General features: G+C 64.7%; 97 protein-coding genes, 1 tRNA gene and 1 pseudogene (1 of these 99 cut by a window edge). 40 read left to right on the top strand and 59 right to left on the bottom strand.

Features of this window, described 5'->3' with window-relative positions; genetic code table 11:
• Genes kdpC through FPZ54_RS09125 form a run of 4 tightly spaced genes read right to left on the bottom strand, consistent with a single transcriptional unit; the run spans position 1 to position 4,481 of the window.
• A complete protein-coding gene (kdpC, locus tag FPZ54_RS09140; protein ID WP_145846576.1) occupies positions 1-585 on the bottom strand; it encodes a potassium-transporting ATPase subunit KdpC in 585 nt (194 codons plus the stop codon).
• A gap of 51 nt (positions 586-636) precedes the next feature.
• Positions 637-2,664, bottom strand: a complete 2,028-nt coding sequence (kdpB, locus tag FPZ54_RS09135; protein WP_145846575.1) for a potassium-transporting ATPase subunit KdpB — start codon at positions 2,662-2,664, stop codon at positions 637-639.
• A gap of 10 nt (positions 2,665-2,674) precedes the next feature.
• Entirely contained in the window at positions 2,675-4,378 is a 1,704-nt protein-coding gene (kdpA, locus tag FPZ54_RS09130) for a potassium-transporting ATPase subunit KdpA (RefSeq protein WP_145846573.1), read from the bottom strand.
• Between the two features lie 13 nt (positions 4,379-4,391).
• Positions 4,392-4,481, bottom strand: coding sequence for a potassium-transporting ATPase subunit F (locus tag FPZ54_RS09125; protein ID WP_145846572.1), 90 nt, complete (start codon positions 4,479-4,481; stop codon positions 4,392-4,394).
• A gap of 245 nt (positions 4,482-4,726) precedes the next feature.
• On the opposite strand from FPZ54_RS09125, the gene FPZ54_RS09120 reads away from it, so the two are divergent.
• The 5 genes from FPZ54_RS09120 (at position 4,727) to FPZ54_RS09100 (ending at position 12,628) form a co-directional block, all read left to right on the top strand.
• Entirely contained in the window at positions 4,727-7,396 is a 2,670-nt protein-coding gene (locus tag FPZ54_RS09120) for a sensor histidine kinase (protein ID WP_145846570.1), read from the top strand.
• A 521-nt stretch (positions 7,397-7,917) separates the two neighbouring features.
• Complete coding sequence (locus FPZ54_RS09115; protein WP_145846569.1) at positions 7,918-8,211, top strand: hypothetical protein; 294 nt, start codon at positions 7,918-7,920, stop codon at positions 8,209-8,211.
• Positions 8,212-8,279: 68 nt separating this feature from the next.
• The gene (locus tag FPZ54_RS09110) at positions 8,280-9,287 is read left to right on the top strand and encodes a hypothetical protein (protein WP_145846567.1); all 1,008 of its coding nucleotides are present in this window, start codon (positions 8,280-8,282) and stop codon (positions 9,285-9,287) included.
• Positions 9,260-12,313, top strand: a complete 3,054-nt coding sequence (locus FPZ54_RS09105; RefSeq protein WP_145846566.1) for an RHS repeat-associated core domain-containing protein — start codon at positions 9,260-9,262, stop codon at positions 12,311-12,313. Before FPZ54_RS09110 ends, FPZ54_RS09105 begins: the two co-directional genes overlap by 28 nt.
• A gap of 66 nt (positions 12,314-12,379) precedes the next feature.
• On the top strand, positions 12,380-12,628 hold the full coding sequence (locus tag FPZ54_RS09100) for a hypothetical protein (RefSeq protein ID WP_145846565.1): 249 nt from the start codon (positions 12,380-12,382) through the stop codon (positions 12,626-12,628).
• A 428-nt stretch (positions 12,629-13,056) separates the two neighbouring features.
• Here FPZ54_RS09100 and FPZ54_RS20175 read toward each other — a convergent pair whose 3' ends face one another.
• From FPZ54_RS20175 to FPZ54_RS20500, 3 genes are all read right to left on the bottom strand, one after another.
• Positions 13,057-13,158 (bottom strand): DUF3768 domain-containing protein, encoded by a 102-nt coding sequence (locus tag FPZ54_RS20175; protein ID WP_239019809.1) that lies wholly within the window; start codon positions 13,156-13,158, stop codon positions 13,057-13,059.
• 188 nt (positions 13,159-13,346) lie between these two features.
• Entirely contained in the window at positions 13,347-13,553 is a 207-nt protein-coding gene (locus FPZ54_RS09090; protein WP_145846563.1) for a helix-turn-helix transcriptional regulator, read from the bottom strand.
• Between the two features lie 175 nt (positions 13,554-13,728).
• The gene (locus FPZ54_RS20500; protein ID WP_145846562.1) at positions 13,729-14,271 is read right to left on the bottom strand and encodes a conjugal transfer protein TraD; all 543 of its coding nucleotides are present in this window, start codon (positions 14,269-14,271) and stop codon (positions 13,729-13,731) included.
• A 12-nt stretch (positions 14,272-14,283) separates the two neighbouring features.
• Between FPZ54_RS20500 and FPZ54_RS09080 the strand changes: the two genes are divergently transcribed.
• From FPZ54_RS09080 to adhP, 4 genes are all read left to right on the top strand, one after another.
• On the top strand, positions 14,284-14,793 hold the full coding sequence (locus FPZ54_RS09080; protein ID WP_239019773.1) for a DinB/UmuC family translesion DNA polymerase: 510 nt from the start codon (positions 14,284-14,286) through the stop codon (positions 14,791-14,793).
• Positions 14,794-15,027: 234 nt separating this feature from the next.
• Positions 15,028-15,939: a GAF domain-containing protein gene (locus FPZ54_RS09075; RefSeq protein ID WP_338419563.1), complete on the top strand. Its 912-nt coding sequence runs from the start codon at positions 15,028-15,030 to the stop codon at positions 15,937-15,939.
• A 138-nt stretch (positions 15,940-16,077) separates the two neighbouring features.
• Entirely contained in the window at positions 16,078-17,598 is a 1,521-nt protein-coding gene (gene adh, locus FPZ54_RS09070; RefSeq protein WP_145846559.1) for an aldehyde dehydrogenase, read from the top strand.
• A 75-nt stretch (positions 17,599-17,673) separates the two neighbouring features.
• Complete coding sequence (gene adhP / locus FPZ54_RS09065) at positions 17,674-18,708, top strand: alcohol dehydrogenase AdhP (RefSeq protein ID WP_145846557.1); 1,035 nt, start codon at positions 17,674-17,676, stop codon at positions 18,706-18,708.
• 466 nt (positions 18,709-19,174) lie between these two features.
• Here adhP and FPZ54_RS09060 read toward each other — a convergent pair whose 3' ends face one another.
• From FPZ54_RS09060 to FPZ54_RS20465, 5 genes are all read right to left on the bottom strand, one after another.
• Positions 19,175-19,447, bottom strand: a complete 273-nt coding sequence (locus tag FPZ54_RS09060) for a DUF3175 domain-containing protein (RefSeq protein ID WP_145846555.1) — start codon at positions 19,445-19,447, stop codon at positions 19,175-19,177.
• 126 nt (positions 19,448-19,573) lie between these two features.
• The gene (locus FPZ54_RS09055) at positions 19,574-19,858 is read right to left on the bottom strand and encodes a hypothetical protein (protein ID WP_145846553.1); all 285 of its coding nucleotides are present in this window, start codon (positions 19,856-19,858) and stop codon (positions 19,574-19,576) included.
• Between the two features lie 2 nt (positions 19,859-19,860).
• Complete coding sequence (locus FPZ54_RS09050; protein ID WP_145846552.1) at positions 19,861-22,392, bottom strand: cbb3-type cytochrome c oxidase subunit I; 2,532 nt, start codon at positions 22,390-22,392, stop codon at positions 19,861-19,863.
• Positions 22,389-23,318 (bottom strand): cytochrome c oxidase subunit II, encoded by a 930-nt coding sequence (coxB, locus tag FPZ54_RS09045; RefSeq protein ID WP_145846550.1) that lies wholly within the window; start codon positions 23,316-23,318, stop codon positions 22,389-22,391. The genes FPZ54_RS09050 and coxB overlap by 4 nt, the downstream gene beginning before the upstream one ends.
• 1 nt (position 23,319) lies before the next feature.
• The gene (locus tag FPZ54_RS20465; RefSeq protein ID WP_422396570.1) at positions 23,320-23,613 is read right to left on the bottom strand and encodes a c-type cytochrome; all 294 of its coding nucleotides are present in this window, start codon (positions 23,611-23,613) and stop codon (positions 23,320-23,322) included.
• A 165-nt stretch (positions 23,614-23,778) separates the two neighbouring features.
• Here FPZ54_RS20465 and FPZ54_RS20460 point away from each other — a divergent pair.
• Positions 23,779-24,354: pseudogene (locus tag FPZ54_RS20460) on the top strand (c-type cytochrome); the annotation flags it as partial.
• Position 24,355: 1 nt separating this feature from the next.
• Here FPZ54_RS20460 and FPZ54_RS20160 read toward each other — a convergent pair.
• Together FPZ54_RS20160 and FPZ54_RS09025 are read right to left on the bottom strand one after the other, a co-directional pair.
• On the bottom strand, positions 24,356-25,033 hold the full coding sequence (locus FPZ54_RS20160; protein ID WP_145846546.1) for a cytochrome b: 678 nt from the start codon (positions 25,031-25,033) through the stop codon (positions 24,356-24,358).
• Positions 25,030-25,764 (bottom strand): cytochrome c oxidase assembly protein, encoded by a 735-nt coding sequence (locus tag FPZ54_RS09025; protein WP_186456977.1) that lies wholly within the window; start codon positions 25,762-25,764, stop codon positions 25,030-25,032. Before FPZ54_RS09025 ends, FPZ54_RS20160 begins: the two co-directional genes overlap by 4 nt.
• A gap of 91 nt (positions 25,765-25,855) precedes the next feature.
• Here FPZ54_RS09025 and FPZ54_RS09020 point away from each other — a divergent pair, with 91 nt between their 5' ends.
• Entirely contained in the window at positions 25,856-28,273 is a 2,418-nt protein-coding gene (locus tag FPZ54_RS09020; protein ID WP_145846544.1) for a membrane-bound PQQ-dependent dehydrogenase, glucose/quinate/shikimate family, read from the top strand.
• Positions 28,274-28,405: 132 nt separating this feature from the next.
• Here FPZ54_RS09020 and FPZ54_RS09015 read toward each other — a convergent pair whose 3' ends face one another.
• Positions 28,406-28,879 carry an AtaL-like protein gene (locus tag FPZ54_RS09015; protein ID WP_145846542.1) on the bottom strand — a complete coding sequence of 158 codons (474 nt, stop codon included), beginning with the start codon at positions 28,877-28,879 and terminating at the stop codon, positions 28,406-28,408.
• A 26-nt stretch (positions 28,880-28,905) separates the two neighbouring features.
• Positions 28,906-29,769 carry an NmrA/HSCARG family protein gene (locus tag FPZ54_RS09010; protein ID WP_145846541.1) on the bottom strand — a complete coding sequence of 288 codons (864 nt, stop codon included), beginning with the start codon at positions 29,767-29,769 and terminating at the stop codon, positions 28,906-28,908.
• 105 nt (positions 29,770-29,874) lie between these two features.
• On the opposite strand from FPZ54_RS09010, the gene FPZ54_RS09005 reads away from it, so the two are divergent.
• The 9 genes from FPZ54_RS09005 (at position 29,875) to FPZ54_RS08960 (ending at position 60,050) form a co-directional block, all read left to right on the top strand.
• Positions 29,875-30,768 carry a LysR family transcriptional regulator gene (locus FPZ54_RS09005; protein WP_145846539.1) on the top strand — a complete coding sequence of 298 codons (894 nt, stop codon included), beginning with the start codon at positions 29,875-29,877 and terminating at the stop codon, positions 30,766-30,768.
• Between the two features lie 916 nt (positions 30,769-31,684).
• A complete protein-coding gene (locus FPZ54_RS09000; protein WP_145846537.1) occupies positions 31,685-33,277 on the top strand; it encodes a Hint domain-containing protein in 1,593 nt (530 codons plus the stop codon).
• A 63-nt stretch (positions 33,278-33,340) separates the two neighbouring features.
• Complete coding sequence (locus FPZ54_RS19825) at positions 33,341-38,446, top strand: hypothetical protein (protein ID WP_186456976.1); 5,106 nt, start codon at positions 33,341-33,343, stop codon at positions 38,444-38,446.
• Complete coding sequence (locus FPZ54_RS08990) at positions 38,443-42,144, top strand: hemagglutinin protein (protein ID WP_145846534.1); 3,702 nt, start codon at positions 38,443-38,445, stop codon at positions 42,142-42,144. The genes FPZ54_RS19825 and FPZ54_RS08990 overlap by 4 nt, the downstream gene beginning before the upstream one ends.
• Positions 42,141-43,397 (top strand): ComEC/Rec2 family competence protein, encoded by a 1,257-nt coding sequence (locus tag FPZ54_RS08985; protein ID WP_145846533.1) that lies wholly within the window; start codon positions 42,141-42,143, stop codon positions 43,395-43,397. The genes FPZ54_RS08990 and FPZ54_RS08985 overlap by 4 nt, the downstream gene beginning before the upstream one ends.
• Positions 43,394-55,309 (top strand): LysM peptidoglycan-binding domain-containing protein, encoded by an 11,916-nt coding sequence (locus FPZ54_RS08980; protein ID WP_145846531.1) that lies wholly within the window; start codon positions 43,394-43,396, stop codon positions 55,307-55,309. Before FPZ54_RS08985 ends, FPZ54_RS08980 begins: the two co-directional genes overlap by 4 nt.
• A 1,126-nt stretch (positions 55,310-56,435) precedes the next feature.
• Positions 56,436-57,923, top strand: a complete 1,488-nt coding sequence (locus tag FPZ54_RS08975; protein ID WP_145846530.1) for an EF-hand domain-containing protein — start codon at positions 56,436-56,438, stop codon at positions 57,921-57,923.
• Between the two features lie 420 nt (positions 57,924-58,343).
• A complete protein-coding gene (locus FPZ54_RS08970; protein ID WP_145846528.1) occupies positions 58,344-59,021 on the top strand; it encodes a hypothetical protein in 678 nt (225 codons plus the stop codon).
• 657 nt (positions 59,022-59,678) lie between these two features.
• Positions 59,679-60,050: a hypothetical protein gene (locus tag FPZ54_RS08960; RefSeq protein WP_145846526.1), complete on the top strand. Its 372-nt coding sequence runs from the start codon at positions 59,679-59,681 to the stop codon at positions 60,048-60,050.
• 214 nt (positions 60,051-60,264) lie between these two features.
• Here the strand turns inward: FPZ54_RS08960 and FPZ54_RS20335 are convergent, their stop codons facing one another.
• From FPZ54_RS20335 to FPZ54_RS08945, 4 genes are all read right to left on the bottom strand, one after another.
• Positions 60,265-60,396 carry a hypothetical protein gene (locus FPZ54_RS20335; protein WP_277872329.1) on the bottom strand — a complete coding sequence of 44 codons (132 nt, stop codon included), beginning with the start codon at positions 60,394-60,396 and terminating at the stop codon, positions 60,265-60,267.
• A 65-nt stretch (positions 60,397-60,461) separates the two neighbouring features.
• A complete protein-coding gene (locus tag FPZ54_RS08955; RefSeq protein WP_145846524.1) occupies positions 60,462-61,529 on the bottom strand; it encodes a helix-turn-helix domain-containing protein in 1,068 nt (355 codons plus the stop codon).
• A 6-nt stretch (positions 61,530-61,535) separates the two neighbouring features.
• Positions 61,536-62,156: a hypothetical protein gene (locus FPZ54_RS08950; protein ID WP_145846522.1), complete on the bottom strand. Its 621-nt coding sequence runs from the start codon at positions 62,154-62,156 to the stop codon at positions 61,536-61,538.
• A 375-nt stretch (positions 62,157-62,531) separates the two neighbouring features.
• Positions 62,532-62,708, bottom strand: a complete 177-nt coding sequence (locus FPZ54_RS08945) for a DUF1328 domain-containing protein (protein WP_145846521.1) — start codon at positions 62,706-62,708, stop codon at positions 62,532-62,534.
• 185 nt (positions 62,709-62,893) lie between these two features.
• Between FPZ54_RS08945 and FPZ54_RS08940 the strand changes: the two genes are divergently transcribed.
• From FPZ54_RS08940 to FPZ54_RS08925, 4 genes are all read left to right on the top strand, one after another.
• Positions 62,894-64,207 carry a mechanosensitive ion channel family protein gene (locus FPZ54_RS08940; RefSeq protein ID WP_186456975.1) on the top strand — a complete coding sequence of 438 codons (1,314 nt, stop codon included), beginning with the start codon at positions 62,894-62,896 and terminating at the stop codon, positions 64,205-64,207.
• 104 nt (positions 64,208-64,311) lie between these two features.
• Positions 64,312-64,827 (top strand): OmpA family protein, encoded by a 516-nt coding sequence (locus tag FPZ54_RS08935; protein WP_145846518.1) that lies wholly within the window; start codon positions 64,312-64,314, stop codon positions 64,825-64,827.
• A 126-nt stretch (positions 64,828-64,953) separates the two neighbouring features.
• Positions 64,954-65,331 (top strand): PRC-barrel domain-containing protein, encoded by a 378-nt coding sequence (locus tag FPZ54_RS08930; protein ID WP_239019770.1) that lies wholly within the window; start codon positions 64,954-64,956, stop codon positions 65,329-65,331.
• Positions 65,332-65,476: 145 nt separating this feature from the next.
• Positions 65,477-66,532: an endonuclease/exonuclease/phosphatase family protein gene (locus FPZ54_RS08925; RefSeq protein WP_186456974.1), complete on the top strand. Its 1,056-nt coding sequence runs from the start codon at positions 65,477-65,479 to the stop codon at positions 66,530-66,532.
• Positions 66,533-66,584: 52 nt separating this feature from the next.
• On the opposite strand, the gene FPZ54_RS08920 is transcribed toward FPZ54_RS08925, so the two are convergent.
• From FPZ54_RS08920 to FPZ54_RS08910, 3 genes are all read right to left on the bottom strand, one after another.
• Positions 66,585-67,145, bottom strand: coding sequence for a hypothetical protein (locus FPZ54_RS08920; RefSeq protein WP_145846516.1), 561 nt, complete (start codon positions 67,143-67,145; stop codon positions 66,585-66,587).
• A 277-nt stretch (positions 67,146-67,422) separates the two neighbouring features.
• Positions 67,423-69,126: an ATP-dependent nuclease gene (locus tag FPZ54_RS08915; protein WP_186456973.1), complete on the bottom strand. Its 1,704-nt coding sequence runs from the start codon at positions 69,124-69,126 to the stop codon at positions 67,423-67,425.
• Between the two features lie 112 nt (positions 69,127-69,238).
• A complete protein-coding gene (locus FPZ54_RS08910) occupies positions 69,239-69,460 on the bottom strand; it encodes a helix-turn-helix transcriptional regulator (protein ID WP_145846513.1) in 222 nt (73 codons plus the stop codon).
• A gap of 740 nt (positions 69,461-70,200) precedes the next feature.
• On the opposite strand from FPZ54_RS08910, the gene FPZ54_RS08905 reads away from it, so the two are divergent.
• From FPZ54_RS08905 to FPZ54_RS08895, 3 genes are all read left to right on the top strand, one after another.
• The gene (locus FPZ54_RS08905; protein WP_145846511.1) at positions 70,201-71,907 is read left to right on the top strand and encodes a ParB/RepB/Spo0J family partition protein; all 1,707 of its coding nucleotides are present in this window, start codon (positions 70,201-70,203) and stop codon (positions 71,905-71,907) included.
• 81 nt (positions 71,908-71,988) lie between these two features.
• The gene (locus FPZ54_RS08900) at positions 71,989-72,225 is read left to right on the top strand and encodes a sigma factor-like helix-turn-helix DNA-binding protein (protein ID WP_145846510.1); all 237 of its coding nucleotides are present in this window, start codon (positions 71,989-71,991) and stop codon (positions 72,223-72,225) included.
• 54 nt (positions 72,226-72,279) lie between these two features.
• A complete protein-coding gene (locus FPZ54_RS08895; protein WP_145846509.1) occupies positions 72,280-73,194 on the top strand; it encodes a HEPN domain-containing protein in 915 nt (304 codons plus the stop codon).
• Positions 73,195-73,214: 20 nt separating this feature from the next.
• On the opposite strand, the gene FPZ54_RS08890 is transcribed toward FPZ54_RS08895, so the two are convergent.
• From FPZ54_RS08890 to FPZ54_RS08880, 4 genes are all read right to left on the bottom strand, one after another.
• On the bottom strand, positions 73,215-73,709 hold the full coding sequence (locus tag FPZ54_RS08890) for a Ros/MucR family transcriptional regulator (RefSeq protein WP_145846507.1): 495 nt from the start codon (positions 73,707-73,709) through the stop codon (positions 73,215-73,217).
• Positions 73,710-73,786: 77 nt separating this feature from the next.
• Complete coding sequence (locus tag FPZ54_RS19820) at positions 73,787-73,945, bottom strand: DUF6771 family protein (protein ID WP_186456972.1); 159 nt, start codon at positions 73,943-73,945, stop codon at positions 73,787-73,789.
• Between the two features lie 7 nt (positions 73,946-73,952).
• Positions 73,953-74,180 (bottom strand): conjugal transfer protein TraD, encoded by a 228-nt coding sequence (locus FPZ54_RS08885; protein ID WP_239019769.1) that lies wholly within the window; start codon positions 74,178-74,180, stop codon positions 73,953-73,955.
• 19 nt (positions 74,181-74,199) lie between these two features.
• Positions 74,200-74,520 (bottom strand): conjugal transfer protein TraD, encoded by a 321-nt coding sequence (locus FPZ54_RS08880; protein WP_145846504.1) that lies wholly within the window; start codon positions 74,518-74,520, stop codon positions 74,200-74,202.
• Between the two features lie 171 nt (positions 74,521-74,691).
• On the opposite strand from FPZ54_RS08880, the gene traA reads away from it, so the two are divergent.
• Positions 74,692-77,595: a Ti-type conjugative transfer relaxase TraA gene (traA, locus tag FPZ54_RS08875; protein ID WP_145846503.1), complete on the top strand. Its 2,904-nt coding sequence runs from the start codon at positions 74,692-74,694 to the stop codon at positions 77,593-77,595.
• Positions 77,596-77,733: 138 nt separating this feature from the next.
• Here the strand turns inward: traA and FPZ54_RS08870 are convergent, their stop codons facing one another.
• The 5 genes from FPZ54_RS08870 to FPZ54_RS08850 all read right to left on the bottom strand — a co-directional run bounded on the left by FPZ54_RS08870 (position 77,734) and on the right by FPZ54_RS08850 (position 82,859).
• Positions 77,734-78,513: an E2 domain-containing protein gene (locus tag FPZ54_RS08870; protein ID WP_338419562.1), complete on the bottom strand. Its 780-nt coding sequence runs from the start codon at positions 78,511-78,513 to the stop codon at positions 77,734-77,736.
• Positions 78,510-80,102: an adenylate/guanylate cyclase domain-containing protein gene (locus tag FPZ54_RS08865; RefSeq protein WP_145846500.1), complete on the bottom strand. Its 1,593-nt coding sequence runs from the start codon at positions 80,100-80,102 to the stop codon at positions 78,510-78,512. The genes FPZ54_RS08870 and FPZ54_RS08865 overlap by 4 nt, the downstream gene beginning before the upstream one ends.
• 147 nt (positions 80,103-80,249) lie before the next feature.
• Positions 80,250-81,173 carry a TIR domain-containing protein gene (locus tag FPZ54_RS08860; protein WP_145846499.1) on the bottom strand — a complete coding sequence of 308 codons (924 nt, stop codon included), beginning with the start codon at positions 81,171-81,173 and terminating at the stop codon, positions 80,250-80,252.
• A gap of 354 nt (positions 81,174-81,527) precedes the next feature.
• A complete protein-coding gene (locus FPZ54_RS20035; RefSeq protein ID WP_222428361.1) occupies positions 81,528-81,947 on the bottom strand; it encodes a hypothetical protein in 420 nt (139 codons plus the stop codon).
• Positions 81,948-82,316: 369 nt separating this feature from the next.
• Positions 82,317-82,859, bottom strand: coding sequence for an AAA family ATPase (locus FPZ54_RS08850; protein ID WP_145846498.1), 543 nt, complete (start codon positions 82,857-82,859; stop codon positions 82,317-82,319).
• 155 nt (positions 82,860-83,014) lie between these two features.
• Here FPZ54_RS08850 and FPZ54_RS08845 point away from each other — a divergent pair, with 155 nt between their 5' ends.
• Positions 83,015-83,563 (top strand): shikimate kinase, encoded by a 549-nt coding sequence (locus tag FPZ54_RS08845; RefSeq protein ID WP_145846496.1) that lies wholly within the window; start codon positions 83,015-83,017, stop codon positions 83,561-83,563.
• A 4-nt stretch (positions 83,564-83,567) separates the two neighbouring features.
• Here the strand turns inward: FPZ54_RS08845 and FPZ54_RS08840 are convergent, their stop codons facing one another.
• The 3 genes from FPZ54_RS08840 to FPZ54_RS08830 form a co-directional block, all read right to left on the bottom strand.
• A complete protein-coding gene (locus tag FPZ54_RS08840) occupies positions 83,568-83,966 on the bottom strand; it encodes a VOC family protein (protein ID WP_145846495.1) in 399 nt (132 codons plus the stop codon).
• Between the two features lie 226 nt (positions 83,967-84,192).
• Entirely contained in the window at positions 84,193-84,672 is a 480-nt protein-coding gene (locus FPZ54_RS08835) for a carboxymuconolactone decarboxylase family protein (protein ID WP_145846493.1), read from the bottom strand.
• A 27-nt stretch (positions 84,673-84,699) separates the two neighbouring features.
• Complete coding sequence (locus FPZ54_RS08830; RefSeq protein ID WP_186456971.1) at positions 84,700-85,155, bottom strand: carboxymuconolactone decarboxylase family protein; 456 nt, start codon at positions 85,153-85,155, stop codon at positions 84,700-84,702.
• 187 nt (positions 85,156-85,342) lie between these two features.
• On the opposite strand from FPZ54_RS08830, the gene FPZ54_RS08825 reads away from it, so the two are divergent.
• Positions 85,343-86,227: a sigma-70 family RNA polymerase sigma factor gene (locus tag FPZ54_RS08825; RefSeq protein WP_145849655.1), complete on the top strand. Its 885-nt coding sequence runs from the start codon at positions 85,343-85,345 to the stop codon at positions 86,225-86,227.
• Between the two features lie 159 nt (positions 86,228-86,386).
• On the opposite strand, the gene FPZ54_RS19815 is transcribed toward FPZ54_RS08825, so the two are convergent.
• The gene (locus tag FPZ54_RS19815; RefSeq protein ID WP_186456970.1) at positions 86,387-86,536 is read right to left on the bottom strand and encodes a hypothetical protein; all 150 of its coding nucleotides are present in this window, start codon (positions 86,534-86,536) and stop codon (positions 86,387-86,389) included.
• A 247-nt stretch (positions 86,537-86,783) separates the two neighbouring features.
• Here FPZ54_RS19815 and FPZ54_RS08815 point away from each other — a divergent pair, with 247 nt between their 5' ends.
• On the top strand, positions 86,784-87,188 hold the full coding sequence (locus FPZ54_RS08815; protein WP_145849653.1) for a response regulator: 405 nt from the start codon (positions 86,784-86,786) through the stop codon (positions 87,186-87,188).
• On the top strand, positions 87,188-87,568 hold the full coding sequence (locus FPZ54_RS08810; protein ID WP_145846492.1) for a DNA-binding transcriptional response regulator: 381 nt from the start codon (positions 87,188-87,190) through the stop codon (positions 87,566-87,568). Before FPZ54_RS08815 ends, FPZ54_RS08810 begins: the two co-directional genes overlap by 1 nt.
• A 54-nt stretch (positions 87,569-87,622) precedes the next feature.
• On the opposite strand, the gene FPZ54_RS08805 is transcribed toward FPZ54_RS08810, so the two are convergent.
• From FPZ54_RS08805 to FPZ54_RS08780, 6 genes are all read right to left on the bottom strand, one after another.
• Entirely contained in the window at positions 87,623-88,684 is a 1,062-nt protein-coding gene (locus FPZ54_RS08805; RefSeq protein ID WP_145846490.1) for a sensor histidine kinase, read from the bottom strand.
• Positions 88,685-89,018: 334 nt separating this feature from the next.
• Entirely contained in the window at positions 89,019-90,248 is a 1,230-nt protein-coding gene (locus tag FPZ54_RS08800; RefSeq protein ID WP_145846489.1) for a tyrosine-type recombinase/integrase, read from the bottom strand.
• A gap of 163 nt (positions 90,249-90,411) precedes the next feature.
• Positions 90,412-90,486: transfer RNA gene (locus tag FPZ54_RS08795), tRNA-Glu, on the bottom strand.
• Positions 90,487-90,622: 136 nt separating this feature from the next.
• Positions 90,623-91,474: a formyltetrahydrofolate deformylase gene (gene purU / locus FPZ54_RS08790; protein ID WP_145846488.1), complete on the bottom strand. Its 852-nt coding sequence runs from the start codon at positions 91,472-91,474 to the stop codon at positions 90,623-90,625.
• A 304-nt stretch (positions 91,475-91,778) separates the two neighbouring features.
• Positions 91,779-92,543: a TlyA family RNA methyltransferase gene (locus FPZ54_RS08785; protein WP_145846486.1), complete on the bottom strand. Its 765-nt coding sequence runs from the start codon at positions 92,541-92,543 to the stop codon at positions 91,779-91,781.
• Positions 92,544-92,697: 154 nt separating this feature from the next.
• Positions 92,698-92,985: a hypothetical protein gene (locus FPZ54_RS08780; protein WP_145846484.1), complete on the bottom strand. Its 288-nt coding sequence runs from the start codon at positions 92,983-92,985 to the stop codon at positions 92,698-92,700.
• A 271-nt stretch (positions 92,986-93,256) separates the two neighbouring features.
• Between FPZ54_RS08780 and FPZ54_RS08775 the strand changes: the two genes are divergently transcribed.
• The 4 genes from FPZ54_RS08775 (at position 93,257) to hslU (ending at position 96,330) form a co-directional block, all read left to right on the top strand.
• Complete coding sequence (locus FPZ54_RS08775) at positions 93,257-93,799, top strand: glycoside hydrolase family 108 protein (protein ID WP_145846483.1); 543 nt, start codon at positions 93,257-93,259, stop codon at positions 93,797-93,799.
• 56 nt (positions 93,800-93,855) lie between these two features.
• Complete coding sequence (locus FPZ54_RS08770; RefSeq protein ID WP_145846481.1) at positions 93,856-94,269, top strand: holin family protein; 414 nt, start codon at positions 93,856-93,858, stop codon at positions 94,267-94,269.
• Positions 94,270-94,392: 123 nt separating this feature from the next.
• A complete protein-coding gene (gene hslV, locus FPZ54_RS08765) occupies positions 94,393-94,944 on the top strand; it encodes an ATP-dependent protease subunit HslV (protein ID WP_145846480.1) in 552 nt (183 codons plus the stop codon).
• A gap of 93 nt (positions 94,945-95,037) precedes the next feature.
• Positions 95,038-96,330, top strand: a complete 1,293-nt coding sequence (gene hslU / locus FPZ54_RS08760) for an ATP-dependent protease ATPase subunit HslU (protein ID WP_145846479.1) — start codon at positions 95,038-95,040, stop codon at positions 96,328-96,330.
• A 22-nt stretch (positions 96,331-96,352) separates the two neighbouring features.
• Here hslU and FPZ54_RS08755 read toward each other — a convergent pair whose 3' ends face one another.
• The 5 genes from FPZ54_RS08755 to FPZ54_RS08735 all read right to left on the bottom strand — a co-directional run bounded on the left by FPZ54_RS08755 (position 96,353) and on the right by FPZ54_RS08735 (position 101,885).
• Positions 96,353-96,706: a hypothetical protein gene (locus FPZ54_RS08755; protein ID WP_145846478.1), complete on the bottom strand. Its 354-nt coding sequence runs from the start codon at positions 96,704-96,706 to the stop codon at positions 96,353-96,355.
• Complete coding sequence (locus FPZ54_RS08750) at positions 96,703-97,080, bottom strand: putative quinol monooxygenase (protein WP_222428360.1); 378 nt, start codon at positions 97,078-97,080, stop codon at positions 96,703-96,705. Before FPZ54_RS08750 ends, FPZ54_RS08755 begins: the two co-directional genes overlap by 4 nt.
• On the bottom strand, positions 97,080-99,752 hold the full coding sequence (gene acnA, locus FPZ54_RS08745) for an aconitate hydratase AcnA (protein ID WP_145846477.1): 2,673 nt from the start codon (positions 99,750-99,752) through the stop codon (positions 97,080-97,082). Before acnA ends, FPZ54_RS08750 begins: the two co-directional genes overlap by 1 nt.
• 244 nt (positions 99,753-99,996) lie before the next feature.
• Positions 99,997-100,242 carry a hypothetical protein gene (locus FPZ54_RS08740; RefSeq protein WP_145846475.1) on the bottom strand — a complete coding sequence of 82 codons (246 nt, stop codon included), beginning with the start codon at positions 100,240-100,242 and terminating at the stop codon, positions 99,997-99,999.
• A gap of 254 nt (positions 100,243-100,496) precedes the next feature.
• The gene (locus FPZ54_RS08735; RefSeq protein ID WP_338419561.1) at positions 100,497-101,885 is read right to left on the bottom strand and encodes a methyl-accepting chemotaxis protein; all 1,389 of its coding nucleotides are present in this window, start codon (positions 101,883-101,885) and stop codon (positions 100,497-100,499) included.
• Between the two features lie 305 nt (positions 101,886-102,190).
• Here FPZ54_RS08735 and purT point away from each other — a divergent pair, with 305 nt between their 5' ends.
• Positions 102,191-103,357 carry a formate-dependent phosphoribosylglycinamide formyltransferase gene (gene purT, locus FPZ54_RS08730; RefSeq protein WP_145846474.1) on the top strand — a complete coding sequence of 389 codons (1,167 nt, stop codon included), beginning with the start codon at positions 102,191-102,193 and terminating at the stop codon, positions 103,355-103,357.
• A gap of 12 nt (positions 103,358-103,369) precedes the next feature.
• On the opposite strand, the gene FPZ54_RS08725 is transcribed toward purT, so the two are convergent.
• Positions 103,370-104,608, bottom strand: coding sequence for an ABC transporter permease (locus tag FPZ54_RS08725; RefSeq protein ID WP_145846473.1), 1,239 nt, complete (start codon positions 104,606-104,608; stop codon positions 103,370-103,372).
• Entirely contained in the window at positions 104,605-105,534 is a 930-nt protein-coding gene (locus FPZ54_RS08720) for an ABC transporter ATP-binding protein (RefSeq protein WP_145846471.1), read from the bottom strand. Before FPZ54_RS08720 ends, FPZ54_RS08725 begins: the two co-directional genes overlap by 4 nt.
• A gap of 175 nt (positions 105,535-105,709) precedes the next feature.
• Here FPZ54_RS08720 and queG point away from each other — a divergent pair, with 175 nt between their 5' ends.
• Both queG and FPZ54_RS08710 read left to right on the top strand, forming a co-directional pair.
• Positions 105,710-106,750 carry a tRNA epoxyqueuosine(34) reductase QueG gene (gene queG / locus FPZ54_RS08715; RefSeq protein WP_145846469.1) on the top strand — a complete coding sequence of 347 codons (1,041 nt, stop codon included), beginning with the start codon at positions 105,710-105,712 and terminating at the stop codon, positions 106,748-106,750.
• Between the two features lie 10 nt (positions 106,751-106,760).
• Positions 106,761-107,102 carry a hypothetical protein gene (locus tag FPZ54_RS08710; protein WP_145846468.1) on the top strand — a complete coding sequence of 114 codons (342 nt, stop codon included), beginning with the start codon at positions 106,761-106,763 and terminating at the stop codon, positions 107,100-107,102.
• On the opposite strand, the gene FPZ54_RS08705 is transcribed toward FPZ54_RS08710, so the two are convergent.
• Together FPZ54_RS08705 and FPZ54_RS08700 are read right to left on the bottom strand one after the other, a co-directional pair.
• Positions 107,099-107,476, bottom strand: coding sequence for a hypothetical protein (locus FPZ54_RS08705; RefSeq protein ID WP_145846466.1), 378 nt, complete (start codon positions 107,474-107,476; stop codon positions 107,099-107,101). The two genes, FPZ54_RS08710 and FPZ54_RS08705, sit on opposite strands and share 4 nt — an antisense overlap.
• Positions 107,473-108,156, bottom strand: a complete 684-nt coding sequence (locus FPZ54_RS08700; RefSeq protein WP_145846465.1) for an EI24 domain-containing protein — start codon at positions 108,154-108,156, stop codon at positions 107,473-107,475. The genes FPZ54_RS08705 and FPZ54_RS08700 overlap by 4 nt, the downstream gene beginning before the upstream one ends.
• A 101-nt stretch (positions 108,157-108,257) precedes the next feature.
• On the opposite strand from FPZ54_RS08700, the gene FPZ54_RS08695 reads away from it, so the two are divergent.
• Complete coding sequence (locus FPZ54_RS08695) at positions 108,258-109,256, top strand: adenosine kinase (RefSeq protein ID WP_145846463.1); 999 nt, start codon at positions 108,258-108,260, stop codon at positions 109,254-109,256.
• 200 nt (positions 109,257-109,456) lie between these two features.
• Here FPZ54_RS08695 and FPZ54_RS08690 read toward each other — a convergent pair whose 3' ends face one another.
• The 8 genes from FPZ54_RS08690 to hisA form a co-directional block, all read right to left on the bottom strand.
• Positions 109,457-110,989, bottom strand: coding sequence for an alanine/glycine:cation symporter family protein (locus FPZ54_RS08690; protein WP_145846461.1), 1,533 nt, complete (start codon positions 110,987-110,989; stop codon positions 109,457-109,459).
• A 127-nt stretch (positions 110,990-111,116) separates the two neighbouring features.
• Positions 111,117-112,697, bottom strand: coding sequence for an amino acid permease (locus FPZ54_RS08685; protein WP_145846459.1), 1,581 nt, complete (start codon positions 112,695-112,697; stop codon positions 111,117-111,119).
• A gap of 137 nt (positions 112,698-112,834) precedes the next feature.
• Complete coding sequence (locus FPZ54_RS08680; RefSeq protein WP_145846458.1) at positions 112,835-113,257, bottom strand: HIT domain-containing protein; 423 nt, start codon at positions 113,255-113,257, stop codon at positions 112,835-112,837.
• Positions 113,258-113,405: 148 nt separating this feature from the next.
• Complete coding sequence (locus FPZ54_RS08675; protein ID WP_145846456.1) at positions 113,406-113,726, bottom strand: phosphoribosyl-ATP diphosphatase; 321 nt, start codon at positions 113,724-113,726, stop codon at positions 113,406-113,408.
• 31 nt (positions 113,727-113,757) lie between these two features.
• On the bottom strand, positions 113,758-113,943 hold the full coding sequence (locus FPZ54_RS08670) for a hypothetical protein (RefSeq protein ID WP_145846454.1): 186 nt from the start codon (positions 113,941-113,943) through the stop codon (positions 113,758-113,760).
• 41 nt (positions 113,944-113,984) lie between these two features.
• Positions 113,985-114,221: a PEP-CTERM sorting domain-containing protein gene (locus FPZ54_RS08665; RefSeq protein ID WP_145846452.1), complete on the bottom strand. Its 237-nt coding sequence runs from the start codon at positions 114,219-114,221 to the stop codon at positions 113,985-113,987.
• A gap of 123 nt (positions 114,222-114,344) precedes the next feature.
• Complete coding sequence (gene hisF / locus FPZ54_RS08660; RefSeq protein WP_145849650.1) at positions 114,345-115,112, bottom strand: imidazole glycerol phosphate synthase subunit HisF; 768 nt, start codon at positions 115,110-115,112, stop codon at positions 114,345-114,347.
• A gap of 172 nt (positions 115,113-115,284) precedes the next feature.
• A protein-coding gene (gene hisA / locus FPZ54_RS08655) for a 1-(5-phosphoribosyl)-5-[(5-phosphoribosylamino)methylideneamino]imidazole-4-carboxamide isomerase (protein ID WP_145846449.1) crosses the window boundary here: on the bottom strand, positions 115,285-115,343 show its end. The gene runs 667 nt beyond the window's last position; the window shows 59 of its 726 coding nt (coding positions 668-726); the start codon falls outside the window, past its right edge; the stop codon is at positions 115,285-115,287.

The following is a 115,343-nucleotide window of genomic DNA, read 5'->3' as shown; positions in this document are numbered from 1 at the left end:
TTACGGCTGCGGCGCCGCCCGGTCGAGCGCTCGGTTCAAGGCGAGGACATTCACCCGATCCTCACCGAGAAAGCCCAGCATCGGCGTTTCGATATGGCGACGGACGAGCGTCTCGACGGTGCCGCGCTTCAGGCCCCGCGCGGCCGCCACGCGATCGAGCTGCAACAAGGCCGCTTCGGGGCTGATATGGGGGTCGAGCCCTGAAGCGGAGGTCGTCACCAGATCGGCGGGGACCGATTGTCCTGGTGAAGTCCTGTGGGCGGCGACATCGGTCGTCACGCGATCGATCAGCGCCTGCGAAGTCGGGCCGAGGTTCGAGCCGGCCGAAGCGGCGGCGTCATAGCCATCGGCACCGGCGGCCGAGGGGCGGCCATGGAAATAGGTCTCGCCGACAAATTTCTGGCCGAGCAGTTCGGAGCCGATCACGCGGTCCCCCTCGCGGATCAGGCTGCCATTGGCCTGATGCGGAAAGACGAGTTGCGCGACGCCCGTGATCAGCGCGGGATAGGCGAGGCCGAGCAACAGCGCGAACAAGGCGGTCAGCACGAGTGCCGGGCGCAGGGCGGTTTTGAGGTCGGTGAGCATGGAATGACTTCCTTCATAAGCCCCTCCCCTCGAGGGGAGGGGCTAGTTCCACTAGGCGAGGTTGAGGCCGGTGACGGCCAGGTCGATGAACTTGATGCCGATAAACGGCGCGACGAGGCCGCCCAGGCCATAGACGGTGAGGTTGCGCGCGAGCAGCGGACCCGCCGCCATCGGCTTGTACGCGACACCCTTGAGCGCCAGCGGGACGAGGCACGGGATGATCAGCGCGTTGAAGATAATCGCCGACAGGATCGCGCTTTCGGGCGAGCCCAGACCCATCACGTTGAGCACGCCAAGTCCCGGATAGAGCGCGACGAACATCGCCGGGATGATCGCGAAATATTTCGCGACGTCGTTCGCGACCGAGAAGGTGGTCAGCGCGCCGCGCGTCATCAGCAGCTGCTTGCCGAGGCCGACGATCTCGATCAGCTTGGTCGGGTCGCTGTCGAGATCGACCATGTTGCCCGCCTCGCGCGCGGCCTGGGTGCCGGTGTTCATCGCCACGCCGACATCGCTCTGGGCCAATGCAGGCGCATCGTTGGTGCCGTCGCCGCACATCGCGACCAGCTTGCCGCCCGCCTGTTCCTTGCGGATCAGCGCCAGCTTGTCCTCCGGCGTCGCCTCGGCGAGGAAGTCGTCGACCCCGGCCTCGGCGGCGATCGCGGCGGCAGTGAGCGGGTTGTCGCCGGTGATCATCACCGTGCGGATGCCCATCCGGCGCAGTTCGGCGAAGCGTTCGCGCACCCCGGCCTTGATCACGTCCTTGAGCGCGACCGCGCCGAGCAGCTTGCCGTCCTTGGCCACCGCCAGCGGGGTCATGCCGGCGCGGGCGATCTCGTCGGTCAGCTTGCGCAGTTCCGTGGCAGCTTGTGTGTCTCCAAGCCCAGGATTGGCGCGCAGGACCGAATCCACCGCGCCCTTCTGGATCAGCCCTTCGGCGATCTTGACGCCGGAAATGCGCGTCTGGGCCGTGAAAGGAATGACTTCCGCTTCCGCCGGGAGGCTGGGCACCGATACGCCGAATTTGTCGCGCGCCAGCACCACGATCGACCGGCCCTCCGGCGTCTCGTCGGCCAGGCTGGCGAGCAGGGCGGCGCGCGCGAGGTCCTCGACTGCCGTGCCGGACAGCGCGCGAAACTCGCTCGCCTGACGGTCGCCGATCGTGATCGTGCCGGTCTTGTCGAGCAGCAGCACGTCGATATCGCCCGCCGCCTCGACCGCGCGGCCCGACTTGGCGAGGACGTTGAAGCGCACCAGCCGGTCCATGCCGGCAATGCCGATCGCCGACAGCAAGGCCGCGATGGTGGTGGGGATCAGCGTGATCAGGAGGGCGGCGAGGATCGCGACCGGAATGCTTCCGCCCGCATAGCTGGCAAAGCCCGGAATGGTTGCGACCGCGATCAGGAAGATGATCGTCAGACCGACCAGCAGGATGGTCAGCGCGATCTCGTTGGGGGTCTTTTGGCGCTCGGCGCCCTCGACCAATGCGATCATGCGATCGAGAAAGCCCTGACCCGGCTCCTGCGTGACGCGCACCTTGATCGAGTCGGAAATGACGCGGGTGCCCGCCGTCACTGCCGAACGGTCGCCGCCGGCCTCGCGGATCACCGGCGCGCTTTCGCCCGTGATCGCGCTCTCGTTGACCGATGCGACGCCCTCGACCACCTCTCCATCGGCGGGGATCAGGTCGCCGGTCTCGACCAGCACCAGATCACCTTTTTCAAGCAGCGATGCACCGACCAGCCCCCAGGCGTCGCCGACGCCGATCAGGCGCTTGGCCTGAAGCTCCGCCTTGGTCGCGCGGAGCGATGCGGCCTGTGCGCGGCCCCGGCCCTCGGCCAGCGCCTCGGCAAAGGTGCCGAACAATACGGTCAGCCACAGCCACACGATCAGCTGGATCTGGAACGGGATGGCGAGGCGCTCGCCCCCGATCCCGAGCAGCACGGTCAGCAGCAGCGCAACCACGGCGGTGACGAACAGCACCGGGTTGCGGATAAGCTGGCGCGGATCGAGCTTCTTGAACGCGTCGCCGATCGCAGGGAGGATCAGGTCGGCGGTGAACATGGATTTGGTGGTCATCAGTCGGCACTCAGAAGAGCTGGCCACGGACCATCGCGATGTGATCGGCGATGGGTCCAAGCGCGAGCGAGGGAAGGAAGGTGAGGCCGCCCAGGATCAGGATGATCCCGACGAGCAGGCCGACCCACAGGCCGCCGGTGGTCGGGAACGAGCCCGCGGTTTCCGGCGTGTATTTCTTGGCGGCGAGGCTGCCCGCGATGGCGAGCACCGGCACGATCACGAAGAACCGGCCCAGCCACATCGCGACGCCGAGCAACGCATTGTAGAAGGGCGTGCCCGAAGTGATCCCGGCAAAGGCCGAGCCATTGTTGCCGGTCGCCGAGCTGAACGCATAGACGATCTCCGAAAAGCCGTGCGGCCCCTTGTTCAGCGGTCCCGCAAGCCCGTCGGGCAACACCGCGGCGAGCGCGCTGAAGCCGAGGATGCAGAGCGGGAGGATCGCGATGGCGAGCACCGCCAGCTTGACCTCCCGGCTTTCGATCTTCTTGCCGACATATTCCGGCGTGCGCCCGACCATGAGCCCCGCGACGAACACCGCGAGGATGGCGAAGAGCAGGAAGCCGTAGATACCCGCGCCGACGCCGCCGATCACGACTTCGCCCAACTGGATATTGAGCAGCGGGATCATGCCGCCCAGTGCGGTGAAGCTGTCATGCATTGCATTGACTGCACCGCACGATGCGGCGGTTGTGACCGTCGCGAACAGCGTCGAAGCGGCGATGCCGAAGCGGACCTCCTTGCCTTCCATATTGCCGCCGGGAACGCCCAGCGCATGGAGATTGGGATTGCCTGCGGCTTCGGCCCAATAGGCGGCGCTCGCGCCCGCAGTGAATAGGATCAACATCGCGGCGAGGATCGCCCAGCCCTGGCGGGTGTTGCCGACCGCCTTGCCGAACGTCCAGGTCAGTCCCGCGCCGATCGCGAAGATCGACAGCATCTGGACGAGGTTGGTCAGCGCGTTCGGATTTTCGAACGGATGCGCGCTGTTGGCGTTGAAGAAGCCGCCGCCATTGGTGCCGAGCATCTTGATCGCTTCCTGCGACGCGACCGGGCCCAGCGCGATCGATTGCCTCACGCCCTCAAGCCCCGTCGCATCGACCAGGCTGGCAAAGGTCTGCGGCACGCCATTGGCGACAAGAAACAGCGCATAGACCAGACAGATCGGCAGCAGCAGATAGAGGGTGACGCGCGTCACATCGGCCCAGAAATTGCCGAGTCCGCTGATCTGACGCCGCGCAAAGCCGCGAAAGAGCGCAAAGGCGATCGCGATGCCGGTTGCCGCCGACAGGAAGTTCTGGATCGTCAGCCCCAGCATCTGGCTGAGGTTCGACAGCGCGACCTCGCCCGCATACCATTGCCAGTTGGTATTGGTGGTGAAGCTGGTCGCGGTGTTGAACGCGCCATCGGCGGTAAGGCCGGCAAGCCCGCGCGGGTTGATCGGCAACACGCCCTGCAACCGCAGCACTGCATAGGTGAACAGCAGCAGCGCTAGGTTGAAGACCAGCATGTGCAGCGCATAGCGGCGCCAGCTCTGCTCGACGGTCGGGTCGATCCCGGCGAGCTTGTAGAAGCCGCGTTCGACCGGACCCAGCACCGCGTGGAGCGGCGTGCGACGCCCTTCATACAATGCGAACAGCCAAAGCCCCATTGGCTTGGCGAGCGCCGCGACCAGCGCGACGAACAGGAGGATCAACCCCCATCCCTGGACGGTCATAGCATCAGGACTTTCAGAATTTCTCGGGCCGGACGAGCACGGCGGCGAGGTAGAGGAGCAGGGCGAGTGCGGTAGTGCCCGCGAGCGTCAGGTGAAGGCTCATCTCAGGCCTCGTCGCACAGGCGCAGATAAGCGAGCGTCGCGAGGAACAGGCCGCCGAGTATGGCGAGCCAGATCACGTCAGACATGAGGGAAGACATGGGGCGGACTCCGAATGGTTTCGGAGGGTCAATTAGGCGCGGAACCCGTTAAGGTTCGCCGGTGAATGCGGGCATTCCGCATTAAGAAAGCATAAGGATTGGGTCGCCGCGGTTGGCTTTCGCCCGCGCGCGCGTCAGTGTCGCGTCGATGCCAGACCCCGACTCCCGCCCTTCCCCCGAAGCCCTGCTCCGCACCGCACAGCGCGAAGCGCGCGGCAAGCTCAAGATATTCCTCGGCGCGGCGCCCGGCGTCGGCAAGACGTTCGAGATGCTGCGCGAGGGCGCCGAAAGGCTGAACGGCGGAACCGATGTCGTGGTCGCGGTGGTCGAGACGCATGGCCGCGCCGAAACCCAGGCGCTGGTTGCGCCGTTCGAAGTGATCGCGCGCCGCACCCTGTCCTATCGCGGGCATGAGCTGGAGGAGATGGACCTCGACGCGGTGCTTGCACGCCGTCCGCAGCTCGCGCTGGTCGACGAGTTCGCGCACACCAATGTCGAGGGCAGCCGCCATCCCAAGCGCTGGCAGGACGTGACGGAGCTGCTCGACGCGGGCATCGACGTCTATACGACGCTCAACGTCCAGCATGTCGAAAGCCTCAACGACGTCGTCGCGAGCTTCACCAAGGTGCGGGTGCGCGAGACCGTTCCCGACAGCGTGTTCGACGGTGCCGAGATCGAGGTGGTCGACCTGCCGCCCGACGAGCTGATCGAACGGCTCAAGGAGGGCAAGGTCTATGTCCCCGCCGAAGCGTCGCGCGCGCTCGGCCATTTCTTCTCCAAGCCCAATTTGTCGGCGCTGCGCGAGATGGCGCTGCGCCGCGCCGCGCTCAGCGTCGATCAGGCGTTGCTCGAGCATCTCGACGCGAGCGCGCTGCCCGGCACCTTTGCCGGGGGCGAGCGGGTGCTGGTCGCGATCAGCGAACTGCCGGGGTCCGATGCGCTGGTGCGCGCTGCCAAGCGCCTCGCCGATGCCCTGCGCGCACCGTGGCAGGCGGTCTATATCGAAACCCCGCGCGCCGAACGCTTCGGCGAAGCGGAACGCCGCCGCATCGCCAACACGCTCAGCCTCGCCGCCAGCCTGGGGGCGACCATCGCGACCGTGCCGGCCGCCAATGTCATCGAAGGGCTCACCACCCATGTGACCGGAATGCGCGCGACCCAGCTGGTGATCGGCAAGTCGGTGCGCAGCTGGTGGTTCGAACTGCGTCACGGATCGGTTGTGAATGCGATGCTGCGCGCCGGGAACGGCCTGGCGGTGCATGTCATCCCAGCGGCAGGGGAAACCGGATCAACGCGCGCTGCCAGAGCGGCTGGGTCGGATTTATGGGGAGACCCGAGCGTTTACGGGATCATCGCAACGATGGTCGGTGCGACGATCGGCGTCGGAAAACTGGCCGAGCCCTGGATCGGGCTGGGCGGCGTCGACCTGATCTTTCTGCTGCCGGTGATCCTGGCTTCCGGTCGCTTCGGACTGCGACCGGGGCTGATCACCGGACTCCTTGCCGGGCTGGCCTATAATTTCTTCTTCCTGCCCCCGTTGCACACCTTTACCATCGCCGACCCGCAGAGCCTGCTCACAATGTTCGTGCTGATCGGCATCGCCGCATTCACCGCGAACCTGGCAGGCAAGCTCAAGGCGCGCGCAACCTTGGGCGCACGCGGCGCACAGGAGAATGCCGCGATCGCCGCATTCGGCCAGGCGCTCGCGCGCGCATCGGATTGGGAAACGACCAGCGCAATCATCTGTGACGAAGTATCGCGCCTGCTCGACCTCAACGTCGTCCTGCTCAACCGGCGTACCGACGACCTTGGGATCGTGGCAAGCTGCCCGGTGGCGCGCGGCGAACTGGGGCCGGTGAACCGTGCGGCGGCGGACTGGGCCTGGGACCGCGCCGAAGCGTCCGGCGTGGGGACCGCGACGCTCAACGCAGCCGATTGGCAGTTCCACCCGCTCAAGACAGCGCTCGGCGTGCTCGCGGTCATCGGCATTGCGCGCCCCGACGGACGCGATCCCGTTCGCGCTGACCGCGCTGTGCTGCTCCAGACTCTGCTCGGACAGGCGGCACTGGCGCACGAACGGCTGAAGCTGGAGGACGAGGTGCGCGAGGTCAGCCTGCTCAAGGAGCGCGACCGGCTCCGCGCGGCGCTGCTGTCGTCGATCGGGCATGACCTGCGCACGCCGCTCACGTCGGTCGCGACCGCGATCGAGGCGATCGCCGTCGACCATCCCGGCGCGCCGACGCTTCCGATCGCGCGGATGGAGGTGGCCCGGCTGCGCCGCTTCCTCGACAATCTGATCGACATGGTCCGGATCGATTCCGGCACGCTCGAACTGCATCCCGAGCCGATCGACCTGACCGACGCGATCGGCGGTGCGGTCCATGACCTCAAGGATCTGTTCCGCGGTCGGCATATCGACCTCAAAGTTCCCGCAAATCTGCCCTTCGTCAGTGCCGATCCCACATTGCTGCATCACATCCTGATCAACCTGCTGGCCAATGCGGCGCAGCATGGCGGCGAGCGCGGGACCATCACGATCCTGGGCCGCCGGACGCCCGATGCAGTCGAGCTATCGGTGCAGGACGAGGGTCCGGGCCTCCCGGCAGGTCAGGAAGCGCGGATTTTCGAGACCTTTGCGCAAGGACGCGGCAGCGACCGCCACGGCGGCAGCGGCCTTGGACTTGCCATCGTCAAAGGATTTGCCGACGCGATGGGCATCCGGGCATCGGCGGCGAACCATGACCAGGGGGGCGCTGCGTTCACGCTGCACTTCCCCAATCGGCTTCTGGAAATCGCTTCGCCTGTCAGCAATGCCTGAGCTGATCCACGACACCAACTGTCCGCTCCAACGATTTCGTCGCCAAAGCCTGCCCGCTCTGCCGGCCCAATTCCGGAAATCCAGAATTCTCACGCTTCTGGCTTGACGATGGTGACCCCTACGGAAGCCTCTTAATTATTATATCGCATTGAGAAACGCCAATAAATGCAGACTATGTGCGATCAGTACCATCAAATATACCATCACAACAATGAGATATCCTGATGCTGTTAGGTGAGGGCAATGCTCTCTGACTCTCGGTCGAGCCTCGCATGGGCGTTCGGGCGCCCGAGTGGCGCTATGCGGGTTCAATCCGATAGCGCGGTGCCTGATTTAGACGCGTCTGCCCACGCGTATTCGACAAGCGAAACACGGAGAACGTATGTTTGTCGTCAGTACGAAATAGACCATTCTGGACACGATCGATTCTGGCTCGGCCCTCGGAAGTTGTTAGGCTGATCGCGGGTGAATTGGAGCGGCTGAAATTACCCTTGCAATGTTGGAATTCAAATGTTCCTACAATGTTCTTCAACGGCGGGAGTGGGAATATGAAGGAAGCAAGGACGGGCGCGGTTATTCTGGTCGCGGCGCTCACAGGACTGGCTGCAGCGGCCGCAGAAACAGTGACCTATGGCTATGACACGCAGGGACGGGTGAAATCGGTCGCGGTGTCGGGCGGTCCGGCGAATGGAACAAACACCGCGATTTGCTATGACGCCGCGAACAACCGCGAACGATTTACGATGAATGGCAGTGGGTCAGCGGCCTGTTCGCAGGCGCCCTATCCGACACCAACGCCGACAGCGGCGCCTTGATCGGATGAGAAAGCCGCGACCGACGTAGCGTCGCGGCGCATCGATTTCAGAGAGATTCGGAGATAAACATGAACATGCGAGCAATTTTGCTCGCCAGCGCGGCGTCGCTGGCGGGAACGGGGATGGCGTGCGCGCAGACCGGGCCGATGGCTCCAGTGCGTCAGACGCTGGACGACAATGGCGTCGACCTTTTGCGGGGCGAGCTGGTGGTCGAAAAGACGCTGCTTACGATCGGCGGCGATCAGGGCATGCAATATCGGGTTCGTACTCAGGGAACCGGTACGCGCAGCAATATCTGGGCGTCGCTGTACAAGTCCGGCTCTACCATCATGGCGAGTGTCGATAATGTGACCGACCGGTTCACGGTCTCGGGCTCCACCTTCACACCGACCGAAGCGCGGGGCGCGACGCTGACGGTGTCAGGTAGCACCTATACCTATACGTCGCGCGAAGGCACGGTGGTGACCTTCACCAAGCCAGCGGCGAACGAGGTGGCATATGACACGTATGCGACCGAAGGATTCGCAACCTCGATCGCGCGGCCCAGCGGCGAGCGGATCGACCTCACGTACGAGCGCCGTCTGTTCTGCGTGGCCTATGAGGGCGATTTCTGCACGGGCGGGTGGAACTGGGCGCGGCGAATCGCGTCGGCGAAGAACTCGAACGGCTATGCCTTCAGTATCGGCTATGCGAGCGACGATCTCGAAGATGGCAGCCAGCTGCTGCCGTGGCTGGCGATCGGCAACGTCAAGGCCGTCAACCTCACGCAGGAATATTGCAACACGGCAGCGGCCTGGTGCGCGACAACCGGCAACTGGCCGACGCTCGACACGCCCAACAGCCAGTATGTCGGCACGACGATGGGCCCGAGCGGCATCACCGCGATCACGCTGCCGGGCAACAGTACGCCGGACGTGACCATCGCGTACACGAGCGGCAAGGTCAGCGCGATCACCGACCATGCTGGCACGACCAGCTATGCCTATGCGGATGCGAGCGGCGAGCGCACCGTACCGTCACCAATGCGCTATCGCAGACGACCACCTATGTGTTCGACATCACCAGCGAGCGGCTAAAATCGGTCACCAATGGTGTCGGCAAGACCGTCTCCTATCAGCACGATGCCAGCGGGCGGCTCACGCGCGTGACGCAGCCCGAGGGCAATTACACGAAGCTTACCTATGATGGCCGTGGCAACATCACTGAAACGCGAGCCGTCGCCAAGTCCGGATCGGGGCTGTCCGATATCGTCGAGACCGCGAGCTTCCCATCGACTTGCTCCAACCCGGTAACCTGCAACCAACCGACATCGACCACCGACGCGCGCGGCAAGACGACCGACTATACCTACAGCTCAACCCATGGCGGAGTGCTGACGGTCACGCTTCCCGCGCCGTCGGGATCGGGCACCCGACCTCAGACGCGCTATACCTACGCAACGCAGCAGGCGCAGATCAAGAACGGCTATGGCTCGATCGTCGGTTCGGGGCAGAATGTGACGCTGCTGACCGGCGTGTCGCAGTGCCTGACGGGCTCGGTTTGCACCGGCACTGATGATGAGCAGAAGCAGACGATTGCCTATGGCAGCACCGGAGTCGCCAACAACCTGTTGCCGACCAGCGTTACCGTGGCAGCGGGCGATGGCACCGTCAGCTCAACCACAACTGCGAGCTATGACGCGATCGGCAATCTGACCACGGTCGACGGACCGCTGTCGGGAACGGCTGATACGACGACCTATCGCTACGACTCCTATCGCCGTCCGGTCGGAATGATTGCGCCCGATCCCGATGGAGCGGGCGCCCGCAAGCGCCGGGCGACGAAGCTCACCTACAATGCCAATGGGTTCAACACCGTCACCGAGCTGGGGATTGTCAACGGGACGTCGGACACCGATTGGGCGGCGTTCGTCACGACGCATAAGGTGGAAACGAGCTTTGACGGCGACGGGCGCGCAACGCGTCAGGTGTTACGCTCGGGCAGCACCATCTATGGCGTGACCGATATGAGCTATGACGCGGCTGGGCGCGCAAATTGCGTAGCTCAACGGATGAACCCCGCCGCGTGGGCGACAGTGACGACCGCTTGCACGGCGCAGACAGCAGGCAGCGATGGCCCGGACCGAATCGCGCAGACCCTTTACGACGCTGCAGGCCGGGTGATCCGTACGATCGGGTCGAAGGGGATCAGCGGCGGTGAGGTGCATGAGACCGCCACCTGGACCGACAATGGTCAGTTGCGCACGCTCATGGACGGCATGGGGAATCCCACTACGTTCGAATATGACGGGTTCGACCGGCTGAAGAAGACGCGCTATCCTTCCACCGTGGTCGGATCGCTTGCGAGCTCGGCCACCGATTACGAAGAGCTGACCTACGACGCCGGATCGAACGTAACCAACCGCCGACTTCGTGACGGCAACAGCATCGGCTACACCTATGACGATCTGAACCGCGTCACGACCAAGAACCTGCCCGGGACCGAACCCGACGTCAGCTACACCTACAATCTGCTCGGCCATCTGACGGGGGCTTCGCAGACCGGCAATGCGCTCACGTACACTTTCGATGCGCTCGGTCGCAATGTCGGAGAAACCGGGCCCCAAGGCACGATAAGCTATCTGTATGACGCCGCCGGGCGGCGCACGCGCACGACGTATCCGGGCACCGGTCTGTACGTTGCCTATGATTATGATGTGACCGGCAACGTCACCGCAATCCGGGAGAACGGCGCGGCGTCGGGCGCTGGCGTGCTCGCGACCTATGGCTATGACGATCAGGGCCGCCGCACGAGCCTCACGCGGGGCAACGGGGTGGTGACAAGCTATGGCTATGACTCGGTATCGCGACTGACGTCGCTGGCGCACAATCTGGCGGGTACCATCCAGGATACGACGAGCACGTTCACCTACAACAGTGCCGGACAGATCAAGACGCGGGCGATCAGCAACGATGTTTATGCCTGGACCGGCGGCGCGACGGTCGATCGCGGTTACACGCGCAATGGGCTGAACCAGTATACCGCCGCAGGCGGCACGAGCTTCAGCTATGACGGCAAGGGCAACCTCACCGCGTCGGGATCGGAGAGCTACACCTATAGCAGCGAGAATCTGCTCAAGACCGGACCGTCGAGCGTGACGCTCACCTATGATCCGCTGCTACGCCTCTATCAGAGCAGCACGGCGGCGCGGCGGTTCGCGTACGACGGTGGCAACGTTATCGCCGAATACAACACCAGCAATACGCTCCAGGCGCGGCATGTGTTCGGTCCCGGCGCAGACGAGGCGATCGTCTCCTATGATGCGAGCGGAAACCGTAGCTGGCTGATCGCCGACGAGCGCGGTAGCATCGTTGCGAAGACCAACGGCAGCGGCGCTCCCACTGCGATCATGGCATATGACGAGTATGGTATCCCTGATGGTGATGATGTGGGCCGGTTCCGCTACACGGGGCAGGCCTGGTTGCCGGAGCTGGGGCATCAGTATTACAAGGCGCGGATGTACTCGCCCACGCTAGGCCGATTCATGCAGACCGATCCCATCGGATATGGCGACGGGATGAACCTCTATGCTTACGTGGGGAACGACCCGGTTAATTTGATCGATCCCGACGGAATGGAGGGTGTGTGTGCGCACCTCGTTGATGAGAACGGCAACCCTATTTCGGGAGGTTGCAATCGGTGGGGAAATGGGGGCGGCGTCGCCCAGCCAAGCAGACACGCGCCTCATCATGAGCCGCGTGAGGTGGTGTTAGAAATTGTTGTGACAGCTAAGCGTCTACCGCGAGAGGGTCTGATGGGTAAGAAGATACTCGATGACATCCTCGATTGTGGTATCGAACAACTCGGATTGTCGACCGTACTATCGGCAGACCTCGTAAGAAGAGGGTTGCCAGAGCCCGGTAGCAAACGTTTTGTAACAAGAGGGTCGTCCCCAGGAACATCGAAACTATCAAGCAGCCTCTCAAAGGCGTTTCCTCAGAAAATTCCTCGAACGTGGACGCCTGATCTTTCGTTTTTTACACTGGAGATACGAGCTCAATACGGCGCATTGGTCGAGTTTCGTCTACCCTTGGCCGCACAGCAGGTAGACTGCTTCCGGTAATCGGTGCTGGATTCTTGATTTGGGACATAGGATCGACGGCGTACTGTGTGTACAGGAAGAATTAATATGGATGAAACAGAAAAAGGATTAGTTGATATCTTGCTCAGGGACTTTTCTGTTCGCCGTGAAGTCTTTTCGCATAGTCTAATATGCTATGATATTGGTATTTGCGATGGAGAGTTTCAGGAATTTATGGCTCTTGCTGAGGAGCGCTTTGATCTGAAGCTTCCTTCGCCTTGTCCCCTGCCTTTTAAAGAGGAAGAGGCATCTATTGAGATCGTCGCAGATTGGATCAAGCTTCAGCAACGCGAGTAATTTGGGAAAGAGGGTTGCTCGGTCGATTGGGGATGGCTGACTCAGTTTCAAGAACCTAACGCGCTGTGTCCGGAATCTCCTAAAATTCCAGCGGCGGTTTTCTATCGCTCTGGTATCCACCACATCTCCGACGGGCCGTGGCCGCTGACGCGATGGTCGACTAGCGCGATAGGAGCGTGAAGCGAGACGCGAAATCAAAGGAACTCGCACTGGCGACCCGCTTGGAGAATTGTCCGACAGCTTCCAGGCGGGCGATATGAGCGGGACTGTAGAGAGCCCGATCGCGTACGTCCTTCTTCGATAGCAGTCTCACTATCGCTAACTCCCGTGTGAGAGCGTCGCGACGCTCAGGTTTCACCTGAGCAAGCGGGACGTATCACAAAGTTGCTGGAGCGGGCGAGAGGCCGCTGCCGATAGAAAATCCGGCCTCAGTATTCTGAGGCCAGCAAGATTGTCATCACCCGTCGGGTGATATGTTCGTTCGCGGGATCGGGCGAGCCAAACTTCAAGCGGAGATCATAATAGTCGATCTTCCAGTAGAGCTTTTGTCCGGCCAGCGTGAACGGTCCGAAGTCGTGCTCGCTGGGGGATCTTTGTCGGATGCGAAGGCGTCAGACTGCGTAGTCAGTTGGATCGTCAGCACGACTACAGCCTTCTGAGGCTTTGAACGCCTGACGTAATCATCGAATCTTCGCTTATCCATCCTTCCGAATGTGGTTCACCCCTTGCCATCCTGATAGAATATCGGATTGCGCAGCCAGGCATCGATCGCTGACGCCCTCCAGCCGACGCAGCGTGTGCTGATCTGAACGTTCTGTGGGAATGTGCCGTCGTGCATCTTGCGGTACATCGTGGAGCGACTGAGCCCGGTACGGTCGAGGACGGTATTGATCCGGAGGATGCGGTCTGGGGTTTCGGTCTGCATTGAGATCACCTTGCATCGTCTGCGTCTGACTGGTGCCCCCGGGGGCAATTTGGGCGAAAATCCTGGCTTCTGAATAGAGCCTCTCTGGTGTCAGGAGGGTACTGTGCGGTGCCAGCGCGCACATACGTAGTTGCGGCGTAGTTTGGTTGTTCGAGGGGCGAAGTGTCAGGGCGTCTCACGCCTTGCGTGATTGCGCTCTACCCCGCTTGCGCGGCACCGAGTCGCCTTCGCGTCTCGGCCCTTTCGGGTGACGATCGCGTGACGCGGGCCGGGCGCTGCCCGGAAGTTGAACGCGATTGATAGTGAGCGGACCCTGGCGGACTTCTGCGAAGCCGCCAGGGTCCGCAGCGCCCTTTGCTTTCCGCGTGGCACGCTCGATCCGGCCGGAGGGCGCGGCGGCGGCTGCCGCATCGACCAGTATGCCGAAGATCACCGCGCGATCGTCATCGGTCAGTTCGATGAGTCCGGCCTTCGCAACGAGACCGCCAAGCTCGATCAGCTGCCGCGTTCGCTCGCGGCGCTTCACGACCCAGCCCCGCTCGTCGTCACGCGCGATCCTGGCGGTCCGCCGGTGGCGTGCCGCTATCGCCCGCCGAAGGGCCGCGTGGGTTCGCGCCAGTGCTGCCGCCAGCGCGCCGCGTAACCCAACGGCCAGTTTGCCGTGACGCCGGAAATGGGTCCTGCTTGGGTCGCGCAATTGCCGGTCGCGAGATTTCATGGCGTCGGTCCGGTGACCGCTGCCAAAATGAAGAGACTTGGAACCGAAACGGGTGCGGACCTCAAGGCGCAGTCGATCGAATTTCTGACGCGCCATTTCGGCAGCTCCGCCGATTGGTACCATGGCATCGCGCGCGGCAACGACGACCGGCCGGTGAACCCGAGCCGCGAACGCAAATCGTCAGGATCGGAGACGACGTTCGACCGCGACCTCACTGACCCTGCCGGCATCGAAGCGGGCGTCCTGAAAATGGCCGACGATGTTGCCGCCTGGTGCGCCGAAAGGCGGCAATACGGTCGTACGGTCACGGTCAAAGCGAAGTTCGCGGATTTTAGGCAGGTGACACGAAGTCGAACACAGCCCCACACGGTGCGCGATCAGGATGCAATACGAGCCACGTCGATCGATCTGATCCGCACCCTCTATCCGCTCGAGCAAGGGGTACGCCTGGTCGGAGTGACGGTGTCGAACTTCGAACCCTCAAAAGCCCGAATGCCGCTATTCGGTGACGCCGGACCCTAGAGGCAAGCCCGGTCGGCTTTGCGCCCTATTATCGGATATTCCGAAGCCGATCGCGTGATCCCGAGAGCGGTCGTCGGTACAGCTGGGGAGGTATGGGGGTTTGGCGCCTTGCACTCACTCCTTCAAGCGGACGCGTCGTCAGGTCGCACTCTTGCCGTCGGGGTCGCCAGACTGAGCAAGTTGTCGTATGCAAACGCTATGTCAGATCGACATGCAGACTCCGTCGAAGAGGTCTTGCAGTCCTCCTCAAGCGCCGCGCAGTCCTTTGTCGCGGCCAGCTGGTGTCGTTCGGGCCTTAAGCACGGACTCGATGCCGGGGCCGCGCGGGTGCCGGAGCTGGTGTCCGGCAGCGAGCTTACCCAGCGGCGACAGCGCCATGGCCTGATGCTCGAGGTGGCACGCCCGCTGCTCGACCAGCTGTATCAGACCGTCGCCGCCACCGGCTGCGCGGTCATGCTGTCCGACAATGACGGCGTTATCCTCGAATCCCGCAGCCAGACCGGCGACCGCGCAATGTTCGACCGGGTCGGGCTGACCCCGGGCGGGGTGTGGAGCGAAAGCCGCGAAGGCACCAACGGCATCGGTACATGCCTCGTCGAAGGGCGACCGGTCACGATCCACCGCGACGAGCACTTCGCCTCGCGCAATATCGGGATCAGCTGCATGGATGCGCCCGTGCGCGATGCGGCAGGACGGCTCGTCGGGGCGCTCGACATTTCCAGTTGCCGCGAAGATCACAGCGCGGCGATGGGGGCGCTGATTCAGAAGATCGTCCAGGACGCGGCGCGCAGGATCGAAAGCGGCATGTTCCGCAAGTTCTTCGCCGGGCATCGCATCATCGATGCGAACCTGCCGGGCGGCGAGGCGGCGCTGCTGGCGGTGGACCGCGACGATCTGGTGATCGGGGCGACCTATGCCGCGCGCCATCGCCTCAACCTGTCTGATGCGAACCTCACCGGATCGCGCAGCGCGGCAGACATTCTGGGCGGCGAAGAGACGGCGTCCTTCCACGACTCGGAAAGGGCGGTCCTGCGGCGCGCGCTTGCGCAGGCCGATGGTAACGCCACCCGCGCTGCCAAGGCGCTCGGAATCGGGCGGGCAACGCTCTATCGCCGGATGGAGAAGGTCGGCCTGACGCGCGGCTGACGCTTCGTTTTTCAAACTGTCTCGATAGCGAGACAGGTGCACAGATCATCTGCCGGGCGGTACTTTTCAGCACGGTATTTTCGCGAAACCATCATCCTCACGACCAGGAGTGCCCGGCGATTTCGAGAGGATGACATCATGGACATGCAGACCAGCCCCGCCGCTTCGATGACCGCTCCGTTTGCGGAGCGATACGACAACTTCATCGGTGGCAAATGGGTCGCGCCCAAGGACGGGCGCTATTTCGACAATATCTCCCCGATCACCGGCAAGCCGGTCGGCCAGGTCGCGCGCAGTCAGGCGGCGGATGTGGAGGCCGCGCTCGACGCCGCACATGCAGCGAAGGACGCCTGGGGCCGCACCAGCGTGGGCGAGCGCGCGCTGATCCTGAACCGGATCGCCGACCGGATGGAGAACAATCTCGAGAAGCTCGCCATCGCGGAAACCTGGGACAATGGCAAACCGCTGCGCGAGACGATGGCCGCCGACCTGCCCCTGGCGATCGATCACTTCCGCTATTTCGCGGGCTGCATCCGCGCGCAGGAAGGCGGCATTTCGGAAATCGACCACGATACGGTCGCCTATCATTTTCACGAGCCGCTGGGCGTGGTCGGGCAGATCATCCCGTGGAACTTCCCGATCCTGATGGCGGTGTGGAAGCTCGCCCCGGCACTGGCCGCTGGCAATTGCGTGGTGCTCAAACCCGCCGAACAAACTCCGGCATCGATCATGGTGCTGATGGAACTGATCGGCGACCTGCTGCCCGCAGGCGTGGTCAATGTGGTCAACGGTTTCGGCGTCGAGGCGGGCAAGCCGCTCGCCAGCAGCAGCCGGATCGCCAAGATCGCCTTCACCGGCGAGACGAGCACCGGCCGCCTGATCATGCAATATGCCACCGAAAACCTGATCCCGGTGACGCTGGAGCTGGGCGGCAAGAGCCCGAATATCTTCTTCGAAGACGTGTGCCGCGAGGATGACGATTATCTCGACAAGGCGATCGAAGGCTTTGCGATGTTCGCGCTCAACCAGGGCGAGGTGTGCACCTGCCCCAGCCGCGCGCTGGTCCATGAGAGCATCTACGACCGCTTCATGGAGCGCGCGGTCGCCCGCGTCGAAGCGATCAAGGCGGGCAATCCGCTCGACATGGAAACCATGATCGGCGCGCAGGCCTCCTCCGAACAGCAGCAGAAGATCCTCTCCTACATCGACATCGGCAAGCAGGAGGGCGCGCAGCTGCTGACCGGCGGCGAAGCGGCCCGGTTCGCAGGCGAGATCGCCGACGGCTATTACGTCAAGCCGACCGTGTTCCGCGGCAACAACCGGATGCGCATCTTCCAGGAGGAGATCTTCGGCCCCGTCCTTTCGGTCACGACCTTCAAGGATCATGACGAGGCGCTGCAGATCGCCAACGACACGCTCTATGGTCTGGGCGCCGGTGTGTGGAGCCGCGATGCCAATACCTGCTACCGCTTCGGCCGTGCGATCAAGGCAGGGCGCGTGTGGACCAATTGCTATCACGCCTATCCCGCCCACGCCGCGTTCGGCGGCTATAAACAGTCCGGCATCGGGCGCGAAAACCATCGCATGATGCTCGACCATTACCAGCAAACCAAGAATATGCTGGTCAGCTACAGCCCGAAGAAGCTGGGCTTCTTCTGAGGCGGCGCCTGTCCTCCCCCCGGCGCGGTGCGGCGGTCCGCCGCCGCCCCGCGCGCAACCCCCAGGAGAAACATCATGAGCAAGACTATGAAAGCCGCCGTCGTGCGCGCCTTCGGCGAACCGCTGCGGATCGAGGACGTCCCGGTCCCCGAAGTCCAGCCCGGCATGATTCAAGTCGCGATCCAGGCCTCGGGCGTGTGCCATACCGATCTGCACGCGGCGGAGGGCGATTGGCCGGTCAAGCCCGAACCGCCCTTCATCCCCGGCCATGAAGGCGTCGGCTTCGTCTCCGCGGTGGGGCAGGGCGTCACCCATGTAAAGGAGGGCGACCGGGTCGGCGTGCCCTGGCTCTACACCGCCTGCGGCCATTGCGTGCACTGCCTCGGCGGATGGGAAACGCTGTGCGAAAGCCAGCTCAATACCGGCTATTCGGTCAATGGCGGGTTCGCCGACTATGTGCTCGCCGACCCCGATTATGTCGGCCACCTGCCCGACAATATCGGCTTCAACGAGATCGCCCCGGTGCTGTGCGCAGGCGTTACGGTCTATAAGGGGCTGAAGATGACCGACACCAAGCCCGGCGACGCGGTGGTCATCTCCGGCATTGGCGGGCTCGGGCACATGGCGGTGCAATATGCGGTCGCGATGGGGCTGAACGTGGTCGCGGTGGACGTCGACGATGCCAAGCTCGAACTGGCGCGCAGGCTGGGTGCGAAGGAAACGGTCAACGCCCGGACTGACGGTGACCCCGCCGCTACGGTCAAGCGACTGACCGGCGGCGGTGCGCGCGGCGCGCTTGTGACGGCGGTGAGCGAAAGGGCGTTCGAACAGGCGGTCGGCATGGTCGGGCGCGGCGGCACTCTCGCGCTCAACGGGTTGCCGCCGGGAGATTTTCCGCTCAACATCTTCGGCATGGTGCTGAAAGGCATCACCGTGCGCGGCTCCATCGTCGGCACCCGGCTTGACCTTCAGGAATCGCTCGATTTCGCCGCCGATGGCAAGGTGGCGGCGACGATCTCCACCGCCAGGCTGGAAGATATCAATTCGGTGTTCGACCGGATGCACAAGGGCCAGATCGAAGGGCGCGTGGTCCTCGACATGACGCAGTAAGAGCAGGAGGCATGTCGAGCCACGGAGTGATTGGGCCGCACTGCTGGCCGGAAACGGAGCTCGGCATGCCTCGATAATGGAACGGGCACGCGCTTCCTCATCCGACGCTGCGTGTGTGAGGAGAGGATATAGCGATTCTGAAGACGACAGACCGGATCCGCGCGATGGAGGCATCGCTGGATTGTAGCCGCGCCGCCTCGACTGGAGCCTGCTCCCGACCCAGGCGGACGAGAGCGACGTGGTTCGCCGATGGCGAGTTGAACCTGTCGGTCAACTCCCTCGACCCGCACCGCGAAACGGGCCGCGACCATGTCGCTATTCTCTTCGAGGGCGCTATTCTCTTCGAGGGCGATGAGCCGGGAGAAGGCTGCGCGCACACCTTTGCCCCGCTGCACGAGGAAGTGTGCCGTTTCGCCAACGCGCGCCTCTGTACCCGCGGATCGACCGTCGGGCGTCGTCTCGTTCCTCAGTCCTTGTCGAACAGGGCGCGCAGTTCGTCCTTTGCCTGCTCGAGGGTCTTGCGCCGGTCTTCGGCCAGATTGTCGCCAGCGCGGTTGATATAGAAGGTGAGCATACCCATCGCGGACTGGAGTGGCGTACCCTTGCGGCGATCGCTTTGCTCGGCAGACCGCTTAAGCGACCGGGCGATCTCCTTGGGGTCGTCCTTTTTGAACAGACCATCCTCCAGATCGAGCGCGTCGGAGTCTTCCGTCACCTCCTGCGACCATTTCTCCGTCATGCGTCGTTCCTCTCCCCCGGCGGGTCGGCAAGGCCGGTTTCCGTTAAAAGGATGCTGCATCAACGACGATCGCGCGGCAGGTGTTCCCGCCCGGCGCGACGCTGGCGAGCGGATCGGGCGATGGGATCAGATTAGCAGCGCGACCAGACCCTGCCACAGGATCGCGATGGCGCCGATCACCACCCCCCATAGTGCGACGATCCGTATCCATTGGCTCTCGGTGTCGCGGGGGCGGCCGTGCCATGCGCGCCGCGCGATCAGTACGACGACGGCCAGGCAGGCGAGCGTCAGGGCGATCGTCAGTCCGCGCGCCAGATCGGTGGTGAGAAAGATGCTTCCCACCGCGTAGAGCGCGAAGAAGTGAAATGCCCAGACCAGCAAGCCGCCAAGAAGCAGGAGCCAGTTCCGCATCGTCAGGCCCCGAACGCGCGGGTGAGGATCGTGGTCAACGCCCCCTGGCCCGCGGCATAGGTGACGAACAGGACGCACAGGTCGAGGCTGTTGTTGCGTGGTCGCACGATCATCCCGCGGCTGTTTCGCGCGGAGATATAGGCGGCCATCAACAGGCCGATGAATGCGAGCAGTGCCGTGAGCGTCAACAACATATAGACGATCGCGCCCTGGCCGCTCGCATCGGGGCGCAGGCCCGACGCTTGCCAGAAGGCGATATCCGCGCCCACCGCCGCCGTCAGCGCGAGCGACGCGCACAGGAACAGCACTCCCGGCGTCCAGAGCCGTGTCGTTTCCCGCGCCAGCATCACCCGCGACCAGAGCGCCAGCCCCGCCGCCAGCGCATAGAGCGGAAGCGCGACCGCCGCGCCCGACCATCCCGCCGGGGCGGTCCAGAATGCGGGCTGCACGCCGTACAGGTAGAGGAAGCTGAACACCGCCATCGCGAAGATCATGCCGATCACGATCAGCAGGATGACCATCGCCCACCAGCCATGGGTGCGCGGTCCGGTGACATAGGTGGGCAGCGTGATGCCCGCGCCGACATCCACCTCCTCTTGCCCGACCACCCGGTCGGTGTCCCACAGCCAGCGCAACGTGCACAGCACCGCGAGAATACCCGATGCGAAGCCGGGCGTGTACGCCTGCACGGTCAGCAGCAGAAAAAAGCCCGCGGTGAAGATCGCGGCGAGCAGCGGCCAGGGCGAGGGGCCGGGCATGATCTGAATATATTCCGGCTCGGCGCGCAGCGGGCTGGTGATGATCGTCTCGCGCAGCCCGGTCGGCGCATTGGGCAACAGGTAACGCCCCTGCTCGACATCGTCGCAGATCTTGGGATCGTCCCACAGCGGTTCGCGGCTGCGCACCACCGGGATGCTGCGCGTCGAATAGAGTCCGGTCGGCAGCCATTCGAGCGTGCCGCCACCATAGACGTTCCCGGCATCGTCATCGACGGTGAAGCGGAAGTTGCGGGCAAGATCGATCAGGAACACGAGCACCCCCGCCGCGAGCATGAACGCGCCGACGGTCGAAATCATGTTGGTGACCTCCCACTCGCGCCCGGGCAGATAGGTATAGACCCGGCGCGGCATTCCCATCAGGCCGGTGAGGTGCATCGGCAGGAACGTCACCTGCATCCCGGTGAACATCAGCCAGAAGGCCCATCTGCCCAGCCGCTCGCTGAGCGCGCGGCTGCTGGTCATTCCGGTCCAGTAGTAGAAGGCGGCAAACAGCGGGAAGACCATCCCGCCGATCAGGACATAGTGGAGGTGCGCGACGATGAAATAGCTGTCATGCGCTTGCCAGTCGAACGGCACCATCGCGACCATCACGCCGGTCAGGCCGCCGATGACGAAGGTGACGAGCCCGCCGATCACGAACAGCGTCGGCACATTATAGCGTGGCTTGCCCACCGCGAAGGTTGCGATCCACGCGAAGATCTGGATGCCTGCGGGCACGCTCACCGCCATGCTCGCCGCAGAGAAATAGCCTATGGAGATGTTGGGCATCCCGGTGGTGAACATGTGATGCGCCCACACGCCGAAGCTGATGAAGCCGGTGGCGAGAAAGGCGAGCACGACCAGCGAATGGCCGACCAGCGGCATGCGCGCGAGCGCCGCGACCATCATCGAGACAAGGCCAGAGGCGGGCAGGAAGATGATGTACACCTCCGGATGGCCGAAAAACCAGAACAGGTGCTGCCACAGCAGCGCATCGCCCCCGCGCGTCGGATCGAAGAAGGGCCAATTGAACGCGCGCTCGACCTCCAGCAGCAATGTGCCGAGGATCACGGCGGGAAATGCGATGATGATCATCACCGCCATCACCAGCATCGCCCAGGCATAGACCGGCATCTTGTCGAGGCTCATTCCCGGCGCGCGGGTGCGCAGCACGCCGACGATGATCTCGATCGCGCCCGCGATTGCCGAAATCTCGATGAAGCCGATCCCGAGCAGCCAGAAATCGGCGTTGATGCCGGGCGAGTAGGTCAGGCTGGTATAGGGCGGATACATGAACCAGCCGCCATCGGGCGCTAGGCCGACGAACAGCGAGGCGAAGAAGCAAAGCCCGCCGACGAAATAGGCCCAGAAGGCATAGGCCGACAGGCGCGGGAAGGGGAGGTCGCGCGCCGCGAGCATCTGCGGCAGCAGCATAACCCCGATCGCCTCGACCATCGGCACGGCGAACAGGAACATCATCACCGTGCCGTGCATGGTGAAAAACTGGTTGTAGGTCTCCTGCGGCAGGATGCCCTGGAGGGGCAGCGCGAGTTGAACGCGCATCACCAGCGCAAGAATGCCTGCGAGGAGGAAGAACAGGAACGCCGTCGCGACGTAGAAGAAGCCGACATAATTGTTGTTGACTGCGGTCAGCAGGCCCCAGCCCCTGGGCGCGGCCCAGATGCGCTCCAGCTCCTCGACCTCCCCGTCGGGGCGGGGTTCGCTGGTCGGGAAACGATCGAGCAGCGCCGGATCGAAGCCGGTCTCCGACTTCACTTCTGCATCTCGAGATAGGCGGCGAGCGTCGCCAGTTCATCCGCCGACAGTATTTTGTAGGGGGGCATTCGGTTGCCCGGCTTGATCGACTGGCTGTCGCCGATCCACCCCATTAACGTACCACGATTGTTGGGCAGGATGCCCGCGCCCAGCGAGCGGCGCGATCCGACATGGGTCAGGTCGGGCCCGGCGGTGCCGTTGGCGTCGGTCCCGGCAATGCGGTGGCAGGCCGCGCATCCGGTCGAGCGGAACAGCGCGGCGCCCTCCATCGCGATCGCCGGGCGGGGCGTGCGCCGGGAGGCGAGCCATGCGTCGAATTCGTCGGGGGCGTGGGCGACGACGACGAACCCCATCAGCGCATGGGGTCCACCGCAATATTCGGCGCACTGCCCGGAATAGACGCCGGGCGCGTCCGCCTGGATCGGCAGCGTGTTGCGGCGGCCCGGAACCATGTCGAGCTTGCCCGACAGGCGCGGTACCCAGAAGCTGTGGATGACATCGTTGGATTCGAGCTCGACCAGCACCGGGCGGCCCGCCGGAATGTGCAGCTCGTTCGCGTCGATCATGAGTGGCTGCCCCTGGCGATCGAGATAGGCGACGCGCCACCACCACATTTCCCCCGTGATCCGAACGCGCATCGCGTCCGGGGGAACGGGCGCGGTCAGGTTGCGGGTCAGCGACAGGCCGTAGATGAGCAGCGCCGACAGCACCACGACGGGGAAGACGATGCCGCCCGCCCAGACGACCGTCGCGCCGCCGAGCCGCGCCTTGAGCCGCCTCCCGCCGAACAGCGCGATCCACAAGGCCGCCAGCACGACCGCGAGCACCGCCACCGCCATCGCGATCAGCACCCAGGACAGGGTCGTGATCGAACCGGCATAGGGTCCGGCGGGGTCGAAGACCGGCACGATCGAGGCGAAGTTCATTTCACCGATCTCCCGTCGAATAGAGATAGGCCGCAACATCGCGCGCCTCCGCAGGGGTCAGCGGCATGGCGGGCATCGTGGTGCCGGGAAGCGTGGCGGGCGCATCGCGGACATAGGCCGCGAGCGTGTCGGGCCGATTGGGCAATCTGCCCGCAATCAGGCCCTGGTCGGCGAACCCCTCCAGCGATGGTCCGCTCCTGCCCTGCGGCCAGGCGAGGCCGGGGATGCGATGGCATGCGCCGCATCCTGCCCGCTGCACGGCAAGCAGGCCGCGTTGCGCGCTCGCCTCTGGCATGTGATGCTCGGCATCGGGTGGGGGCTTGCACCCGCCGAGCATCAGCATCGGCAGCACCATGGGCAGCAGGATTCGGACGTCCGGCAATGATCCCCCTTTGCGATACGCCGTCACCGACGTTTCACGTCCGGAACCGTCGCCACGCCCCGACGGTTCCCTGTCGCGATGGATTGGCGCGCACTTTGGGTTCTGACGGGCATTGCCCTGGCGGGCTGCGGCACGGTCGAACGCGGATCGGCCGACCGCTTCACCGCGAGTGGCGAACTGCTGGCGGTCAGCGGCGGCGATGCGGGTGCGCCCAATGCCTGCATCACCTGTCACGGCATCGACGGGCGCGGCAATGGCGCGGGTACGCCGCGGCTGGCCGGTCTCGATCGGGGTTATATGGCCGCGCAACTCGAAGCCTATGCCAGCGGAAGGCGGCGTCATCCCGAGATGGAGTCGATCGCGCGTGCGCTCACGCCCGCGCAACGGGTCGCCGTGTCCGCCCATTATGCCGCGCTCCCTTATGATCCTGCACCGCGCATGACAGGCGGCACGACCGCCGCGCAAACGCTCTATCATCGCGGCGACCCGGCGCGGGGGCTGGCCGCCTGCGCATCGTGCCACGGCGATCGGGGTGACGGCGTGGGCGCGGCCAATCCGCCGCTTTCGGGCCAGCCTTCCGCCTATCTTGGTCATCAGCTCGCCCAGTGGCGGCAAGGCGCGCGCCGCAACGATCCCGAAGGCGCGATGCAGCGGATCAGCCGGGCGCTGTCTCCTGCGGAATCCGTGGCTCTCGCGGCTTATGCTTCGTCTCTTCCCGGGGATCCTCCGCGTCCGGAATCTCGGGCAGCATCCCGCGAAGCACGTCGTGCCGATCCCAGAAATGATGCTTCAGCGCCGCCACGACGTGCAGCGGGATCACCGCCAGCAAGGCGATGACGAGGGCGAGGTGGACGTCCTCGGCAATATCCATGATCCACCATCTCGTCGTGAGCGGGAGTTGGTCGAACGGCAATTGCGGCCAGGGAACGACGCCCGCCAGATACAGCGGCCCGGGCTCCGCGATCGACGACCACATCGCCCATCCGCTCAGCGGCAATCCGAAAAAGGCGATGTAGAAGACATAGTGGATCGCATAGGCCGCCTGTGTCTGCCAGCCCTGCTTGTCCGCGTCGTTGACCGGCCCGGGAATCATCATGCGCCACCCCAACCGCCCGAGCGCCAGCACCAGGATCGGCAATCCGACCGCGCTGTGCACCTGATAGGCGAGCAGCTTCTCGCCACCGGCCGTAAGCCAGCTGCAATAATAGCCCCAGCCGAGCTGGAAGAGCACCAGGAACGCCATCACCCAGTGAAAGGCGATGCCGACGGGCGAATAACGGCTCTGCTCGGTATGTCCACGCGCCCATCTGCGCAGCGCCCCGGCGACGCTCACGCGGTTGCCGCCTGTTCGCGGGCGAACCAGCGGCCGAGCAGAGCGAGCGCGGCGACAAGGTAGAGACCCGCGCCCGGCGCCCACATGATCAGGCCGGCAAGCTGCTGGTCTTCGAGCGGGGTAAGCCCCCATGCGACCGGCCCCAGGAAATGCGGGGCATAGAATGGCGAGCTGGAAAAGGTGAGCAGCGCGCCGAGCAGCCCCATCTGCACCATTGTCGCGAGCAGCGCCATGATCGCACCGGTAACGGGCGCCGCACGCATCGCGCGCCACAGCGCAAGCGCGGTCAGCAAGAGGCTGAGCTGCATCGTCCAATAGACTGCGTCGTTCGAGAGCGCGGCCTCATAGGCGGGCGGCGCATGCCATAGCCAGAAGGTCGCGGCATGGATGCCGGTCCACAGACCCCATCCTCCCGGCACGCGGCGGACCGGCAGCGCGAGCGCCAGCAGCGGCGCGGCGAGCGCGGTCAGTGCGATATGGTGCACCGCGCGGGCCGAGAACAACGCGGACGTGAGCGCGCAAAAGGGCGAGATGAACAGGATCGCGAGCAGCGCGACCGCTCCAAGCATCATGCGGCGCTGATGCGCGCGGGCAGTTCCCCAGCGCCACCACGCCAGCGTCATCGCGGCGAGGCACGCGATCAGCAGCGGATCGAGATTCCAGCGTGCTGCCAGCTCGGCCGGGACGGGAGCAGCCCCGCAATAGGGTATCCAGATGGTCGATCCGCCCATGCCGCTCGAAACCGTCCCCCTCGCAATCGCCGGACACTGTCCGGAACCGATTACGGCCGGGTCTGTTCCCTTTGCAAACAGGAGGGACCCCATGCACGCGCAAGAAACGCCCCGTCTCGGCACTAGCCCGCTCTATGCCGCTATCGTGGGGGCGATCCTTGCGCTGGCAGGGCTCGTGCTGGCCGTGGGAGGCACCTGGCTCACCATTCTTGGCGGGTCGCCTTTCTATCTGATCGCCGGCGCGGGGCTCATCGCGTCGGGCGTGCTGCTGATCCGGGGGCGCGTGCTCGGCGCATGGATCTACGTCGCGACCTGGGCACTCTCGATCCTGTGGGGGCTAGTCGAGGCCGGCCTCGATGGCTGGGCGCTGATCCCCTTCGCGGTTGGGCCAACGGTCCTGCTCGTCCTGGTCCTGCTGACGTTGCCGCAACTCGGCAGCGTTCGCTGGCGCACTGCCGTTGGCGCTTCCGGTGTCGCAATCCTCGCGCTGGTGGTTGCCGGCTTTGCGATCTCGCGCATCAATCGAACCGATGCGGGGGCGCTGCCCGGGGTGATCGCGTTAAGCTATGCCGACCCCTCGCCGATGCGGGCCGGCACCGACTGGCCGGCCTATGGCGGCACCTATGCCGCGCAGCGTTATTCGCCGCTCGACCAGATCACGCCGGACAATGTCGACAAGCTTGAACGTGCCTGGGTCTATCATACCGGCGACATGCCGCAGGGCGATCCCACGGACAGCAAATATGGCGCGGAGACGACGCCGCTGAAGGTCGGGAACACATTGTATCTGTGCTCGGCGACCAACATCCTGATCGCGCTCGATCCGGCGACCGGCCAGCAACGCTGGCGCTACGATCCCCGGGTTTCGGACGACTACATCCCCTATACCGCCGCCTGTCGCGGGGTCGCCTATTACGCCACCCCCGGCGCGAGTCCCGATATCGAATGCGCCGCGCGCATCGTCGAAGGAACGCTGGACGGTCGTCTGATCGCGGTCGATGCGCGTACCGGCAAACCCTGTTCGGAGTTCGGGGCGAACGGCGCGGTCGATATAAAGCGCGGCATGGGCGCGGTGGAGCCGGGCATGGTCTCGATCACCTCGCCCCCCACGATCGTACAGGGCGTGATCGTGACCGGGCACCAGGTGCTCGACGGGCAGAAGCGTAGCGCACCCTCCGGCGTGATCCAGGGGTTCGACGCCGTCACCGGCGAACTGCGCTGGGCATGGGACATGGTCCATCCCGACTGGAACGGCCTCCCGCCCGAGGGGCAGGAATATGCGCGCGGCACGCCCAATATGTGGACCATCGCGAGCGGCGATGAGGCGCTCGGCCTCGTATACCTGCCGATGGGCAACAGCGCGGTCGACTATTGGTCCGGCAGCCGCAGCCCGCAGGAAAATGCCTTTTCCACCTCGCTCGTCGCGATCGACGTCAACACCGGCAAGCCGCGCTGGCGCTTCCAGACCGTACGCCGCGACGTGTGGGACTATGATCTAGGGGCGCAGGCGACCCTGGTCGATTTCCCCAGCGCACAGGGCAGCGTCCCGGCGCTGATCCTGCCGAGCAAGCAGGGCGATATCTATGTGCTGGACCGCCGCACCGGCCGTCCGCTGTTCCCGGTGCAGGAGCGCGCCGTGCCCCGCACGGGCGTGGAGCCGCAGCTGCGCAGTCCCACCCAGCCTTTTTCCAGCTATCACACGCTCGCCTTCCCGGCGCTCGAGGAAAGCGACATGTGGGGCATGTCGCCGATCGACCAGATGATCTGCCGTATCCAGTTCAAGTGGGCGGCCTATGACGGCCCCTATACCCCGCCCACTGCGGACCGGCGTTTCGTCCAATATCCCGGCTATAATGGCGGGACCGACTGGGGCGGGATCGCGGTCGATCCGGTGCGCGGCGTGATCGTCGCGAACTACAACGACATGCCCAACTACAACCGGCTCGTCCCGCGCGAAGAGGCGGAGCGTCGGGGCTTTCCCGCACCGCGCGGTCAGGAATCGGCACGCGGCGGCGACATGGGCGAGGGCGGACATGGGTCGAAGGACCCGCAGGCCGGGACCCCCTATGCCATCGCGGTCAACCCCGGCTGGCGGCTGCCGCTGACCGGTCTGCTATGCAAGCGCCCGCCCTATGGCGGCATCCGTGCGATCGACATGCGCACGGGCAAGACGATCTGGGATCGCCCGTTCGGCGCCGCGCGTCGCAACGGCCCCTGGGGAATCCCCTCGATGCTGCCGGTGAACATCGGCACGCCGAACAACGGCGGCGCGGTCGTCACGGCCGGAGGCGTGATCTTCATCGCGGCCGCGACCGACAATCTGATCCGCGCGATCGACATCCGCACCGGCAAGACGTTGTGGCAGGACGCGCTGCCCGCAGGCGGGCAGGCGACGCCTTCGGTCTATGAAGTCAACGGGAAGCAATATCTGGTCATCATGGCCGGCGGCCATCACTTCATGGAAACCCCGATCGGCGACGCGCTGGTCGCCTATGCGCTGCCCGACTGACCAGGTAGCAGACAGACTGCCGGGATGAGCGCGTTCGAAGCCCTGATCACGACCTTTGTTGGGGCGCATAATCGACATGAACGGCGCGACTTCAGCGAATCGGAAGGCGCGCCGTTCATGGAAACATGACGATCAGAGCTTGCCCTCTACGAGCAGTTCGCGGGTGCGATTCAGCGTCGATAGCAGCGCGGCCTTGTACCCATTTTCGCTGTCGAACTGTGTTTGCTCGGCCTGTTCTTCAGGGCCGTTCGGTTCCTTGCCGCGCAGGCCGAGATAGCAATAGAAGCGCAATTGAAGCCCGCCCGCCTCATCCTCGTAGAGCTCGTTGACGATCGCGCCTTCGCGCAGACCGGCAGCCTGGAAGAAGGTTACCTTGCGCTCGTGTTCCAACACGACGATCTCTCGCAGATCGGCGCCGCCGATCGTGGCTTCACGGACGAAATGTGTCGCGCTTTCCTCCACGACATCGCAACGGGTGCAGAGGCCGGGCGGAAGGAACAAGCGAGCATCGCGCGCCTTCAGATCGAGTCCGGCCCAAGCCTGCGCGCGGGTCAGTCTGATCTCGCCCTCGGGGTTCACCGGGACGGTGGCGGTCGAATAGATCATGACGGTTCTCCTTGTCGTGCGTTGCTTCACGCCGCGTTTTCGGCGGCGAATTCGCGATAGGTGCGCAAGGGGCGGCCCAGCAGCGCAGTGAGGCGCTCGACGTCGCCGGCAGCGGGGATCATTCCCTCGGCCTGGAAGCGCTCGGCCATCAGGCGCATGTCGTACGCCATCCAATGGGGCGCAAACTGCCGCAGATTCTGCTCGAAGCTGACGGTATCGTCGCCCGGATAAACGATCGGGCGTCCCAGAACATCGGTCCAGATCGCGGCGATGTCCGTACCCGTCAGGGTTTCGGGGCCAACGATCGCGATCCGCTCGAGCGGAAGCGGCGTGCTCGCCTGTTCGCGGCGGACGAGTTCGATCGCCGCGATCTCGCCCAGGTCGCGCGTGTCGATCATCGCGAGCCCCTTGCTGCCGATGGGCATCGGGTACACGCCGTAACCGGTAACCGCGTCCGTGATGGTGGCGTCGTTCTGGATGAAATATGCGGGGCGCAGGATCGTCGCGTTAAAGCCCATCTGTTCGATCATGCGCTCGACGCCGAATTTGCCCGCGAAGTGCGGCACGTTTGCGTAAAGATCGCTGTGGATCACCGAGAGATAGACCAGCCGCTCGATGCCGGCTTCGCGGGCGAGATTGAGCGCGATGAGCGCCTGGGTAAATTCGTCGGCCACCACCGCATTAAGCAGGAAGAGCGTCGAGACACCCGAGAATGCGCCGCGCAGGGAGTCGATGTCGAGCAGGTGGCCTTCGACGACGGCGACACCCGCGGGGAGGTTGGCCTTGGCGGGATCGCGGACGAGAGCACGGACATCGGCGCCGCGGCGGATGAGTTGGTCGACGACTTGGCGCCCGATCTGGCCGGTAGCGCCGATAACGAGGATGGTCATGTGGGTAACTCCTGGTTGATGCCAAATGGCACTCCCGGAAATTAGCGATCCACAAACGAACCAATAGTCGCTATAATTGGACGTACCGTCTCACTGGTGGAACATATGGATCTGCTCGCGCTTGCCGATTTCAATCTCGTCGCCCGGCACGGCGGATTTGGACGCGCCGCGCGCGCCGCCAGACGCCCCAAGGCCACGTTGTCCCGCCGGGTCGCGGAGCTGGAGGCCAGCCTGGGCGTGCGGCTGTTCGAGCGCGGCGCGCGCATTCTCACGCTGACCGAGGAGGGGCGCGCGCTCCATCAACGGACGGGCGCGTTGCTCACCGAACTCAATGAGACGGCGACTGCCATCGCTTCGGGTGGAACTACGCCGCGCGGGAGATTGCGGATCAGCGCGCCCCTGTTGTTCTCGCAGATCGCGATGGGAAAGCTCGCTGCCGGGTTCGCCGCCCGATTCCCCGAGGTCCGGCTCGAAGTAACGACCGAGGATCGGCTGATCGACATGATCGAGGAAGGCTATGACCTGGTGATCCGCGTCAATCCGGATCGGGACGAAAGCCTCGTCGGTCGTGTCTTCCTGCACGACCGGCTTGTGGTGGTGGCGAGCCCTTCCGTCGCTCGGCCAACAGATGGGGTGGCGGCCCCCGCGGTTGTTCGCGGATCGTTCGATCAGACCGAGGTCTGGAAGGTGAAGACGCCGGATGGAGCGTTGCGCATCACGGTCGAACCGGTTCTTAGCGTGTCATCGATGATCATGCACCGCGACGCGGTCCGCGCGGGGGCTGGCGCCGGACGCCTTCCGATATCGCTGGTTAGTCATGACCTCGCAGCAGGCACCCTGGTGCACTGGGGTGACATCGATGGGCCGGACATCGCATTATGGGCACTCTATCCGTCACGGCGTCTGTTGAGCGCACGAGTGTCCGCATTTCTCGAATTTCTCAAATCGGCGTTTCCAACCGGGGATCCGGGGGAATTGGCCGCCTTTATCGGAAAATGAGAGAAGGTCGGCTTTCGGATGCCGCGGATACTGCGCTGAACGGCTGCATGGAGGGCGCGTTCCGGAGGTACCGCGGCAGATCGTTGCAGCGCGATAATGACTCGTGCCGAAGCGGTTGGCAGTCCCAAACTGACCCTGGTCGAGCGACGCGCGTTTCCTACCAAATAGCGTAGACTGCGCTCGCGATGAGAATCATCGAAATTTTCGGTCACGCCCATCCGCACGAGATCGCATCCGACCGTGGACGATGTTATGACGATGTCCGCGATTTAGCCACCAGGCAATGACGATAAGTCATTGAGAAGATTGGTGACCCTAACGGAAGTCGAACGGCAGGAAATGAGCCTGTTCCGTTGGAAAACTCGCCTGGGGGATCGTTTTGGGCGAGGCCGGCGATTGAGGCGAACTGCCTCCCACGCCGATCAGGCCGGTGCGGGCCGTGCCATCGGGATGAGCTTGGCCTTTTCCGGAGGTTCTGAGCCGCTGCGGCGAGGTGGAACTCGTCTCGTGCGACGTTAGGACGACGCGGGCGCATGGTTGATGACCAGCTATCGCCTTCAATTGAAGCGCGAAAGCAATAGCGCCGGGCAAGGAAGCCCAAATCCTGTCCCCCGCCCGAGGGAAGTCAGATTGAGAGTCGAACCCTTCCTGTTGAGCACTTATACTAATCGCACGATTTCAATACGAATTGGACATGCCACAATTTTTGATCCCTCCAGTAAGTGGCGCAAAAAGTAAGGTCTATGCCGGTCTATCCAGTTAACAGAAAATTAGTCCAGTATTGATAGTTCAAGATTTCGCGTTTGCTAAAATCCCACCAAAATGGAGCATAATAATGATTTATGTTTCACGCTGCTTGCTTTTTTTAGAATCTATCGGCTAGGATCGAAGTGTGTCGACTCGAGGGAGAATCGTCATGGCACTTCAACTTGATTCCAATCAGATGAATTCGATCAATACGCTGGTCGATCGTCTTGAGAACGGCGATTCCTCAGTGTTGGATCCTTCTGGACCGTTGCGCGACGCCGCGCGGGCGCTGTTCGATCTGGTAGGCTGTACCGCAGACCGTTACCCGGCCCTCCATGCCGCGTTCGATGGCGGCCAAGCCGAGCCTTCTGACGCCGATGCGCATGTCGTCGATCTGGGCTGCGCCGCGTCGGGCCATGCAACGAGCCGCAGCTGGATCGGCGCGCCGGGGCTGCCCCTGATTTCCGGTGCGGCGACGCTGGTGCTCGACGCCGATACACGGTTGCCGCTGGCGGTCGGCGCCAGCACCGTGCTGGGCGAAGGGCTCACCGAAGTCGCGACCGATCCGGGCACCGCGGCGCCCGCGGCCAAGCGCCAGACCGCGTTGACCGTCCATTATTCGCTCGACGATACCGGCGCGACGCGCCTCGGCGCGACGACCAGGACGGTCGCCGTCACCGACGAGCCGATCACGGCGAACGTCACCGACCCTGTGATCAGCGTGCAGGGCCATACCAGTATCGTCATCGGGCTCGGCCGACCGACCGGCTATAATCCGGACTGCGATTATATCTTCTACGAAGACGCGCCGGTGAACGATCCGAACCTGCTGGTGCCGTTCACCGGCAGCTGCAAGCTGCCGTACGCGATCACCGGCATCGGCTCCGACGGCCGGATCAGCGGGCTCGAGATCACCAGCCTGATTTACGTACAGCTCTCGACCGGGATGCCCAGCTATCCGCTGCTGCCCGAATCGCTGCCGATCGGCTGCTATTGCGAGCAGGGCGACGATTATACGATCCACTGGTCCTTTCCCTATCAGGACCCGCAGGAGCCGATCGTCTACACCGCGACCAGCGGTGCGCTCGACACCCAGTCGGCATTCCTCTTCCAGTTCACGGTGCCCGTCGACGATCCGAGCAGCCCGCTGGTGTTCGCGGTGTGCAGCACCGGCACGCCCGGCGAGAGCGTCGTCTGCACCAAGATCCCCAATTTGCAGTTCACCTGGCATTGCGTCGCCGCAGGCACGCTGGTGACGCTGGCCGACGGATCGACCGCGAAGATCGAGGACACGACCAACCGGATGCGCGCGCGGACCGGCGCCGGGGGCGACCTGGCGATCGAAGGCAATTGGCATGGCCGGCACGAGGGCGAGGCGCTTACGCTGGTCACCGACGCCGGGCACGAACTGACGCTGACGCCGCACCATCCGGTCCACACGCCTTCGGGGCTGGTGCATGCCAAGGACCTGAAGGTAGGCGATGCGGTCTCCACCGACGGCGGTACCGCGCGGCTGGCGAGCGTCTCCTCGTCGCCGAGCGCGGCGAGCTTCTGGAATCTGATGCTGGGCGACGAGGCAGACCGAGCCGCGGGCGCTTCGCTCTCGGCGAGCACCTTCGTCGCCAACGGCATCGTCGTCGGCGATTTCGACGCGCTCGGCCGGCAGTATCGCTCGGCGCGGCGCGACCTGGCATACATGAAGGCGCGCATCCCCGAGGCGCTGCACACCGATTACGCGAGCGCGATCGCGGACGCGGCCTGATGGGATCGCGGGCGACGGGCGCGCTGCCCGCCGCCCGCGTTGGAGCGGTGCGGAGGCGGTCCGATGAGCTATACGCCGGGAACCCTGATTTCGATCGCCTATATCGACCCGTGGGGGATAACCCCTCCGGGCACCTTCCAGACCGGCGCGGTCGCCAAGACGTCGGGCAACCCTGCCGGACTGGTGCTCGCCGGGGCGATCGTCGTCGGATCGACTCCAATCGCCAGCGCGATCGGCGCGGCGAACAACATGGTCCGCGTGGTTCCGGCCGCCCCGCTGTCGGCGGGCCAGGGTTATCAGATGTGGCTGCAATGGGTGCCGGTGGGCACCAGCCCCGCGCAGCTCGTCTGGCCCAGCAATCCGATGCTCGCCTGCACCATGGTGCTGCCGATCCCGACGATCGCGAGCATGGACGTCGCGGCCGGTTCGGTCGCCGGGACCTGGACCTTCGGCAGTGGCGCGGGCGGGGTGAGCGGCGCGAACCTGCAAATCTTCGATTCGGGCGGGCAATCGGCGGGCTATATCCAGGCGGGCGGCAACTCGGGTTCGAAGAATATCACGCTGTCGTCCGCCAAGACCTACAACGCCTACATCCAATCGGTGCAGCCGGCCTATCCTCAGACGCAGGGCGGCTTCACTGCGCCCTTCGCCTATGGCCCCTGGTCGCCGCCGATCCCGGTAGCGAGCGCGTCGCCGACGATCACCAGCCTGGGCTATGACGGCAACACGTTGAGCGTCGGCTGGAGCGCAGTGGCGGTCCCCAGCGCGCCCGGCCCGAGCTCGGTGGCCTATGGCTTCGACGTCCTCGTCGATGGCGCTTCGGTCGGCAGCTATGCCGCCGGCGCGAGCGGCGGAGTTGCGGCGATCGGCGCGCTCGCGCCGGGCGCCAGCGTCAGCGTCGCGGCGCGGGTGAGCTTCGGGCCGGTGCGCGGGCCGCTCGGCACCGCCGCCGCGGCGATCACGCTTGCTCCGGCGGTCGCGTCCACCTCCGTCACGCCCTCGGGCGGCGACGTGACGGTGGCGGCGACGCTGGCGGTGCCGACCGGCCTTCCGGGCGGCGCGTCGCTTGCGGTCACGCTGTTGCGCGACGGAGCCGCCGTCGCCACCGCGACAGCCTCGGGAACGCCCCCGACCGCGACGCTGACGACGACGCCGGTCGCAGGCGCGGCCTATGCGGTCGCGGCGCAGGCGGGGCTGGCCGGACCGCCGGCGATCGAGGGGCCGGTATCGCCGGCGGTGCCGGTGGTAGTTGCCGCGCCCGGCACTCCGGCGATCGATTATGACGGCGCTTTGCTGTCGGTTAGCTGGGCGCCGGCGCCGGACCCCTCGGTGCGCGGCTATCGCGCCAGCATCACCGCGGGTGGCGCGACGACGGTGATCGCCGGGAGCGGTACCGCCGTGACGCTGCCCATGGCGCTCGCGCCCGGTGCGGCGGTCTCGGCGACGGTGGAGGCGCTCGGCGCGGCGGGCACGGGGCTGGCATCGCAAGCAAGCTATAGCGTGCCGAGCCCCGCTGCGCCTCTGCTCGGCCCCGCGCGCGTCGAGGGGACGACCGCGATGCTGCAATGGGAGCCGTCGGCGGGCGGCTTCGTCGACGGCTATCAGGTGACGCTGACCGGCGCGGCCCCCGGCGGAGGCAATGCCACCGCAACGCTCTTCACCACCGCGACGGCGATCGCCACGCCGCTGCCGATCGACGATATTGCGCGGAGCTGGTCGGCGCAGGTGGTGCCGACGGTGAACGGCGCGGCAGTCCCCGCAGCGGCGGCGAGCACCGTGCTGCTCACCGCGGTACCGGTGCTCGAAGGCGCCAGCCTGGCGCTGGCCGACTCGGTCGTCACTGCCACCGTCGCCTGGAGCCTTGCCGACTTTGCCACGAACATGGACCTTTCGGCGGCGCAGCTTCGCGTCCGCGTGCTCGACGGTGACGATATCGTCGCGACGCAAACCGCGAGCTTCACCGGGACTTCGGGTTCGGTCGCGGTGCCGCTGCCGGCGACGCTGCCGGCGCGGCCGGCGCTCTCGGCGCAGTTGGTTTCGGACACTCTGCTCGGGCCGGCGGGAACCCCGCTGGCGCTGCCTGCGGTGGCACCGACCGGGCTCGTCGCGGTGTGGGATGGCGTGTTGCTGACGCTCGAATGGAACGGCGGCGGGAGCGGCGTGACCGGGCATCGCGTGACCCTGACGCCCTCGAGCGGCGATCCGGCTAGCTTCACCACGGGCCCGGACACGTTCCTGCAGGCCGACCTGGGGCTGCCCTGGGGCCCGAGCTGGACCGCCATGGTGCAGCCGATTGGCGACTCGGCGACGGGACTCGTCTCGGCCACGGCGCAGGTCTCGCTGCCGCAGGTTACCGCGCCCACGATATCGCTCACCCGCGTGGACGGGAATCGCGTCGAGCTGGCCTGGTCGTCGGCGGGGAAGGGGCCGATAAGCTATCGTGTGGACCTTTCGGCGGATGGCAATGCGATCGCCAGCCAGCAGGCCGGGCAATCGCTGAGCGCGACGCTCGAGCTCGATGCTCCGCCGCCGGTCGGCGCCACATTGATTGTCACTGCGATCGTCGGCCATTCGGACGGGCCGGCCTCGGCGCCGGCGCCGGTGCAGGGAGCGGTCCCCGCCATCTCCTCGGCATCGGTCGATGCCGCCCGGGCGGTCAGCCTGAGCTGGAGCGTCGCCGGCGGAGCCACCGTCACCGCGATCGGCCCGGTGGCGGTGTGGCAGGGCGGGATGCTCGCGCTGCCCGCCGCGGGGGGAACCAGTCCCACGAAATTCACGCTGCCCGCGGGCGTGCCCAACGGCGCCGCGATCATGTTGCGCGCGGTCGACGGCGTCGCGACCGGCGCGGCCTCGGCGGGGGCGGTGCTGCCGACGCTCGCGCCGAGCGGGCTGGCGATCGCCTATGACGGCGCCTTGATCCACGCGCGCTGGGATGCGAGCCCCGACGGCTTTGTCAGCGGTTATGCCGCGACGCTGCGCGTCACCGGCCAGACGCCGGCGACCACCCCTTACACCGCGCCCGAAGCGGTGATCGCCTATACGCCGCCGCAGGACCCCGCCAACGCCGTCGCGACGCTCGAAATCGCCCCGGTCGCCGGCACGAGCACCGGTCCCGCCGGCACGGCGCTGACGGTGATCACGGGCACGCCGCAGCTCACTGCGGCGACTTTCGACGGCGGCGCGGTGACGCTGCAATGGACGCCCGCCGGCGGCGCCGCGACGGCGACGCTGGCGACGCTGCTCAACGGCGGCGGCGCGGCATCGAGCGCGCAGTTCGAGGGCGATACAGGCAGTTTCGCAAGCGCGCCAGGCGCGTTGGCGGTCACGCTCCAGGGCGTGGCGACGGGGAGCGCCGGACCGGTATCGACGCCGCTGGCGCTGATCGCCGCCGCGCCCGAGATCCAGTCGATCGAGTTCGCGGCCGATGGACGCTGCACCGTCACCTGGACGACGGTGGCGGGGGCGGGAAGCTACCGGTTCGCGCTGCTGCGCAGCGGCGGCAGCGTCGCGATCGATCCGGTCACAGCGCAATCTGGCGCGACGATGAGCACGGTTCTCCCGGCGGGCACCTTCGATCCGCAATATGGCTACAGCCTCGCGATCGGCGCGAACGCAACCGCTTCAGGCTGCGCGCTCACCGGCCCGCTGGGCGTCGCGCTGCCGGTGATCGCGCGCGCGCCGCAGGGCGTCTCCCTCCGCTTCGACGGGGCGACGGTAACGCTCGTCTGGGCGGCAGTGCCCGACGCGGGCGTGATCGGCTATCGCGTTTCGCTGCTCTCGGGCGGCACTGCGACCATCCTCGGCGAAGTGAGCGAGCCCTATGCGGCGCTGCCCGTCACCGGCTGGGCCGCGGACGATTCTATCCTCGTCCAGGCGGTCGCCGCGCAGCCGCAATCCGCTGCCGCGCTGGTGCTCGGCCCGGCGGCGAAGGTGCCGCTGACCAGCCTGGGGCTGTTCCTCTCGGCGGGCGACACCGCGCCCTATATCGCGCCCGCACAGGTCGCGCCGATCGCGCCCTCCGACGTGGTGATCCTGCTCCCCGATCTGTTCCCCAGCGTCCCGGATCCAATCCCGGACGTCGCGCCGTTCGCGCTCGCGCTGATCGGCGACGCGCCGCAGGGAAGCTGGCAGCCGGGGCTGTGGTACAAATTGACGCTCGCCTCGGGCAGCGCCGCCTGGGACTTTCCGGCGGGCGACCCGGCGCCGATCCGCACCACGCTGCTGACCGCCTATCGCGGATTCCTCACGGCGCTCCAGCAGGCCGGCGCATCGCCCGTCTCGATCGCCACCGTGCAGGAAGCGATCGCGCGGGCGATGCCGCAGACCTTCGCCGAGACCCTGCTCTATTCCTATGGCGCCGATTTCGCGCGGGGCTGCTTCGACCTTCGGCCCGGGATGGTGCTGCGCGCCGAATATGAAAGCTATCAGTCGCTCGGCGCGGTGCCCGATTCGCAATATCTCTCGGGGTTCGTCACCACCGGCGTCGCGGAATATGCGATCTCGTCTTATTCTAACGGCGGCAACTGGCTGGTCGGGCTCGATGCCTTCCTCGCCGGGCTGACCGCCGCCAACGGCGTCAACGTCAATCCGGTGCCGCCCTCGCAGGGCAAGGCCTATGGCGGGGGGGGCATCCTCGACCTGTTTTTCACCCAGTTCGCGCAGCCGTTCGTGCGGTTGGTCTATGCCCAGGACCTGCTCGCCAACAACAGCACCGGATCGGCGATCCTGCAGCGCAACCCGGTGCTGATCGCCGCGACGAGCCTCACCGATCTCGAGGGCGCGACCGACGCGCTGCGACTCGGCGATCCGCCGGGCGGCGCGGTCGCCTCAGTCTATCTGCGCGGGCGGGTGGCGTTCAGCGCCGCGATCGAGGTGTTCGTGGACGGCGTGGGCGAGCGAGTCGCGATCGGGACCACCTTGGGCAACCTGCTGGCGGCGCGGGCGAGCCGGCCGCCGATCGCCGGGCTGCCGCTGACCGGGGTGCGGCTGACGCGCCCGACCGGCACCGCGATCCTCGCCGGAGGCACCACCGGTTCATATGGCCCGGGCGAGGGGCTCGACGTGCGGTTCGACTGGACCGGCGGCCATGCCTATGCCCCGACCAGCGACTGGCTCGACCTGCCGCTGCTCCACGGCGACCGCATCGTGCTGGCGGACGCGATCGCATGAGCGCGGAGCCGAGCTTCGCGCAAGCCGGCGCCACACCGCTCTACTGGCTCGATCCCGCGACCAGGATCACGGGCTATCTCGCCAAGGACGCCGCCGCGCTGGGCCCGTCGCCGACGCTGACCGCCACCTGGGGCGACGCCGGGACCTATCTGCTGTTCGGTCAGCCGGTCGCCGACGCCGATGCCTTCCTCCCGGCACTCGAGGCCTATCTCGCCGCCTTCTTCGGGTCGGGCGCGCCGCGCTTCCTTTGGATCCTCGACCCGGCGCAGGGATATCTGACCTGGACGACGCAGGATCTGACCGTCGCCGCGGGGGCCACCGCCGGCACCACGATCGTCGCGCGCCGCGTCGATCTCGCCTTCGCCGACAATACGCTGATCGTGCGCAGCGGCGGCACGATCGCGCCCGCCGACAACGGCGATGCCGGCTGGGGCTTCGCGCTGGGCGACAGCGCCGGAGCGGGCGCGCTCGCCTTCTACACCACCAACGGCCAGTTCAACGCCGCGAGCGGCACCGCCTCGCTGTGCATGGCGGATGCGTCGGCGGGATGCTGGCGCGCCCGCTTCGACGTGGCTGCGCCCGCGGGGGGCACCGACGGCTTCGTGCTGCTCGGCTGCGCGATCCGCTTCTTCACGCCACGGCCGACCACTGGCGAAGTGCATGCGATCGACTTCCAGGTGCTGCGCCAGCCCGACGCGACCGCCTTCTCGCTCTATGCCAATCTCGATGCGCAACGCCCGCTGGCCGGCGACCGCAGCGCGTTCGGCTTCTTCGGCTGGGGCGGCACCGGGACCGCGCCTACGCTGCAATCGGGCTATGCCACTGCCAAGGGCTATGCCGTCGACCTGACTCCCCAGGCGAGCAGCGCGCCGGGCTTCCCGGCGGCGCGGCTGGTGTTCGCGGTTGCGCCCTTCTACGCGACCGAAGCCCCGCCGTACGGCTATTATCTGACTCCCGAGGGCGGGTATTCGCTCAACATCGTCGATCCCGAGGACCTCGTTTCGGGCATCGAGCGGCTGATCTGCGGCGCTTCGGCGCTCGAATATCTGGGCCTGCCGAGCGCCAGCGGATCGGCGCTGCTGTTCGTCGGCGGGCAGCCCGCCTTTGCCCAGCCGCCGAGCGACGGGGGCACCGGGTCGCTGACCAGCCTGGGCACCACCGCCTGGGCCTATGCGGTCGCGCCGTCCGGCCAGTCGATCCGCTATTTCGCCCAGCCCGAGGACGCACCGCTCTATGCCGCGCTGTCGGGCGGGGTGCCGGTCGCCGCCGCGCTGGCCGAGGACGATGCGCCGCCGTTCCTCGATTTCCTCGAAGTCTCGGCGTGCAGCCTCGCCGCCCCCGCGCCGCAGCTCGCCTTCCCGATGGCGCCGTTCCGCGACATTCCGCCCGACATGCTCGACGACGCGCGGACGATCGAGCGGATCGCGCTGGCGCCGATGCGGCGGGCGCTGCTCAGCCAGATGGCGTTGCAGGGCGGCTCCGTGCCCGAGCCGGCCCCGCCCGAGACCCCCGAGGAGCGACTCCCCGCCGCGGCGACGGTCGGCGTCACGCCGCAGGGCATGGCGGTGGGAATCGACAGCGACGGGCAGAGCTGGCTGTGGGCCGCGCTCGGCCAGACCGCGGCGAGCGGCGCCGAGCCCGATCTGCGCTTCACATCGGTACGCGGCGCGCTGCGCCAGGCGCTGCTCACCAACAATCTGTTCATGGTGCTGGGCAATGCCCAGCTGTTCAACACCGCCGGTTCGGTCGAGTATCAGCTCACCGCGCTCGATCTGGACGTGATCGCGACACTGCCGCCCGAGCTCGGCGTGCCTCCCGCGGTGCTGGCGAACGTGCGCGCCTATATGGTCGCGCAGGGCTATCCGACCTATATCGACCTGGCGCATTTCCAGGCCGCGCTGGTAGCCGCCGATGCGGGGATCACCGCCGAGCAGATGGCGGTGTTCCAGCGCTATGCGGGGCTGCTCTCGCCGGTGGTCGATGGCTGGACCTTCCGCCTCTCGCCCGACAATTGGACGGTGCCGGGCCGTGCCGGCCAGACCAATGCCTACGTGATCTACAAGTTCAACCTCGGCCGCAGCCTGGCCGACATGGCGGCGGACGTGTCCAGCTGGACCTGGCCGGCAGCGGCGAGCCCGACCGGCGACCCCCGGACCGCGAGCGCCGACATCCTGCAGATCATCGCCAAGGCGGCATCGCGCCAGGGCGAGAGCGGCGCGCTCTACAATGCGTTCAACGCGATCGTCACCGATCCGAACTGGAGCGGGATATTGGCGCTGTCGGTGGAGGTGCCGCTCGATCAGCTGCCAGGCCCCCTCCAGCCATTGGCGGCGGGGATCGACCCCAGCGCCTTCTACGCGCACCATGTCGGCATCGCCGCGACGCCGTATCAGCTGCTCGATCAGGGGCTCGATTTCGGTCGCAGCACGCTGTTCGGGCTGATCGATTACGAGAATGAGGAGGACCAGTATTTCTCCGACGAGATCGCCTTCGCGTTCCGCGTCCTCCAGCTCAGCGTCGGTTTCCAGAACTCGGTCGTCTCCACCTTCGCGAGCCGCGTCGAGCTGCTGATCAACCGGCTGTTCGGCGCGCCCGCGCGGCTGTTCCCGACGGTGCACGGCAACAACATCATCCTCACCGGCGCGCATCAGGTGCAGACGCTCCCCGACGGCACAAGGCACGACACCTATGTGTTCGCGATGGCGGGCGAGAACAGCTTCTCGCTCGACGGGCTGATTCTCCAGTCGGTGCAGCTGATCTCCACCGACATGGTGACGACGCGCGCCGCGTCGCAGGCCGGCGGCGCGACGGTGACCGCGACCTTCCGCATGGCGGGCAATCTGCGCTTCTACGAGCCGCCCCTGTTCGATCCCTTCTGCTGGGGCGAGGGCGCGGACGGCATCGACGGCTATCTGCGCTTCGGCAATCTGTCGATCGACATGGCGTTCGAGCTCGGCGATCCGGTCAACACCACCGTGTTCCGGCTCAACGACGGGGCACTCTCGTTCGATCTGTCGAACAGCGTCGCACGCCCCGATTCGCTGGCACGCCGCTTCCCCGTGCGGCTGACGAACCTGATCACCACCCCCGATCCGCGGCTCGCCCAGCCGATCGACACCGATCCCGGCGGCGCGGCGCTGATGCCGCAGGACATGGGCTTCATCTCGGTCACCGCGCCGATCGACCAGGGGCTGCTCAGCGCGCCCTGGTATGGGCTCAACTATACGATCGATCTAGGCACGCTGGGCGCGCTGGCGGGGAGCGCAAGCATCGCGCTGTCGGTGCTGGCGGCGTGGAGCCCGGGGCCGGGAGGGCAGGAGCCCAACGTCTATGTCGGCGTCAAGCTGCCCGGCACGCGCGAGGCGTTCGGCGTCAATCTGCCGCTGCAGGGGATATTGAAGCTGGGCTTCCGCTCGATCGAGTTCCTGGTCGACAACACCGACGGCGAGCCGCGCACCTATACGCTGCGGCTGCGCGATTTCGCGCTGCGACTGCTCGGGCTCAGCTTCCCGCCGGGGCACAACGATATCGTGCTGTTCGGCAATCCGGACCAGGGATCGACGGACAAGGTGGGCTGGTACGCCGCCTATTCGCAGGAGAAGTCGAAGAGCGGCGCCGGCAATTCGCGCGTCGCCGCCCGCGCCGCGCAGAGCCAGTCCAGGCTGCTCGCTCGGCCGCCAGCGGAGGACGGCCGATGACCGCCCTTACCCGCGTCGCGATCCTGTTCTGCGGCCAGGGGATGGCGACGCTGATCGAATATTATCCCGACGGCGACAAGGACAGCATTCCCGAAAAGCTCGTGCTCATCGATTTCGGCGGCAACCAGCGCTATGCGGAAGAGGCCTCGGCCTATGTCGTCGAGAAGCTGATGCTTCAGGCGAGCGCGGGCATCTCGCCGTCGTTCGAGGCGGTCGTGATCTCCCACCAGGATGGCGACCATCTGTCGCTGCTCCCGACGCTGACCGAAGCGATCAACACCTCGGGCATCCAGGTCACTTGCGACAACATCTACACCGGCGGCGCAAACTGGTCGAAGGCCAACAAGAAGAAGGTCGAGGCATTCGCCGAAGCGATGGTCGACGAGGACGAGGAAATCGACGTTTCCTTCAACGCGCCGTTCGAGAGCGATTATGCCAAGGCCAAGAAGCGCGAGGACTTGGGAGACATCACCAGCTTCGGCAACACGTTTGTCCGCGTCATCATCTCCGGCCTGAAGCTGTCGAGCGGAGGGCCGGACATCATCCGCAACGCCTCGTCCACCGTGGTCGCGGTCGAGAATGGCGAATGGTCGGTGATATTGCCCGGCGATGCGACCTATCACACCATGGCGGAGGTCAACGGTTTCTACAAGAAATGGGGCACGAAGCCGCTGATCCCGACGGTCTTCATGCTCGAGATACCGCATCACGGCGCGCTGCGAACCGCTGTCGAGAACTATACCGCCAAGACGCCGCTGGCCGAGCTCGATTTTTCGATCATCACTGCGTTCGCCACCTATCTCGCGCCACAGGAAGTGGTCGCCAGCGCGGGTCCGCGAAACAATCACGCTCACCCCGTCAAGGAAGTGATCGACGTGTTCGTGCCGACATTGTCCACATCCTACTCGCGCAACTACGTCGCCTATGTCTTCGACAAGAAGAAATCAAAGAAGGTCGAGGGATGGGAGCAGTTCTCGACGACCAAGGGCATCCGCACGACCGTGTTCCAGATCGAGGGCACCGTGCTGTACGGCAACTTGTTCTACAACATCCGCGATTCGACTGCGCTGACCCGCGAGGTTCCCGAGTTCGAGTTCGAGCCGCTGGGCACGCTCGATGATCTGGTTGCGCGCTATGGCGAGGCCGCCGCCAACGATCCCTGGCTGCGTGATGCGATGGCCGGCCGCACCGCGGCGCCGCGCGACGAGATACTGCGCGCTCCGCCGCCGACTTCGGAAAGGGACGCGGGGTGACGACGCCCGCCGCCATCTATCAGGATTTCCTTGCGCTGATCGCCGGCGGCGCGATCACGGGTGACGCGCCGGTCGGGCTCGCCGCGCTACTGGCGCAACTGGGCACCCAGAGCCTGCCGGTCACCGGCGGTCGGGCCGGGCAGACCGCCGACGGCGCCTGGATGAGCGGGAACACCAGCTTTCGCGGCACTAGCTGGAGCTTCAACTTGACTGGCCGTCCCGGTGGCGCGTCGGAGCCGGCCGACTATACCGATCTGACCTTGGCGATGACCGCCACCCAGACGACGCCCTGGACCTTCGCCCAGGCCTTCCCGGGCGATCAGCTCCCCAAGAGCCGGCGGGCCAAGAGCACGTTGCAAGTGCCGCCGCCCGGGGCCGGGCTGGTGCTCGGGCCGTCGGTGGTCGCGCCGCTGGTTGTCGAGACCCCGGCGCTGAACTCGGTCAACTTCCCGGCGGATGCGATCCCGCTGCCGCACCTGGCCGGTTGGCTGATCCTCACCGATAGCGTGCTGGCAGGCTATATCGACTATTTCGGCACCAGCCGGCTGCGGATCGACGGACCGATCGATTTCACCGATCCGCTCAAGCCAATCCTGTTCCTCAACGCCCCCGCCCCCGGAGCGACGACCGATTTCGGGCCGCATATCACCCTCGACGCCGTCGGGCTGCGGCTGCGCAACGACTTTCCCGACCCCAGCCCGCTTCCCGAGCAAGACGCGCCGACCTCGGCGGCGATGCTCTACGCCACCTTTTCTGCCGACACGATTCCGCGGACGGTGGCGGATATGAGCGCGCCGCTGCTCTACGGCGACTATGTCTGGCCGATCCATGTGTCCTTCGGCGAGCACCCGCTGACGCTGTCGACCGGGGCGCAGATGCTGGGCAAGCTGATCGGCGCGCCCGATGGGGCGTTCTCGCTGCCGCCGGGGGTCCCGCTGCTCAACCTGTTCGGCGTGTCCGAGCTCGAGTTCGGCCTCGATCCGCCGATGTCGGGCGTTGGCTTCGGCGTCTCCTATTCGTCGGTGGGCATCGTATCGACCGAGCCCTGGGACCCGCCGATCCCGTTCACGATGATCGACCAAGTCGGCGTGCGCTGGATGTTCGACTGGCAGAGCGATCCGACGCTGATGACCGCGTCGATCTGGGGGACGATGACCTTCGGCGCCAAGAAGGCCCAGTCGCTCGGCGCGATGGCGCCGGTGTCGCGGCGCTGGGCGGACTGGCACCAGCGGATCGCCCGAGCGCCGCGGAGCGAGGACGCCACCGACGACCCGGTGACGGTCACGCTGACGATCCGGATGGACATCCCGGACATGGCGTTCATCGCCTATACCGAGAATCCGATCGCGCTGCCGATCTCGGACGCATTCGCCGCCTATTTCTCGGTCCAGCCGCCCGACGTGCCGACGACGCTGACGGTGAGCGAGGCCAACTTCATCGCCTCGCTGCCGCGCAAGACCTATCAGGCGGGGATGACCGTGCTCGGCCAATGGCCGGTGACGTGCGGGACGATCGTGTTCAACCTCGATCGCATCGAATTCCGCGTACAGGTGTCGCAGAGCAGCGTGTCGGGATCGATCGTCGGCACGGTCGCGATGGCGGTGCCCGATTCGGCGCCGGTGCAGCTGATGTTCGGCGCCGAATATCCCGGCGACGGCAGCTGGCTGTTCACCGGCGAGCTGGTCGGCGGGCCGATCAACCTGCCCAAGTTCGTGCTGGCCTTCCTCGGCTATCCCTATCCGGACTGGCTCAAGAACGACAGTTTCGTGCTCGAACTGACCGCCTTCTCGGTCAGCTACAGCACCGCGACCGGCAATCCCTATCGCGTCGCCGGGGCAGTGGCGGCGGCGCTCAAGGACACGGTGCTCGGCATCCCGGTGGCGATGGCCGCCGCCGCCGAGATCGAGCGGATGCCCGCGCCGGCAGAGCAGGGCGAGGGCGCGATGGTGACCGTCGGCAAGCTGTCGGGCAGCTTCGCCATATCGCGGCTCAAGCTCACCGCGAGTGTGTCTTTCCGCGAGAATGAGAAGACCTACACCTTCTCGGTCGCCTGGCGTCAGCTGACGCTGAGCGGCGCCACCGCCTGGATCGGCGAGGGCACTGGGCGGCACCAGATCCTGACGCTGCGGCTGTCGGGCGAGACGCTCGGCGGCGTGGTGCGCTTCCTGGTGAGCCTGGCCAACCCCAACGCCAATTTCCGGCTCGATCCGCCCTGGGATTTCCTCGACACGATCGAGCTCGGCCGCTTCGCGCTGGTGATCGACCCGACGCTCGAACAGGTCACGCTGACCTATGACGTCAATCTGAATCTGGCGTTCGCGCGCGTCGATACGGTGGGGCTGCGCTACGACCGGAGCAGCGGCACGCCGCGGGTCAATTTCGTGCTCACCGGGCAGATGCTCGGCACCAGCTATCCCCAGGGCAAGCCGCTCACCTGGGACGCGGTCGATCAGGCGCCGCCGGCGGTCCCCGGCAAGGGCCAGTCGCTGTTCGATCTGCGCTATTTCGGGCTCGGCCAGCACGTCTCGCTCGACGGGCTGACGAGCTATACGTCGATCTCCGACGTGATCGACGCGATGCGCGCCGAAATGGCGCCGTTCGACGATCCGCGAAAGGTGCCGATCCAGCCGGGCAAGACGCGCTTCGATCCCGCCAGCCAATGGCTGTTCGGCATCGACTGCACGATCATGGACACAGTCACGCTCAAGCTCGTGCTCCACGATCCCGATCTCTATGGCGTGCTGATCGCGCTGGGCGGGCCCGACGCCGGCTCGCTCTCGGGGCTGAGCTTCGAGCTGCTCTACAAGAAAGTGACCGCCGATGTCGGCGTGTTCCACGTCCGGCTCCAAGTGCCCGACGCCTTCCGCCAGCTCCAGTTCGGCGCGGTGTCGGTGACGCTGGGGATCATCACCGTCGACATCTACACCAACGGCAATTTCCTGATCGATCTGGGCTTCCCGCATAATCGCGACTTCTCGGTCTCGTTCGGAGTCGAAGCGGGAATATTTAACGGGCGGGGCGGCATCTATTTCGGCGTGCGCGACGGATCGACCTCGGACCGCGTTCCGCGGATCAGCAACGGCACCTTCAGCCCGGTCATCGAGCTGGGAGTGGGACTGGAAATCGGCGTCGGGCGCACCTTCAACAAGGGGCCGCTCAAGGCCGGGCTGTACGTCGACGTGGTGGTGATCTTCGAGGGCGTCCTGTCTTGGTTCCACCCCAGCGACACGGCGCGCCCCAACGCGCTCTATTACTGGTGCCGCGGCACCGCGGGGATCGTCGGCAAGCTCTACGGGTCGGTCGATTTCAAGGTGATCAGCGTCTCGGTCAGCGTCGAGGCGCACGCCTATGCCACGCTGACGCTGGCCGCGCACCAGGCGACGCTGATCGAACTCGACGTCGGCGTCTCGGTCCACGCCAAGGTCAAGATCCTCTTCGTATCAATATCCTTCTCCTTCGGCCTGACGATCGAAGCGTCGTTCACGATCGGCAGCAGCAGCGCGACGCCCTGGACGCTGCTGCCCGGCGAGAGCACGCGCAGCCAGGCGGCGCGGCTGACGCATGCCTATGCCCCGGCGCGGCGACGCCCGCCGCACGTCAAGGCAGTCACGCGGCACGCCTATCGGCTGCAGCGCTTCGGCCATCCCGCCGGGGCACTGCTGGCTACCGGCGGGGCGACGGTGGCGCGCGCGACGGCATCGCCGCCCGCGGCGCTGTTCGCGCGCGGCGACGGGCTGGTCGCCGGCGTCGCCGAACCGGCCGATCCGGTCTATCATCTGGTGTTCGACAAGGATGCGGCGGTTTTCCCCGGCGGCGCGGTCCGCAGCGGCACGCTCACGCTGACTCCCGCCTTCACCGTCGCCAACGTGCCGGTCGACTGGACCGGCGAGGGACCGCCGCCGCCCAATGCCGAGCCCGACTATCGCATCGCGATGCTGCTCGTCGCCGACGCAGCCACCGCCCCCGGCGACGGCGTGGCGCCCGCGCGCAAACGCGCCCGGCTGCGCGCCGGCGCCACGTTGGACGAGGATGCCATACCGACCAGCTTCGGCGCGGTGGCGGAGGGGCTGCTGCGCTGGTCGCTCTACGCGCTCGGCATCACCGATCCCGCCGCGGTGGTGACGCTGGGCGCACTGGAGGAACTGGTCGAGCAGCTGGCGCTGCCCGAGGCGGCGAGCCAGGGCTTCACCTGGGACAATCTCGACGGCTTCTTCAACCACAATGTCCATCTGACGCTCGCGGCGGCGGCGCCGGGCGTGACGACCGTGCTCGACGCGACCGTCTTCCCGATGATCCCGCCGCTGCAATGGGACGCTCCCCAGCTGCCGCCCGAGCAGGTCCAGCGCCAGTTCTGGATCTATCAGCCGGTCGATGCGACCTATGAGGCCGAGGTGCTGGCCTATTTCGCGGACCTCGACGCACGCGCCCCCGATGCCCGCCCCGATCCGCAGCAGCGGATGCGGGCGGCGCGCGACGCGGGCGAGGACACCGAGGCGATGGCCCGCTTCGTGTTCCGCGACTATTGCCAGATGGTCGCGCGCACCGCCGCGCAATCGGCGGTGACGCTGCTCGGCGGCTTCCCGCACAGCGTGGCCGCCACCGACAGCCTGGCGAGCATCGCCGGCTCCTTCCCGACCACCCAAATACCCTATGTCGTGCAGCCCGGCGACGACGTCGATTCGGTCGCCGAGGCGCTGGGCATGGCGGCGGCCGAGCTGATCGCGCTCAACCCGGGAATCGCCGCCGCGATCGCAGATACGCCGCCGGGGGGCACGATCGCGATCACGCTGGGCGTGACCGCGCAGAGCATCGCCGCCGCCAATCCGGGCTGGGCGGTGGTGGACGGCAAGCAGATCACGCTGGGCGATCTGGTGGTCGCGATCCCCGCGGGCGGCACGATCGCGGGGATCGCGCAAAGCTACTCGGTCGACCCCGCCGCCTGGCTGGGCGACACAGCGCTGCTCGCCGCGACCGGCATCGCGCGGCCCGGCGCGAGCCTGGCGCTGCCCGCGTTCGCCTATGCCAACCCGCTCGCGCTCCCGGTCGCCACGGTTGCGGCGGTCTATTGGGTTCGGCTGTCGGGCTATCGCGCCGAAGCCGCGGTGCCGGGCGCCGACTGGTACGCCGAGGCGATCGCCGCGCTCAATCCGGGCCAGATCCCGGTCAGCGGTCCACTTCCCGCGACGTTGCTGGTGCCCTCTGCCTTCGATCAGGACAGCAGCGCGCCGCCGCCCCCGCCGATCACCTGGCAGACGCTTCCCGGCGACACGCTCGACAGCGTGGCGGGCGCGGTGGCGGCGACGCAGATCGGCGCACTCGATCCCGCTTATGCGGCATGGCTCGCGGCGGTGGTCGCCGCCAATGCGACGCCGCTGCCCGACGGCGCGGTGGCGCTGCCAGCCAATGCGGCGCTGATCGTCCGACCCGACGACACGCTCGCTAATATCCGGTTGCGGCTGCTGCTCGGAGACACGTCGGGCCAGCAGGCGGCGTTCGTGGGGCTGGTCGAGGGCGCGGATATCCTGGTGCCGCTCGCCGCGCTGCTGGTGCCCGGCGCGCGCGTGACCACGGTTGCCGGGCAGACGCTGGTGACGCTCGCGCAGAGCTATGGCCTATCCGCCGAGGACCTGGGCGGTCGCGTCGCCGACGAAGCGGGGCTGCTCGCGACCGACGACGACCGTCGCCTGACCGTGCCGAGCGTCCCGGCGATCGGGCTCGACGCGCTGTCGGCGGCGCTGCACGATCCCGCCGTCGAGGCCGAGATCGCCGCGCAGACGGCGCGCTTCATGCTCTATGGCGTGCGCATCCCGGCGCCGGTCGAGAGCGGGGGCGTCTATCACGCCACCGGTCCGATGACCGGGCTCTACGATCTCGTCGGCCAGCAAGTGACGGGTCCGCCCCCAAGCGGCGAGATCGTCGATCCCGCCCTCGCGGTGACGGTGAGCAAGGGCCAGCCGTGCGGCTGGCTGAGTTTCGCCACCACCAGTGTCACCAGCGGCGAGACTCCGGCCGAGCTGGCGGCATCCTATCCCGCCGCCGCGCGCGACCCCCGCCTTGCGCGGCTCGACCCCCACTCGCCCGCGCCGAAGGGGATGCTGGCGCTCGCCGACGCGGTGGAGTCGATCACGCTTTCGATCAGCCATGCCGAGCTGGTGAACAATTACCCCGCCACCGGGCTGGTGCCGGCGATCGAGGGGGCGATCGCGCCGCTCCAGCTCTATCGCGAGATGAAGCTGCGTCACGGCGTGACCCAGCCGATCGTCTGGCGCACGACGGTGGCGCCGCTGCTGCCCGGCACGCCGAGCGCGGAGGCGGCGCCCAGCCTGTGGCTGCTCCCCTCCGACCTGCTCGGGCTGGGCGGCAACGACGGCACCGCCTCGAGCTTCGCGCTGATGCAGATCGCCCCCCAGGCCGGGCCCTCCGCCCAGCCGGCGGAACTCGGCGCCTATGCCTGGAGCACGCTGATCGATTTCGACGTGCGCAGCGTGCCGGGATCGCCGGCGATCGTCGAGATGCTCGGCGCCGACACCGCCGACCGGCAGCTGCTGGCCAATCTGCTCCAGTATCTGGGGGCGATCCCGCTCGCCGACGGCAGCTATCACGTTCCGCCGGCGGGTGAGGCGGCGACGCTGATCCTGGCATGGCAGCTCCCGGCCTCGTCGGGAACGCAGCCGGCGCTGACCTCCACCCCGCTGACCCCGGCCGGCACCTTCCTGGTGAAGGTGAATCTGTCGACCGAGACGCACAGCGGTCCGCCGCCGCTGGGCGTTGCGCTCGTCGAGCCCGAGGAGCCCAGCGCTGGCCCCTATTTCGCTTCCCTGAGCGATGCCGCGGACTTCCTGACGCTGTTGTGGGAGGGCAGCGTGGTCGGCGGCGGGGGCTATTGGCTGCATGCCGAGGGCGGCGACGAGCCGATCCCCCAGAGCATCTTCGATCAGGACGGGCGCGCGGTGCTGACCGTCGCCATCCAGCTCGCGTCGCAATCGAGCGTCGATTCGGGCAAGGCTTGGCCGGTGCGCAAGCTCTTCGCGTTCAACAATTGCGCGGTGGTGGGCGACGGCGTCGATCCCGGATCGGTGGCGCTGTTCGCCGAAGCGAGCGACCCGGCCGAGCTGGTGCGTTCGGCCTCGATCCCGCAGGGTCAGGTCGGCTTCACGCTCGATCTGCACACCCCCGATTCGTCGGGCCCGCCCGACGATCCGCAGACCCGGCTGCGCGCGCTTTACAGCCTGATCGGCTATCAGCTCGCCGACATGCCCGCCTTTGCGCCGAGCGACGAGGGCCAGCCGCTGGGGCCGACGGTCAAGACCGATGCCGACGGCACGCTCGAAGAGACGAGCTGGAACCTGATGCGCGTGGTGCCGATCCACCGCTTCGCCAAGGCCAATCCGCTTGTCGACATGGCCGGGCTGCCCCCGCCCGGCGCGAGCCCCTATGCCGGCATCCCCGGCGCCAGCAGCGGCACCGACTGGACGATGGCGCAGACGCGCGTGTCGCTGTGGTTCCACGACGTGCTGGGCAACGCCTCGGCGGCGGCGGGCGAGGCCGCGGCGCCGGACGCGGAAGACGCGCTGGTCGCCTCGGTCGACGTGCCGGTGGGCTATACCGATCCGCTGGTGGGCGTGGGCAGCTGGCCCTCGACGACGCTCAGCTATCAGGTGCTCATCGACCCGCAGCAACAGGGGCAGGCGCTGCTCCGGGTGCGCGCCGCGCTGCAGGGCGTGGTCTGCCAGCCGGGGGCGGGGGAGGGCGGCGACGCGGTCCTCGAAAAGACGGGGCGCGAGCGCGATCGCTGGGCCGCGGTCTATTACCAGATGCTCCAGCCCGACGTGGGGGCCGCGTTGCTCACCAGCCTGCGCCAGGCGCCGGGCGCTGATCCGGATGCGGTGGCGGTGCCGATGGCGCCGCTGCGCGCGCTCGCCACCGGCGCCTACGCCTTTGTGCGCGGGCAGGCCGAGCGGCGGCGCTACATCGCCTCCGCGCCGCAATCGATTGACGCGCTGTGCGCCCATTATGGCGTCGCCTATGAGCGGCTCGGCACCGCCAACGCGCTGGTGCCGCTCGACGCGATCCTGGCGGGGCCAAGTTTCGCGCTGCCGCAGGTCGCGATGCTGCGCGCCAACCAGAGCGTGGCCCAGCTCGCCGCCGCGGCGGTGCCCCCGGCCGATCCGGCCGCGGTGCTGCAGGATGCCGACAATATCGCGCTGCCGCTCAATGCCGGCACCGAGCTGAATACCCCCGATCGCCCGCTCGCCGTTCCCGATCCGTCGCCCGACGTGCTCGCGCTGCTCGCCCTGGCGGGCTGCTCGCTCGATCGGCTGGTGGCGCGCAACAAGGCGACCGCGTCGCTGCTCACGCCGGGCTTCATCTTCGAATGCAACGGCATCCAGGTGCAGATCGACGCGGAGGGCCCGGGCAGCGACGCCACGCTGGACGGCGTGGTCTCGGTATTCAACGGGCAGGGATTGCCGTTCGACGCTACGATGGTGGTGTCGCTCAATGCCGATCGGCCCGGCATGTTCCGCGCTGGCGCAACGCTGATGCGCGACGCCTATACGCTCACCGCGACTGACACGCTGGCGCAAAACGGCGCGGGGGCGACGCCCGCCGAACTGGCGCCGCTCAACATCGCCACGCCGACGCTTTTCCCCGACGGGACTTCGTTGTTCCTGCAGACGGTCGCCACGCCGATTCCGAACGGCCGCGTGCTGGGCGACATCGCGGGCGACGCTGGCGTGACTCCGGGCGATGTGCTGCGCCATAACGGCGCCGCCGCCCTGGCCGCGACGCCGCAGCTCGCGGTGCCGGGGCTGAGCGACTGGCCGGCGGACGGCGGCGCGCCCTATGGCTCCTACACGCTGCGGGAGGGCGACACGCTCGATGCGGTCGCGCCGCGGCTTGGGCCGCCGGATACGGCATTGCCCGCGTTCACCCCGCTCGAGCTGGCGACGATGAACGCGGTGCTGCCGGGCACGATCGCGCCGGGGGTGACGGTGACGGTCGGCGGGCAGAGCGAAGAGACCGAGGCGGGCGACAGCTTCCAATCGCTGTGCGACCGCTTCTCGCCGCCGGTGACGCTCGACGCGCTGGTCGCGGCGATCGAGGGCACCCCCGGTGTGCTCGCCGCCGGAGGGCTGCTGCTGTGCCCCGCCGGCAGGCTCGGTCCGGCGACGGAGGGACAGCCCGGCGTCGTTCCGGCCGATGTGGCGGCGCGGTTCGGCGTTTCGGCCGCCGGGCTGGTCGGCGCCAACGCAGGCACGCCGGGGCTGATCGTCGCGGGGCTGGAACTGCGCGCCTCGACGCAGAGCGTCGCGACTCAGACCACCGCGGCGGCGGACAGCATCACCGCCATCCTCGATCGCTTCGCGCAGGCGAAGGTGACGACGAGTATCGACGATCTGCTGCTCGCCAATGCCGAAGTCGGATTCCTGACCGCCGGTGCGGCAGTGAGCCTTCCGCCGGCCGACGCGGTGCTGGAGGCGGCGCTGGCGATCGACGTGGGCGGCACGCTGACGTGGCGCTGGCCCGACGTGATCTTCCCGATCCATTGCTGGCTGCAGGTCGAGCGCGCCGCCGCGCTGGTCGATCCGTCACTCGCGGGGACTCTCGAGAATCCGTCCGGGGCGGTGCGCGCGCGCACCGCTGTCGCGGCCTCGCGCACCGGAAGCCCGAGCGAGCAGCCCGACGGCGGCGCGACCACGCTGACCGGCTTCGCGGACCAGCTGCAACAGGCGATCCCGGCGCTGCGCGTCGCGACCGGCAAGACGCTCGCCGAGGAGCAGCAGGGCTCGGCGGGCACCGACGTCTGGGCGGTGGATTTCTCGAGCACCGGCATCGCGCAGGTCTCGGTAACGCCGCCGGTCGCCTCGGTGCCCGGGACGAGCGGGCCGCAGCCGCGCAGCTATGCGCTGCGGCCGCTCTCCACCGTGCTGGTGGCGCGGCAGGACGTCGAGATCGCGACGCTCGATCCCGCGACCGGGCTGCTTAGCGGCACGCTCACCGCCAATTACCAGGGGATCGATCTAGAACTCTGGGCGCGGAGTTTCCTCACCGATGTCGAGCATGTGCTCACCGCGACCTATGTCGCCGGCGGCTATGCGGTGCGCAGTTCGGCATTGCAGCGGATCATCGAGGCAAAGAAGACGCTCGCCGGCGCGATTTCGCGGGGGCTGGACGCAGTGCTGGTCGGGCAGGGCGGCGACGATTCCCAGCGCGATTCGGCGGCGGAGACACTGCGCCAGTCGCTGCTCGTCTCGCTGACTCAGGGCTATCGCACCGCGGCGGTGATGCAATATGCCACCAGCGCGACCACCAGCTTCACCGGCCCCGCCGCGCGCTTCTCGGGCGTGCCCGTCGCGACGCTGTCGAGCGAGGATCCCGAGTTGAAGGCGGCGACGCTGAGCAACGGCAAGATTTCGCTCGAAAACGGGGCTTCGCTGGTCAACGTCCTGGTCTCGATCCCCGATGTCGAGGCGCACAGCAGCCTGGCGATGGCGCTCGACTATCAGGTGGTCGAGCTGGAGTTCAACGTCGCCGATGAGCTCGACGGCTATCAGCGATCGGATTGGCTGAGCTTCGTCACCCCGATCGCATCGGGATCGCCGCCCGCGCTCGCCTTCACCCTGGGCACCCCCGATACGCCGCTGCCGCTGCGCACCTATCCGCAAATGCCGACGCTGCTCGATCATCGCGCGGTGCCCGCGGAGGCGCCGGCCAGCGTCGCAGAGGCGGTGCTCTGGTCCTATGGCTTCACGCTGCGGCACCAATCGGCCGAGCAGGACCAGATCGAGATGGAGCTCAGCTTCAACAGCCCACCCGAGACCATGCAGGCGCGCGCGATCGCCGAGGACGATCTGTTCGGTCAGCTTGCGCAATATAGCGAGAACGCCGCCGGGCTGCTCGACATCCTCGCCGAATTGCCGTCCTGGCAGCTCGCCGCGGACCAGACGCGGCTCGCCAATGCCTTGTCGAGCTTCGCCGACTGCGCCGAAGGCGTCGCCGCGGCCTGGGATCAGCATTGGGCGCCGGTCGAGATGGCGGACGCGGTCCCGGCCGCGCGTGCGGTGGGCGCGCCGGTGCCCGAAACCTATGGCTTCTCGGTCGATCTCGGCGCCGATTCGACCGCGACCTATTACGAGACGCTCACGCTGGTCCGTACCCAAAAGCCGCAGGACGGGCAGGTCGGCTGGCCAGACATCGTCTGCTTCACGCCCGAGGGAGTGCCGCTGCCGCTCACGCCCGCGCCGGCATCGAGCTGCCAGGTCGAGCCGAGCGACGATCTGCAATGCTATCTCTTCCCGACCGACGAGAAATTGCGCGTGCCCGCCTTCTCGCTCGTCAGCTTCGATTTCCGCTTCGGCGGGCTGCCCGTCGCCGCCTATCAGAACGCTACCGCCAAGGCCTGGGTGGTGCGCAACGCCCGGCTGCTGGGGCCCACCGGCGCCGCGACTCAGCCCGACTTCATCTATCGCACGCCGGTGCTCAGCTATTATCAGCCGGTAGTGCCGTTCATCGACGTCGCCTCGGCGCTGCCGATCGGCGACTGGAGCTACGACCCCGCGACCTGCCCGCTCAACCAGACCTTCGCGACGATCTTCGACGGCGATGCGAGCGACCGCGCGATCGCGATGGGCGTGCGCTATGGCTATCAGCTCGCCCCCGGGAATCCGCCCGACGTGCCCGCGCTGGAGACCTATCTGCCGGTGCTCCAGACGCCGGGCTTCGGGTTCGCGGACACCACCATCGCCGATACCTGCGCGCGGCTGCAGCTATGGGACAAGCAGAACGATCCCGTCCGGGCCGGCGGGTGCTGGAGCTTCTGGATCGACCTCTATTCGTCGGTCGATCCGTCGTTGCAGCGGCCGGTGCTGCGGCTGAAGCATTGCGTCTCGCCGTTTCCACAACCCGAATAGCGACCCTTTGCCGATAATAGCGAGATGGGTATGGGGCTTTGTTGTTGAACACTCGGCTTTGAAATTTGCCAGGAGTCTCCCTGCGAAATCAAAATGTTGAGATTTCTGGGTGTTTAGTCCCGAGGAGTGGGTACGGGTTGACTTTGGATCGCCCTAGATCTTCTATCCGGATGCGGCCGACATATTCGTAGGGTGTGAGGCCGCGCAGGGTTTTGAGCCTGCGGCCATGATTGTATGCGTCGATGACGGTGGCGCGCTGCATTGCCGAGGGGCTGGTCGGTGGCCCCGGCTTCGCGGCCGGCGGCTTCGTCTATGACCATGACTCAGAGCCGACCGACGCCCAAATCCCCATAGACCATCGCCCCAGGGCCCGCGGGCTCGATCACCGCCGACTTTCCGACGCCTGTCGGCGCCCGAGACTCTAATCGAAAGCCGACCTGCCGCTATCACCCGTTGCTACGCAAGACCTGCCATTCTGCAACCGGCCCATAGAATGACCTCCGATTCTGAAGTCCATTCCCATGAAAAACCGCAATGAGCTCCGAGGGCATTCCAATGGATGCCACTAGAGCGACGAAAAAGTGTGGGACAAAATGTGGGAGCCGCTTTCACCAGATCGTCCAGAATGGCGGTATTCCGCCATTTCTCGCTTGACGATGGTGACCCCTACGGGAAGCGGAAAGCGGTATATAAGTGTTTGTTATCTAATAATAAATGTTCTTCCAGTGAGTATGATGCCATCAAACATACCATCAATTTTGAGGGATATTGTGCGATAGAATGGGACGGCTCACCTGCCGTCGCTGGTAGGAACGGGAGGGCATGACGCGCGGGCAACATTGTCCAACGGCAAGACTTGGGCCGGTTGCGGAGCGGCGGGTCCTAGCTAGGAATGCGGGAAAGCCGCCAGTCGGCTTCGGGCGGCCGCCGAAGGGCATGCCGTGACCGTTACTGGGTGGAGAGCGGACGGTCTGGTCATTGGCCGTAGATGCTTGGATAGCAGTCCGGCGCCGCGACGTGCTCGCGCGGCTCACTCGGGCAGTTAGCCGCTCGGCAAAATTAACCGGTCCCTGCAACAACACATTATGAGAACGGCTCTAGACGTGCGTCAAATAGAGGGGTGACCATGAAGACCGCGGCTTCTGTTGCAGCGATAGTGACCGTATGCGCAGGTGGGCTTGCTTTTGCAGCGCTTACCCAGCAGGCAGAGGACCGTGAGGCCCCGCCCATACTGTTGGAGCCGCTCCGCCCGGGCGTAGTGTTGGAACAATATGTTGCCCAACTATTGAGTGGGCTGCGGCAAGCGGATCGCGAGGGTGACGGCCTTGATCGCGACGACATTAAGCTAACTCGCGCGCTAGCGCAGGCCCATTCGCGAGCAACTTCTGTTGCAGAAGTTCTCCGGCACGATCTTGATGGCAATCTCGAAGTAACGCGCTCAGAGATCGAGCAGGTGATGACGCGAGAAGATAATGCCTCCCTCACGAACCAGATTGATCGACTTCTAAATCGCTTCGATGCCAACAGCGATGGTAAAGTTACCGTAGCTGAAGCTGCGGCCTTGAATCGGTTTTCCGACGTCCATCATCAGCTAGACGGCATGCTCGAACTCGATCCTGATGGGGACGGAAAGCTCACGCCGCGAGAATTGCGAGAGTTGGCGGAACGCGCCTTCGCAAAAGTCGATACCGATGGGGATCAGAAAATCTCGTCGGATGAGTATTCCGTGATAGCCCCTCGCGTGCGAGAGGCACAGCTTGCTCGCTCCGCACCCTCGTGCGCATTACCCGCGTTGCCGGGCGACGCAAAGTTGATCGCAGTCGGTGCTTATGAGGGCGATGCCATTTCATCCGCTGTGATTGGCGGGCAGGATGAAGAAACAAATATCATCGACGTAGCGATCGAACCGGGATCTCAGCCGCTCTACTTGGTCCTTACGTCATATGAATCGATGGTCTGGCGCTTCGCGGGTGCCACTAGCCGCGTGGCTCGCGTGGTCGTCACATCGCTCGGCAGCAAAGCTGGTATCTCAGCATCTGGCGTTGTGGGCATTCCTGCTCGCCAGGTGACGATCGGTGATCCCGACTGCCCCCGGTATTTCTACAAGCCGGATTCGCAATCCACAGTCGTAGCAGCAACGCTTCGCCGAGCCCTTGGACGCTCGCCGGACCGGATTTTTGGCAGCTACTCTGTCCAGCGCGTGTCACTCCCATCCGGTGAGATCGCGCGAGCAGAGAGCGGCTCGGTGCCGCCGCCTCGTGGCTTCGATGCGCAGATGTGGAGCGAAGCTGCCAGGTACTGGCCGGGAGGACTCGTGGCCATCAATCCCCGCAGCGTGGTGGCGAAAGGATCTGTCGAGCCGTACAAAGTTCTACCCAGCCAGATGGGGCTTTCGCAATTGCTCGGATTGGGCGCGATCGAACGCACATCGACGGGAGCGTTTAAGATTGTACGGCCTATCGCCCATATGCCGCCCAGCATGGGGGGCGGGCATTCGGTGACGTTGATCGTCGCCAAGGGTGTGCCTGTTCCTCCCGGTGATCCGGGCCACAGTTGTATTGTCCTAGAGAGTTCTGGACAATCGCGCGGTGCCGCGTGCCGTCGGTTGGAGTAGCCAATCTAAGGGACTCAAATCCCCCTACCACGGCTCAATGTCTGCTTGTAGTGCCGGGACTTGATAGTCGGACGTCCGCAATGGGGTCGGCACAAGAAAGTCCGCTTCCGGCGCAATCCGGGCCATAGCCGCCTGACCGGTCTTGGGATCGCGACGGTCCACCGGAAAGGACTCAGATTGGGTGGATTTCGGTCGGGTAGCTTTGAGGGTGACGAGATTGGAAAGCTGCCGTTAGCACCTGTGCGCTACATCCTCAGTGAGGCTGCGCCAGGAACGGCCAGAATAAAATCATCTCTCCTTGAAACGCCCAAGAAACCGCTTGAATAGAACTGCTCAGGTCGATCGACGAAGTCACGCAGGAAGCGGGGAGGGGTCGGCGAGAATGAACAGCATACGTTTTGTCCTGAACGGATTGAGTTGATGAAGAACTGGTCCATTTTTCTGCTTGCGGTGTTGGCCATGCCGCTTAGCTCCTGCACCCAGTCCGCCGATCTTCGCTTTCGGATCTCGGTAACAATCGACGACAAGGGAGAATCGAGAACATTCAGTCGCGTTTGGCGTTTCCAATTAAATGAAGCGCCCGTTCCGTTGGCCGCACCCTACAGCGGCCAGTTCACGGGCGAGGCCGTTGCGATGGAGCTTGCTGGACGCCCGACCTTATACGCTTTGACGGTAAGTAGCGCCCGCGGCGGCAGCCTCGCTACCTTGCCGGAAATTCTTTTCAATCCCCTGGTATCCGGATCGGTACGACGCAACGATCGGATCGCAATGGTACGGGCCATCTCCAATATGCGCGGAGAGTCCCGTGATCTGCGATGCGAGCCCCCGGAGGCGACAATTTGCCCGAGGTTCGTGTATTTGGAAGACAAGAACGACCCGAGCACGATCCATGTCGTGAACCCCGACGATCTGCCCGATATATACAAGGGCGCGAAAATAAAGCGCATCTCGGTCACTATCGTGAATGAGAAGCCCGAAGATTCTGGAGTTTTGGTTCCCGCATTTCAATACAGTGCAAGATTGTCTAGATGGTATCGAAGTTTAGAAAGTAACGATCTTCGTAACTTGCGCCCTGAGGCATTTAGGGAGGGCATGTAATGATCGTAACGGGCGCTGTCGATGTGCTGCGGGATGTCATCGATCATATGCAAATCTGAATATTAATTACGACGACGGAAGGCGCCAATAGGGTCATTTGCAACCCGATGATTTCGAGGCGCCATCATCTGCGCCGGGAGGGCCCTGATTTGGGTGGAAGGCGGTCATCGCCGTTTCAAAAGCTTTATCACTCGTAAGTGCCAGCCTTTGAGGATCACCGGCGGGTGTGACACGACGATAACCGGCCGCTTCTCTTCATCGGCCATCGATACGCGAAGCACCTGCGCCCGTAGGCAGATGTCGCCATGTTCTTTCAATGGACGGTCTAACTGCACGCCGCCCCGGCTTCGCCCGCTTACCCATGGTTGCAGAAACAATGTGTCACCGCCCCCAGCGTCTCCGCACGTGTCAATGATCTTACCCTCGTAAGCATCAGGGTCGGCATGAACGTTGGCGAGCGGGACTGTCTCGCTTGCGAGCAGTGCCGTGACTGCCGCGGCTATGGGGCCGAAGAGCATAGGGCGACTATGCCGCCAAAGGGGGATGACTGCAAAGGGGTCGGTTGCTGAATGGCATAAAATTGCGACGCTTGCGGAAAAGCGGCCCTTCAGTTGCCGACCCCATTGCGGACGACTATCGTGAGCTTATTCTGGCGATATGGCCGCGAACGCAGACGCGATAATCGATCAGATTGATGCGGGCGGTCTCAGTCCGCTCGCACATGCCGTTGTCCGCGCGCTGCATCGACACATCGAGTTCACACACGAACTTCAAAACGAGGTGCTGGTTGCCTCGTATCATGGCGTTCGACCAGAAGAGATGTCCCGGCTTAACACCGCAATATGGAATGAGATTGACGCGCGGAACGCCGACAAGGTGGACGGCCTCCGCCTATCGCTTGGGTTGACGATGCCTGACGGGGCAGTGGACGGCTACCACGCGGGATTTTTGATCCATTGGGCACGAACCGAAGGCGCGTCCGAACAGCAAATCATTGACTCATTTCTTTCGGGGTCAAACGGCAGCTAACCACCCAGTTGTTGACATTCTGCGCCGGCGAAGCCGGCCTGAAAGCCGACGTGCGGCTTTGACCCGTTTCTCGCCAAGACCGGACATTCTGCAACCGGCCCAAAACCCGTCGCCCTCAGATCGCATGAGGGAATGGCGGAAACTGGGCCGTTTGCTGCCCGTCGGCTTTCGGGAAGCGAAACTAGCTTAGCGGACGTTCAGCAGGCCAAAACCACTAGTCCTTCCGGTCGACGCCTCGAAGGATAAACGCGCAGCTCTCGACGAGGCGCCTGCGGAACGCGGTCTCGGCCATCTCCTCGATGGCGTGGCGGCGGTCGCGCTTCGGCAGTTCGTCGAACGGGTCCATATTCTTTCCCTTCCCGAGGATGGCCGCGATCCGGGCCCGCGTCCGCGTGTTGCCGGGCGCGCGGGTCAGACCGCTCGCAGGCCGGCGGCGACGCGGCCGCCGTCGGGGGTATGGCCGGTCAGGCCGAACAGGATGGAATCAAGTTCGCTCGACGGGACGTTGAGCTCCTCGGCGATGTGGTCCCGCGTCGTCCGGTCGCGCCAGAGCGAGGCGAAGATCTGGGGCCAGAGCGCCGACGTCTCGGGTGGCAGGCCTTCAGGCTCCTGTCTCCGGAAGCCGCGGCTGGATATCTCGATGTTCAGGCTGCGGTTTTGCCAGTCGCTGACAACCTTGAGCTTGTGGAGCCGGTAGTTGAGCGCCGCGACGGAGACGCCCCAGCGCTTCTTCGCCCGGATGAGGCTTTCGAGGTCGCTGACGTAGCGGATCCGGCTCAGGACGTCGTCCATAGGCATGAGGAAAGCGGATGCGAAGCGGTCGGCCTCGCTCTCAGCTTGCCTGCTGTCCTGCGGGGCGCCGTGCTTGTGGAGCACCAGGTGCCCCAGTTCGTGCGCGGCGTCGAAGCGGCTGCGTTCGGTAGACTTGAACGTGTTCAGGAAGACGAACGGCTGTCCGCTCCGCCAGCAGGAGAAGGCGTCGACGTTCTTGGTGTCCTCACACAGCGAGAACACCCGCACTCCCTTGGACTCTAGCAGCTTGATCATGCTGGAGACGGGCTGCTCGCCAAGTCCCCAGTGCGCACGCACGAGCTGCGCCGCCGCCTCGGGCGACGCGTCTTCGCGCTGCTCGGGAACGTCCGCGACCGGCAGGTTGAAGCGTTCGGCGACCCAGTCGTTGAAAAGGTAGGCGATAGCGCCGGCCGAGAGTGCTGCGTCGCGTTCTCTCGCAGTCATCGACGAGAGGCTGCGGAAGCTCGCCGCTTCGGCCGGCAGCTCGTCGACGTCCTCGGCGAAGAAGAACGCCTTGGGGAAGTCGAGCGCCCCAGCCAACGCCGCAACGGTATCGTCTTCCGGCTCGTTGGCGCCGTTCTCAAGGCGCGAGATCGTAATGGGCGAGACGCCAATGACGCCCGCCAAGGCGCGCGCGGTCATCTTGCGCCGCTTCCGGCCCAGGATCAGTCGCTGTGGGTTGAACACGTGGTCTTAACCCTTGCGCGTGACCGGCACCTCGTATTCGGCCGGCGGCTCGTTGTCGTCGATCAAAGGCGCGGCTCCGCCCCAGCCGCCCTTCTCGATCAGCAGGATGCGCTCGTGGAAGCCGTCGAACTGCTCCTCGTTGATCGCGATGGGGCAAGACAGCTCCGCGCGGACGTCGTCGCCGTGAGCGTATACAAACAGCACCCAAGTGGTAGCGGTGATTTCCGCGACCTCCTGCGCCTTGACCTCGGGCCAGAGCTCGTATTGCCCTAGCTCGACGGCCCGCGCAGACCCGGCGCCCTTGCGGGATGTTGCCAGCGGATCGGCGAGGCGGTCGCCTGCTCGCTCCGCGTTCTGGAACACGACCTTGATGCCAGCCTCGGGATTGAAGATCGACTCGATGTTATCCCGGCGGCAGGCTTCCCAGCCGTGCGGTAGGAAGACGCGGCGCAGCTGGGCCGTTCCCTGAATCCATGACAAGAGCCCGCCCGCGCTGAGCGGATGGAAGGCCGTCGCATTCCTACGACCGCCCACGGCCGCCTCGACCACCTCAAGGAGCAGGTCCCTGCGCAGGCCAAGTTGCGCCAGCCGCGGCACAATCTGATGATCTTCGGCCAGAACAGGCATGAGCAGCTCCCGTGTTAACTTTCTGCACCTCATTTGAGGCGAAAAAAATTAACATGTCAAGCGGCGCGCAAAATCTCGCTGCGTCGCGCAATCGTTGGGTTCAGAGAGGTCCGTCACTGAGCTGATCCAAGGTCCGCTTTTCGCCTCTCGCGACCTGAAAGCTGCCTTTAGGTCATCTGCCAAGCCGCTCCGCGTCAGCAGCTGTGATCACATCACCACCCGCCGATTTATACCGCAAAGAGCTCTGGAGGATGTCCACAAGGCTCCTCCCTTCGTGGCGGAGGCCGGGGCCAACAGTTCCGGCGAGAAGCAAACCGTTTGGCGTTCTGCCGTAGCCTGCCAAAGGGACGGCTTGGGGCCGGCCTGGCGTTTTGTTCAGCTCACGATACTTTTTGCCGCCTTGAAGCCCAGGACGAAGAAGATGATCGTGCCAATGAGCGCCAGTACGAATATGACTAGTGCGATATTGGCCAGCGTTCCGGCAAATCCACCAAATCCAAGAATTGCTGCGATTAAAGCGACGATCGCAAGCGTAAATGCCCATCCATACATATCATGTTCCTTCGTTATTAAATCTATATTCTCGACTGCGGGGAGCGGTCGAAGGCGCACTGATTTTGCGCAGTCAGATGCTTTTTTGAACTCCACGACACGCGGATAGTTCCGTTACTGGCTCAGAGCCGATTTGACGCTGTACTGTCACGTTCTACGACATTACGGGTCGCAACAGGATAATCGTGGTCATCGCCATCACTGTCGCCTTCCCGCCGCTTTGCGCCCCGATCCGCGCCAACGCCTGGTGGTTGCAAACCGCCCGCTGGCTGTTGCCCGTACTACTTGCTGTTTTCTGTAGTCCAGCATTGGCGCAGGGCGATGTCGCGACGGTGCGGATTGACGGGCGTGGCGTGTTCCAGGTCGGACCGGGCGCGGAAGATGGCGATCCTGCCGCGCGCGCCCGTCGCGTCGAGGAGCGACTTTCGCCGCTGCTCGGCAATCCCGACGCACTCGCGCCAGCCGCCCCGCGCCGAACCACGGCGGGATGGAGCGTGACCGTATCGGGGATACCCGTCGTCAGCGTCACGCCCCGCGACGCGGAAGATGCGTTCACCACCGAGGCTGACCTCGCCCGGCAATGGGCGGCCGCGCTCGACACGGCATTGCAAAGCGCGCGCGAGCGCAGACTGGGCTGGGGCGGCCGCTTCGTCACGGAAACGCGGGGCTCGGGCGAAGCGGCGATCGGCCGGCTTGCCGAATCGGTCAGCCGGATCATTCCACGGGTGCTTGCCGCCGCTATCGTCATCGCCCTGTTCTGGCTGCTGGCGCGTGGCGTGCGCGGGCTGCTTCGGCTCATATTCCGGCGCACGGTCGAGGATGTCACGGTCGAAAGCCTGGTCAAGCAGCTTACCTATTACGCGATCATCACGCTCGGCTTCTTCGTCGCGGTCGATGCGCTCGGGTTCGATCCGACCACCGTCGCGGCCGGCCTGGGCCTTTCGGGCATCGTGCTCGGCTTTGCGCTGAAGGACATCTTGTCGAACTTCGTCTCGGGATTGCTCCTGCTGACGCTTCGCCCCTTTCGCATCGGCGATCAAATTGTGGTGGGCGACCTGGAGGGGAGCGTCGAGAAGATCGAGCTGCGCGCGACCCGGCTGCGCGCCTATGACGGGCGTGTGATGCTGGTCCCCAATGCCGAAGTGTTCACCTCGCGCATCGTCAACAACACCGCCGACCCGCTGCGCCGGGGGGCGGTCGCCTTATGGCTGGGCTATGATGTCGATGTGGACCGCGCGCTGGACGTGATCCGCAATGCCGCATTGCGCGCGACGGGCGTGCTCGAGTCACCACCGCCTGCGGTTCGCATCGACGATCTGGGGCAGGACGACATTCGCGTGGAGGTTACGTTCTGGGCAGACAGCCAGCGATCCGACTATAAGAATACCGCGGCCGCAGTTCGCGCCGCCATATTAGATAATCTAGTTGCTTCTGGAATTTCTTTGCCTGATCCATCCACTAGAACAGTAACGGTAAAAGATACGTCACCAGATAAATGAGAGTTTGAAACTGATCCCTTCCTTTCTAATTGCGGAGAGGTCTCTAAGGAACCTTTCTGTAGCCTGAACGCTTGGTTAGATATCCCATCAACAGGAGGCTATCAATGCGTCTATTAATGATCCCGCTTGTCGCGGGCGGCCTTACCATGGCTGCGTGCTCGGATGATTCGCGAACCGACAATGTCGCGGTCGCCGACAACGGCGTCGCAATCGTAGCTGACGCGGACGGCACGATGGACGGCAACATGGCGATGGGAAATGCCGCAACCGCAGTCGCCTCAGCCGAATCGAACCGGGTTTTCTTTGCGCTCGACAGTGCCGAATTGTCCGATGCCGCCCGACAACAGCTCGACCGGATCGCATCCGAATATCGCGAGACGCCGGGCGTCGGCGTGACGCTTGCCGGGTTCACCGATACGACGGGCACCCGCCCATATAATCAGGAGCTGTCGGAGCAGCGCGCGAACACCGTGCGGAGCTACCTGGTTGAGCGCGGAGTCGCGGCGGGCGAAATCGACACAGAAGCGCGCGGGCAAAACGGGCAGCGGGTCGACACCGCTGACAATGTGGCGGAACCCGCAAACCGCCGCGTTCGCATCGAATTCGGCGATCAGTCCTGATCGAGGTGCCGGCACGAGGCGAGGCCGGGTGGCCCGCCGCGCGGCCGGGACATTTATCTGGCCGGCAAGGGAACGCAGGCTGACCGCATTCATTGGTTATATATCTGAACAATAACAGGAGATTGCATGATGGCAAATCATGACACGGATACGCTTGCCCGCGATGAGACCACCAACATGATTTCGTCGGAGAAAGTCGACGGGACCGCGGTCTATGATCGCAACGGCGACAAGATCGGTTCGGTTCATCACCTCATGATCGGCAAGCAGGACGGCAAGGTTCGCTATGGTGTGATCAGCTTTGGCGGGTTCCTGGGAATGGGTGAGAATTACCATCCGCTGCCATGGGACATGCTGACCTATGGCATCGATCATGACGGCTATATGGTCGATTTCGACAAGGACGCGCTCAAGGATGCGCCGTCGCATCCGATCGGTCAGGAGCCTATTTATGATCGCGCCTATGACGAGCGGGTCACGACCTATTACGGCCAGCGGCGCTAAGGTCGCCGCGCACGGGCGTTCAGCCCATGATCGATCAGGGGCGCCGCGTGCAAACGCGGCGCCCCTTTTCTTGTGCGGTTGAGGTGAAGGGCTATGGTGCCTAGGGGGTCTCGGACGGCGATCCGCAATAGGGTGGGTAAATGCGTTGACGATCCTGACCATCCTCGTTCGCATTCTCGCCGGACTGCTCATCCTCGCGACCGGCCTCAGCATTATCGAGTCGAACGAGTGGTGGATTCGAATCTGGGATTTTCCGAGGGCCCAGATACTGGCGGGACTGATTCTTGCCTGCGCACTTTCTCTGTGGAGCGACCGGTCGGCCGGAAAGTGGATAGCAATCGGATGCGTTATCGCTGCAAACTGGCAGCTGTATCGCATCTATCCCTATACACCGCTCGCCGATCGCGAGATTGCTTTCGCCGGTACGCGCACGACCCCTCACGACCGCTGTTTCAGCGTGCTTGCGTTGAACGTGCTCGACACCAACCGCGACTACGCCCGGACGATCCGTTTGATCAATCGCCGTCGCCCCGACATTCTGCTTCTTACCGAGACCGACCCGCAATGGGCCGAGGCATTGGCTGACGCCCTGTCGGGCTTTCCTCATATTCTCTCGAAACCGCTGAACAACGGCTACGGGATGATCTTCGCGACACGCCTGCCCATGCGAGACGGACGATTCGAGACAATCGCGGAAGCAGATACTCCTTCGATCAGCGCGACACTCACCGCACGGGATGCGTTTCGTGTAATCGGCCTTCATCCACGGCCGCCCCTGCCGGGGCAGGACACCGATGCACGTGACGCTGAGATCGCCATTGCCGCGAGACGGGCGGCGCGAGAACAATTACCGGTGCTGGCAATTGGAGACTTCAACGACGTCGCCTGGTCTCACACGGCGCAACTGTTCAAGCGCACCGGGGGCTATCTGGACCCGCGAATCGGTCGTGGCACCTATGCCACGTTCCCGGCGCAATTCCCCATCTTGGGATGGCCACTCGATCATCTGTATGTGACCCCTGAATTTCAGGTGCGTTCCATGGATGTGTTGGACAATGTGGGCTCGGACCATCTTCCGATCCATGCCGAACTCTGTCTTACGGGCCAGAAATCAAGCAATGCTCGACGCGATCCGGTGTCCGACGAGGATCGCCGCGACGTCAAGGAAGTGTTGGAGGGGCATCGGGATTCGAAAGAGTGAACGGTAAACGCTGCAGTACGGCGTCCTATTCTTGCTGAATCGCCACAAACACCTACCTTGTGGCGCTCGCCGCTTTGGATTGCCTAACCGCCTCTGCGAATTGTGCAGCGGTCAAGTTGGCCGCCAGACCCGCTTTCGATACGAACAGCACGTCGCGGCGCATTTTAATTGGTCCCTCGGCCGTGCTTAGTGTCGCGGAATTCTCACCGACCTCTGCGACTGTTCCCAACACAGTGCTCCCGCCAGCACTGCGGACATCCGCGCCAACTTTGAGCGCGAAGTTGAGCGCGGCCGCATTCTCTTTTGCGGCCTGCTGGACGGATTGAATCAGGCTCGCCTTCGCTACATTGAGCGCAGGGCCCTGGTCAGTTTGAACGAATGCCCCTGCGGGGACGACAATACCAGTATTGCCGACCTTGACTGCGACCTTGTCGCCATCAACATGTGCAACGGTGCCTAGTTGCTCGCCGGCATTATCGTAGACCTTCTTTCCCGGCACCAACGATGACAAGGGAGCGGGGGCTACGGATTCTTGGGCGAGCGTGGACGGCGCAAAGACCGGTCCGGCAGCGGCTGCACACAGGGCAGCAATAAAGCCCAACGGCTTTTTCATAAGGTTTCTCCTGTTTCGGGATGTATCTGTCGTATCCGGACACAGGCAGATTGTTTCAAAGCCATTGTTGCCGAGTGGTTCGCCAAGCGGGATCAGTCGTGCGCGGCGCGCCAATACAATGTCGGCAATTCATATTTTTGTACGGAAGCCGACAGTCAGCTCGCGACCCAGTTTCGGTCATTGGCACCAGCGATGACTAAGCGGCGGGCTTTGGGCCGGAACCGGACTAGCAGCTTTTAGCAGCGGGCAGACCGCATCGACCTGAATCTCTGGCCTGCTAGATCTTCAGCGCAGGATCTATCCAAGCGGCAATGGATGCTACCGTCGCGTAATACTCTGGGTGATTAGTCCTCCAATCGGGATGCCTCAGCAAGGGCTCGGTCGTTTCCGGGAGCGCCTTGTTAGGCGCCACAATACCCAGACATGCCTCAAGTTTTCCAGGCCATTGAACTTGAATGTCGGCCTCCTGCCGCAACTTCTCGATTCTTCTCCTCTCGGCTTCCGTTGTCGGATTCACCCCGCCGGTGGTTTGCCGATCCTCGTCCGTGAGCGCACACCAGCGGATACCCAGCTCCTTGGCGATGGCTGCGAAAGCCCGAATGACAGACACTGCGTTGCATTGGGTAATGCTGATAGAGAGTCCGTCGATGTCGACATCAGTCGCATCGAAGGTATATCGACAAGCGAACCCGTCATCGCGGCCCTCGACGAACACGGTGCCAGAGCTAAAGAGGAAATCATGAGCCCCGCGTTCGTCGAGCTTTGACTGAAGCTTCGCCGAGGCGGCGATGGCATCAGTGTGCACGCAATTCGAAATTAGGGAACCGCCGACGCGAACTAGACGCGTGATCACTTGATCCGCGTCGAACGACACCATCTCGGGGGCATGCGTTGAGTACATCACGGTCCATCCGTTCTTGGATAGATCGCCGAGGACCTTCCGGAGCTTTCTCCGAAGGTGCGGATGTAAATGCGTCTCAGGCTCCTCGAGCAGGACGACGACTCGCTCCCTCATCTGCGACGGGTATTGGGATAACGCCTCCAGGGCCGCCAGCCGAACTATGCTCTGCCAGCCATCGCCCATACTGCTGAGCGGCGTCACAACGCCTGCGGGATCCGTCGCGAGAGACACCGCGAGCTGCTGAGCAATCCACTCCTCGAACACCTGCACATCGGGACGGAGATCTACTTTAGCCTTTGAGCCGACGTACCGGGCAATGGCCTCCTCCAGCTTCGGCTTCATGTCGTCGCGCCAAAAGGGGAACTTCTCGACTGCCTCTCGAAAAAATGCATGGGCCTTGTGGAGCGTGTCCGGCATTTGCGTCTTCTTGCCGTCGTCCCGATCGATGCTCCACTTGTCCGCAAGGAAACGCTGGGCCAGCAGTCTGCTTAAACGAGCAATCGGACCTCGCTTCCATATGTACAGCGACGCCTCGATTTCCTGCGGCCTGAAAAGCCAAACCTCAGGGATGTGCTCGGATATCTCATCGAGACGCGCGTAGTACTGAGTCCAATTTACCCCGTGTTCCTTCCACTTCACCTTGTCCTCGGCCGACAATGCGGTCCGAGGGGCGATCAGGATCGGCTGCAGCTTTTCGTCCAACAGCGTACGCTGGTGCTTCGCCTTGCCGTCCTTCAAGGTACCTCGAACCTGAACGCCGTGAACCGAGATCGGCTTGCCAACGCCGCGCACCGCTGGATAGCCGGCCTCGTCTTTCGCCTCGAACAGCACCTGAATGATAAACTCACCACTGCGTCTTCCCTGCTGATCGCAATAGAAGTCGTCCTCGTCAGGAGACCATTGTCCGCCGAAGGCAGCGGACGCCAGCGCGAGCGCGATAGCGTCAAGCGCCGCTGTCTTTCCTGCGTTGTTGGTGCCGATAAGAACGCTCGGAAAACCAGGTCGAAGATCCAGCTCCAGATTGTCGATCCCGCGCCAATACTTTATGATCACTTTGGACAGCAGATAATCAATCGGCATGGACGCCCCTTCCAGCTCGCAATATTTCATTACAATAGGCTAAATTTGGCGGTTGCAAATGACCGCTTTAGGGGGGCAGGCGAGGTCGTTCGCGTGACCGGATTTAGGGCGCTTAGCTGTCATCATTGGCAACGTCGTCGACGCAATAGAACCTCGGATTACGCAGCCAGGCGTTGACGGCGGATTCGCGCCAGCCAACGCAGCGCGTGCTGATCTGGACGTTTCCCGGAAACGTGCCGCTCTCCATCTTCCGGTACATGGTCGAGCGGCTGAGCCCGGTACGAGCGAGGACCGCGTTGATACGGAGAATGCGGTCGGGGACTTCGGTTTGCATCGGAATATCCTTGCTTTGTTTGCATCTGACTGGTGCCCCACGACGCAATTTGGGCGGAAATCCTGGCTTCTGAACAGAGCCTCTCTGGTGTCAGGAGGGTTCTGTGCGGTGCCAGCGTGCACATACGTAGCTCTGGCGTAGGTGGGTTGTTCGAGGGGCGAAGTGTCAGGGCGTCTCACGCTTGGCGTGACCGCGCTCTACGCCGCTTGCGCGTCGCCGAGTCGCTTGCTGCGTCTCGGCCCGTGCGGGTGACGATCGCGTGATGCGGGCCGGGCAATGCCCGGCAACGGAACGCGAATTTTGATGAGCGTGCGCTGGCGGACTTCTGCGAAGCCGCCAGGGTCCGCAGCGCCTCTCGTTTTCCGCGTGGCACACTCGATCCGGCCGGAGGGCGCGGCGACGGCTGGCGCACAGTTGCGCGCGCACGCCGCCACGACGGCCGTCCAGCTTCGAGAGTGCGTGTTTCTGGGCTCCTGGCGGAGCGGCAAGCGCGCTGCGCTTGAAGATGCTGCGGTCAGCGCTTCGCGCTGGCGTTGTGGATCTCGGCCGCGGCCAAGGGGGGTGGACGTCGCTGCCTTCTAATCCCGCCGCGGCGGGCCGCAACCCGGCGTTGCCGGGTCCTCCTCTTCGTTTCGGCCTTCGGTGCAGCCCGCCTCTGATCGGCGGGACTGCCAGTCCGCTCCTTGCCGCCCACCCCCCTTCGCCGGGGCCGGTGCGGTTCAGGAAGAAGGAGTGGACCCATGGAACTCAAGCATATCGAACTCGCCAACCTGTCTATCTCGACCGCCAATATGCGGGGCGTGAAGAAGGCACCCGATCTTACCAATATCCTGCCGTCTGTGCGGGCGCGCGGGGTGTTGGTACCGCTGATCGTCCGTCAGAACGGATCGCCCGACACCTATGAGATCGTCGCGGGCAAGCGGCGCTATCATGCGGCGCTCGCGGTTGCCGAGGAGGCCGGGGGATGTGACGCACTTCCCTGCGCGATCATGGAGGCCGGGGACGACGCAGCAGCGCTCGAAGCCTCGCTGATCGAGAACATCGCGCGGCTCGACCCGGACGAGGTCACGCGGTGGGAGGCGTTCACCCGGTTGATCCGCGAGGGTCGAAGCCCCGAGGATATTGCGCTCACCTTTGGCCTCACCGAGGTGCAGGTGAAGCGCACGCTGGCGCTCGGCAATTTGCTGCCGCGCATCCGCAACCTCTATCGCCACGAGCAGATCGACGCGGTGACCGTGCGACACCTGACCCTCGCGAGCAAGGCGCAGCAGCGCGACTGGCTAGCGCTGGTCGACGATCCCGAGCAGCGCGCTCCGGTCGGGCAACAGCTCAAGGCGTGGCTGTTCGGTGGCACGTCGATTCTGTGCGAAGCGGCACTGTTCGACCTTGCAGACTACAAGGGTGAGATCGTGTCTGACCTGTTCGGCGACGAGCGCTATTTCGCCAGCGTGGAGACGTTCTGGACTGCGCAGGAAGCGGCGATTGCGGACCGGGTCGCGGCCTATCGCGAGGCCGGGTGGAGCGATGTCGTGGTGCTGGAGCGCGGCGACTATTTCCACAGTTGGGAGCATGAGCGGCGCTCGAAGCGTCAGGGCGGCAAGGTGTTTATCAGTATCGGCCATCGCGGCGATGTCACCTTCCACGAAGGCTATATCACCACCAAGGAGGCGCGGGAGCTGGAGCGGGGCGAGGCGGTCGAGAAGCCGGTTCGACCCGAGGTGAGCGCACCGCTTCAGAACTATATCGACCTTCACCGGCATGCTGCGGTGCGCGCCGACCTTGCCAGCCGTCCTTCGCTGACACTCCGCTTGATGGTGGCGCACGTGATCGCCGGTTCTTCCTTGTGGAACGTTCGGATCGAGGCGCAGCGAGCCGCCAGCGATGCGATTGCCGAGAGCGTTGAGAGCAGCGCACCCGAAGCCGCGTTCGACGAGAAGCGGCGCGCGGTGCTGGCGCTACTCGGGTTCGACACCGAGATGCCGACCGTGACCGGCGGCTATGACGGCGCGCATGGCGTGGCGGGTCTGTTCGTCAAGCTGATCGCGCTTCCCGATCCGGCGGTAATGGACGTTGCGGCTATCGTCATGGGCGAGACGCTTGAGGCGGGCAGCGCGTTGATCGAACTGCTGGGTTCGATGCTCGGCACCGACATGGCCAAGGTCTGGCAGAGCGACGACGCATTGCTCGACCTGATCCGCGACCGCGAGGTGTTGCAGCATGTGCTGGCAGACGTAGCGGGCGAGGGCGTGTCGCAAGCGAACGAGGTCGCGACCGGCAAGGTCAAGCGCACGATCATTCGCGACTGCCTCAACGGCGAGAATGGCCGGGCGAAGGTGACAAGCTGGGTGCCCAAGTGGATGGCGTTTCCGCCAGCCGCCTACACCGAGCGCGGCGGGGTCGCGACCGTCAGCCGGGCGGCCAAGGTCGCCGATTGCAGAATCGGCTGACCCCGAGCCGCTGCGTCGCGCAGCCTGACTGTCTGGCGGTGACCGCGCCGCCAGACTCCCCTCACTTTGCTGGAGGACATCATGACCGATGATCCCGATCCAGATACCACCAAGCGGATCGAACGAGCCGTTCGCAAGCTGCCCCGGCTGCAGCGCGAAATCTTCCTCGCCGTCCGGCTCGACGAGATGAGTTATGTCGAGATCGCCGAGCGCACCGGCCTTTCTGCTGGGCAGGTCGAGCGAGAGATTGCGAAAGCGCTCGTCAGCATCGCTCGCCGCATGAACCGGCAGCACAGACGCTGGTGGCGTTTCCGGTAATTCCGTCGAGCGTCCGTGTTTGCGCACGGGCGCTCGCTCGTTAGGAAGGGCATCATGAGGACCGACCTCGATCATCTCCCGGACCGCAAGCGCCGCGATCTCGAGCGCATCGTGCAGATTCTGTTTGCCGAGTTCGAGGACGCGACCGCGCTCGCCACCCAGAAGTGGAAGAAGCAGGGGCGCATCCTCAAGGTGATCCTGTACGGGTCCTATGCGCGCGGCGACTGGGTCGAGGACCCGGTTGGCGGCTATTATTCCGACTATGACATTTTGGTCGTGGTCAGCGACGACCGGCTTACCGACCCGGTGGAATATTGGGCCAAGGCAGATGACCATTTCGTCCGCGAGGTGACGATTTCCAAGCGGATCAGCGCGCCGGTCGCGTTCATCGTTCATAGCCTTGCTGACATGAACGACCAGCTGATGCGCGGTCGCCCATTCTTCATCGATGCCATCCAGCAGGGAATCGCCCTCTATGAGGTCGATGGCTACCCATTTGCCGAGCCGCAGCCGCTGACAGAAGAGGCCGCTCTAGCGGAGGCGCAAAAGTACTATCATCGCTGGTACAATGTCGCCCAGCGCTCGCTCTCGACCTACCGTCTTCAACGCGCCGAAGGAGATGACGAGTTTTGGCGCAACAAGGCCGTCTTCGAACTGCATCAGGCGACGGAGCAACTCTACCACTGCGTGCTACTGACACTAACTCTTTACAGCCCGAAGTCGCACAAGCTGAACTTCCTGCGCGCTCAGGGAGAGCCGTTGGTTCACGAGCTGATCGGCATCTGGCCGCGCGACACAAAGTTCGCGCGGCGCTGTTTCGAGCTGCTCCAGCAAGCCTATGTGAACGCGCGCTATTCGCCGCACTACAAGATCACGCCCGAGGAACTGGACTGGCTCGCCGAACGCGTTGAGCTTTTGCAGAAGACCGTTCGCGATGTCTGCGAGCGGCGGCTCGCGCCGCGCGACTGATCGCGCGGCCCTCGCAGGGTTCAGGCCGGTTTGGAGGTGCGCGGTGTCCGCTTGGGCGCAGGCGCCGGAGCCGCAACTGCGGCTTTCGCGGCGCGACCCTTGCTACCAAGCCCGATCTTCTTCGCCATCGCGCGCCGCGTTTCCGAATAGGCTGGCGCGACCATCGGATAATCCGGCTTGAGATTATAGCGCGCGCGATACTCTTCGGGGGTTAGGCCATGCGTCGAGAGGTGGCGGCGCAACGTCTTGTAAGGCTTGCCGTCGATCATCGAGATGATGTGATCGTTTGACGCAAGCGACTTGCGCACCGACACCGCAGGCACATGCTCTTCGGCGACAGTTTGTTCGCTCTCTGCAACCGTAGCTCCGCCCGACAATTCGCTGACGGTCGCGTGCATCTTCTGCAGGAACGCGGGCACTTCGTCCGCCGTTGCGCGGTTGTTTGGATTGCCGAGCCAGGCGATCGTCAGTTCGGTGGCAAGCTCGACGAGATTGGGGGCGTTCTCTTCGGTCATGCTTTGCTCCATTTTGGATGTATTCAAGTGTGCGTGCGACTTCGCCGATGCGATGTCAAACCGGCGCTGCGAACTCTTCAGGTCTCCGCACGCCGCAGCGCATCGGCGAGCATCGCAGCGAACGCTTCTTCAGCCTGTGTGCGGGCGCTTTGGTCCTTCGCTGTCAGATCGCGGCGGACCCACTCCGGCGCGCGCTTGAGAAAGGCGAGGATCGTCGCTTCGAGGTCTTCGGTCATCGCCGGGCTATGCGCGGGGTTCGCGCTCGGGAGCAAGCGCCTGGAATGCGCGCGTGCCCCGACGCCACCAAAGCAGCAGCGCTTTGTCCCGATCCTCGCTGCGTAAGCTGGCTGCCGCATCGACCAGTATGCCGAAGATCACCGCGCGATCGTCATCAGTAAGCTCGATCAGCCCGGCCTTGGCGACGAGTCCGCCAAGTTCGATCAGCTGGCGCGTGCGCTCGCGGCGCTTCACTACCCAGGCGCGCTTGTCATCACGCGCGGCCCTGGCGCTGCGTCGATTGCGCATCGCCGTGGTTCGTCGAAGCGCCGCGCGTGTCGCTGCCAGCGCTTCCGCGAGCCTTGCGCGATCCTTGAAAGAAGGTCGCGCCGCGCTTGCGCCAGCCCTCCTTTGCTGCCGCATCATTCGTCTCGGCAGCGGCGAGCAGAACACCTGCTAGCTGCTCGACCGGCAAGCTGTCAGCGCCGGTCGCCACCACCAGCTCGCCGAGTTGGTGCAGCCGGCGCTCTTTGAGCATCCTTGCTTTCTCATCGAGCGCCTTCAGTTCCGAATCATAGTCGCGGGGTTTGCGCATGACACCTTCCTCAATTGTCATTGTGGAAGCTGTCAGTTAGGTACTGCGTCGATCAGCGCAAACGTCGTGAAATATCTTGGGACAACTATTTCCCGAGAAAGATGAATTCTTTCGAGGGCGCGCTTATACGTCGTGCCGACGTGGCTAGCTTGGTGTAATTGGATCGCCGCTATGGCGATCTACCATTTCTCGGCAAAGATCATCTCGCGTGCTGCCGGATCCAGCGCGCTGGCCTCGGCGGCGTATCGCTCAGCCTCGCGGCTGCACGATCAGCGGCTCGACCGGCACCACGACTTCTCGAACAAGGCGGGCGTCGTCCACTCCGAGGTGCTGCTGCCTGACGGTGCATCCGAGGAGTTTGCCGACCGGGGGACGCTGTGGAACGCGGTCGAAGCTGCCGAGCTGCGCAAGGACGCGCAGCTGGCGCGCGAGATCGAGTTCGCAATCCCTCGCGAAATGACGAAGGAGCTGGGCATCGAGTTGGCCCGCGACTTTGTGCGCGACGAGTTCGTCGAGCGCGGGATGATCGCCGATCTCAATGTGCATTGGGATATCGGAGCCGACGGACTGGCGAAGCCGCACGCGCATGTCATGCTCACCATGCGCGAGGTTGGCGAGCAGGGGTTCGGCAAGAAGAACCGCGACTGGAACCGCACCGACCTGCTCGAGAAATGGCGCGAACGCTGGAGCGAGCACGTCAACGCCCGGCTTGCCGAGCTCGATATCGATGCGCGGATCGATCACCGGTCATTGGAAGCGCAGGGGATAGACCTTGAGCCACAGCACAAGATCGGCCCGGCAGCGTCGCGCATGGCGGCGCAGGGTCTCGAGTCCGAGCGCGCCGCAGAGCACTTGGAAATCGCCCGTGCCAATGGCGACAAGATCATTGCCAACCCCGGCATCGCGCTCGACGCGATCACCCACAGCCAAGCAACATTCACGACACGCGACCTTGCGCGGTTCATTCACCGGCACAGCGATGGCAAGGAGCAGTTCGACCAGGCGATGAGCGCGGTGCGTGCCTCCGCCGATCTCGTGGCGTTGGGCAAGGACGGGCGCGGCGAGGATCGGTTCACCTCCCGCGCGATGATCGAAGTCGAGCAACGCCTAATGAGCCGCGCCGAACGCCTTGCCGATCGCGAAAGCCATAGTCTCCCGACGGCGACGCTGAACGAGGCCATCATCGCCGCCGGGAGGAACGGCTTGGTTCTCGGGGGAGAGCAAAAGGCCGCTCTCGATCACATTTCTACGCCGCACGATCTTGCCATCGTCACAGGCTACGCCGGCACCGGAAAATCAGCCATGTTGAGTGTCGCGCGCGACGCGTGGAGTCACGCTGGCTACGAGGTACAGGGACTCGCCTTGTCGGGCATCGCTGCCGAGAATCTGGAAAGCGGGTCGGGAATCGCGTCGCGCACGATCGCTTCGATCGAGCATCAATGGGGGCAGGGCAGAGACCTGCTCACGGACAATCGTATTCTGGTGATCGACGAGGCCGGGATGATCGGTTCCCGGCAGATGGAGCGGGTGATATCGGAAGCCGAGAAGCGCGGCGCTAAGATCGTGCTGGTCGGTGACCCCGAACAGCTCCAGGCGATCGAGGCGGGCGCTGCGTTTCGCTCGCTTGCCAAGCGACATGGCAGCGTCGAGATCACCGAAGTCCGCCGCCAGCGCGAAGACTGGCAGCGCGACGCGACGCGGCAGCTTGCCACCGGCCGCACGGGCGAGGCAATCCAGGCCTATCAGGAGCATTACGCGGTGCACGCCGCTGCGACGCGGGACGACGCGCGCCGCACGCTGATCGAACGCTGGGATCGCGACCGGGCCGCCGACTCCGGCGCGTCGCGCATCATCCTCACCCACACGCGCGACGAGGTGCAGGCGCTCAACACCGCTGCCCGCGATCGACTGCGCATCGCGGGCGCGCTTGGGGAAGATGTGACGATTGCCACCGAGCGAGGGGAGCGCCAGTTTGCTTCCGGCGACCGCATCATGTTCTTGCGGAACGAGCGCGACCTGGGTGTGAAAAACGGAACGCTGGGCACCGTGGAAAGCACGAGCCAGGTCCGCATGGCGGTGCAACTCGACGATGGCCGGTCGATCGCGTTCGATATCAAGGATTATGCGAGCATCGACCACGGCTACGCCGCCACGGTCCACAAAGCGCAGGGCATGACGGTCGATTGCACCCATGTGCTCGCGACACCGGGCATGGACAGCCACTCGGCCTATGTTGCGCTGTCGCGCCATCGCGACCGCGTAGATCTGCACTATGGGCAGGACGACTTTGCCGATCAGGGCAGGTTTGTCCGCACGCTGTCGCGCGAGCGCGCCAAGGATATGGCGAGCGACTACGCGCGTGAGCCCGAGCGGCAATATGCCGAACGGCGCGGTATCGCCTTCCGCCGACGCATCGCCGAACTGGCGCGCAAGGTGCCCGAGAAGGTTAGGGGCATGTTCGACGGGCTGCGGCTTCCGGTCCAACGACCTGTCGAGCCGGCCAAGCTTACTGAAGACGAAGCGCGGCAGGCGCGCAGGAATGTCGTCCAACGGCACGCCCGTGCGGTGGTCAGCATCTTCGAGAGCTTTGACAAGGGCGAGGCGACCAGCCCAGAGCAGGCGAATGAACTTCGCGCGGCGCGCAAGGATCTAAATGGGATCACCGAGCACGCGTCGGTCGACCTCGAAAACGCATACAGGAAGGACCGGGGGCTTGCCCGCGAAGCGGCGGGCGGCGACTTCAGGCGAACCAACCAGGCGATGCAGCTTGAAGCTGAGCTTCGCACGAGCCCGGCCCGACGCGCTGACCAGTTCGTCGAGCGATGGAAGACGCTCACCGTCCAAGCCCAGCGCGCATACGTGGCGGGTGATCTCGCGGGCCGCAAATCAGCGCAGAACGCAATGGCCGGGATGGCCCAAAGCCTTGAGCGCGACCCGCAAATGGAATCCGTCCTTGCGAGTCGAAAGGCTCAGTTGGGGATCTCGATTGAGACCGGCCGCCGGCTGGGTGCCGAGCTGGCATTCCACCACGGGATCGACTTTGGGCGAGGCCGGGACCGCGGTATCGGTCGATGAAGGCATTCGGGTCAGCTTTGCGCCCTAATATTGGACATTCGAGCGGTTGCGATTTTACCTCGAAAGCCGCCATTCGTTCAGACTGGTCAAGAAACACGGGAGTATTTTGGTCATGCCGCCGACGGTCTTGCGAACCCCTCAAGATACGTCATCGCCTTCTTCGGCTTTCCGGGCTGCTTCGTCCTCGTGTACGGCCAGTCGGCAATCGCGCATAGTCCTACAGCATTGCACACCCTCCGCGATCACGTGCTGCCAGTATTCTTCCAACGCCACACGTCGCTTGCTCTCGGCAAGAGCCAATTGCACGACGAGAGCACGCTTGTCGCAATCCGTGCGTAGCGTGCGGACCATGCGCCCTCTTGCACGCCGCAGACATCCACGGGGGCATGGTGCCCTTCCGTTGATGGGATCACCTTTCCGGTCATAGAGGTGCAGCTTGGGCTCGGTGATCCAGCTGGGCTCGCCCAGCCTGGCCGCTGCGTATTCGTTTTCGAGCCCCGCCTCGTTCGCCAGCTTGAGTGCGCGTTCGTGATGTTCGCCGGCATCCCCGTGGTCGAGGGCGTGGTTGGGAGGCCAAACGCGCGTCCTCTCCGCGACCATCTGGCAGCGGATGAACTGATGGAGCTGCGTCCACCAGTTCTCGGCATCGGAAACAGATCGAACCGTCAGATAGCGCAGGCCGAGGCAGAACGTCTTGTCGAACTGGACGTGTCTTTCGGGGCACCGTGCTGGCAGATCCGTGCCCGGAACCATCTCGCACACCTTCGGCTTCGTGTCGCCGAAGATACGTAGATGGAGGCCGTCCCGCCAGGGTGCCTTGGGCGGACGTGCGCGCCCCACAAGCGCCTGTCGACTGAGGTCTTCGATGGAGAACCAGGCAGGGGCCGCGTCGCCCAGCCAACCGAGTGCCGACCTCACCTCCGATCGTGCGCTCGCATGGGCGTGGCGGCCTCCGGTTCGTGTGCTCGCATCGGATCGGATTCCGCGCCCGTGTTCAGATATGGGGACGGCATAGTACCGAAAAGGACCTCGGCCGTCTCCACGTCGAGATTGTCGAGGATCCGGTCGGTTGAAAAGGCCTCGCGGACCGTCGCGGGCGATTCCCGAAGCGCTCTTTCGCCAAGAGCGGTCTGGTGACCCTCACAACGCCTCTGCTCGGCTTCGGAAACGCAGGTGGCCTTGCTGGCGGCCGCACGGACACTGGCCTCTCCTCTCAACCCCAGACGGCATATGGGTGTGCTTCCGAACTCAATACCGATCGCCAGCCCCAGGTTTTCGGTGCCCGGAAGCATCTCGCGGCATAGCTCGAAGGAAGATCGCAGACCGGCGGCAGCCGACACCGACGACTTCATAGTTGCCATCGCGTCGGTCTGTGCCTTGTCGCCTTCAGCCAAGAGCCCATGGATGCAGTCGCCGATGTAGCGCACCTTGCGCCCCCCGAAGTCGTCGCGCAGCACCGCACCCATCTCGGCGCGGATGACGTGGAGATTGGCGACCGCCTCGGCGATCCGTCCCGATGCTATTGCTCCGTCGATGTAGGCGGTGAAGTTGTCCACGTCCGCGAAGATCGACGCCAGGTCCATTCGGATGGCGTTGCTCGGCGGATGGTCGGCGTAGTCGACGTCCTTCAGCGGGGGCTCCTTGTGGTGGAAGTGGAAGACGGCTTCACCACCGTCCTTGCTCTTCCGCATCTCGAAGTTCGCCGTGACTGCCGCATAAGCTTTCTCCAAGCGTTCGTTGACGCTGCGCTGAACGTTCGCGGTTATGACCTCCTGACCGAGATAGCCACGTTCGGCATCCTCAGTCAGCAACACCCTGCCATTGAACAAATCGGCGTTCTGTCCCAGCGCCGCGGCAGCCCTGTTGCTGAGGTTCACGCCTTCAGCATCGCCGTCTGCCAGCTTCGCGGCATGGTTTGCCGGACTTCCGATAAACAATGGTTCGCGCTCGTCGCTTCGTCCGGAATCGATCGCGACTGCCGGGCCGCTGTCGATGCCGACGCAGACACCTGTCTTGAAGTTGGGATGGTCGTCACCCAGCCGCTCCACCATCTCGCGGAATGCAGCCGCGAAGGACACAGCGACGCGGACACGCTCACCTTCCGCGTCAGCTCCGTCCGGGGAGAGTACGACCGCGTGCAGCCGCGATCCGTGGAAGTCCACCCGTTGCATGTCAAACTCGTCGATCAGCTCGTCGCAGGCTCTGTAGTGGGCATGGAGGAATTCGAGCGCGCGTTGGTGGCTCGCCGGCGTCTCTCTACCCGCGTCGGTGAGGACGTCGTTGAAGTCGGTGAGGTTGGCGTAGACATGGACCCCGTTCGTCGTGACGGCTCGGTTCCGCGGGATGTCCAGCAACGCGGCTCGCATGGCGGTGTCGACAGCGAAGCCTTTATGCACTCTCGCCTCGTTCAGAAAGGTCCGGAAGTCCTCGACCTTGATGTCGCCTTCGGGGACGCTTTCCATGAACTTTGCGATGCGTTGCCGCGCACGGTCCTCGTTCCAAGCCATTTCTATCTTCTCCACTCGCGTCACCACGGTATCGGGCCGCGTATCGAATCGACAATAAATAGAACGTTAGCAGAACATTGCGTTCTAGGAAAACGCGGGCATCGAAAATTCCGGACAGCGCTGGGGATGATCGCCACAGCAAGGGCATCATCCGTTGAAAGGGCCCAGTTCCTTGATGTGGTCACGCAAGGCGTTGCACGCGGGGGCCATGAGCGCCGCTGCGTCCTTTCCGGGTTCATAGGCATAAGGAATCGTGGTGACACCTGCGAGGTCGCTGGGAAGTTTCACCTTTTCTTCCCGAGGTTCCATGAGGATGGCACGCTTACGTCCGAGGCGCCCCATGAACATGCCGAGCTCGAAGACCACGTTGTCCCGGGGCGCGGGCCAATCATGGCCACGAAAGAGTGTCATGTCGTCGCTGTGCGCGACTGCTACAGCGAAGTCGGAATCATCGAGTTCCGTCTCCAGCGACTCGATAGCATAGCTGGCGACCTTGAAGACGTCGTCCGTCCACAGACGCACGACGAAGCCGTCATGAGCCAAGGCGTCCTGTATTTTGCGCGCCACGTCTCGCGCCTCAACCGAAGAGATGATGAAGACCCTGATCTTCTCGCGGTGCTGACCTACAAGCTTGTTGCGTTCGAGCAGCCGTCGGGCGAGCGTTCTGGCTATCACGCGGTAGATGTCGGAATGCTTTGAGGCGAGATCGGTTGTGTCGGCGTAGTTAAGCTTCGCCACCAACGCCGGTTCGGACGCCACAACATCCGCAGAACGCCGTTGCGAGGGCTCGACGACTACCATCTCACCAACGTGGTCACCTCGCCCACGCGTCGCGACATCGCGACCGTTGACGACGATCCTGAAGATGCCTCCTATGACCAAATAAAGGTCGTTGTCGTCGGCGCCCTGCTTGATGATTGCCTCGCCTTCAGCGACTTCGATGAGCTCAGCGCGATCCGCGAGTTCTTCAGCGAGAGCTCGATTGCCGCTCACGATCTGCTGCTGCAGCATGGCGTCGATCAGGTTGCCGCGTCCAGCGTCACCTTGAAAACGGTCGATCAATCCACTCAACTGAACTCCCCCCAATATATCGTCAAAGAAGCCTCGTAGTCATCCGTGCCGGCCTTGCGACGATGCTATGGCTTCCTCCAGTGATTGGTTTTGTACACAGTCTCCGTGTTCCCCGCGAAGCTAAACTGCGTAGATGACCAAGCATTTTTGCCATCACCATCCTGTTTCGCCTTCTCATTCAGCTTGTTGTAAACACGGCTTGAAATATACGTATGGAAGCCTGCGTCTCGAACGTCCGAAAGCTTGGCCGAGAAGCTGGCCGCTTTTCCCACCCAAATGAGATCGTTGTTGTCTCTAATTCCCGAGCGGACCGCCCTCACTTCGCCCGTGTCAATTCCAGAACAATTACGAATCTCAAATGTAGTTGTTCTTTATCGAATTAAACTTATCGCGAGCCTTCGGACTAATGATCTTACGCACTGTCCAGTGAATCTCGCGCCCACAGATCGCGGCACTGCTGTTCTTTGCGTCGCCGATGAAAACCCCCATCACACGATCGCCGTCAAAGCTCCTAATAGCACCCCCGTGCTTTACGATCAGCCTAGTCGAGCAGTCCAAGAACGCTCGAATGATCTTCGCAGTCGTCGACCATGGGCACACGGATGACAAGTGGGCCGAGCCCGCTAAATCCGCATACAGAAACGTCGCGTCGATTTTGACAGCGCCGTCTTTCAACGCGACATCCGCAGTGGTGGGTACGACCCGCCCATCCCGTTCGTTAAAGGTGGTGCCGAACAGCGTATCGACACGATCCTTCAAAAATTCTTCGTTCACAGACACAGCGCTTGTTCTAGCACCACGTCGTCGATGCTCAAGGTATGATACACGAGGTTCGAGAGCTGATCGCGTTCGCGCTCCGCCTGCATTGTTCGGCCTTCCGCTGCTGCCTTGCCGTTAGCGAACATTGTGTTGAGTTTTGTGCGTATTGGCCTTCTCGTCCCACCAAACTAGGAGCAGCACGGTGCGAGCGATGGGCAACTGTTGCTCTCGCTAGAGTGACCGTGTCGCATGATATTCACTTTCAAAGCTGCCAGTCAGGAAACGGCCCAAAGCCGGTCGCCCCCAGATCGCATGAGGAAATGGCGGAAACTGGGCCGGAAGCGGACTGGCGGATTTCAGAGATCCGCAGGTGGAAAGCTGACGCTACAGCTCTTCAAGCCGGCTTAAAACGAAGGAGGCCCGTTCGCTGACTGTGGTCTTTGGAAGGACCAGCGGGTCGTAGCCAAGATCGCTGTAAGCCCTCAGCAGGCGATCGTATTCAGCAACGGCTTCTTCCATGCCATGCTGGCGCTCCTGATCTTGCAAGTAAATCTCCGGCCATGGAGGCGTCAAAAAGACGCGCCGATGATAGCGTGGGAAAGGGGCCAGCGTGACCGACGCCACATGGCCCGTCGCATGTTGAAGTGCCACGGCCGCGTCAACGAGGCTACGATCAAAAAATGTCCAGCTACTCCCGTCGCCAGAAAGTCGGAGGTCTTGGACAGCAACTTCGATGGCACGTGTCGCAAAAGCAGCCGGATCCACCCAAGGGAGGGCCTTGCCGTCACCGCGGAGCTCCTCGATCACAATACGGCGGCCAGGTTCCGTCACCGTATCAAAGCCCCGGTAGGCGAGTTCGTTGAGGAGGGTGGATTTTCCCGCACCGGAGCAGCCGGAGAGGATCACATGGCGAGATCCGCTATTCATTGTCAGCGCCTCCGCTGCCAGGAAGCCCGCCCCGGAGGCGAGATGTCCGTGCGTGGGTAGGTAGGTGAGGAACGGCTCTTGTATTTCAAACCGGCAATAGCTGTCATTTTCACTCGCAGGTGGAAGGGTTTCGACGACGCTGGTACCGCATCGTAATGCGCTTGATCTTCATCTATGGGCCCCTTGCCAGCGGCAAGCTGACGATCGGCCGGCTAGTAGCTGAGCGGATGGGCTTACCCCTGTTCCACAATCACCTGATCGTGGATGCCGTCGGCGCCGTATTTCCTTTCGGCTCGCCCGAATTCGTCCGTCTAAGGCAGCGATTCTGGTTAGAGACGATCTCCGCCGCAGCCATTTCGGGGCGATCGTTGATTTTCACATTCGCACCAGAACCCAGTGTCCCCTTAGATTTCGCATCCCGCGTTTCGAGCATGGTTGCCGACGCCGGAGGACAGGTCACTTATATCGCGCTCGAGCTGGACGAAACAGAGCAAGAGCGACGCCTTGTGAACCCCTCGCGCGAGCGGTTTGGCAAGCTGCGCTCGTTGGACGTGCTTCGTGAGCTTAGGCCTTCGATGGTCGCTTGCATGAAATCGATGCCTGAACCGGCGCTACGCATCGACACAGCGGCGCTTCCGCCAACCGAAGCAGCCGACGCGATCGTTCGCATTGTGACCGCATCCTCCAGAACGTCCGCCAGCTGAAGCGTTACCCATCGGTGGAGCTTGGTTGGATCAGGTCCCATCGATTGCCGTAGATGTCCTCGAACACGGCGACTTTCCCGTACGGCTCATTCCGGGCAGGCTCAGTGAACCGGACGCCTCGCTCTGTATACGCGCGGTGGTCACGTTCAAAGTCGTCGGTTTCGAGAAACAGGAACACGCGACCCCCACTCTGGTTACCGATCGCCTCGCGTTGTCGGTCGTCTGCGGCGCGTGCGAGGAGGAGGCCGTTTGCAGATCCAGACGGAGCTACGACCACCCAACGCTTTTCCGGCGTGAGGGGTGTATCTTCGCGCAGTTCAAAGCCCAGTGTACCTACATAGAAGGAAAGCGCCCTGTCGTACTCATCGACTAAAAGCGCGGTTAAATTCAGTCGCTGCGGCATCAATTCGGCTCCACCTATCAAACGCGCACTCTCGCGCTCGGCAGCTTCTGGCAGCGGCACCTAAACTGAGGAATGCCTGATGTCGGGACGATAGGCTCCCGTGCACGGCCCAGCCGAAGGTTCTTCCGCTTTTGGGAACCGGCGGGGCGGCGCTGAATGCCCGATATTGGGGCGGAATGCCGACGTGTCGATAATCGTTCGCTTGAGCAGGACCGGGCACTTCCGATTAGGATAAGCCCGCCTTGTCCAGCCCAAAGGCTTTGTCCTGTGAGCCGGGCACCGACTGGAACGCGATTGAGGCACGGTTCCAGGCATTGATCACCATCACCATGTAGGTGAGATAGACCAGCTCATCTTCCGAAAACTGTGCACGCACCGCAGCGTAGATTTCGTCCGACACTCCGTGCGGGGACAGCCGGGTCAGCGCTTCAGTCCATTCCAGCGCGGCACGCTCACGATCATTGAACAAAGTCGACTCACGCCAGATCGCGACGTGGTGGATACGAAGCTCGCGCTCGTTGTGGAGCTTTGCTTGCTTGATGTGCATATCGAGGCAGAAGGCGCAGCTATTGAGCTGTGACGCGCGAATCTCGACGAAGCTCAGGATTGTCTGCTCGACCGTGCCCTTCTTGAGTGCGAAGGTGAGCTCCGTCAGCTTCTGCGTCAGCGCCGGTACTTGCCGCATGTGGTTCAGTCTTTCGGTCATCGTTTTGGTCCAATCTGTCGGAGAGGGTCAGGGCCTGGCTTTCGCCGGCAAGCGGAATGGCGCGCCAAGGCGATTGAAGGCGTTCATCGCCGCGATTGCGATCGTCAGGTCGACTAGGTCGCGCGGCTCGAACGCTGCCGCTGCGGCGGCATAAGCCTCGTCCGCAGCATGGGTTTCGCTGACCCGCGTGACCTCCTCGGCCCAGGCAAGCGCTGCGCGATATTGCGGATCGAACAGGTGCGGCACCTCAGCCCAGACCGGCAGCAGCACTACTTTGTCGAGCGGCATCGTCTTGAGCAGGTCGCGCGTATGCAAGTCGATGCAATGTGCGCAGCCGTTGATCTGCGACACACGCAGGAACACGAGGTGGATCATCTCTTCTGGCAGATTGGTGTCGGTCGTGATGTAGTGATGCACGCCGAACAGTGCCTGAGCGCCCTTCGGCGCCACTTCATGCCAAACCAGGCGCTTGATCTCGTTCATGCCATCGTTCCTTTCGCAGCAGCGCCCAGTCGACGCTCGCTGCACTGACGAGGCGGGCTCCCGCGATGTGACATGAACAAAGAAATTTTCGCTCTCGCAGCGATCATGTCACACTGCGCCGGGCTGGCTCGTCAGATCAAGGAGACTAGCGGAGCTATACAAGATGACGAGGATCGACAGCGTGGAGATGGCCGGAAATCCGATCGAACCAAGCTCTCGCCTGGCTGACTTCCAGCACGAGCGTAAGCGGCTTATCCGCTTGGCATATCGAATGCTCGGTTCATTCAGCGAAGCTGAGGATGTCGTGCAGGATGCGTGGCTCAAATGGGAGCAGGTCGACGGCAGTGTCGATTCACCCGCCGCCTATTTGACGCGGATCGTCACGCGACTGTGCCTCGACCGTCTTAAATCCGCTCGTTCGCGCCGGGAAACCTACATCGGCCCGTGGTTGCCGGACCCATTGGTGGGCTCGATCGATCCCGATGAAACGATTGCCGACGATATCACGGTGACGCTGATGCTTGCCATGGAGCGCCTGTCGCCGCTGGAACGCGCAGCCTTCCTGCTCCACGACGTGTTCGACGTTGCGTTGAGCGACGTTGCTGTCGCGCTCAGCCGCGAGCCAGCGGCGGTGCGTCAGTTGGCGTCTCGAGCGCGCAAGCATGTCCAGGCCGCTCGGCCGCGTTTCAGCGTGGAAGCAGCCGAGGCAAGCCGGATTACACAGGCATTCTTCGTCGCCGCACGCGATGGGGATACTGCTTCGCTCGCATCGCTGCTTGCCCAAGATGTCGAGATCCACTCGGACGGCGGCGGAAAGGTCTTGGCCTTCCGCAACGTTATTCGCGGTGTTGATCGCGCGCTGCGCTTGTTCGCTGGACTGCGGCGCAAGAACGCTCCGGTCGCCGAACTGCTGCGCACTGCGGAAATCGATGGTCTGCCTGGCTACATCAGCGTCGACCGCGGCCTCGTGCAGACCACCGCGCTCGATATACGCGGCGGCAAGATCGCGGCAATCTACATCGTTCGTAATCCTGACAAGTTGCAGCATCTGGCAGGCAACATGATCGGCTAGATCAACCAATCAAGGCTCCGCCGCTGAACCGCGCAGAACGGCCGCTTTTAGGAATGCCAGAAAGGAGTCCGAACGGCGGAAACTAGGGCGCTTTACCGACTGGCAGTTCACGTCGAAACCAGTCCGGCAGCTTGTGGGCCGATTGCAGATCGGCAGGTTTCAGGCGATCAGCTCGAGATAGCCGCCATCCCCAACCAGTCCGGTGCGGTGCTGGCTGTCGAACCTATGGATCGACTTGCACCGGCAGAGGGCATCGAGACCGAGGCCGAGCGCGCGATCATGCAGACGCTCGGCTGCGCGGTAGGCCAAGGCTATCTCTTCGCCGTGCCACTCTGGACGAAACGGACTTCCGCAAGATGCTTAGCGACAAGCTGATATTGCCTGATCCCTCGAGCGCGGGGCGGCTGTTAACGATTGTCGGCAGCAAAGGTGTTTAGCGTGCGGCCGGGCATATCGTAATCATGCGACCCTGTGTTCACTGCACGACCATGCGAGAGTAGAGGAACTTTAGACGCGCGGCAGGAGTCTTATGTCCACAGAGGGGGCAAACAACAAAATGCAGGCGCTAGAACGGGATGACGAGGTCTGGCCGATCTATGTCCTCGTCGTCGAGGATGAGCCATTCCTACGCTCGCTCCTCGCAGATGAATTGCGCGACGTGGGTTTCACCGTCGTGGAGGCAGCCAACGCGGATGAGGCGCTCGCCTATGCGCAGGTCAACCGCAACATCGATCTTGTGTTCTCGGACATCCAGATGCCAGGCTCGATGAACGGGATCGCTCTGGCCGCGTCCCTGCGCGCTGCAAATCCGGCGCTTCCCGTCATCCTGACCTCAGGGAACATCGTGCCGGACACAGTAACCCAGCTGAGCGCATTTGTCCCCAAACCCTATCGACTGGCGGAAGCAGTTTCGCTCGTCTTCAAGACCCTCGGAGTGGCACCGCGAGGCCAAGAGGATTGATGGGCAACAGCAAGCGCATCGTTCTTTTGGTCGAATCCGATATCCTGATCCGGAGCCCGCTGGCGGAGTATCTCCGCGAATGCGGCTATCATGTTCTCGAGGCGAGCGGCGCGACGGAGGCGCGGCAGCATGTCCAGGCCGCCGCCAGCTCGATCGATGTCATTCTCGCGGATGCCGCGGGCGATGGAGGCTTTGCCCTCGCGAGTTGGGTCCGCGAGGTTCAACCCGGTGTCGCGGTGGTTCTCGCCGGTTCCGTCGATATGGCGGCCGAAAAGGCGGGCAATCTTTGCGAACAAGGACCTGATATTGCGAAGCCGTACGACCATCAACTGGTACTGAACCGCATCCGCCGGATGCTCGCGTCGCGCGACAGGGGCTGAGGCCTCATCTCTGAACGATGGCGCGCCACAGTTACTGTTGGAGCTTCGCCATCCCTAAACGGCTTCAGGCGCCAAATCCTCAGTCTCCGCATCGCCATGCTCCAGCGATACTGCGGTTCCGGGTTCCGCGTCGAAGATAGTGATACGCGCCTCCAGCTGCTTGGCGAGCGCCTGGACGATGTTCGTGCCTAAGCCAGCCTTCGCTGCAGCTTGGGTTGGCGCCTTCGGCATACCAACGCCATCGTCCACCACCGATAGGGTCCAGGCGGGTCCCTCACTACCATAGTCCACTATGATCTTGCCCTGTCGCCCTTCGGGAAACGCATGCTTCAGTGCGTTGATAACCAGTTCGGTGACGATGAGACCAAGGCTGACCGATACTTCGGCACTGACGCGGCTCTCGTCGCTGGAGACCTCGAGGCTGATCTGGTCGGGGTCGTGGATCATCGATGCGCCAATGCTTTCGCACAGCTGGGTCAAATAGGGCTTCAGGCTGACACGGTCGATCGAGGAGACGGCGAGCTGCTTCTGGATGGCGGCAACCGACATGACGCGGTGGTGGGCTTCGTGGAGATGCTTGCGCGCCTCGTCCGACTGCACCCGCTTTGCGCTCTGCATCAATACGCTGGCGATGATCTGCAGACTGTTGGCGACACGGTGCTGCAACTCCTGGAGCAGGGTTCCTTTGTCTCGAATCAGATCCTCAGTCATCTTTTCAGCGATGCGAGCGTCGGTAACGTCGGCAATAGCGAGCAACAGCCGGATGGGTTCGCCCTCGCCGTAATTGAGCTTGTGGGCGTTGAGGACCAGACAGCGCGCCGCGCGGCCCTCCCGCTTCAGGTCGAATTCGTAGTTCTTCACCTCGGCCAGGCCAGATGCGGTCGCCTTCATCAGGGATTGGAGCTGAGCGACAGCCCACTCGCCTCCACCCAGCTTCGAAAACTCTTGGCCCATGACCGTGTCGGGGTCGATGTCGAACGCATCGCAGAAGGCTTGGCTGGCACCCACCACCACACGATTCGCGTCCAGCAACAACACTGGTGCGTGTGATGAGGCAACAACGGCCATCGCAAGATTCAGGCTCAGCTGGGGAGTTTCGGGCGTTGCTGCAGGCATATGGAGTCCTTCCCGCCCGTAGGTTCTCCAGAATGAAGTCCCAAGTAGGGCGCGCGGCCGTACGCATTGTGACTGGCGGACTCGACCTTACGCGCATTGTAGCACACGCGCGTCTAACCTTCCTACTATTCCGACGCCGACGCGAGGTGGGACGTGTATGCCGGGGCAGGGGCGAATATCTAGGCCGAGAAACTGCGCCTTCGATAGCGCTTCAACGACTGGTTTCATGAGTGGTGCTAATCCTGCCCGACGGCGTCTTTTGAGGCGCATAGCCGTCAGTCCGGCGAGTTCATGGCAAACGACCGGCTGCTACCGCTGACCAAGCATCGCTGCGCTAAGAGCAGTCCGCCCGCGCAAATTTGCCCGTGAGCACAGTCGCACCATCTCGGAGGAAATCGAGATGGTCGGACCAGTGCTGCATCATGCGCACGCGTTCGTCCCAATACTCGCCGCGGGTGTAGGCGCGGCGAACCGCGTTGTTGTCGCAGTGGGCGAGCTGTCTCTCGATCGCGTCAGCGTGCCACAGACCCATTTCATTGAGTAGGGTTGCAGCCATCGCCCGGAAGCCGTGTCCGGTCATCTGATCCTGAGCATAGCCCATCCGGCGCAGGGCGGCGTTGATCGTGTTCTCCGACATCGGTCGATCGGCTGATGTTCGCGACGGAAATAGGAAGCCTTTATCGGCCGCGTCATGCTCGATTGAGCGGAGGATGGCGAGCGACTGGCGGGAGAGGGGGACGCTGTGAGCGCGCCGCATCTTCGTCTTGTGCGCCGGGATCGTCCAGACGGCCTTGTCGAGGTCGATATCGGCCCATTCGGCGAAGCGCAGCTCACCCGGGCGGACGAACACATGCGGCAATAGCCGCAATGCCGCGTGGACATTGGGGCTGTCCTTGAACGCGTCGATCGAACGCAGCAGCGCGCCAGCCTCTCGGGGTGTCGTGATGGCGGCACGATGGACATGCTTCGGCACGATCAGCGCGCCGCGCAGGTCGCTTGCGACATCCCGGTCGGCACGCGCCGTCGCGATGGCGTATCGGAACACCTGCGAGCAGGTGCTGCGCAGCCGCTTGGCGGTCTCGTAGCGGCCTTTGCCTTCCATCTTGCGGAGCATCAGCAAAAGCTCCTGCGCGGAGATAGAGGCGATGGGGCGTTTGCCGATCGCTGCGTTGATGAACCCCAGCAGCCAGCGCAGCTTCTTCATCGTGACGGATGAGCGTCCTTCCTTCTCGACCTTGGACAGCCATTCGTCGGCCACAGCTTCAAAGCTGTTCGAGGCAGCTACCGCCGCTGCGATCCGATCGAGCTTGATCCGCTCGGCTGGATCATCGCCGCGCGCGAGTACCTTACGTGCCGCGTCGCGCTCGGCGCGCGCCTCGGCGAGCCCGGTTTCGGGCCACACGCCGAATGCGAGGGTCTTCTGCTTTCCCAGATGACGGTAGTTCATTCGCCAGTAGCGACCGCCCGCAGGCGTCACGAGCAGGTAGAGCCCGTCGCTATCGCTGAGCTTGTACGCCTTGTCGCGACTCTTGGCCGCTTTGATTGCCACAACCGACAACGCCATGATGGTATCTCCATCGAAGCGACCGGCGTCGTGCCATCAGATATACCATCAGATTGTTGGTATGGAGTGGCTTTTCACCGATCCGACTGGGATGGATATACCACAAAAAACCGCAGAAAACAGCCGTTTACGGCACGTTTTGGGATGCCTTGGGAAGGCAGCCTGGTGACCCCTACGGGAATCGAACCCGTGTTTCAGCCGTGAAAGGGCCGCGTCCTAACCGCTAGACGAAGGGGCCATGAAGGCGAGGGCGCCGGTTAGGCAAAGCGGGGCGGCGGGTCAAGGCCCTTTGTCGCCGCGATCGGATGGATTTCGCGGGTAGCGGAGGCCTGCTCCCGCCGCTGCCGTGCTTCACCGCGCATCGCGCCCGAACGTCAGTCGCCGAACACCACCGTCTTCGATCCGTTCGCCAGCACGCGATGCTCGACATGCCAGGCGACCGCGCGGCCCAGCACATGGCTCTCGATATCGCGGCCCTTGCGCACCAGATCCTCGGCGGTATCGGCATGGGTCACCGGCTCGGTCGCCTGATGGATGATCGGCCCCTCGTCGAGATCGGCGGTGACGTAATGCGCGGTGGCGCCGATCATCTTCACCCCGCGCTTGTGCGCCTGATGATAGGGCCGTGCGCCCTTGAAGCTCGGCAGGAAGCTGTGGTGGATGTTGATGCACCGCCCCGTCAGGAACCCGGCGAGATCGTCCGACAGGATCTGCATATAGCGCGCCAGCACCACCAGCTCGGCGCCGCTCTCCGCGACCAGCGCTTTGATCTGCGCCTCCTGCGCGGGCTTGGTATCGGGGGTGATCGGGAGATGATGAAAGGGGATGTCATCGGGAATCGCCACCCGCAGCGCGTCGCGCGGATGGTTGCTGGCGATGCCGACAATCTCCATCGGCAGCTCGCCGATCCGCTGCTGATAGAGGAGATAGCCCAGGCAATGGTCGAATTTGGAGACGAGGATCAGCACCTTCATCCGCCGGTCGGCGGGCACCAGCTGCCAGTCCATGCCGAACTGTGCCGCGATCTCCCCCATCTCCGCGCGGATCGCATCGTCGGTCGATGCGGTGGCAAAGACGATGCGCAGGAAGAACAACCCCGTCTCCGGATCCTCGAACTGGCGCGAGCTGCGGATATTGCCGCCGTGGCGAAACAGGATGCCGCTCACCGCATGGACGATGCCGGGCCGGTCGGGGCAGCTGAGCGTCAGGATATGGGATTGGGTCATCGGGCCTCGTTGCGACAGGCGGGGCAGGGGTCGCGCGCCTGATAGAAAGCCCGGGACATCGCCGCAAACAAAAGGGCCTTTGCCGCGCCTTAGAGAGAGTTTGGAAATTCGCGGGAGCGCGAACTTCGAGGCGGCGCCGGCCCACTCCCCCACCCGGCCACCCATAGAATACTGCCGTTGGGTGGCCGGGTGGGGGAGTGGGCCGGCGCCGCGAAATGCGCCGCAGCGCATTTCCAAACAGACTCTTAGCTGTCCTGCTTTGAGCGCGGGCAGCGACGAACGCCGCTTCGCACTCGGTGTGGCCCTAGGACGGCTGCTGGATCAGGGCGCCATCCTCCCCCGCCCGCGCCGCAACCAGAAATTCCACATTTCCCTCCGGCCCGGTGATCGGGCTCGTCGTCACCCCCGCGACCGACCAGCCCGCACCTTCCAGCCACGCCACCACCTCGGCGCACACCCGTTCATGCACCGCCGGGTCGCGCACCACGCCACCCTTGCCGACTTCGCCGCGCCCCGCCTCGAACTGCGGCTTGATCAGCGCCACCACCCATGCCCCCTCGCGCACAAAGGCAAAGGGGCGCTCCAGCACCTTGGATAGGCCGATAAAGCTCGCATCGCACACCACGATATCCACCGGCTCGGGGATGTGCGCCGCGGTCAGCACCCGTGCGCTGGTCTGTTCATGCACGACGACGCGGTCGTCCTGGCGCAGCTTCCACGCCAGCTGGTTGGTCCCGCTGTCCACCGCATAGACGCGCGCGGCGCCCCGGCTCAGCAGCACATCGGTAAAGCCCCCGGTCGACGATCCCACATCGATCGCCACCATGCCGACGGGATCGATGCCGAAATGGTCGAGCCCATGCGCCAGCTTCACCCCGCCGCGCGAAACCCAGGGGTGGTCGCGCCCCTTGACGGTCAGCGGCGCGTCGGGCGCAATCGGCTGGCCGGGCTTGTCCACCCGCTTGTCGCCGCTGAACACCAGCCCCGCCAGGATCAACGCCTGCGCCCGCGTCCGGCTCTCCGCCAGCCCGCGTTCGACGAGCAACTGATCGGGTCGCGTCTTGGCCATGGGCGTTGCTCTAGCTTCATCGTCATCCCCGCGAAAGCGGGGACCCATCTCCGGCGCTATCCACGAGTGTACCGGCGCCGTTTCAAGTCCGGTTGTCTGTTGTGGCTCCCCCAAAGCAGACTGGGAGGAAACGACCCCGTTGCTGCCGTTCCGCCTATGTCGAACGTCGTCGCAATGCGGCGATCATCTTAGCCGGGGCCAACACTGCCAAACTGCCGATGCAGGAGCCAAGTATGGAGAGCAGCCCATACGCCGCAACCATCGGTTTCCATCCAACGTAATACCACGGTTCAAACAAAACGGCGTTGATGACCAATGCCGCCCAAAATGCGATCAACAAGCTTCGAGGCTCGCGGTATCGCTTCGTGATCAGTGCTATGATCAGGGCCACCGCTGTCACAACGGCAGCGACCGGGGCGATGGCTAAACTGGTGAAGTCCATGAGCTTCGACCTCCTTCATTCAGCTTGCATGGTTTGATGACCGCTTACCACCCAGTTTCCGCCGTCCCGGGGCAGAGCGCTCAGCGCTGAAAACGGACAGTGAGCATGTCGGGTCGATTCAGCTCGCAAGTTCGATCCCCGACTGCACCGGTGCCATCCTGAAGTTGCGAGACGAGCGAGCCCCGCTTCCCAAAGCACGCCGCCAAAAAATCCGCTTTCCTACAATGAACCATATAGGTTATTTTCGAGGCGTGGACTCAGGAGATAACCAATGACCATCGACCAACTAATCGACGACGTAATCGCCCGAGAGGGCGGCTATAGCGACCATCCCGCCGACCGCGGTGGACCCACACGCTGGGGCGTCACCGAGCGCGTCGCCCGCGCGCATGGCTATTCGGGGGAGATGCGCGTCTTTCCGCGCGACGAGGCTGCGGCAATCTATCGCCGCCTCTACTGGCTGCGCCCCCGGCTCGACCAAGTGGCGCAGCGCGCGCCCGCGCTCGCCGCCGAACTGTTCGACACTGGCGTCAATATGGGGCCGGGGGTCGCCGCGCGATTTCTGCAACGCGCGCTCAACGGCCTCAACCGCAACGGGCGGGATTATCCCGACATGCCCGTCGACGGCGCGATCGGGCCGGTCACGCTCGCCGCGCTGACCGCCTTTCTCGACCTGCGCGGCGCCCATGGCGAGCGCGTGCTGCTGAAAGCGGTCGAGGCGCTTCAGGGCGAGCGCTATCTCGCGCTCGCCGAATCCCGTCCCGCCAACGAAGCCTTTCTCTATGGCTGGCTCGCGAACCGCATCGGTTCGTGAATGCGCGATAGCGTCAAGCCAGTGTCAACTTTCACCCATTCATGTGGAGCAAGACGATGAGCATCCTCGAAGGACTGATCGGCCCGATCGCCGGCCTGATCGACAAGATCATTCCCGATCCCAAGGCGCGTGACGCCGCCAAGCTCGAACTCATCAAGCTCGAAGGCACGCAGGAGCTTGAGCGCGTCCGCACCCAGCTGTCGGCGATCGTCGCCGAGGCACAGTCGCCCGACCCCTGGACCAGCCGCGCCCGGCCCAGCTTCCTCTACGTCATGTATGCGCTGCTGCTCTGGGCGATCCCGATGGGCCTGATCGGCGCGGTCCAGCCGGAGATGGCGAAGGGCATCGCTGCGGGGATGAACGCCTATCTCGCGGGCATCCCGGAATCGCTCTATGCGCTCTTCGGCACCGGCTATCTCGGCTACACCGCCGCACGCCAATGGGGGAAGATCAAGGGCGTGGAGAAGTGATCCGGCAAAGCTGACAGGATGATGCGCGTTGCGCGTATTTTCGTCAGTTTTGGGCAGGCGCGATGCGGTCGGTTGCATGGGGGGCCTTGGCAAGTCCAAGGCTCCCTCCCCATATCCCGGCCCATGAGCGATTCAATCAAGTGGCACGGCACGACGATCCTCTCCGTGCGCCGCAACGGCCGGGTGGTCATCGCCGGGGACGGCCAGGTGACCCAGGGCCATACCGTGATGAAGCCCAATGCGCGCAAGGTGCGCCCGCTGGGCGATGGCAGCGTGATCGCGGGCTTTGCCGGAGCGACCGCCGACGCCTTCACCCTGTTCGAACGGCTCGAGGCAAAGCTGGAACGGCATCAGGGCCAGTTGATGCGCGCCGCGGTCGAGCTGGCCAAGGACTGGCGCACCGACAAATATCTCCGCAATCTCGAAGCAATGCTGATCGTTGCGGACAAGGACATCACGCTGATCATCACCGGCAATGGCGATGTGCTGGAGCCTGAGGCGGGGATCGCGGCGATCGGGTCGGGGGGCAACTATGCCCTCGCCGCCGCCCGCGCGCTGGTCGATTACGAACCCGATGCCGAAGTGCTGTGCCGCAAGGCGATGGGCATCGCCGCCGATGTTTGCGTCTATACCAACGACCGGCTGACGGTCGAGACGCTGGACGCGGCCGCCTGATCCGTCACCCCGGCGCAAGCCGGGGCCTCCCGATTACACAGCGTGCGCTTGCTGCACGAGATCCCAGCTTTCGCTGGATGACGAAGGACCAGAATGAACGACACCCTGACCCCCAAAGCCATCGTCGCCGCGCTCGACGCCCATATCATCGGCCAGCGCGACGCCAAGCGCGCCGTCGCGGTCGCACTGCGCAACCGCTGGCGCCGTCAGCAGCTCAGCGCCGACCTGCGCGACGAGGTGACGCCCAAGAATATCCTGATGATCGGCCCGACCGGCTGCGGCAAGACCGAGATCAGCCGCCGCCTCGCGAAGCTCGCCGACGCCCCATTCGTCAAGATCGAGGCGACCAAGTTCACCGAGGTCGGTTATGTTGGCCGCGATGTCGAACAGATCGCCCGCGACCTGGTCGAGGAGGCGATCCGCCTCGAAAAGGAACGCCGCCGCAATGCGGTGAAGGACAAGGCCGAGGCTGCGGCGATGACCCGTCTGCTCGACGCGCTGACCGGCAAGGATGCCTCGCAAGCCACCCGCGAGGCGTTCCGCGAACGGCTGAACGCCGGGCATCTCGACAATACGGAGATCGAGATCGAGATCGAGGCGTCGGGCGGTATGCCGTTCGAAATCCCCGGCGCCGGGCCGCAGATGATCAATCTGGGCGAGATGATGAAGGGGCTTGGCGGCCCGCAATTGAAGCGCCGCAAGATGAACGTCCACGCCGCCTGGGCCAAGCTGGTCGAGGAAGAGGCCGACAAGCGCCTCGATCAGGACGATGTCGCCCGCGTCGCGCTGGCCGATGCCGAGGCGAACGGCATCGTCTTCCTCGACGAGATCGACAAGATCGCCGTCAGCGACGTGCGCGGCGGCAGCGTCAGCCGCGAGGGCGTCCAGCGCGACCTGCTCCCGCTGATCGAGGGGACGACGGTCGCCACCAAATACGGCCCGATGAAGACCGACCACATCCTGTTCATCGCGTCCGGCGCCTTCCATGTCGCCAAGCCCAGCGATCTGCTGCCCGAACTCCAGGGCCGCCTGCCGATCCGCGTCGAGCTCAAGGGGCTGACCGAGGATGATTTCGTCGCGATCCTCTCGGACACCAAGGCGTCGCTGCCCGAACAATATCGCGCGCTGATCGGCACCGAGGGGGTGGACGTCAGCTTCACCGACGACGCGATCCGCGCGATCGCCCGGATTGCGGCGGAGGTGAACGGCCAGGTCGAGAATATCGGCGCCCGCCGTCTCCAGACGGTGATGGAAAAGCTGCTCGAGGAAGTCAGCTTCGATGCCGAGGATCGCGCAGGATCGGCACTGGTGGTCGATGCCGCCTATGTCGATCGTCAGCTCGCCGACATCGCCCGCAATACCGATCTCAGCCGCTACGTGCTGTGATCTTCGCTGCGGACGGTGAGGGTCAGCGTCCGCAGACGATCCGGAAGGCTGGGTCCTTCGCCGGATTGGCGATCTTCTGGCGCGGGCGCTTGCCGACGGGAAACACGCGCTCGCGGACCAGCTTGCTCTTGGCGAACAGCCGCTGTGCGCGCAGCTCCGTAACCCCGGCCTTGCAGTCCATCGCGACGATGCCGATGATCGTCCCTTCCATACCGAGCGCGGTGGTGCGGGTGCGGAACACGCGCCACTTGCCCTCCTGCCGAATGCCTGCCGTGTCGATCGCCAGCGTCGCATTGGCGCCGCCGGGAACCTGTTTCCAGCTCTGCGCGGCGGCGGGCGTCGTCAGCAGGACGAGGGCGGCGAACGCCGCCCTCACAGTCCGGCCCCGCCGATCACTCGGGTTTTCACCTGGCTGTCGAAGCCGGCGATCAGCGGACGGCCCTTGGCGATCGCCGCCTGGACTGCGGGCAGCTTGAGCGATGCTGCATGGCTCTCCGCACTGTCCCAGACCTCGGTGATCCAGATCGCATCGTCCTCTTCGGCGTCTTCCGCGACGATATAGGCCCGGCAGCCCGGCATTGCCGCCGTACCGTCGAGCAGGATCGCGATCAGGTCTCCCCGCTTGCCCGGCTGGGCCCGCATCTTGCCGATCAGTCCGAACATCGCCATTTTTCCGAAAGCACGGGCAGGCACCGATCCGAGCATGGCGATCGCCACGCCTCCGGCCAGCGCCTGCCTGCGCGCGACCATCAGGCCGCGAGTTTCCGCAGCACGTACTGAAGGATGCCGCCGTTGAGGAAATAGTCCAGTTCGTTGACGGTATCGATCCGGCAGCGGGTCTGGAACGTCTCGGTCGAGCCGTCGGCGCGGGTCAGCTTGACCGTCACGTCCTGGCGGGGACGCAACTGCGACACGCCGGTGATGGTGAAGGTCTCGTCGCCCTTCAGCCCCAGCGTCTCGCGCGTCACGCCCTCGGCGAACTGAAGCGGAAGCACGCCCATGCCGACCAGGTTCGAGCGGTGGATGCGCTCGAAGCTCTCGACGATCACCGCGCGCACGCCGAGCAGGTTGGTGCCCTTCGCCGCCCAGTCGCGCGACGAACCGGTGCCATATTCCTTGCCGCCGATGACGACCAGCGGGGTGCCGTCCGCCTTGTGGCGCATCGCCGCGTCATAGATCGGCATGACTTCGCCTTCATAGCTGGTCATGCCGCCCTCGACGCCGTCCAGCATCTGGTTCTTGATGCGGATATTGGCGAAGGTGCCGCGCATCATCACCTCGTGATGGCCGCGGCGCGCGCCGTAGCTGTTGAAGTCGGCCTTGCTGACCTGATGCTCCATCAGCCACTTGCCGGCCGGGCTGTCGGCCTTGATCGAGCCGGCGGGCGAGATGTGATCGGTGGTGATCGAATCGCCAAAGATCGCCAGCGGCTTCGCCTCGATGATGTCGGCGACCGGCGCCGGGGTCATCGTCAGCCCTTCGAAATAGGGCGGGTTGGCGACATAGGTCGATCCGGCGCGCCAGCTATAGGTGGCCGACCCGGTGACGTCGATCGCCTGCCAACGCGCGTCGCCGGTAAACACCGTCGAATAGCGCGACACGAACATGTCGCGGCTGATCGCGCCATCGATCACCGAGCGCACCTCTTCGTTCGAGGGCCAGATGTCCTTGAGGTACACGTCCTGACCGTCGCTGCCGGTGCCGATCGGCGTGGCGACGAAGTCCTGCGTCACCGTGCCCTTGAGCGCATAGGCGACGACCAGCGGGGGGCTGGCCAGGAAGTTGGCACGCACGTCGGGCGACACGCGCCCTTCGAAGTTGCGGTTGCCCGAAAGGACGCTGGCGGCGACGATGTCGTTGCCGTTGATCGCCTTGCTGATCGGTTCGGCCAGCGGGCCGGAGTTGCCGATGCAGGTGGTGCAGCCATAGCCGACCAGGTTGAAGCCGACCTGGTTGAGGTAATCCTGAAGGCCCGCCTTCTCCAGATAGTCGGTCACGACCTGCGAGCCCGGCGCGAGCGAGGTCTTGACCCACGGCTTGGGCTTCAGCCCCTTTTCGACCGCCTTCTTGGCGACGAGGCCGGCGGCGACGAGCACATCGGGGTTCGAGGTGTTGGTGCAGCTGGTGATCGCGGCGATAACGACATCGCCGTCGCCGATGTCATGGTCACGTCCCTCGACCGCGACGCGGACCGGCTCGTCCTTCTTGTAGAGCTTGCTGAGATCGGCGTTGAACACGTCGTCGACGCTGGACAGGCGCACCTTGTCCTGCGGGCGCTTGGGACCGGCGAGCGACGGCTCGACCGTGTCGAGGTCGAGTTCGAGGACGTCGGTGAACACCGGGTCGACCGACGGATCGATCCAGAAGCCCTGCGCCTTGGCATAGGCCTCGACCAGCGCGACATTCTCGTCGCTGCGGCCGGTGAGGCGCATGTAATCGAGCGTCTTGTCGTCGATGCCGAAGAAGCCGCAGGTCGCGCCATATTCGGGCGCCATGTTGGCGAGCGTCGCGCGGTCGGCGAGGCTGAGCGAGGCGAGGCCCGGGCCGAAATATTCGACGAAGCGGCCGACCACGCCCTTGGCGCGCAGCATCTGGGTGCAGGTCAGCACCAGATCGGTGGCGGTGATGCCTTCGCGCAGCTTGCCGGTGAACTTGAAGCCGATGACTTCGGGAATGAGCATCGAGACCGGCTGCCCGAGCATCGCGGCCTCCGCCTCGATCCCGCCGACGCCCCAGCCGAGCACGCCGAGGCCGTTGACCATCGTGGTGTGGCTGTCGGTGCCGACGCAGGTGTCGGGATAGGCGATCATCTCGCCGTTCGAATCCGCCGACGACCAGACCGCCTGCGCGATATTTTCGAGGTTCACCTGGTGGCAGATGCCGGTGCCGGGAGGGACGACCTTGAAATTGTCGAGCGACTTGCTGCCCCATTTGAGGAAGTCGTAGCGCTCCATGTTGCGCTGATATTCAAGCTCGACATTGTCCTCAAACGCCTTTGGCGTGCCGAATTCGTCGACCATCACCGAGTGATCGATGACGAGGTGAACGGGGACCTGCGGGTTGATCTTGTCCGCGTCGGCGCCAAGCGCGTTCATCGCGTCGCGCATCGCGGCGAGATCGACGACGCAGGGAACGCCGGTGAAATCCTGCATCAGCACGCGCGCGGGGCGATACTGGATCTCGCGCTCGGGCGAATGCGGGTTCTTCTGCCAGTCGACGATCGCCTGCGCGTCCTCGGTGCTGACGGTCACGCCGTCCTCGAAGCGCAGCATGTTCTCCAGCAGCACCTTCATGCTGAAGGGGAGGCGGCTGACGTCGCCGAGCTTCTCGGCCGCTTTGGCGAAGCTGTAATAGGCATAGTTCTTGCCGCCGACGGTGAGCGTGTCGCGCGTCCCGAGGCTGTCCTGGCCGATGGCTGTCATGTGCGGGTCCCTTTCCCTGTCTGGTACGACCGGGCGTCACGGGGAGGCGGCGGGATGCCGCACGAGCGCGCCGGTGTGCGAATGCGAAGAGTCGCGTGGCCGATAGCAAGGGAATGGGGGTTGGGGAAGGGGAGGGAGACGATGGAAGGCGCCGGGAATTTTACCCGGTCTCAAGCGCAAATGGCTCCGAAACAAAAATGGCGGCCCTCAGGCCGCCATGAATGTGCTTCGATGCGCGAACAGCTTACGGGCTGGTCGGCTCGTCGTCGCTGTCGACGGCGACATAGATGCCCAGGCCGACCGCGATCACTGCGAACACGATCAGGAACGGAAACCCGCCAGCCTGCTGGTTCGACTTGCCGACGGGCGTGCCGACGCGCGCCTGCGAGGCGCCCGAAACCGAGAGCTTGGCAGCAGACTGGCTAGCCAGTGCGGGCGCGGTCGCCAGCGAAGCGGCGGCAACGGTCATCATCAACTTGGCGAGACGCATTCAGCTTCCCCTTTCGATTGGGTGATTCAATATGCCACGCCAATGCCATCACATCGCTGCGGTGACAAGTATTTGTTGCGTTTGCGAAGGGTTTTGGAGATGGCGCGTGACAAGCGCGGGACGAGCGGAATAAGGGTTACAGGCAAAACCTTGTGGCTCAGCGCGGGCGAACAGAGCCGCAAACTCGCAATTTCGGCGCGGAAACCCCGGACTAGTTGACCTGCGCGCGCCGACTTGGCGGGGACCCGCCGGGGTCAGAGCGTTGCCCATCCATCGGCATCGACAAATGCCTCCGGCCGGTCCCAATGCCGCGTGGCAGCGGAATCCCGGGCGTTGACCCGGACGCTGCGCGGGGCCGGAGGGACGCGCGGTGCAGATCCGGCCTGGCCGACATTGAACTGGCTGGCCTGGGCGGCCAGGGTCCCCACTTCGTTGGTCAGGCTGCGTGCGGCCGCGGATGTTTCCTCGACCATCGCGGCGTTTTGCTGGGTCGCCTGGTCCATCGCACCGATCGCTCCGCTGATTTCGGTGATGGCGCTGGCCTGGGCCTCATTGGCGCTGGCCATCTCGGCGAGCAGGACATGCACTTCGCCCACATCGTCGGAAATGTCGGCGAAGGCGACATCCACCTTTTGCACCATTTCAACCGCCGCGCCGATGTCGCTCTGCGTCGCGGTCAGCTGATCGCGTGCGCGACCGGCTTCTTCCTCCGCGCGCATCGCGAGTGCGGAGACGAGATCGGCGACGACGGCAAAGCCGCGACCTGCCTCTCCCGCCCGCCCGGCTTCAACTGCGGCGTTCATCGCCAGGACGCGGGTCTGAAAGGCGATCTTGTCCAGCCCTTCGATCACTGAATCGATTCCCTTGGCGCTGTCCGACACGCGAGTCATCGCCTGGACGGCTTCGCCCGTCGTGACACGACCCGTGGCGATGCTCTGGATCGCGCCATCGGCACGGGTGACGGTGCGCTCGGCAGCCCCGGCAGTCGACTTCAGTCGCCCTTCGATCTGGGATACCGCTGCGCTGGTCTGTTCGAGGCTCGCGGCATTGGCTTCCGTGCGGCGAGCCAGGTCTTCTGATGCCTGCGCGATCTCGGTCGAGCCGGTGGTGATCGCCGATGTGCTTTCCATCACGGATCCGATCAGGCCGCGAAGCGAGGTCAGCGCAGCATTGAAATTGTTCTTGAGTTCGACATAAGCGGGCGGGAAGTCGGCGTGGATGTCGGCGGTGAAATCGCCCCGCGTGAGCGAGTCGAGACTCGACCGCAACGTGGCGACAACTGCGGCCTGCTCGGCGGCGCTTTCGATCTGGGCCTTGGCGGTGTCGCGGAAGGTGAACATCGCGCGGGTCATGCGGCCCACGCAATCCTGATAGTCGGTATAGGCGATCGGGCTGTCGAGATCGCCGGCGGCCAGCGCCTCCATGCGCACGACGGTGTTGACATAGGGGTCGCAGATCGCGGTGCGGAAGCGGAGGCTGAGACCGCCGGCAAGCGCGGCGATCACGGTATTGGTCGCGGCCGCAACCCAATCGCCGCGAACGAGCGCGATCAGTGCGCTGAGCGCGATCAGCCCGACCAGAATTCCGAACGCGACCGCCGTCTTCTTGCGGATCGGCGCTTCGGCCTCGAACCAGTGCATCATCGTGTACATCCTTGCGTCATGGGCCGCGCAAATTTGCGCGCGTTGCAATTTTTATAGAGAGCGGACGCCGGGGCCGTACGGGGCGGAGGGGACGAGCATACCCATTTTACGAAAGTGGCCTGTGGCTTGCAGGGGAAATGATTGCAGATCAATAAGTTGCGTGAAGGGGGTAAAATTCGGACTTAGTAATATTCGGTGCTGCGCAGTTAACGGATTGTTCCCCATATTTGCAGCATTGGGGCCATATCGGGCGGAGGGATTTTTCTGCGTTCCTTCCGCGCCGCGCATCCCCTAACGCTGCCGCCATGACCTATATTGCAAAAATCCTCCTGCTGGGCTCCGGTGAACTGGGTCGTGAATTCGTCATCTCGGCCAAGCGGCTGGGGGCGCAGGTAATCGCGTGCGACGCCTACCCGAACGCGCCGGCGATGCAGGTGGCGGACGGGCATGAGGTGTTTTCGATGCTCGATGCCGCCGCGCTGCGCGTCGCGATCGATCGACACAGGCCCGATCTTGTGGTGCCCGAAATCGAGGCGATTCGAACCGAGATATTGGCGGAGGTCGAGGCGCTGGGCGTGACGGTCGTGCCGTCCGCGCGTGCGACGATGATGACGATGAACCGCGATGCGATCCGCGAGGTTGCGGCGGTCGAGCTGGGGCTGCGCACCTCGCGCTATCTTTATGCCGAGAGTCTGGAAGAGGTGCGCGCGGGAGCGGATCACACGGGTTTGCCGTGCGTCATCAAGCCGGTGATGTCCTCATCCGGCAAGGGGCAGACGACCGTGCGCGAGGCGTCGGGTCTTGAGGCCGCATGGGACTATGCTGTCGCCAATATGCGTGGCGATCGGCGGCGGGTGATTGTCGAGGAATTTGTCGATTTCGATTACGAGATCACGCTGCTGACCGTGCGGACGCGCACTGGAGTGATTTTTTGCCCGCCGATCGGCCACCGGCAGGAGCGGGGCGACTATCGGGAAAGCTGGCAGCCTGCGGCGATGACCCCGGCGGCGATCGCGGCAGCGCAGGATATGGCGCGCAAGGTGGTCGATGATCTGGGCGGCTATGGGCTGTTCGGGGTCGAGTTCTTCGTAAAGGGCGAGGAGGTGATCTTCTCCGAGCTGTCACCGCGACCGCACGACACCGGGATGGTCACGTTGATTTCGCAAAATCTGACAGAGTTCGATCTGCACGCGCGCGCGATCCTGGGGCTGCCGGTGCCCGAACCGGTGCTGCGCGGGCCGTCGGCGTCGGCGGTGATCCTCGCCGATCGGGACAGCGAGGCGCCGGGCTATGAAGGGCTGGCCGAGGCGCTGGCCGTGCCGGGCGGCGAGGTCGATGTGCGGATTTTCGCCAAGCCGACGACGCGCCCCTATCGGCGGATGGGGGTCGCGCTGGCGCTGGCCGGAGACACCGACGCCGCTCGGCGGATCGCGGCCGAAGCGGCGGGGAAGGTTCGGATCGTCTATCGCTGAAGGCGGGCGCGGTCAGGCTTCTGCCGCCACCGCCTTCTTCTTGCGCCGGAGCTTCGGACTGCCCGATTGCAGCACCCCGCGGCGGAACAGCCGCGCGGCGATGGTCACGGTGATGATGACCCACATCGCTTGCCAGGCGAGCGCGAGGATATGTCGCCACAATTCGGGCGAGTTTGCCGCGCGCGCCGCCATCGCGAAGGGCGAGCTGAACGGGAACAGCTCTGCTGCGGTTGCGACCCAGCTGTCCGGGCTGGCGGCGGCAGCGGAGGCGAAGCCGAACATTGCGACCTGAAAGATGGTGATCGGCAGCGACATCATCTGCAACTCGCGCTGCGTGCTCGCCTGCGCGCCGAGCCCCAGGAACACCGCGCCGAGCAACATATAGGCCATGACGAAATAGGCGAGGAACAGCAGGACATAGGCGGACGTGCCCACCGCCGGGCCGACATCGGCAAAGGCGACCGCGAGCTTGCCGGGCAGGAACGCGCCGACATTGACCACCACTGTTCCCCAGAACAACAGGAACAGCAGCGCGACGCCGAACATGCCGAGCAGCTTGCCGAAGAACACGCTTTCCAGCGGCACCGCGGCGGCGAGGATTTCGATGACTTTGTTGGACCGCTCCTCCGCCATCGTGCCGACCACCTGCCCTGCGAGCATCAGCGAGACGATGAACAGCGCGAAGACGGTGAAGAACGCCGCCTGGCCCTGACCGCTGACCGATGTGCCAGTGCGCGCGATCGCGATCTTGGTCGGTTCGACGAGCGGGGCGGACGTGCCCGCGCGTTCGGCGCGCAATATCTGTTCGGCGACCTGAGCGAGATAGTCCGCGGTGTGCGCGCCGGTGCCGCTGTAGAGAATCTGAGGTTTTTCGAGGCTGCCATAGAGGACTGCCGAGGCCTCGATATCCTTGCGACCGAACAGCGCGCGCGCCTGTTGCGCGGGGTTGCTGCCCGGCGCCTCGACGATCAGCATCGGGGGACGCTCGCTGGTGCGATAGATGCGGCGCAGGTCGCGGTCGATCGCAATGGCTGAGGCAGCGCGTGGTCCGCTGGCCAGGATCACCATCCGCGCCTTGTCATCGCCGCTCTTGGCCATGGTCGCGGCACCCAGGCCGCCGATCGTGCCAAAGGCAAGCATCATCAGCGGCGCCAGCAGGAACAGCAGGAACGTCGGCGTGAACACCGTCGCGACGAAGTCGCGGCGGGCGATGGTCATGGTCTGACGGGTCAGTCTGGCAAAGTTGCTCATGCGTCCGCCGCCTGCTGAAGGGCCTGTTCGCCGACGATCCGCACGAACACGTCGTGGAGCGAGGGGCGCTCGATCGAGAGCCCCGAAATGCCGTATCCGGCGTCGATCAGCTTGACCAGCAACGTCTCGATCCCCTCATCGGGCATGGTGAAGCGCCATCCGCCGCCGCCATCGGGCGTGGCGTCGGCGGGCAGCAGCGCGGCGATGCCGTCGGCGGGGTGATGCGGTACATAATGCGCCTTGTGCGGCATGGTCGCGCGCGCATCGGCCATGCTGCCCTCGAACCGCACCTTGCCCCCCGCGATGATCGTCAACCGGTCGCACAATCGCTCGGCATGGGCCATGACGTGCGTCGAAAACAGGATCGTTGCACCGCGATCGCGCTCGGCCAGAATCAGCTTTTCCAGCCGCTCCTGATTGACCGGGTCGAGCCCCGAAAAGGGTTCGTCGAGGACGAGCAGGTCGGGCTGGTGGACGACCGAGCCGAGCAGCTGGACGAGTTGCGCCATCCCCTTTGAGAGTTTGCGAATCTTGAGGTCGGTGGCGTGGCCCAGACCCGCCGCCTCCATCAGTTCGGCGGCGCGCTTGCGCCCCGTTTTCCAGTCCAGCCCGCGCAGTGCGCCCATGAAGGCGATCGCCTGGGTCGCCTTCATGCTGGGATACAGGCCGCGTTCCTCCGGGAGATAGCCGACCCGGTCGCTCACGTCGCGCGGCGAATCGTTGCCGAGCAGCGTGCGCTCGCCCTCGTCCGGCTCGATAATGCCGAGCAGCATCCGCAAGGTCGTCGTCTTGCCCGCGCCATTGGGGCCGAGCACGCCATAGATCATGCCGGTCGGGACCGCGATGTCCACGCCATCGACGACGCGCCGGTCGCCGAAGCGTTTGACGAGGCCGGAGGCGGTGACCGCCAGATCTGTACGCAACATCTATCCCCTCGCTTGGCTTCTCGTGGTAGCGGGCGGTGATGCGCGAAGGCAAGTCACCAGTAGTGTTTTCAGCTTCGCTGAAGCGGCACCGGCCCGCTCCCCCACCCGGCCACCCAACGCCAGTATCCTATGGGTGGCCGGGTGGGGTAGCGGGCCGGTGCCCCGCGGGGCAGCCATGCTGACCCGTCCAATCGAAGGCCGAATTCGCGATAAAGCGGCGGAACTGGGGTTTGCCGCGTGCGGCTTCGCGCGTGCCGACGCGGCGCCGCTGGCGGGAAAGCGGCTGCGCGAATGGCTCGCCGAGGGGCGTCATGGCGACATGATCTGGATGGAGGAGCGCGCGCACCATCGCGAGAGTCCCGCTGGCCTCTGGCCCGAAGTGCGCAGCGTGATCGCGCTGGGGATGAGCTATGCGCCCGCGCTCGATCCGCTCGCACTTGCCGAGGCGGCGGGGAAGGGGCGCATCTCGGTCTATGCGCAGGGCGCCGACTATCACGATGTAGTCAAGAAGGCGCTCAAGGCGCTCGGTCGCTGGCTGGCGCAGGAAGCGGGCTGCGATCTCAAGGTGTTCGTCGACACCGCGCCGGTGATGGAAAAGCCGCTGGCGGAGGCGGCGGGGCTGGGGTGGCAGGGCAAGCACACCAATCTGGTGAGCCGCGACCATGGCAGCTGGCTGTTCCTGGGTGCGATCTACACGACGCTGGAGCTGGTCCCCGACCATGCCGGACGCGATCTGTGCGGATCGTGCGACGCGTGCCAGCGCGCCTGCCCGACCGACGCATTTCCCTCGCCCTACACGCTCGATGCGCGGCGCTGCATCTCCTACCTGACGATCGAGCATAAGGGGCCGATTCCCGAGGAATTTCGCGAAGGGATCGGCAACCGCATCTATGGCTGCGATGATTGCCTGGCGGTCTGTCCCTGGAACAAGTTCGCACAGGCCGCCGCCGCCAACCGCGCCTTTTCCCCGCGCGCCGAACTGACCGCGCCCGACCTTGCCGACCTCCTCGCGCTCGACGATGCCGGGTTTCGACAGGTGTTTTCCGGCTCCCCGATCAAGCGGATCGGGCGCAACCGCATGGTCCGCAATTGCCTGATCGCGGCGGGGAACAGCGGTGACGCCCGGCTGATCGCGCCGGTCGCGGCGCTGGCGGACGACCCCGATCCGGTGATACGGGAGGCAGCGGACTGGGCGCTTGCGCGGCTCGGCGGATAGGGAGGCAAGGATGCGCCTGTTTCAACTGCTGCTCGCCGCGCTCTGGCTGGTGCTGGCGACCTATACCGGCATCGTCATCGCGCGGCATGGGATCGACCTGTTACCGATCTTTTTCGGAGACGTGGCGCGGGTCGCCTGGCCGGGTCAGTTCAACCTCGACTTTCTGTGCTTCCTTGTGCTCTCCGCCCTGTGGACCGCCTGGCGCAACGGCTTCTCGACGGGCGGGCTGGCGCTGGCGCTGGCGCTGGTGGCGTTCTTCGGCGGCGCCGGCTTCCTGCTGCCCTATCTGCTGTGGCTCACCCTTGCAGAACGCGGTGACATGCGGCGCGTTCTGCTGGGGACGCGCGCCTAGCGTCCCGAGCGACTTGCCTTCAGCGCCGCTGCGCAGCTTGCCTGGTCGATCGGCGCGCCGTTGCGCTGGCGGGTTTCGGCGAAGGTCACCACCGGGTCGCCCCGCCCGGATTTGGGCGGGTAGAGATAGGCGTCGAGCACGCAGATCGGTCCGCCGAACTGCAACTTGCGCGCGCTGCCTTCACTGACGTCCAGGATCGGCCGGCCGAATTGTGCGATCAGCGCATTGGCGCTCGCACCCATGACGGTGGTGAGCGCCGCCATCCCCGGCTGCGGTACTGGCGCGGGCGCGGCGCGGCCGGGCGACGGAACGACGCCGCCGGCGCCACAGGCGGACAACAGGACAAGGGCGGCAACGGCCGCATACGCTTTCACTTGGTCTTTCTCCGATGGAACAGATGCGTCGCCATCGCCGCACCGACGATCGGCGCGATCAGGTTGACGAACGGGATGAAGAACAGCCCGGTCCCTGCCGCCCCGGTTGCGAAGCGGGTCACGCGGGTGGTGTCGCGCCAGTGACGTACGTCGCGCGCGGGCATGTGCCGTACCGCCACCATATCGCCAAGGTCCCGCCCCAGCAGCCAGCTGTTGACCAGGAAAAAGGCGATCGGCGTGCCGATGCCGGTTACGAGCAGCAACAGATAGACGGGCGAAAAGACGATATTGGCCAGCACTGCGCGGCCGGCGGACTTGAGTCCCATCGCTGCCGATCGCGCGAAGCTGAGGTCGCGCGCGGTAGAAAAACGCTCGGGATAATGTTTCGCCTCGACCGCATGGACCACCTCGTCCGCGAATATCCCGATCACCGCGATGGCGACGACGCGAAACAATAGCCAAGCGCCAAGCAGCGCGATCAGGATGGCGGTCGCGGCGGCAAGGCTGGCCATGCTCTCGCTCGCCGCGAAAGTGTGCGCGACGAGATACTGGACCCCGAACCACAATGCTGCGCCCAGCGCCGCGAAGAGTGCGAGGGTGACCAGCATCGATTTGAGGAACACCGCGACGATCCGCTTGTCGCCGAGCTGGCCGATCGAAAGGAGCAACGCCTGGATCATCGCATCCTGCTTGCGGCGAACCCGTTGCGCAAGTCAACGCAGGTTGCGCCGGACTGCGCCCTCCGATAGGCGCGCGGCAACCATTTTCGGAGAATGCACGCGTGACAGCACCCACCCATGACGTCGTCGCCATCGGCAACGCGATCGTCGACATCCTCGCCCAGGCCGAAGACAGCTTCATCGAGGAGATTGGCGTCGCCAAGGGATCGATGCAGCTGATGTTTTCGCCCGAAGAGGCCGACGCGCTTTATGCCAAGATGGGACCGGGGCGCGAGGTTTCGGGTGGTTCGGCGGCGAACACAGTCGCTGGCATGGCCGCGCTGGGCAGCCGTTGCGCGTTCATCGGCCAGGTCGCCGACGATCAGCTGGGCCAGGTGTTCGGTCACGATCTGCGCGCGTCGGGTGTCGCCTTCGATACCGCCGTTCGCGAAGGCCAGCCGACCACCGCGCGCTGTCTCATCTTTGTCACCCCGGACGGCCAGCGGACGATGAACACCTTTCTCGGCGCATCGCAGTTCCTGCCCGAAGCCGCGCTCGATCGCGACCTGATCGCGGGCGGCGCAATCCTGTATCTCGAAGGCTATCTGTGGGACCCCGAAGAACCCCGCCAGGCGATGCGTGCGGCGATCGACATCGCGCGTGACGCGGGCCGCAAGGTCGCCTTTACGCTGTCGGACGTGTTCTGCATCAGCCGCCATGGCGACGATTTCCGCGCGCTGATCGCAGAGGGGCTGGTCGATATCCTGTTCGCCAACGAAAACGAGCTGCTCGCACTGGCGGAGGTCGAGGATTTCGAGGCGGCGGTGGAGAAGATCGCGGCGCAGGTGCCGACTTTAGTCGTGACCCGCAGCGAAAAGGGCGCGATCGCGCTTCAGGATGGTGCGCGCGTCGCAGTGGCGGCGGAGCCGATCGAGAAGGTGGTCGACACGACCGGCGCGGGCGACCTGTTCGCCGCTGGTTTCCTCCACGGCCAGGCGCAGGGCTGGGACGTGGCACGCTCGCTCAAGCTGGGCGCGGTATGCGCGGCGGAGATCATCTCGCATTATGGCGCACGGCCAGAGGCGAACCTCAAGGAACTGGCCGCCGAAAAGGTCGGCTGAACGACCGCCGGGCGTTCGAAGTGTCTGTTCCCCGGCGAAGGCCGGGGTCCAGGATCGAATGAGTTGAGGCGGCAGCATCGAGCCTTGAGTGCGCCGCGGCTGGACCCCGGCCTTCGCCGGGGAACGCTCTTTATCGAGGTTGCTGAAATACAAAAAAGGGCCGGGCGAACCCGGCCCTTTTGCTTTGCGCTTTCGTCGGCTTACTCCGCCGGTTCGTCGAGTAGTTCACGCGGGGTTTCGCGGCCATGGTCCTTGCCCGCAGCACGATGGCCCTGCGCCAGCTTGAACACCACGCCTGACAGCAGGGCGAGCGCAAGCAGGTTGGGCAGCGCCATCGCCGCGTTGGAAATATCGCCGAGCCGCCAGATCAGTTCCAGATCGACCGTGCTGGCGACGAAGATCACCACGCACCACAGCAGGCGCCAGGCGATGTGCAGCACCTTCTCGCCACGCGCGGTCGCGCCGGGGACCTGATCGTAGATGAACGTAATCGCCCGCTCGCCATAATAGCTCCAGGTGAGCAGCGTGGTGAACACGAACAGCAGCAGCGCGACCGACGCGACCAGCGTGCCGAGCGGAATCCCCGCGATGAGGAACGGGAAGGCCGCCGCGAACGCGCCCGAGGTCATCGCAAAGCCGTTGAGGTCCGACTGCCAGGCATGGTCCACCGCCGCGCCAGCATGGGTGAAGTCGCCTTGAACGGTCAGCAGCACCAACGCGGTCATCGTGCAGATCACGATCGTGTCGATGAACGTACCCATCATCGCGAACCGGCCCTGCAATGCCGGATCGTTGGTCCGCGCGACCGCGTGCGCGATCGGGGTCGAACCCTGGCCCGCTTCGTTCGAGAACAGCCCGCGTGCCACGCCCGCCCGGATCGCGAGGATCACAGCCGCGCCGACGAACCCGCCCGAAGCCGCCTGCGCGTTGAAGGCGCCGGCAAAGATGCGTCCGAAGGTTTCGGGCAGGTCGGCGGCGTTCATCACCAGCGCGATGACCGCGAGCACGATATAGGTCAGCGCCATCACCGGCACGACCTTCTCCGCCACCGCGCCGATCGCCTTGATCCCGCCGATGATGACAACGAACACCGCGACCGCGGCGATCAGCCCGCCGATCCATTCCTCCATGCCGGTCAGCTCGGTCACCGAATCGGCGAAGCTGTTCGCCTGGATGCCGTTGCCCGTGACCAGCGCGGAGAACAGCGTGCCGAGGCAGAAGATCGTCGCCAGCCATTTCCATTTCGGCCCCAGGCCGTGGGAGATGTAGCTCATCGGCCCGCCGCGATAGGTGCCGTCCTCGGCCTGTTCGCGGAAGCGGATCGACAGCGCGCCCTCGGCAAAGGCGAGCGCCATGCCGATCAGCGCCGTGATCCACATCCAGAAGATCGCGCCGGGGCCGCCAAGGGTGATCGCGGTCGCGACGCCCGCAAGGTTGCCGGTGCCGACCTGGCCCGAGAGCGCGGTGGACAGCGCGGCAAAGGGCGAGATCTCTCCCGCGCCGCCGCTCGATTTCTTGAACAGGCCCCCCAGCGCCGAGCCCAGCTTGACGATCGGGTAGAAGCGCAGTCCGATCATCAGATACAGGCCGACGCCGAACAGGATCAGCACCATGGGGGGGAGCGGCAACACCGCTTCGCCATTCCAGCTTCCGCCCCAGATGAAGTCCGAAACATTGGTCACATGGTCGATCAGTCCGACCGTGGCCTGCGCATCCTCTGCTGCCGCCGACATGCAATCCCCCTGAAAATCCCCGAATTGCCGAACGCTAGCGCAGTGGGGGGCAGGCGCAAGGCCTTTGCAGCAAAACGGGGCCGGAAGCATGTGCTCCCGGCCCCGCTATCGTGCGAATTGCGGTCGATCAGCGGCGGTCTTCGTCGTCCACACCGGGAATGCCGGGATCGATGTCCTGAACCTCGCTCTCGTGCACCACGACGATGCCGCGGCCGAGATGGCTCTTGCGATAGCCGTAGAGAAAATAGATCACCAGGCCGATTGCGCCCCAGATCGGCAGCACCAGCATCGCTTCCAGCGGCAGGTTGACGAACAGGAAGATACAGCCAGCAACCGTCGCCGGGCCGACGAACCACAGTGCCGGGGTGCGGAACACCCGCTTGCGGTTGGGTTCGACCTTGCGCAGCATCATCACCGCGATCGCCACCATCATGAACGCGAACAGCGTCCCGGCATTGGCAATGTCGGCGAGCTTGCCGACCGGGAGCAGCGCCGCAGCGAAGGCCACGACCACGCCGGTGATGGCGGTGACGACATAGGGCGTCTTCCACTTCGGGTGGATCTTCGAGAGCCCCTCGGGCAGCAGGCCGTCGCGCGACATCACGAAGAAGATGCGCGTCTGGGCGAACAGCAGGACGAGGATCACCGACGGCAGCGCGACGAAGGCGGCGATGCCGAGCAGGTTGCCGATGCCCGAGAAGCCGATCTGGCGCAGCACATGCGCCAGCGCCTCGTCCGAGCAGACCAGCGGGAGGGTGTTGGCGGAGAAGGTGGCGCACTGACGCGCCAGCTCTTCCGAACCGGCGGGGAAGGGGACTCCGTTCGGCCCCATGATCGGCTGTCCGCCGATCGTTCCGATCGCGCCGGCCGCAACGAGAATGTAGAAGACGGTGCAGAACAGCAGCGAGCCGATCAGGCCGATCGGCACGTTGCGCTGGGGGTTCTTGGTTTCCTCGGCGGCGGTCGAAACCGCGTCGAAGCCGACATAGGCGAAGAAGATCGTTGCGGCCGCGCCGACCGCGCCGAGCCCGGTGCCAAGGCCGCCAAACACCCCTGCGGGCAGGAAGGGATTGAACTTGTCCATCTCCGCCTGGGGCAGGGTCAGGATGATGAATGCGGTCAATGCGGTCACCTTGATCGCAACCAGCACGGCGTTGACCTTGGCGCTTTCGGACGTGCCGATCATCAACAAACCGGTGACCAGCAGCGCGATGAACACCGCCGGCAGGTTGATGAGGCCACCCTCGACCCCGCCCAACGCCAGCGGCGCGCCGGCCAGGAAGGCAGGAAGCCCGACGCCGGTAAACTCTGTAATCAAGCCATTGAGATAGCCGGACCATCCCACCGAAACGGCGCTTGCCGCCACGGCATATTCCAGCACCAGCGCCCAGCCGACGGTCCAGGCGAGCAATTCGCCCATGACGGAATAGGTATAGGTATAGGCGGAACCTGCTACGGGGATCATCGCCGCGATCTCGGCATAGCAGAGCGCTGCGACGACGCAGATCGCCCCGGCAATGGCAAAGGCGAGCATCAACCCTGGCCCTGCCTTTTGCGCGCCTGCGGCGGTCAGCACGAAAATGCCGGTGCCGATGATGCAACCGATGCCGAACAGCATCAGCTGGAAAGCGCCAAGCGAGCGGTGCAGAGACTTTTTCTCCGCGGTCGCCAAGATGGCGTCGAGAGGTTTCACTCGACCGAAAATCATGCAGTCATCCCCTTGATCGGCGCGGCTTTGGCCTTGGTCGCCGAAGATACGAAAGCGCGGAGCCTAGTCGCAAAACCGGGCGGTGCAATCCCCCAGTTACAGGACGGATCGATCGACGATTGGCCCCGTTGCCTGCGTCACCCGATCGGATCGCCGCGCGCGATCATCGCATCGACCGTTGCCGGGTCGACCAGCAGCGGGCCGAGCGGGCGCCCGGCGAAGATATGGACATGGAGATGCCCGATCGTCTGATGGGCGTGCGGGCCGGTATTCGCGAGCAGGCGGTACCCCGGCGCGACCAGCCCGGCGGAACGTGCGACCTTGCCCACGGCACGGACAAACCCGGCGATCTCCGCGTCGCTGGCCCTGTCGGTGAAATCGTCCCATGAGACATAGGCCCCCTTGGGAAGCACCAGAATGTGGGTCGGCGCCTGCGGATTGATATCGGGAATGGCGAGCGCGAATTCGTCCTCATAGACGGGCTTCGACGGAATTTCCCCGCGCAGGATCTTCGCGAAGATATTCTGGTCGTCATAGGGCTGCGTGGCGTCGACGGGCATGAAAGGACTCCTTTGACACCCCAATACCGATCCCGTCATCCCCGCGAAAGCGGGGACCCATCTCCCGCACTCTCCATGCTCGAACCGGTGCAGTTTGACGCGGCAGCACGAGATGGGTCCCCGCTTTCGCGGGGATGACGGGGTTGAGTTAGTCCGCCCGACCCGCCTTTTCATCGATCCCGGACACGCCCTCGCGCCGCGCCAGCTCAGCGCGGACATCGTCGAGGCTCAGGTCCATGTCGGCGAGCAGGACGAGCAGATGGAAGATCAGGTCTGCGGCCTCGCCGGTCAGCCCCGCGCGATCGTCCTGTACCGCAGCGATGGCGGCCTCGACCGCTTCCTCGCCGAGTTTCTGCGCGATCTTGGCGCGACCCTTGGCGGTGAGTTTCGCGACATAGGACGCCGCCGGGTCGCCCGAGCGGCGGTCGCGGATCACGGCTTCGAGCGTGTCGAGGATATCGTCGGCCATGGCTGCGCACTCGGTCAGCGTGGCGTGTGTGTCAATCCTCGCGCCGCGCACGGGCGCGGCGGCGCATTGCGCGCTGGGCGAGCCAGATGCCGCCCGCGGCCATCGCCGCGAGCGCCAGGTCTGACAATTCGGGCATCGTCCGGCGGCTGACCTCCCCGCTATGCGCGGCCAGCGCCGGGGCGGCGGTCAGCAGGAGGAGGGGCAGGGCGCGGAACATGCGCGCAGCCTAGCCCTGCAACCCTGCTAAATCGTTTAGCTTCAATCCTCGGCCTTGCGGCGGCGGCGCATAATCGCGGCGCCGGCGATGCCGAGCGCGAACAGGCCGATCGCGGCGGGTTCGGGGATCGAGGTGGGGCTGCCGCCCGACGATCCGTTGCCACCGCCTGAGGACGAGCCCGGCGGCGTCGAGCTGCTGGGCGGCTTGTCATAGGCCAGCGCGGGCGCTGCGGCGAGGGCGGCGGCGAGCGCGGCGAAGCGAAGGCTGTTGCGAATCATGGGTGTCTCCCTTTCCCGTGGTCGTCGGACAAGGACGCAAGAAGTCTGCCATCCGTCGCGACCGCCCGCAGACGGGGGCAGGCGAAGGTTAACGCCGCGCCACCCTAACCGGTAACTGTCAAGTTAACCGACGGTACGAACCGGAATTCCTGCTGCCGCCAGCGCGCGATGGGCATCGGCGATGCTGGCCTGGCCGAAATGGAAGATCGATGCCGCCAGCACCGCGCTGGCGTGGCCGTCAACGATCCCGGCGACCAGATCGTCCAGCCCGCCGACCCCGCCCGATGCCACCACCGGCACGCGGACCTGATCGGCAATGGTGCGGATCAGTTCCAGATCATAGCCGTCCCGCGTGCCGTCGCGGTCCATCGAGGTGAGGAGCAACTCGCCCGCGCCCAGCCGGGCGAGGTTGAGGGCGTGTTCGACCGCGTCGATCCCGGTCGGCTTGCGCCCGCCATGGGTGAATACCTCCCAACGGCCGGGCGCAACCTGCCGCGCGTCGACCGAGGCGACGACGCACTGGCTGCCCATCTTCTGCGCGATGTCGGCAACCAGTTCGGGGCGGGCGACCGCGGCGGAATTGACCGCGACCTTGTCCGCCCCGGCGAGCAGCAGCGCGCGCGCATCCTCGACGCTGCGCACCCCGCCGCCGACGGTCAATGGCATGAAGCACACCTCGGCGGTGCGGCGGACGACATCCAGGATCGTTCCGCGCGCTTCGTGGCTGGCGGTGATGTCGAGGAAACAGAGTTCGTCGGCGCCCGCCGCGTCATAGGCGCGCGCCTGCTCGACCGGATCGCCGGCATCGACCAGATCGACGAAGTTCACGCCCTTCACGACCCGCCCCCCGGCGACGTCGAGACAGGGAATGACGCGCGCGCGGACGGTCATCATTCCTCCCCCAGCTCGCTGGGGGAGGGGGACCGCCGCGCAGCGGTGGTGGAGGGGCGGCCGCGCAGACGGCCGGGAGCCACTGGAAAAAATTCCGCCCTCTGCGGGGCGGCCCCTCCACCACCTTCGGCGGTCCCCCTCCCCCGTTGGGGGAGGAATTGCAGAGCCATCCTCACGCCGCCACCCTCAGCGCCTCGGCCAGATCGAGCCGCCCATCGTACAGCGCCCGCC

The sequence above is a fragment of the Sphingomonas suaedae genome, assembly GCF_007833215.1.
In the GTDB taxonomy this organism is placed as follows: Bacteria; Pseudomonadota; Alphaproteobacteria; order Sphingomonadales; family Sphingomonadaceae; genus Sphingomonas; species Sphingomonas suaedae.
This window is presented reverse-complemented; position numbering and strand designations above follow the sequence as displayed.

Bases quoted from the DNA above. Each gene is read 5' to 3' on its own strand.
- purU (WP_145846488.1), bottom strand. From the start codon at position 91,474: ATGACCCAATCCCATATCCTGACGCTCAGCTGCCCCGACCGGCCCGGC.
- FPZ54_RS08665 (WP_145846452.1), bottom strand. From the start codon at position 114,221: ATGATTCGCAACAGCCTTCGCTTCGCCGCGCTCGCCGCCGCCCTCGCC.
- FPZ54_RS08970 (WP_145846528.1), top strand. From the start codon at position 58,344: ATGAAGAACTGGTCCATTTTTCTGCTTGCGGTGTTGGCCATGCCGCTT.
- FPZ54_RS08880 (WP_145846504.1), bottom strand. From the start codon at position 74,520: ATGCGCAAACCCCGCGACTATGATTCGGAACTGAAGGCGCTCGATGAG.
- hslV (WP_145846480.1), top strand. From the start codon at position 94,393: ATGAGCGATTCAATCAAGTGGCACGGCACGACGATCCTCTCCGTGCGC.
- FPZ54_RS08975 (WP_145846530.1), top strand. From the start codon at position 56,436: ATGAAGACCGCGGCTTCTGTTGCAGCGATAGTGACCGTATGCGCAGGT.
- FPZ54_RS08895 (WP_145846509.1), top strand. From the start codon at position 72,280: ATGAGGACCGACCTCGATCATCTCCCGGACCGCAAGCGCCGCGATCTC.
- queG (WP_145846469.1), top strand. From the start codon at position 105,710: ATGCTGACCCGTCCAATCGAAGGCCGAATTCGCGATAAAGCGGCGGAA.
- FPZ54_RS08735 (WP_338419561.1), bottom strand. From the start codon at position 101,885: ATGATGCACTGGTTCGAGGCCGAAGCGCCGATCCGCAAGAAGACGGCG.
- FPZ54_RS09025 (WP_186456977.1), bottom strand. From the start codon at position 25,764: ATGGGCGGATCGACCATCTGGATACCCTATTGCGGGGCTGCTCCCGTC.
- FPZ54_RS08840 (WP_145846495.1), bottom strand. From the start codon at position 83,966: ATGCCGCAGCGACTGAATTTAACCGCGCTTTTAGTCGATGAGTACGAC.
- FPZ54_RS20335 (WP_277872329.1), bottom strand. From the start codon at position 60,396: ATGGACCCGTTCGACGAACTGCCGAAGCGCGACCGCCGCCACGCCATC.
- FPZ54_RS08935 (WP_145846518.1), top strand. From the start codon at position 64,312: ATGCGTCTATTAATGATCCCGCTTGTCGCGGGCGGCCTTACCATGGCT.
- FPZ54_RS09015 (WP_145846542.1), bottom strand. From the start codon at position 28,879: ATGATCTATTCGACCGCCACCGTCCCGGTGAACCCCGAGGGCGAGATC.
- hisF (WP_145849650.1), bottom strand. From the start codon at position 115,112: ATGACCGTCCGCGCGCGCGTCATTCCCTGTCTCGACGTCGCCGGGGGG.
- FPZ54_RS08930 (WP_239019770.1), top strand. From the start codon at position 64,954: ATGATGGCAAATCATGACACGGATACGCTTGCCCGCGATGAGACCACC.
- FPZ54_RS08750 (WP_222428360.1), bottom strand. From the start codon at position 97,080: ATGGTCGCGCGCAGGCAGGCGCTGGCCGGAGGCGTGGCGATCGCCATG.
- FPZ54_RS08825 (WP_145849655.1), top strand. From the start codon at position 85,343: ATGGCCGGAAATCCGATCGAACCAAGCTCTCGCCTGGCTGACTTCCAG.
- FPZ54_RS09060 (WP_145846555.1), bottom strand. From the start codon at position 19,447: ATGACGGAGAAATGGTCGCAGGAGGTGACGGAAGACTCCGACGCGCTC.
- FPZ54_RS08775 (WP_145846483.1), top strand. From the start codon at position 93,257: ATGACCATCGACCAACTAATCGACGACGTAATCGCCCGAGAGGGCGGC.
- coxB (WP_145846550.1), bottom strand. From the start codon at position 23,318: ATGAACTTCGCCTCGATCGTGCCGGTCTTCGACCCCGCCGGACCCTAT.
- FPZ54_RS08700 (WP_145846465.1), bottom strand. From the start codon at position 108,156: ATGATCCAGGCGTTGCTCCTTTCGATCGGCCAGCTCGGCGACAAGCGG.
- FPZ54_RS08915 (WP_186456973.1), bottom strand. From the start codon at position 69,126: ATGCCGATTGATTATCTGCTGTCCAAAGTGATCATAAAGTATTGGCGC.
- FPZ54_RS08770 (WP_145846481.1), top strand. From the start codon at position 93,856: ATGAGCATCCTCGAAGGACTGATCGGCCCGATCGCCGGCCTGATCGAC.
- FPZ54_RS09120 (WP_145846570.1), top strand. From the start codon at position 4,727: ATGCCAGACCCCGACTCCCGCCCTTCCCCCGAAGCCCTGCTCCGCACC.
- FPZ54_RS09090 (WP_145846563.1), bottom strand. From the start codon at position 13,553: ATGCAGACCGAAACCCCAGACCGCATCCTCCGGATCAATACCGTCCTC.
- FPZ54_RS08680 (WP_145846458.1), bottom strand. From the start codon at position 113,257: ATGCCCGTCGACGCCACGCAGCCCTATGACGACCAGAATATCTTCGCG.
- FPZ54_RS19825 (WP_186456976.1), top strand. From the start codon at position 33,341: ATGAGCTATACGCCGGGAACCCTGATTTCGATCGCCTATATCGACCCG.
- adh (WP_145846559.1), top strand. From the start codon at position 16,078: ATGGACATGCAGACCAGCCCCGCCGCTTCGATGACCGCTCCGTTTGCG.
- FPZ54_RS08865 (WP_145846500.1), bottom strand. From the start codon at position 80,102: ATGGCTTGGAACGAGGACCGTGCGCGGCAACGCATCGCAAAGTTCATG.
- acnA (WP_145846477.1), bottom strand. From the start codon at position 99,752: ATGACAGCCATCGGCCAGGACAGCCTCGGGACGCGCGACACGCTCACC.
- FPZ54_RS08710 (WP_145846468.1), top strand. From the start codon at position 106,761: ATGCGCCTGTTTCAACTGCTGCTCGCCGCGCTCTGGCTGGTGCTGGCG.
- kdpB (WP_145846575.1), bottom strand. From the start codon at position 2,664: ATGACCACCAAATCCATGTTCACCGCCGACCTGATCCTCCCTGCGATC.
- FPZ54_RS08805 (WP_145846490.1), bottom strand. From the start codon at position 88,684: ATGCCTGCAGCAACGCCCGAAACTCCCCAGCTGAGCCTGAATCTTGCG.
- FPZ54_RS08910 (WP_145846513.1), bottom strand. From the start codon at position 69,460: ATGCAAACCGAAGTCCCCGACCGCATTCTCCGTATCAACGCGGTCCTC.
- FPZ54_RS08920 (WP_145846516.1), bottom strand. From the start codon at position 67,145: ATGAAAAAGCCGTTGGGCTTTATTGCTGCCCTGTGTGCAGCCGCTGCC.
- FPZ54_RS08720 (WP_145846471.1), bottom strand. From the start codon at position 105,534: ATGTTGCGTACAGATCTGGCGGTCACCGCCTCCGGCCTCGTCAAACGC.
- FPZ54_RS19820 (WP_186456972.1), bottom strand. From the start codon at position 73,945: ATGACCGAAGACCTCGAAGCGACGATCCTCGCCTTTCTCAAGCGCGCG.
- FPZ54_RS08810 (WP_145846492.1), top strand. From the start codon at position 87,188: ATGGGCAACAGCAAGCGCATCGTTCTTTTGGTCGAATCCGATATCCTG.
- FPZ54_RS09115 (WP_145846569.1), top strand. From the start codon at position 7,918: ATGTTCTTCAACGGCGGGAGTGGGAATATGAAGGAAGCAAGGACGGGC.
- FPZ54_RS08740 (WP_145846475.1), bottom strand. From the start codon at position 100,242: ATGCGTCTCGCCAAGTTGATGATGACCGTTGCCGCCGCTTCGCTGGCG.
- FPZ54_RS08960 (WP_145846526.1), top strand. From the start codon at position 59,679: ATGGCCGCGAACGCAGACGCGATAATCGATCAGATTGATGCGGGCGGT.
- FPZ54_RS08725 (WP_145846473.1), bottom strand. From the start codon at position 104,608: ATGAGCAACTTTGCCAGACTGACCCGTCAGACCATGACCATCGCCCGC.
- FPZ54_RS08690 (WP_145846461.1), bottom strand. From the start codon at position 110,989: ATGTCGGCGGCAGCAGAGGATGCGCAGGCCACGGTCGGACTGATCGAC.
- FPZ54_RS20500 (WP_145846562.1), bottom strand. From the start codon at position 14,271: ATGAAATCTCGCGACCGGCAATTGCGCGACCCAAGCAGGACCCATTTC.
- FPZ54_RS08670 (WP_145846454.1), bottom strand. From the start codon at position 113,943: ATGTTCCGCGCCCTGCCCCTCCTCCTGCTGACCGCCGCCCCGGCGCTG.
- FPZ54_RS08785 (WP_145846486.1), bottom strand. From the start codon at position 92,543: ATGGCCAAGACGCGACCCGATCAGTTGCTCGTCGAACGCGGGCTGGCG.
- FPZ54_RS09100 (WP_145846565.1), top strand. From the start codon at position 12,380: ATGGATGAAACAGAAAAAGGATTAGTTGATATCTTGCTCAGGGACTTT.
- FPZ54_RS09055 (WP_145846553.1), bottom strand. From the start codon at position 19,858: ATGCGGAACTGGCTCCTGCTTCTTGGCGGCTTGCTGGTCTGGGCATTT.
- FPZ54_RS08945 (WP_145846521.1), bottom strand. From the start codon at position 62,708: ATGTATGGATGGGCATTTACGCTTGCGATCGTCGCTTTAATCGCAGCA.
- kdpA (WP_145846573.1), bottom strand. From the start codon at position 4,378: ATGACCGTCCAGGGATGGGGGTTGATCCTCCTGTTCGTCGCGCTGGTC.
- FPZ54_RS08685 (WP_145846459.1), bottom strand. From the start codon at position 112,697: ATGATTTTCGGTCGAGTGAAACCTCTCGACGCCATCTTGGCGACCGCG.
- FPZ54_RS08800 (WP_145846489.1), bottom strand. From the start codon at position 90,248: ATGGCGTTGTCGGTTGTGGCAATCAAAGCGGCCAAGAGTCGCGACAAG.
- FPZ54_RS09110 (WP_145846567.1), top strand. From the start codon at position 8,280: ATGAACATGCGAGCAATTTTGCTCGCCAGCGCGGCGTCGCTGGCGGGA.
- FPZ54_RS09005 (WP_145846539.1), top strand. From the start codon at position 29,875: ATGGATCTGCTCGCGCTTGCCGATTTCAATCTCGTCGCCCGGCACGGC.
- FPZ54_RS08845 (WP_145846496.1), top strand. From the start codon at position 83,015: ATGCGCTTGATCTTCATCTATGGGCCCCTTGCCAGCGGCAAGCTGACG.
- FPZ54_RS20465 (WP_422396570.1), bottom strand. From the start codon at position 23,613: ATGCCAGAGGCGAGCGCGCAACGCGGCCTGCTTGCCGTGCAGCGGGCA.
- FPZ54_RS08835 (WP_145846493.1), bottom strand. From the start codon at position 84,672: ATGACCGAAAGACTGAACCACATGCGGCAAGTACCGGCGCTGACGCAG.
- FPZ54_RS08780 (WP_145846484.1), bottom strand. From the start codon at position 92,985: ATGGACTTCACCAGTTTAGCCATCGCCCCGGTCGCTGCCGTTGTGACA.
- FPZ54_RS08675 (WP_145846456.1), bottom strand. From the start codon at position 113,726: ATGGCCGACGATATCCTCGACACGCTCGAAGCCGTGATCCGCGACCGC.
- FPZ54_RS08890 (WP_145846507.1), bottom strand. From the start codon at position 73,709: ATGACCGAAGAGAACGCCCCCAATCTCGTCGAGCTTGCCACCGAACTG.
- FPZ54_RS08950 (WP_145846522.1), bottom strand. From the start codon at position 62,156: ATGCCTGTTCTGGCCGAAGATCATCAGATTGTGCCGCGGCTGGCGCAA.
- FPZ54_RS08815 (WP_145849653.1), top strand. From the start codon at position 86,784: ATGCAGGCGCTAGAACGGGATGACGAGGTCTGGCCGATCTATGTCCTC.
- FPZ54_RS08990 (WP_145846534.1), top strand. From the start codon at position 38,443: ATGAGCGCGGAGCCGAGCTTCGCGCAAGCCGGCGCCACACCGCTCTAC.
- hslU (WP_145846479.1), top strand. From the start codon at position 95,038: ATGAACGACACCCTGACCCCCAAAGCCATCGTCGCCGCGCTCGACGCC.
- FPZ54_RS09000 (WP_145846537.1), top strand. From the start codon at position 31,685: ATGGCACTTCAACTTGATTCCAATCAGATGAATTCGATCAATACGCTG.
- traA (WP_145846503.1), top strand. From the start codon at position 74,692: ATGGCGATCTACCATTTCTCGGCAAAGATCATCTCGCGTGCTGCCGGA.
- FPZ54_RS08985 (WP_145846533.1), top strand. From the start codon at position 42,141: ATGACCGCCCTTACCCGCGTCGCGATCCTGTTCTGCGGCCAGGGGATG.
- FPZ54_RS09020 (WP_145846544.1), top strand. From the start codon at position 25,856: ATGCACGCGCAAGAAACGCCCCGTCTCGGCACTAGCCCGCTCTATGCC.
- FPZ54_RS08830 (WP_186456971.1), bottom strand. From the start codon at position 85,155: ATGAACGAGATCAAGCGCCTGGTTTGGCATGAAGTGGCGCCGAAGGGC.
- FPZ54_RS08900 (WP_145846510.1), top strand. From the start codon at position 71,989: ATGACCGATGATCCCGATCCAGATACCACCAAGCGGATCGAACGAGCC.
- adhP (WP_145846557.1), top strand. From the start codon at position 17,674: ATGAGCAAGACTATGAAAGCCGCCGTCGTGCGCGCCTTCGGCGAACCG.
- kdpC (WP_145846576.1), bottom strand. From the start codon at position 585: ATGCTCACCGACCTCAAAACCGCCCTGCGCCCGGCACTCGTGCTGACC.
- FPZ54_RS08905 (WP_145846511.1), top strand. From the start codon at position 70,201: ATGGAACTCAAGCATATCGAACTCGCCAACCTGTCTATCTCGACCGCC.
- FPZ54_RS09010 (WP_145846541.1), bottom strand. From the start codon at position 29,769: ATGACCATCCTCGTTATCGGCGCTACCGGCCAGATCGGGCGCCAAGTC.
- purT (WP_145846474.1), top strand. From the start codon at position 102,191: ATGACCTATATTGCAAAAATCCTCCTGCTGGGCTCCGGTGAACTGGGT.
- FPZ54_RS09125 (WP_145846572.1), bottom strand. From the start codon at position 4,481: ATGAGCCTTCACCTGACGCTCGCGGGCACTACCGCACTCGCCCTGCTC.
- FPZ54_RS08850 (WP_145846498.1), bottom strand. From the start codon at position 82,859: ATGAATAGCGGATCTCGCCATGTGATCCTCTCCGGCTGCTCCGGTGCG.